Source organism: Bacillus mobilis (assembly GCF_001884045.1).
GTDB lineage: Bacteria > Bacillota > Bacilli > Bacillales > Bacillaceae_G > Bacillus_A > Bacillus_A mobilis.
Map to the genome: position 1 here is coordinate 57,672 of NZ_MACF01000025.1, position 115,343 is coordinate 173,014.

Consider the following 115,343-nt stretch of genomic DNA (forward strand, 5'->3'; position numbering starts at 1 on the left):
AGAGGATAAGTATGTTCGTATCATATCGTTGGTTACAAGAGTATGTAGATATTAAAGATGTAACAGCACAAGAACTAGCAGACAAAATCACGAAAAGTGGTATTGAAGTAGAAGGTGTTGAAGTATTAAATAAAGGTGTAAAAGGTGTTGTAGTTGGTCACGTATTAGAATGTGAAAAACACCCAGAAGCTGATAAATTAAACAAATGCTTAATCGATATCGGTGAAGAAGAACCAGTTCAAATTATTTGTGGAGCTGCTAACATTGCAAAAGGTTTAAAAGTACCAGTTGCAAAAGTTGGCGCTGTACTTCCTGGTAACTTTAAAATTAAAAAAGCAAAACTACGTGGTGAAGCTTCTCACGGTATGGTTTGTGCTCTTCAAGAGCTTGGTATTGATGGAAAGTTAGTTTCAAAAGAATATGCAGATGGTATCTTCATCTTCCCAAGTGACGCTGAAGTTGGTGCAGATGCACTTGAAATTTTAAACTTACACGATGAAGTACTTGAGCTTGGTTTAACACCAAACCGTGCAGATTGCTTAAACATGTTAGGTGTTGCATATGAAGTCGCTGCTATTTATGGCCGTGAAGTAAAACTTCCAGCTATCAGCTTACAAGAAGCAGCAGAAAAAACTTCTGATTACATTTCTGTAAGTGTAGAAGCGAAAGAAGAAAACCCATTATATATTGCAAAAATGGTGAAGAACGTAAAAATTGGTCCATCACCAATGTGGATGCAAACGCGCCTTATGGCAGCTGGCATTCGTCCAATTAGCAATGTAGTTGATATTACAAACTACATTTTAATGGAATACGGTCAACCGTTACATGCATTCGATTACGATAAATTAGGTTCAAAAGAAATCGTTGTTCGTCTTGCAAAAGAAGGCGAAAAAATTGAAACGTTAGATGATCAAGAGCGTACATTACAAGAACACCACCTTGTAATTACAAACGGAACAAAAGCTTTAGCTGTTGCTGGTGTAATGGGCGGAGCGGATTCTGAAGTTACAAATGAGACAGTGAACGTTTTAATCGAGTCTGCATACTTTGCAGGTCAAACAGTACGCCGTACATCAAAAGACTTAGGTCTTCGTAGTGAATCAAGTGCACGTTTTGAAAAAGGAATCGATCCAACACGTACATTTGAAGCAATTCAACACGCAGCTGCTTTAATGGCGAAATACGCTGGCGGAGAAGCACTTGAAGGTGTAGTAGAAGCTGATAACTTACAAGTACAAGAGCGTACAGTATCTGTTACTGCTGAAAAAGTAAACCGTGTATTAGGTACAAATATTTCTGCAAGTGAAATGGGTACAATGTTTACAAACTTAAAATTCCCATTCACAGAAGTAGAAGGAACATTCCATGTGAATGTACCAGCACGTCGTCCTGATATTACAATTTCAGAAGACTTAGTAGAAGAAGTGGGTCGCCTATACGGTTATGACCACATTCCAGTTACATTACCGTCTGGAACAATGACTCGTGGTAAATTAACATCAGCACAAACGAAACGTCGTAAAGTACGTCGCTTCTTAGAAGGTGCTGGTTTATATGAAGCAATCACGTATTCATTAACAAGTGCTGACAAAGCGAAACAATATATGGTTGAGCTAAACGAAAAGGCGCCTGTAAATCTTGCACTTCCAATGAGTGAAGAGCGCAGCCAACTTCGTTTAAGCTTAGTGCCACAATTGTTAGAAGCAGTTTCATACAACGTTGCACGTAAAAACGATAGCGTTGCTTTATACGAAGTAGGTTCTATCTTCTTACCAACAGAAGCAGGAGAACTTCCGAAAGAAGAACAACATCTTGCAGGTGTTATGACAGGTCTTGCTCTTCACCATGCATGGCAAGGTGAGAAGAAAGTAGTAGACTTCTTCGTTGTGAAAGGTGTACTAGAAGGATTATTCGACGTACTTGGCGTTTCAAATCAAATCACTTATGCACCAGCAAAACGTGAAGGTATGCACCCAGGTCGTACAGCTGACATCGTATTAGATGGCGAAGTAATTGGTTTCATCGGTCAATTGCACCCAGAAGCAGAAAAACAATTAGATGTGAAAAATACATTCGTATTCGAACTATCTCTTGTAAAAGTATTTGGTGCAGACGCAGAAGAAACTTACTACGCAGCAATTCCACGTTTCCCATCTATGACACGTGATATGGCTGTTGTCGTAACAAAAGAAACAAAAGCTGGTGAAATGAAGCAAGTCATTGCTGAAGCTGGCGGACAACTTCTGAAAGACGTAACACTATTCGACTTATACGAAGGTGAAAAAATGGAAGAAGGCAAGAAATCACTTGCATTCTCTATGACTTACTTCGATGCAGAACGTACGTTAACAGATGAAGAAGTAACAGAAGCACATAACCGTGTATTAACAACGGTAGAAGAGAAATTTGGTGCGGAGTTACGTAAGTAATGAGAAATTGCCGGATTAATTCCGGCAATTTTTTTATGACATGATTGTCGATATATGATAAAAATCGCCGATAAATATTAAGGCATCTTGCATCTTTCTCTCGAATGTAGTACATTAATTTTAGTTTAACAAAATGAAAGACGATGATAAGGAAAAGTAGTATATACTATAATCCAAAGCGAGTCAGGGACGGTGAGAGCCTGATGAGGCGGTATATGTGAAGAACACCTTGGAGTTGCTAACCGAAATTGAATCTTGTATTCAAGAGTAGACTTAGACGGGAATCCGGCCTGTTACAAACCGGGAAGTATGTATTACATACGAGTTAAAGTTGGTCTTTATGACAAATTGGGTGGTACCGCGAAGTTTAACCTTTCGTCCCTTTATGGATGAAAGGTTTTTTTGTATTTAAATATATCAGCAAAGGAGAATTTCACTATGGAAAACACATTAGTAAAAAGTCTGTATAGAGATACAGATAAATACGCAGGTCAAACAGTACAAGTATCAGGGTGGATTCGTAACTTACGTGATTCAAAAGCATTTGGTTTCATCGAATTAAACGACGGTAGCTTCTTCAAAAGCGTTCAAATCGTTTTCGATACAGAGTTAGAAAACTTCAAAGAAATTGCAAAACTTCCACTTAGCTCTTCAGTTAAAGTAGAAGGTAAAGTAATTGCAACGCCTGGAGCGAAGCAACCATTTGAAATTAAAGCAGAAAAAATTGATATCGAGGGATTATCAGATTCTGATTACCCACTTCAAAAGAAACGTCACACGTTTGAATACTTACGTACAATCGCTCACTTACGTCCAAGAACAAATGCATTCTCTGCAACGTTCCGTGTACGTTCTGTCGCAGCATTTGCGATTCACCAGTTCTTCCAAGAGCGTGGATTCGTACATGTTCACACACCGATCATCACTGGTAGTGATACAGAAGGTGCAGGCGAAATGTTCCGCGTAACAACGCAAGATTTAAACAACGTATCAAAAGGCGAAGACGGACAAGTTGATGAATCAAAAGACTTCTTCGGCAAAGAAACAAACTTAACAGTAAGTGGACAGCTGAACGCTGAAGCTTATGCATTAGCATTCCGTGACGTATACACATTCGGACCTACATTCCGTGCGGAAAACTCAAACACAACTCGCCACGCTGCTGAGTTCTGGATGGTTGAGCCGGAGATTGCATTCGCTGAATTAGGCGATGTAATGGATCTTACAGAAGATATGCTGAAATATGCAATGAAGTACGTACTAGAGCATGCACCAGAAGAAATGGAATTCTTCAACAGCTTCGTTGATAAAACAGTTCTAGAGCGCATGAACAACGTAATCAACTCTGACTTCGGTCGTATCACATATACAGAAGCAATTAAAGTGCTTCAAGAGTCAGGTGCTGACTTCAAATACCCAGTAGAATGGGGTATTGACTTACAAACAGAGCACGAAAGATACTTATCAGAAGAAATCTTCAAACGTCCTGTATTCGTAACTGACTATCCAAAAGACATTAAAGCGTTCTACATGCGTATGAATGAAGATGGAAAAACAGTAGCTGCTACTGACCTTCTAGTTCCTGGCATCGGCGAATTAATCGGCGGAAGTCAACGTGAAGAAAGAATGGACGTTTTAGTAGATAGAATTAAAGAACTAGGTATGAACGAAGAGGACTACTGGTGGTACTTAGAACTTAGAAAATACGGCGGTACAAAACACGCTGGATTCGGTCTAGGTTTCGAGCGCTTCCTAATGTACATCACTGGTATGGCTAACATCCGTGACGTAATTCCATTCCCAAGAACTCCAGGTTCTTCTGAGTTTTAAGATATGAAAAAAGCGAGAGGAATTCCTCTCGCTTTTTATTTTGTATATTGTATAGTTTATTCTCCCGTAGCAAAAAGTAACGCGAAGGGGTGAATATAAATGAGTAAAAAAGTAAAAAAAGATCATTCAAGATCAAGCCTTGGTTCTCCAGAAGTAGAAGGACAAGGAACGACGGCACATGAAACAGGTTCTCATAAAGTATCTTCATCAAATAAGAAGCAGAAAAGAAGTTAACATAAAAAAGGAGAGTCTTGGCGGCTCTCCTTTTTTTATATGTATTACACCTTATTATCATTAATCTCTTTTGTAATCTTATCTACATCTTTGTCTAATCGATCTAAATAGAAAAACCATAGTAAGCTCATGAGCACGTAGTAGATGGCCATCACACCAAGATTATCAGATATATTTTCGAATGTGGATTTAGTAGTGAAAAAAGCTCCCCAAATGGTAGAAATAGTGAGGTAAGAAAGCGGACCAACGAGATGTACGAAAACATATAATAACTTTTTAACCTTTAAAGCGTTCATATGATTTCCCTCCCTATGTAAATAATCTTTTTCTTCTAATCATACATTCAAGTTCCTCACAGAAGTGTTGTAGTTTTGCTGGATTATGTATTAACAAGCGGGCATCGTGTTTCCTGATAAAGTGAAACTTTAATCAGTGGGGGTTTTCTTCATCCCCCACTGATTATTAGTTGAACCAATCGGACTTTTATGGACAGTTGATCCCCCACCTAACTTCTTTGCTTTCGCTGAAATTTGAGGTGGGGGTCTTACTGTCCATTAAAGCGGGATAAATCTTCGAATCCGAAAGTTTAATAAGAAAGACCGGCCATAACGCTCTATTAAATCGTTGAACGCTCGTTGCTCACTTAGTAGTTGAATGCTTTCTCTAATTTGAAACTGTCTTTCGTGTGGATCACCTAGTAAAATATTTAGAATCATTTGTAGAAGTAGCAATGGGAATCCTCTCCTGTGTTAGAATAATCTGTATATTTTAATTGTAACAAAATTATAAGGACAATAGTAGAGTGAAACAAAAACAGGAGTTTGTAGGCTCCTGTTTTTGTCGATACTATTTTAATAAGCGAAGCGCCTTCTCCCTATTAGCGAAATGCATTTTCGCAAACTCAGGTAATCTTTCTTCACCAAGTTTTTGAATTAATTTAGCAGCGGCGATATCAACTTGTTTACCAGCACCTTTTGGAAGTGGCATACCAGCTTTTTTGCTTAGTTCATCAAACTGTTTTACGAATGAGTAACGAGCTAAAATAGAAGCAGCGGCTACTGCTAAATGAACGCTTTCACCTTTCGTTGCGAAGTAAACATTTTCACGCTGTACCTGTTTTTGTTTTGCTAAATATTTGTAGTATGTATCAGGTTGTGTGAATTGATCGATTAAGACGCCTTCAGGTTTTGTAGGTGCGATTTTTGTTAATAAGTTTGTAATAGCTTTATTATGTAGCAAAGCTTTTAACTTACCTTGGTTGTTTCCTTTATTAAATAGCTCGTTATATTTTTCGTTATGAAGGACAAGAGAGCTGTAAGGAACAACGTGTAGAAGTTGTTTCGCAATGGCAGAAATTTGATCGTCATTTAAGTTTTTAGAGTCTTTTACACCAAGTTCTTTTAAAAGTGGGATTTGCTTCGCATCCACATATACAGCAACTACTGTCATCGGTCCGAAGAAATCACCAGTACCAACTTCATCTGACCCTACGATGGACATTGTACCAATGGAAGCAGGCGGTGCATAACGGTGTGAATCGACAGATTTTTTTACAGCTGTTTTCGGTGTTTGAGAGACAGATTGCCAACGAGAAGCTTCTGCTTCAGCACGTCCTCCTTGGAACATTACTTTTCCAGATTTATAAGCTGTAATCGTGCAAGATGGCACCTTTGCCATGAAGATCCCGCCTTGTGGAATTTTCGGGCTAAGCGATTGTTTATATTGTTGTTTCATGTCTTCAATTACTGTAGAACTTGTTTGTATTACGATAGAATTTGACAAGATGGTCGCTCCTTTTTTTATATTGTTATTTTTATCATATCGGATTGTTCTTTCTGTTTCCATAATATGATGGTTCATGGTATGATAAACTTTAGGATTCTGTACGTGATTGGAGGCCGGTGAGTTGTCACAACAAAAGGGAAAGAAAAGTCGAATTAATGTAGAAATCTATGGTCAACAATATTCAGTTGTTGGCGATGAAAGTACAAGTCATATCCGCATGGTAGCAGCGATTGTGGATGATAAAATGCGCGAACTCAATGCCAAGAATCCTTCGCTTGACACGAGTAGACTAGCGGTATTGACGGCGGTAAACGTCATACACGATTACATAAAATTAAAAGAAGAACATGAGAAATTGAAAGAAAGTATGACAAAAAAAGGAATGGAATAACATGATTGATATTATTATCATTTTACTGCTTGTTATGGGATTTTTCCTCGGCTTACGCAGAGGGTTTATTCTGCAACTTGTAAAGTTAACAAGCTTTATTATCGCATACCTTGTTGCATACTGGTACTGTAAAGATTTAGCGCCAGCACTTGCGAAATTTATTCCGTATCCATTTGATAAAAACGTATCTGTTCCAGAATGGATTGATGCAAATAATATTGAGACAGTATTTTATCAAGCACTTGCGTTTATCATATTGTTTATTATTACAAAAATTGCACTTTCATTACTTGGTAATTTGTTAAATATGTTTGCAGAAATACCGGTTTTAAAGCAAGTCAATGCGTTTGCGGGGGCAATCCTCGGATTTTTAGAAGTATATATTATTTTGTTTGTTTTAATTATCGTTGGAAACATCCTTCCGATTGAACAAATACAAACACCATTACAAAAATCATCAATTAGCAAAATAATTGTAGACGATACACCGATTCTCTCTGAAAAGGTGAAGGAACTATGGCAGACAGGTAGCAGAGTATAACTTCTCTTTTTTCGGAAAGAGGAGTTTTTTTCTATGAAAGAAAGGCGGGGTAATGATGAAAGTAAATAAAAAACAAGTTATTAAATTATTAGAGACAATCGGCCTGTTTATGGAACTAAAGGGCGCGAATCCATTTAAAATATCTGCATTTCGTAAAGCGGCAGCAGCACTAGAAAGTGATGATCGTAGTCTTTCTGAGATTGAAGATTTCACTAAGATTCCGGGCATTGGAAAAGGAACAGCAGCAGTTATTCAAGAATATATAGAATCGGGAACATCTGAAGTGTTACAAGAGCTTGAACAAGAAGTGCCAAGTAGTTTATTACCATTATTAAAATTGCCAGGCCTTGGTGGTAAAAAGGTAGCTAAGTTATATAAAGAACTTGGTGTTGTTGATATGGAATCGCTAAAAGCGGTTTGTGAGGAAAATAAAGTACAAGCTTTAGCAGGTTTCGGTAAGAAAACAGAAGAGAAAATATTAGAAGCAATCGATCAAGTAGGATCTCGTCCAGAGCGTTTACCAATCGCAATGGTATTGCCTATTGCCGGGGAAATAGAGGAGAAATTGTCGAATATTGCTGAAGTAATTCGTTTCTCTCGCGCTGGTAGTTTGCGCCGTGTTCGTGAAACAGTGAAAGATTTAGACTTTATCATTGCAACGACAGAACCAGCTGCAGTACGTGAGCATTTACTGCAATTTGATAATATGATTGAGGTAATCGCAAGTGGAGATACGAAAGTTTCTGTTCGTCTTCAATATGAATATGATATTTCAATTGATTTCCGTTTAGTACAACCAGAAGAATTTATTACAACTCTTCACCATTTCACAGGATCAAAAGACCATAACGTAAAAATGCGTCAAATCGCGAAAGATAGAGGCGAGAAAATTAGTGAGTACGGTGTAGAAAACTTAGAAACAGGTGAAGTGAGAACATTTGAAACAGAAGAGGAGTTCTTCGCTCATTTCGGTCTTCCATTTATCCCGCCAGAAGTGCGTGAAGATGGAAAAGAAATTGAATTAATTAAAGAGTATCCAAACTTAATTCAATTCTCTGATATACAAGGTGATTTACATATGCATACAACATGGAGTGACGGTGCTTTTTCAATTGAGGAAATGGTACAGGCATGTCGTGCTCGTGGATATAAGTTTATGGCGATTACCGACCATTCACAATACTTAAAAGTAGCGAACGGTTTAACGAAAGAGCGCCTTCGTGAACAAGCGAAAGAAATTGAACGCATGAATGAAAAGTATCCAGACATTACAATTTTACGCGGAATTGAAATGGATATTTTACCGGATGCAACACTTGATTTTGATGATGAAGTATTAGCAGAATTAGATTATGTTATTGGAGCGATTCACTCTAGCTTCTCACAAGACCGTGAAACGATTATGAAACGTCTTCGCACTGCGCTAGAGAATAAGCATGTCACAATGATTGCTCATCCGACAGGACGTCTTCTTGGACGTCGCGCAGGCTATGATGTGGATACAGATTTATTAATTGAACTCGCAAAAGAAACAAATACAGTTTTAGAATTAAATGCGAATCCAAACCGTCTAGATTTAAGCGCGAAATTATTAAAACAAGCACAAGATGCTGGTGTAAAAGTAGCGATTAATACGGATGCTCATACACTTGAAATGTTAGAAGATATGGAAACAGGTGTAGCGGCAGCACGTAAAGGTTGGATTCAAAAAGATAACGTGATTAACACGTGGGATATTGAACGTTTATTAGACTATATTAAACGTAATAAGTAACACAAGGGGGACCTGCAACATGTTAGAAAGAACGTTGCGTGTATTAGAATATAATAAAGTAAAAGAACAATTACTTGAACATACAGCCTCTTCACTTGGTCGTGACAAAGTGAAGCATTTAGTGCCGAGCACTGATTTTGAAGAAATTGTAGAAATGCAAGATACAACGGATGAAGCAGCAAAAGTCATTCGTTTAAAAGGTAATGCACCATTAGGTGGTATTACGGATATTCGCTCAAATGTGAAGCGTGCAAAGATTGGAAGTATGTTAAGCCCAAATGAACTACTTGATATTGCCAATACGATGTATGGTAGTCGCAATATGAAACGTTTCATTGAAGATATGGTTGATAATGGTGTCGAGTTGCCAATTTTAGCAACTCATGTCGCTCAAATTGTATCTTTATATGATTTAGAAAAGAAAATTACAAATTGCATTGGTGACGGCGGAGAAGTAGTCGATAGCGCAAGTGATAAACTGCGTGGTATTCGTACTCAAATTCGTACTGCAGAAAGCCGTATTCGTGAAAAGTTAGAAAATATGACGCGTTCTTCAAACGCGCAAAAGATGCTATCTGACGCGATTGTAACGATACGTAACGAACGTTACGTAATCCCAGTAAAACAAGAATACCGAGGCGTATATGGCGGTATTGTTCACGATCAATCAGCTTCTGGGCAAACGTTATTTATTGAACCGCAAGTCATTGTAGAATTAAATAACGCGCTTCAAGAAGCACGAGTGAAAGAAAAACAAGAAATTGAACGCATCTTATTGATGTTAACAGAAGAAGTGGCAGTAGAAGCGGATATCGTTTTATCTAACGTAGAAGTAGTTGCGAATCTTGACTTCATTTTTGCGAAAGCTTTTTATGCGAAGCGTATTAAAGCAACGAAGCCAATCGTAAATAACGAGCGTTATATGGATTTAAGACAAGCGCGCCATCCGCTTATTGATCCAGAAATTATCGTGCCGAATAACATTATGTTAGGTAAAGATTTCACGACAATTGTTATTACAGGACCGAATACAGGTGGTAAAACAGTTACGCTGAAAACAGTTGGTATTTGTGTATTAATGGCGCAATCTGGTCTTCATATTCCAGTAATGGATGAGTCAGAGATTTGTGTATTTAAAAACATTTTTGCTGATATTGGTGATGAGCAATCGATTGAACAAAGTTTAAGTACGTTCTCCTCACATATGGTGAACATTGTTGATATTTTAGAAAAAGCTGATTTCGAAAGCTTAGTTTTATTCGATGAATTAGGTGCTGGAACAGACCCGCAAGAAGGGGCTGCATTAGCAATTTCAATTTTAGATGAAGTATGTAATCGTGGTGCTCGCGTTGTTGCTACGACGCATTATCCAGAATTAAAAGCATACGGATATAACCGTGAGCAAGTTATTAATGCGAGCGTTGAGTTCGACGTGAACACGTTAAGCCCAACGTATAAATTATTAATCGGTGTACCAGGACGTAGTAATGCTTTCGAAATTTCGAAGCGCCTTGGCTTATCTGATCGTGTGATTGATCAAGCTCGTAACCACATTAGTACAGATACAAACAAAATTGAAAATATGATTGCGAAGTTAGAAGAAAGTCAAAAGAATGCAGAGCGTGACTGGAACGAAGCAGAAGCACTTCGTAAGCAATCTGAAAAACTACATCGCGAATTACAGCGTCAAATTATTGAATTTAATGATGAGCGCGATGAAAAATTATTAAAAGCGCAAAAAGAAGGGGAAGAAAAAGTCGAAGCTGCAAAGAAAGAAGCAGAAGGCATTATTCAAGAACTTCGTCAATTGCGTAAAGCACAGCTTATAAACGTGAAAGACCATGAGCTAATTGAAGCGAAGAGCCGTCTAGAAGGCGCAGCACCAGAGCTTGTGAAGAAACAAAAAGTAAACGTGAAAAACACAGCGCCAAAACAACAATTACGTGCAGGCGATGAAGTAAAAGTATTAACGTTCGGTCAAAAAGGTCAATTACTTGAAAAGGTAAGTGATACAGAGTGGAGCGTACAAATTGGTATTCTGAAGATGAAAGTGAAAGAATCCAATATGGAATACATTAATACACCGAAGCAAACTGAGAAAAAAGCAGTTGCAAGTGTGAAGGGTAGAGATTACCACGTTTCATTGGAACTTGATCTTCGCGGTGAACGTTATGAAGATGCAATGATGCGCGTTGAAAAATATTTAGACGATGCACAGCTTGCAAGCTATCCTCGTGTATCAATCATTCACGGTAAAGGAACAGGAGCACTTCGCCAAGGTGTACAAGATTATTTGAAGAAGCATCGCGGTGTGAAGAATTACCGTTACGGTGACATGGGCGAGGGAGGCCTAGGCGTAACAGTTGTCGAATTAAAATAGCAAACAACGAAACAAAGGGGAAACCATTATATGTTTATGGACAAACTTGCAAAAGTATTGTTAGCTTGTTGTGGAATATTTTTGGTGATTGGGGTTATTTATTTAGTTGTTTTTGCGAAGTAAACGAGCGTCAATCGAGGCATAATGATATTGCCATAGATTGACGCTTTTAATATATATGAAAAGGAATAAAATATGAAAATCAACCAATACATAAGCGCAGCAAAATCTTGCTCAAGACGCGAAACAGACCGCCTTATTAAAGCAGGAAGCGTAGCTATTAACGGTGAAATTTGTAAGCACGGTGCACTCGTGAGTGATGGTGATGTTGTAACGATTGATGGACTGGTTATTGCCAAAGAAGAGAAGGAAAAGGTGTATATCGCCTTTCATAAACCAGTTGGCATTACTTGTACAGCAGCCGATCATATTGAAGATAATATTATTGATTATATTAATTATCCAGAGCGTATCTTTCCTGTTGGACGATTAGATAAAGCGTCGGAAGGACTTATTTTATTAACGAATGACGGCGGGATTGCGAATCAAATTTTACATGGTGATCATGAGCACGAGAAAGAATATGTTGTTACTGTCGATAAGCCGTTTACAGATTGGTTTATTAATGAGATGTCCAGCGGTGTAAAGATTAAAGATGGAATGACGAAGCCATGTAAAGTGACGAGAGTGGATCAATCTACATTTCGGATCGTTTTAACACAAGGAATGAACAGACAAATTCGTAGGATGAGTCGTGCTTTCGGGTTTACTGTAACTAAGCTAAAGCGAATTCGCATTATGAATATAGAGCTAGATAATCTAGAAGTGGGAAAATGGCGTAGCGTTACAGCTGAGGAATTACAAATATTAATAGGGCAGTTATAGGGAGGGAAAATTTTCTCCCTATATTTTTTTGTCAGAAAAAATAAAACTATTGATTTTTTAAAAAATAGCCCATATAATAAAAAACAACAAGTTTCGACAAGATATTTTATAAAAGTAATGATGAGGACATGAGTTGTTTTTGACGATTCTCAGAGAGGGGAGCCTAGGCTGTGAGCTTCCTAATACGGAAAGACAAACTTACCACCTCTAAACTTCAAGAGTGAACTGCATGATGCATTGTAATTCTTGGCGGATAAAACCGTTATCAATTTACACGAGCTATAAAATGAGCTTATTTTGTTATAAATTCATTTTATTAGAATAAGGGTGGAACCACGATTTCAACACTCGTCCCTTTGTTAGGGACGGGTGTTTTTTGCGTTCTTTTACGGGGAAGTATGCTTGAAAGGGGACATATGACGGATTTTGATTCAGAATATTTTGTTAATAAATCATTTAGGAGGTTAGTAGAAATGAAATCATCTTTAAAGTTTTCTGAGATGTTTGCAATAAGTTTAATGTTATTTGCACTATTTTTTGGTGCAGGTAATATGATTTTTCCGCCAGCGTTAGGACAAGGTGCTGGAACAGATGTATGGATTGCGTTGTTTGGTTTCATCGTAACAGGTGTTGGGTTGCCTTTATTAGGAGTTATCGTTATCGCTCTAAAGGGAGATATTAATGAGCTAGCGGGACGTGTACACCCTGTATTCGCACTTGTTTTTATCACTGCAATTTATTTATGTTTAGGCGTATTCGTAAGTGTTCCACGTACAGGAACTGTTGCTTATGAAATGAGTGTTGCACCGTTTTTACCAAGTGAGATAGCTGGTCAATCGTATCCACTTGTTATCTTTACATTCATTTTCTTTGCCGTAACTTTCTATTTAGCTTTAAACCCATCGAAATTAGTGGGCCGTATCGGTAAAGTATTAACTCCGATTTTATTAGCTGTTATTGCAATTATTGTAGTGAAAGCACTTATTACACCAATTGGAGAATTTGGTGCACCGACAGAAGCATATAGTGCTCCGCTCTTTAAAGGGTTTATTGATGGATATTTAACTTTAGATGGACTTGCAGCACTTGTATTCGGAAATGTTGTTATTAATTCGTTAAAAGCAAAAGGTGTTACAAATAAGAACAGCATTGCAAAAGTAACAATCTTTGCAGGATTTATTGCAGCGCTCGGATTACTTCTTGTTTATTTAGCGCTTGCTTACCTTGGAGCTTCTAGTGTTTCTCTTGGAATGGGAGCAAATGGAGGAATTATTTTAACAAACGTTGTAAATCATTTATTTGGTAGCTACGGCACTCTATTACTAGGAATCGCAATTACAGCAGCATGTTTAACAACTTCTGTAGGTATTGTTGCAGCTTGTGGGGAATATTTTTCTTCCTTATTACCAAAGCTTTCTTATCAAAAAGTCGTTTTCATTTTCTGTGTATTAGCATTTATGGTAGCGAATCTTGGGTTAACTCAGTTAAATGCATTAGCATTACCAATTTTAATAGCGATTTACCCAATTGGTATCGTGCTAATTATATTATCACTTGTTGAAAACTATATTCGTCTTCCTTTAGTAATGTATGTGGGTGGTATTGTAGGAGCATTCATGATCAGCTTTTTCGATGGATTGCACAACGCGAATCTTCAAATTGAGGCATTAGCACCTGTCTTAAATAAAATTCCGTTATACAGTGTAGGGATCGGTTGGTTAGTTCCTGCTCTAGTAGGTATTGTAATTGGATATGTCATTTCTTTGTTTCAAAAGCAAGAAGTTGCTGTAGAAAAATAGAGAAAAGAGGCTTTCTGTGAAAGAAAGTCTCTTTTTTTGTAGAAAAAATTACATATAGGGAAATTTAGATATTAAAAAATTTATACGTAATATAGTTGACAAAAAAATTAGCATTAGGCTAAGATTGACTTAGTTGTGGAAATATTGGAAGGAAGTGAGGAGTGAAAGGTATAAAGTTTTCTATAACGATATCATTTTTGTAGATAGAGGTGATAGAGTAGTTGAATGGTAGTTTTATTTTTTTTGAGCTTCATTGAGAATGATAATCAACAAAAGAGATAGGGTAGGGACTTATGTTAAAATGCGAATCGCTCTTTATAAGGAATAGGGAGGGATATTATTTTTAACATACATTGAGAATGATAATCAATAATATCTATGTTACATAAAAAAATTACAGGTAAATAATGATAGAGGATTATTATTTTTTTCTCGTAAATTGAGAATAATTATCATTTTCAAAAAAGTATGGATGAAGGATAAACAAGGAGGAAGTAAGCCAAATGAGAAAGATTTCTGTATTACCCGCTTTTATTATAACGTTCGTATGTATGCTAGCTTTTCTTGTCATGCCATATGGGAAAGTTTCAGCACAACTAGCTGACGGTACTTATGATATTAACTATGTCATTCAAAAAGCGGAAAATGCTTCAGCATCTATGGCAAATGATTATTTTGAGAAACCAGCTAAGCTAGTTGTGAAAAATGGCGAAATGAGAGTACAAATTCCGATGAATCATAGTGCTTGGATTACAGAATTTAAAGCACCTGAGAACGGGAATTTTGTTGATGCAAAAGTTGTTAGTAAAGATGAATCTGCAGATAAAAGAACTGTAGAGTTTAAAATAGACGATTTATCTAAACCAGCAGCAGCAAAAATTCATGTTGTTGTACCTAACGTAAATTATGACCATAACTACACAATTCGCTTTGCGTTTGATGCAAATGTAAAAGCGGCAGGTGGAGAAAATAAAGCAACTACTGCAACAAAGAATAATGATCAAACAAAAACAGATACAAAAGTAAAAGAAGAAGTGAAGAAAGAAGAGAATAAAGAAGCAAATAAAGAAGCGAACAAAGGAACAAATGAAAGTGGTAAAGCTGAAAAAACAGATAACCCAAAAACAGGCGATGAAGCACGCATCGGATTATTTGCAGCGTTAATTCTTATTTCAGGTGTTTTCTTAATTCGTAAAGTACGTCAAAACTAAATAAAGGAGCGTTATTCCATTGAATAGATATCTTAAAATTGTTGTTGCGATGTGTTTAATGATATTTACATTCATCTCAACATTACAACCTCTTGCAGTTCAAGCAGCTACTAAATTAGCCGATGGTGAATATTCAATTGGTTTTCAAGTTATTAAAGATACGTCAGATGAAATATCTAAAATGAATGACTATGTTATAAGTCCAGCTACTTTAAAAGTAAAAGATGGTAAACAAAAAGTCTCTTTCACTTTAAAGAATAGTGAGTGGATTACGAAGTTTACAACGGAAAAAGATGGTCAGTTTGTTGATGTAAATGTGCTTGGTGAGAATAAAGAGAAGAATACTAGAGTAGTGGAATTCGATGTAGTCGATGTAGCAAACCTTTTAAATGGAAAAGTAAAAGTAGATATCGATGCGATGGATTACCATCATATTTTTGACGTTCGAATTAAATTTGATTCAAGTAGTATTACACTAATTAAGGCAGAAAAACCAAATGAAAAAGAGGATCCAGCAAATAAGCCAGATCCAAATGAAAAACCAGATCCAAGTCAGAAGCCCGACCAAAAGCCTGACTCAGATCAACAACCCAATTCTAACACAATTAACGATGGGAATTATAGCATTCCATTTAAAGTGTTAAAAGATAAGACAGATGAAGAATCTAGAATGAAAGACAAGTTAATAAGTCCAGCCGTATTAAAGGTAGAAAATGGTAAGAAAAAAGCGACTGTAACATTAACAGATAACGCATCAATTAAAAATTTCCAAACAGAAAAAGATGGTTCATTTGTTGATGCAAAAGTAATCAGTGAAAATAAAGAGAAAAATACAAGAGTAGTAGAATTTGAAGTAGACAATTTATCTAAAAAGTTAAATACAAAAGTATTTATCGAAGTGGCATCACAAAATTATAAACAAACGCATGAATTACAACTTCAATTTAATGAAGAAAAACTTGAGCCAATTAAGGACGAAGAGAAACAACCGGAAGTAGAAAAACCAACTATTGAAACAATTAAAGATGGAGATTATAGTATTCCATTTAAAGTGTTAAAAGACAAGACAGACGAAGAATCTAGAATGAAAGAAAATATAATAAGTCCAGCCGTATTAAAAGTAGAAAACGGTAAGAAAAAAGCGGTTGTAACGTTAAAAGATAACGCATCAATTAAAAATTTCCAAACAGAAAAAGATGGTTCATTTGTTGATGCAAAAGTAGTAAGTGAAGATAAAGAGAAAAATACAAGAGTAGTAGAATTCGAAGTAGACAATTTATCTAAAAAGTTAAATACAAAAGTATTTATCGAAGTGGCATCAAGAAACTATAAACAAACACATGAGTTACAACTTCAATTTGATCAAGAAAAACTTGAGCCAATTAAAAACGAAGAAAAGCAACCAGACGGTGATAAAAAGCCGGAAGTAGAAAAACCAGATGTTGACACAATGAAAGACGGCGAGTACAGCATCAATTTCAAAGCGTTAAAAGATCAATCAGAAGAAATTTCAATGATGAACACGTATACGAAGAGTCCGGGCGTGTTAAAGGTGAAAGATGGTAAAAAATATGTATCATTCACATTAACGAACAGTGCGTGGATTACAAAGTTTGAATTTGAGAAAAATGGTTCGTTCGTTGATGCAAGTGTATTAAGTGAAGATAAAAAAGCTGATACACGAGTAGTGGAAGTAGCGGTAGATGATTTATCGAAGAAGTTAAATGCAAAAGTAAAAGTAGATATCGATTCAATGAATTATCACCATTTCTATGACATTCAATTTGCATTTGATAAAGGCAGCATTAAACCGTTAGACAACCAAGGCGGAAAAGACAACCAAGGCGGAAAAGACAACCAAGGCGGAAACGATAACCAAGGCGGAAAAGACAACCAAGGCGGAAACGATAACCAAGGCGGAAAAGACAACCAAGGCGGAAACGATAACCAAGGTGGGAACAACAACCAAGGTGGAAAAGACAACCAAGGTAATAACACAACTATTGATCCAAAAGCACTAAAAGATGGTGACTATAGTATTGGCTTTAAAGTTTTAAAAGATAAAACAGAAGAAATTTCAATCATGAACACATATACAAAGAGTCCAGCTGTACTAAAAGTGAAAGATGGTAAGAAGTATGTATCATTTACATTAACGAATAGTGCATGGATTACAAAATTTGAGTTTGAGAAGAATGGTACTTTTGTTAATGCAAAAGTGTTAAGTGAGAATAAAGAGCAAAATACAAAAGTAGTAGAGTTAGAAGTAAATGATTTATCTAAAAAATTAAACGCAAAAGTAAAAGTAGATATTGATGCGATGAATTATCACCATTTCTACGATGTTCAGTTTGTATTTGATCAAGATAGTATTAAAGTTTTAGGTAACCAAGGTGGAAAAGACAACCAGGGCGGAAACGACAACCAAGGCGGAAACGACAACCAAGGTGGAAACAACAACCAAGGTGGAAACAACAACCAAGGTGGAAACAACAACCAAGGTGGAAATAACAATCAGGGCGGAAACGATAACCAAGGTGGAAATAATAAACCAAAAGTAATAGTTGATCCAAAAAATTTAGTAGATGGTGAATATGATATTCCATTTAAAGTATTAAAAGATAAAACAAATGAGCTTTCAAAGATGCATGACTACACTGTACATCCAGCAAAATTAATCGTGAAAGATGGTAAAAAGTACATTGAAATGACGCTGAAAAATAGTGCGTGGATTACGAAATTCCAAACAGAAAAAAATGGTCTATTTGCTGATGCAAAGCTAGTGAGTGAAGATAAAAATGCAAATACGAGAGTAGTGCAATTTGAAGTAAGTGATTTATTTGCAAAATTAAATGCAAAAGTAAAAGTTGATATCAACGAAATGAACTACCATCATTTCTATGATGTCCAAATTCAATTTGATACAAATAATATTGGTGCGTTAGGAACGATTAAAGAGGACCCAAAAAAAGATCCGAAAAATGATTCGAACAATCCAGTGATTACACCGCAAGTAGATAATGTAAAAAAAGTAGAAAATCCTGATTTTAACCGAAATGCAGATGATAAGAAGAAAAAAGAAGACCAAAAAAATGATCCGAAAAAAGAGAAAAACTCAAAAACGGCAGATACAGCACAACTAGGTTTATACATGGTGCTACTGCTTGGGTCACTTGCTTTACTAGTTCGTAAATATAGAGCAGGTAGATTGTAATTTTTGGAGTCTTGATGCATGTCCGCATGCATCAAGACTTGTTTCATATTGTTCGGAAAGGAGTGGTGATTGAGAGTGAAGAAACTTGCAAGTGTACTAATGGCTATCATTTTATTAGTGAGTATAGCTGGATGCTCGGCGCCCAAAAAAGAAGCAACAAAGCAGGTAAAGAGTGAGAATAAAGAGAGAGTTGTTGCCACGACAGTCGCTGTTACTGAAATTATGGATGCGTTAGAAGTCGATTTAGTTGGTGTTCCAACGAGTACGAAAGATTTACCAAAGAGATATAAAGGTTTACCTGAAGTCGGGAATCCGATGAGTCCTGATATGGAAAAGGTAAAATCATTAAAGCCGTCAGAAGTATTATCCGTGACAACACTTGAATATGAATTAAAGCCAGTTTTTGATGGTATAGGTATGAAAGCAAACTTTGTAGACTTAACTAGTTTAAAAAATATGCAAACTTCCATTAGTAACTTAGGTAAGCAATATGGACGTGAGAAGCAGGCGGAAGCAGTTGTAACGAAGTTAGATAAAAAAGTTGCAGAGATTCAAAAAGCAGTAAAGGGAAAGAAAGAACCGACAGTGCTTATTTTATTAGGTGTGCCGGGGAGTTATTTAGTAGCAACAGAGCATTCTTACATTGGAGATTTAGTGAAACAATTAGGTGGTAAAAACATTGTACAAGGTGAGCAAGTAGAGTATTTAGCCTCTAATACAGAGTATTTAAAAAAGGCAGATCCAGACATTATTTTACGAGCAGCGCATGGTATGCCTGATGAAGTTGTAAAAATGTTTGATAAAGAATTTAAAATAAATGATATTTGGAAACATTTCGCGGCAGTTAAAAATAATCGTGTTTACGATTTAGAAGAGCGTTTATTTGGAACGACAGGAAATTTAGAAGCAATTGAAGCGTTAGATGAATTGAAGAAAATGATGTATCCGTGATGCATTTTAATATAAAGGAAGAGTGGAATGAATAAAAAAACTTGGAGTTTCTTCATTGTTACTGTATTACTTATTGTTATGACGTCATTGTCAGCAACGAAAGGAAGTTTAGAAATAGGGATAGTGGACCTTGTACATGGGATATTTACAGGGGCCAATGAAGATGTTGAAGTAATTAAAGATTTACGTTTCCCGCGTATTATTATTGCGCTGTTTACCGGGGCGGCTCTTGCTGTTTCAGGTGTGCTTTTTCAAGCTGTTATGAAAAATCCACTTGCTGATGCTGGAGTGATCGGTATTTCTTCAGGAGCAAGCTTTATGACACTTGTTATTATTACGTTATTCCCGCAATTCTTTTTCTGGACACCAGTATTCGCCTTTTTAGGTGGTGCGTTCGCATGTTATCTCGTTTATGCATTTTCGTGGAAGTCAGGGTTAAGTCCACTTCGCATTATTTTAGTTGGTATAGCTATTAATGCGATGTTTACTGGATTAAATGAATCATTCATTACGATTTGCGGATATTTCATTAAGAGTATTAAGCAAACGACGACTTCTAACATAACGATGAAGACGTGGGGCGATGTAGAAATAATGGTTACGTATGGAACAATTGGTCTTATTCTTGCTCTGTTTGTAGGAGCTTGGTGTAACTTATTATCGCTACAAGATAAGACTGCGAAAAACTTAGGTTTGCACGTGACAAGAGTTCGTCTTATTATCTCTGCTATTGCAGTACTTTTAGCGGCAGTATCAACAGCGATTGCAGGAGTTATTGCTTTCGTAGGATTACTCGTTCCGCATATTTCAAGACAATTAGTCGGTTCAGATCATAAAGTATTAATTCCATTTTCTGCTCTTGCAGGAGCGTTATTAATTTTGACGGCGGATACGATTGGAAGGTTAATCGTGCCACCTAACGAAATTCCAGCGGCGACGATTATGGCGGTTATTGGTGGCCCATTCTTAATATTCTTGCTTAGAAAGAGTGATAAAGTTCATGGAAATTAAAAATGTAACCTTTTCGTATGATAATGTAACGGATCGATTAAAATCGGTTAGTAGTGAAATAGAAATTGGTAAAATTACAACAATTATTGGTCCAAACGGTTGCGGGAAATCGACATTACTTGGCGTGATGTCAAGAAATCACGACCCTCGTAGCGGAGAGGTAATACTGGATGGAAAGGCGATTAGCCAATATAAACCGAAAGAGTTTGCTAGAAAGTTAGCTGTTGTCCATCAACAAAATGAAGCACCAGCAGATATGACGGTGGAGAAATTAACAAGTTTTGGTCGTATGCCTCATAAAAATATCTTTTCCTCACAAACTGATGAAGATAGAGAAGCAATCGAAAGGGCTTTAGCGTGTACGAATTTGCTAAGCAAACGTGATAAAGAGATTCATGCTTTATCTGGTGGAGAAAGACAACGTGTTTGGATTGCTATGACGTTAGCTCAGAAAACACCAATGCTCTTTTTAGATGAACCGACAACTTATTTAGATATTTATTATCAACTTGAAATATTAGAGCTAGTAAAAGAGTTAAATGAAGTACATGGATTGACGATTGTTATGGTATTACACGATATTAATCAAGCGATTCGCTATAGTGATCATATCATCGTTATGAAAGACGGCGAGATTGTTACGAAAGGTAAGCCGAATGATGTCGTGACAGAAAGTATGATAAAGACGATATACGGTGTAGATGTCGTTGTAAAGCAAGATGAAGATACAGGATTGTATATGGTCCCAATGGGTATTTAAATATGCGAACAATCCGTTTTGAGGTGATAATTTGAGTAGTAAAAAAGAACGGAAGAAGAATTCTTTTTTTCAACGAATACTTACAGTTGTTTTTTTAGGTACCTTTTTCTATTCAGTATATGAATTAGGTGATATTTTCATGGATTACTATGAAAATCGTAAAGTAATGGCCGAAGCACAAAACATTTATGAAAAAAGTCCGATGGAAGAGCAATCACAAGACGGGGAAGTGCGTAAACAGTTCAAAGCTCTGCAGCAAATTAACCAAGAAATAGTTGGATGGATTACGATGGATGATACACAAATTAATTATCCAATCGTTCAAGCGAAAGACAATGATTACTATTTATTTCGTAATTATAAAGGTGAAGATATGAGAGCAGGAAGCATCTTTATGGACTATCGTAATGATGTGAAATCTCAAAATCGAAATACTATTTTATATGGTCACCGTATGAAAGATGGTTCTATGTTTGGAAGTTTAAAGAAAATGTTAGATGAAGAGTTCTTCATGTCACATCGTAAATTATATTACGATACATTATTTGAAGGATATGATCTTGAAGTGTTCTCGGTGTATACAACAACAACTGATTTTTATTACATTGAAACGGATTTTAGCACTGATACGGAATACACATCATTTTTGGAGAAAATCCAAGAAAAATCGTTGTACAAAACAGATACAAAATTGACAGCAAGTGATCAAATCGTAACACTTTCGACGTGTGACTATGCACTTGATCCGGAAGCGGGAAGGTTAGTCGTGCATGCGAAACTAGTAAAAAGACAGTAAATAAAAAAGTATAGAATATGAGAAGTGGTAATGCTTCTCATATTCTATACTTTAAAAAAGAAATATGTTTACTGTGCTGCAGCCATTGGCATACGTACAACTTTCACATCATAGTAAGAGATTTTATTATCAAGAATATAATCTGGCATTCCACCTTGATGTGAGTGAGCTGCTTTAAATGCTGGGCTCTTCGTCCAACCTTGGAAATCTTCTTTTGCATTCCAGCGTGTGCTAATTGTTACTTCATCATAATCAACTGTATTTTGCGTTAAAAGAACTTCTAATCCTAAAAAGCCTGGCATCGTTTCAACTTGACCTACTTTATTAAAACGATCAATTAATTTATGTCCATTTCCCTTTGTAATTTTAGCTGTATTTGTAACAATAATCATGTTTTATTCCTCCTATTAAATGTAGCCTGTATTTTCGAGAACTCATATACATTAAATGATAATGAAAATCATTATCATTGTCAATGGTAAATGTGAAATATATAAGGATTTTTTCTATTATGTTGGACAGTAAGATTTCCATTTCAAAATGTAGTAAATATGTGGCCGTTAAGCGAGAGAATGGGCGAGTTGTACTAGCAAAGCAATAATATGGTATAGTGAAACGAGGTTATTTTTTAGCCTCGTTTTTTATATGCTTCCTACGAATTAGAAAGCATGCAAATGGAAAGGAAGTTATTATATGCGATCAGAAGTAACTGTAAAAATAAAACCGAAATTTATAAAAGAAATTAAAAGTGGATATCCGCTTATTTTAAAAGATGCAATTCAAAATTTAAATGATGTTCAGGAAGAAGGAACAATCATTAAAGTAGTAGATGAGAAGAATCAATTCATTGGAAAAGGCTATTATGGAAAACAAAATAAAGGATACGGCTGGATTTTAACGAGAAAAGAGAGTGAACAAATTAATCAATCTTTCTTTGAAAGTAAAATAAAATCTGCCTTACATAAACGAAAGCAATTTTACAAAGCAAGTGATACGACAGCATTCCGCGCCCTAAACGGTGAAGGTGATGGTCTTGGTGGCTTAATCATCGATTATTATGATGGCTATTATGTAGTAAGTTGGTATAGTGAAGGGATTTATACTTTCAGAGATGAGATTATAGCAGCTCTTCAAAAAGTAGCAAACTTTAAAGGCATTTATGAGAAAAAGCGTTTTGATACGAAAGGGAAATACATTGAAGGCGATGATTTCGTAGCAGGAGAGCGCGGCGAGTTCCCGCTTATCGTAAAAGAAAATGGTGTGAACTTTGCGGTGTATTTAAACGACGGAGCGATGGTTGGTGTATTTTTAGATCAGCGTAATGTTCGAAAACAAATTCGTGATAAGTATGCAAAGGGAAGAACCGTGTTAAATATGTTCTCTTATACAGGTGCTTTCTCTGTATTTGCAGCGCTTGGCGGAGCGAGCAAAACGACGAGTGTGGACCTTGCAAATCGTAGTTTAAGTAAAACGATTGAGCAGTTTAGTGTAAATGAAGTTGATTATGAAGCGCAAGACATTATTGTAGAAGATGTCTTTCTGTACTTCAAATATGCAGCTAAGAAAAAGATGAAATTTGATATGGTCGTACTTGACCCTCCAAGCTTTGCACGCTCAAAGAAATATACATTTAGTGCAGCGAAAGATTATAAAAACTTATTAAAAGAAACAATTGCGATTACAGAAAATAACGGGATTATCGTTGCTTCTACAAATTGTAGCGCATTTGATATGAAAAAGTTTAAAGGATTTATCGATACGGCATTTAAAGAAATGAATGGCAAATATAAAATATTAGAAGAACATTCTTTACCAGAAGACTTCCGTACCATTGATCAATTTAAAGAAGGAGACTATTTAAAAGTAGTTTTCATCGAGAAAATTAAAGGTTAATAAAGAAAAAGGAGCTCGAGTTTACTTGAGCTCCTTTTCTTATTGAATGATATTTTGTACTCTACCGACTTGCCCGTCCTGCAATCGCACTTTAATACCATGCGGATGGGAAGGGGAGTTTGTTAAAATATCTTTTACAATTCCACGTGTTAATTTTCCTGTTCGTTGATCTTGTTTTAATACAATATCAACTTCAAGACCGGGTGCGATATTAGAACGTTTTTGTCCGTTCATTTATACACCTGTACGTCTACGTTGGTTGTTTGTTTTCTTCGTTTGTTGGTTTTGTAATTTTTTTGTTTCCTGGCTTTGGTTTTTGGCACTTTGACCATTACCGCTACCTTGCTTTTTCTTTGCAAGTTGTTCGCGCATTAAATCAGCTAAGCTTACTTTTTTGTTTTCTGACATGATAAAGTCTCCTTTATATAAAGTTAATTATGAACTATCGTAGTAAATTTCATCATATCATTGTTATGGAAGGAAGGGAAGTTGGTTTGAAAATTCATATAATTCTTCACAGTATTCATTCGTTACGATACAATTAAAATGTTAATGTTTGTAAAAGAGGGGATAGACATATGTCACATCATATTTTATTAGTTGAAGATGACATCTCAATTCAAGAGATGGTGGAAAAGTATTTAATAAAAGAAGGTTTTCAAGTAACAATTGCGTCTGATGGAGAAGAGGGCGTGAGCACATATTTAAAAGGTTCATTTGATTTGATTATCCTTGATATTATGATGCCAAAGCTAGATGGCTTAGAGGTTGTGCGAATCATTCGAGAAAAAAGTGCTGTTCCGATTTTAATGATGTCGGCAAAAGATACCGATGTTGATAAAGCTGTTGGATTAGGACTTGGGGCAGATGATTACATTTGTAAGCCGTTTTCTATGATTGAATTAGCTGCACGTGTAAAAGCAGGTATTCGGAGGTCTACGAAATATTCAGCTACAGAAGAAACTGAAAAGATGATTCAAATTGGTGATCTAACAATTGATCCAATTAATTTTACGGTTGAAAAAAACGGAAAATCCCTCAAACTTACTTTAAAAGAATTTGAGATTTTAAAGCTATTCGTAAAGAATCAAAATCGCGTATTTACAAAAGCACAAATCTATACGTTAGTTTGGAACGAAGAGTATTACGGTGACGATAACGTTATTAATGTTCATATGAGAAGATTGCGTGAGAAAATCGAAAGTGATCCATCTAATCCAGAATATATTAAAACATTATGGGGAATCGGCTATAAGTTGGAAGTGATGTAATATGGTCAATTTGTTAATAGGTATTATTTTTATATTGTTATGCGTCATTTACATACAATATAAAATGAGAAAAAATAGTAGTAAAAATTTACGATACACATATGAAAAGCTAGAAAGTATTGTAAATGGACAAACAGATGAGAAGTTACTCGTTATGACAGATGATCTAGAATTGCAAAAATTATTGGTGGCAATTAATCAATTATTAGATGCAAAACAGAAAACGAATGCAGATCATGCAAAAGTAGAAATTTCGATGAGAAAAATGCTTTCAAATATTTCGCATGATTTAAAGACACCATTAACAGTTATTCTTGGATATACAGAAATGTTAAATAAGGATAAAACGATAAATAAAGAAGAACAGCAAATATTACTTGAAAAGGTGCACGTGAAAACACTAGAAGTAATGGAACTAATTCATAAGTTTTTTGACTTAGCAAAATTAGAATCTGGTGACAAAGCAATCGAGATGACGAAAGTAAATATGAATGAAGTTTGTCGGGAAAAGATTTTATCTTTTTATGATTTAGTGACGACGAAAGGGTTTCAAGTTCATATTGATATACCAGAAAGAAATATATATGCACTTGGAAATGTAGAAGTATTAGGCAGGGTGTTAAATAATTTAATATCAAATGCGATTACATATGGAGACGATGGAAAGACACTCGGTATGATGTTAAGAGATGATGAAACGAATGTGTATATAGATGTATGGGATACAGGAAAAGGAATTGATGAATCTCATATTGATAAAGTGTTTGAGCGTATGTACACACTAGAAGATTCCAGAAATAGATTGTATCAAGGAAGCGGTTTAGGGTTAACGATTACGAAAAGGCTTGTGGAAGCGATGGACGGAGAAATACATCTTTCTAGTAAGCCGTATGAAAAAACAATTTTTACAGTTGTATTAAAAAAGATGCTGTTTTAGCTTGTAGAGAAGTAGATTCTACAAGCTTTTTTTCAGCGTAAGGAATTTGTAAGGAACGGGTAAGAAAAAAGAGAATTCCGTTGTCTATTATAGAAGTATAAGGTAGTGCGAAAGGAGACAGTGACATGACATATATATTAAAAACGAATCAGTTAACGAAAGTGTTTAAAGGGAAAGAAGTTATTTCTAGCGTTAACATGCATGTGAAAAAGGGAGAGATATACGGTTTCTTAGGACCGAATGGTGCAGGTAAAACAACGATTATGAAAATGATCACAAATTTAATAAAACCGACGAGCGGTGATATTGAAATTTTTGGTGAGAAGTTAACAGATACATCTTATGAATTGTTAAAGCGAATGGGGACAATTATCGAATATCCAATTTTTTATGATAAATTAACGGCGAAGGAAAACCTAGAATTACATTGTGAATATATGGGGTATTACGATAAAAACGCAATTGATCATGCTTTAAACTTAGTGAAACTGCACGGTATAGACGATAAAAAGGTAAAAGATTTTTCATTAGGGATGAAGCAACGACTGGGTATTGCAAGGGCAATCATGACAAAGCCAGAATTACTTATTTTAGATGAGCCAATTAACGGTTTAGATCCAATTGGTATTAAAGAATTAAGAGATTTATTTAAAATGCTTTGCAAAGAATATGGTATTACGTTATTAGTTTCTAGTCATATTTTAGGCGAGATGGAACAAATGGCGGATACAATTGGTGTAATTCAAAATGGAAAACTAATAAAAGAAGTTTCAATGAAGAGTATTAACGGAAAACAAACAGAGTACATTGAAATTACTGTTCCTGATGTGAAGTGTGCAGCTTATATTTTAGAAGATAAACTCGGTATAAAAAATTACAAAATAATGAGTGGAAACATGATTCGTGTGTATGAATTGAAGGCGACGCAGCAAGCTATTTCAAAAGCACTTATTATGAACGATGTAGAAATTGAAAGTATTAATAAGAAACATAGTTCCTTAGAAGAATATTTCTTAAATGTAATGGATGGAGAGGGCATTCATGCTTAACGGATTGTTAGTGAATCTAGTAAGTGGATTGATTGTAATGTTCATAAGTGGGATTTTATATTATAGAAAACCTGAGCGGAAATGGTTGTTAATTCTAATAGTGATAGGGATGTTAAGCTTTGTTACTGCTGGAATTAGAATGTTACCAGTGTAGAGAAAGTTATATAAAGAATGGAGGCGTGGTTTATATGTTTAAATTAATGAAGCTCGAATGGAAGAAACATCAATTATCTAGTTACTTTAAAGGGGTAGCCATTTGTATTATAGCAATTTTTGCTGCGGTAAGTCTTATGGGGTTGGGAGCGAAAGGTGAAGCAGATGCGGCGCTCACTGATTTCACAAAATATATGACTTTAGCAAATATATTTATTAGGATGACATTTCTTATTTTTAGTGCGGTCATTTTATCACGTTTAGTAATTGATGAATATAAGAATAAAACAATGCAACTACTATTTATGTACCCACTACAAAGGAAATTGCTGATGAGGGCGAAATTAACAATTGTTTTCAGTTTTTGTTTTATCAGCATGATTATCGCTACTTTCAGTATTAGCTTGCTCATATTTTTTATGAACCCAATGGTGGGGCTAATTGAAACACCTATTATGATGGGCGAAATCATAGCTACCGTTCCAGCTACTTTTATAAGTGCATTTATGATATCTGGTATAAGCTTAATTCCTTTATTTTTTGGGATGAGAAAGAAATCAACACCGACAACGATTACCTCTGCAGTAATAATTGGGATGCTAATGAACAGTAACGTTGGTCCTGGAAACGGTCAAGTAAGTATGTATGATTTTATATTTATCCCAATTGTACTCTGTTTATTAGGAATGTTTATTAGTTATCTATCGTATCGTAAAATCGACAAGATCGATGTGGCGTGAAGCAAGCCTAAAACAAAAACGAACTGAGGTATGAATGGTGAAAAAAATAATAGTAATTGCAATATTATTTTTGACAATTGCTAGTGCGGTTTTTGGTTTTAAGACATTTCAGGGGAAAGATTTTAAGAAAGAACAGTCTTTTGAGATAAATGATATAAAAGAAATAGAAGTGGACAATGAAAACTGGGATATTGAATTTAAAAGTACAGACGCTAACAAAATAGTGATTTTCGCTCAAGGTCAACGAGCAGATAAAAATCTAGATCCCGTCGAAATAGAACATGAAGGAAATAAAGTTGTGATTAAGCAAAAGCAAAAGATGAACAGATTCTTTAATGGTTTTACGTTTCGGAAGAAAAATAGTATATCTATAGCTATTCCGAAGAAAGAAATAGATAAAATTGTATTAAATAATAAATCGGGTGATGTGAAAATAAGGGGTATAGAAGTGAAAAATATTGTGACAAAAAGTGAGTCTGGAGATGAAATGGTTGTAGGACTATCGGCAGATAAGGGGGAGTTCACATCCGAAAGTGGAGATTTAATGTTAAAAGATAGTTCGTTACAAGAAGTAAATATAACTTCTACTACTGGCGATAATTATGTGAACAATATAAAAAACGAAAATATGAACATCACTTCAACATCCGGTGAAGTATTACTGAAAGATATGAAAGAAGGAAAATCACTATTTGTAGAAACAAAATCAGGAGATATTGGCGTACGGTATAAAGGTGTTCCGACATCTTTAAAACTTACGGCTAAAAGTAATTCGTCTGACGTAATGGTGAATGTAAAAGGACTTAAGAAAGATAAAAATACAGAAAAGATAAAAGCAGGAACCATTGGTGATGCAAAAAACAAAGTGAAGATTTTAAGTGAAACAGGAGCGATTTATATCGATTAAAATGTAAATGAAAGGAGGACTATTATGCTACGTCTTATGAAGCTAGAGTTGAAAAAGTTTAAGCTTGGATGGTATGTGAGGGGAGCGATTATTGCAAATATCGCTATACTGGCATTACTGATTTTTACGAGCATCGTTTCTCAAATAGAAGGAGAACCAGAAATGAGAGATCCACAGATGGTTTTGTTAATGGCTAGTACATTAGTAAGAGCAACATTTATTATTTTTGGTAGTGTGTTAATCGCAAGGTTAATAATTGGTGAATATAAAAACAAAACAATACTACTGATGTTTTCTTATCCAATTAACCGAAAGAAAATGATGGTTAGTAAGTTGGTTATTACAGCAACATTAACATTTATAACAGTTATTTTATCTAATATTTTAGTAGTAGGAATGTTCTTTGGGATAGATAGCTATTTTTCAATTCTTCCTAATTCATTCACAGTAGATCAATTGACACGAGAAGGGATAAACCTTGTCCCTTTAGCTATTGCTACTGCGGGAATAAGTTTAATCCCATTATATTTTGGAATGCGTAAACGTTCGGTGCCGACTACAATTGTTTCATCTCTTATCGTTGTAGCAATTGCAATGAATAGCAACCCAACGTTTACTACAGCAACTTTTCTTCCTCTTCAACTAGTATTGGCAGCAATTGGAATTGTGATTGCATGTTACGGAATTAAAAATATAGAGAAGGAAGATGTAACTGTATGACAAGAATAAGAAAAAAGAGTTGGCGTTACACCAACTCTTTTTTGTATATGTATGCTTCGTTACTACTCTGTAAATTTGGAGTGTGTGCTTAAATACTCTTGCACTCCTGGAGAAATATTAAAGTTATTAGGACTTTTATATTCGATAGTAAACTCTCCGTCTCTACTTGTCTCAAAGGAGATTGCATAGCTATTCATTTTAGCATCGTAAGAAGTGTTTTTGACTTCCGCATCTAGATCAAAGTATTTTGTAATATATTCTTTTGATTCCGTAACTGCTGTTTGTTTTCCCCAAGGGGTGCCATAACTTGTGAAATAAAGAGATGCGCTAATAACCCCAATAATAGAAGTTAGTAAAATAGTTTCCATAACTATTTTTTTATTTTTTGTATTCAATTTGGTTGCTCCTCTTCATAATATGTATTCATTTTAACCTATCTTTTCCATAAAACAACCATTTAGTAAAAAATAGTTTCACATGAAACAAGTTACAGAAAAAGACAAGATGTGTAAACACCTTGTCTTTTTTTGTAGTTACATTTTAGGAGCTTCCATTCCAGCTGCAGCCCATTCTTCTTTTGCTGGGCCATATACGCCAGGGACTGTTAAGCCGGCTTGTCGCATTAAAACCGTCATTTGTCCGCGATGGTGATTTTGATGATTAATAAGTGTCATTAAAAATATAGAATTTGGCATAGGACGATCAAAGAAGTCATTAATAGTAGCTAAGTCTTTATCCGTCCATTTCCCTTGAAGGGCTTCAACAAAAGCCGCATTCACTTTACGATACTCATCTGCAATTGTTGCTGCAGAAGTTGGTACAGGATAATCCTTCGTTTCTCCTTCAAACTTAAGCCCTGTGCCAGATAGTATAACAGGAATTGCAGTGACGATATGCCAAGCAACTCTGCCTAATGTCCAGTGCCCAGGTGCAATTTCTTGTGATAAAGACTCATCTGTTAATGCATCGAGCATCTTTTGAGTAGACTCAGCTTCGTATGTCCATGATTGCAAGAAGCCTTCAATAGTTTGGTACATATTTATCCCTCCTAGTTATGTTCATAAGTTACATTCGTGAAAAAAAGATAGTTTCCTTTTTAACTAACCTTCTTCCTACTCTTCCTCATCAACCATAAGAAATAAGGTGCTCCAAGTACAGCAACGACAAGACCAGAAGGGATTTCTTTCGGGTATGCAATTGTTCGTCCGAGTAAGTCAGCAATGGCAAGAAGGATTGCTCCAAACAGTGCGGAGCAAACGAATAATCTTTTATGATTCATACCAACGACGATTCGTGCTAAGTGTGGTGCAACAAGACCTAGAAAGGCAATCGTACCGACAGCTGCGATATTTACAGATGCAAGTAGTGTTGCTAACACAATGAGAACAAGGCGTGTTTTATTTACTGGTTGCCCGAGTCCTGTTGCTAAATCGTCTCCAAGTACGAGAACGTCAAGTTGTTTTATTAAGAAAAAGATAATAAGCACGAGAATAAGTGATGGATATAGAATGATATTTTCTAAGTGATTCCATCCTCTTGCATACGTACTACCTGATAGCCATGTTAAAGCAGCAGCAACGTTCAAATTTGCTCTAACGATAAAGATTTGAATGATAGCTGAGCCGAGAGCTGAAATACCGATTCCTATTAAAGCAAGGGCTGTTGGGCTAAATCCTGACTTCCATGAGAAGAAGAGGACAATTCCAACTGCAAGTAGTCCGCCGATAAATGCACCAATTGGTAGGAAGAAACCAGGAAGTGCAGGGAAGACGTACATAACGGTTAAGGCACCAACACCCGCTCCCGATGAAATACCAATAATAGAAGGATCAGCGAGTGGGTTTCGTAATATGCCTTGGAAAACAAGCCCACTTATTGCAAGGCATGCGCCAGCGATAGCGGCAACGAGCATTCTTGGTAAACGAAGGTTCATCATCATATTTTTATCAAATTGTGTTAATTGTCCTGTTATAGCATTTGTAATGCTTTCGATATAAGCGTTACTACCGATTGTAACACCGAGAGCAATTGTCACAATACAAAGCGTGATAGAGATAATGATTACCTTTTTATAAGAATAATAGCGAGAACTAGCTCCAGCTGCATTCGCACCGTTATCATTCATATATTGTTTCGACTTCATCATTCGATACACTAAGTAAATAAGCCAAGGTGATCCAATCATTGCCGTGACTGCCCCAACAGGAAGTTCTGCACCGGTTGGATCTATTAATCTACCGGCAACATCTGCCCCAAGTAATAATACTGCCCCCCATAAGAAAGAAGAAAGAAGGAGAGTAAAGTGTTGACGGTAGCCAATAAGACGCATTAAATGTGGTGCAACTAAGCCGACAAATCCAATTGGTCCAACTACAGTAACGATGACTGCTGTTAAAAAGATTGCAGCAATGAAGGCGATAAGACGTGTTACTGCTGTTTTTTCACCAAGAGAAACAGCAACATCATCACCAAGTAAGAGAATATTGAGTTTACGAGAGATAACAAGTAAAACTAGGAAAGAAATAATGATAAATGGAAAAGCAAATTGAACGCCATCCCAGTTATTTTGAATAAGAGAACCAGCTCCCCATAAAAATAAACCAGCTGTTTCATTTTCATAGAAAAGCTGCATCGTTCCAGTAAAGGCAGAAAGCATTAAGGTAACGACCATCCCAGCTAGTGCCATTCTAAGTGGGGTTCCCTTTTTTCCACCAGAAATACGGTATACAAATAAAGCAGTAATAGCACCGCCGATAAATGTGAAAAGAAGTGAATTAATTTGCAGACCTTTCGGTAAGAAAATTGTAGCCGCTACTAGAAAGAAATATGCACCAGAATGAATACCCATTGTACTGGATTCAGCAAGTGGATTTTTCGTTAACGTTTGTAAAATGACCCCAGATGCAGCAAGAGCACCTCCAGCTAAAATGGCAATTACGGCTCTAGGTAATCGAAGCATAATTAAAGTTTGATGCTCTAGTGATTGGTTCGGTGAGATAAGAGCATCAATAATCATACTATAGGAAATGTTTGCTTGACCTTGTCCGATATGAATAAAGAAAAGGAGGAGCAAGAGAGCTGCTCCTCCTCCGAATACAAGACTTGCTCGAAGTGTATGTTGTAAGCTATTCATCGTGTAATCACTTCTTCGCTGTCATTACATCTGCTACTTGTGTTGCTAAAGATTTTGCAGACTCAGGACCACCGAAAATCCAAGTGTCGCCTTTTAATTTATACATTTTGTCTTCTTTTTTGAAATTTAATCCTTCCCAAGCAGGGTTCCCTTTTAGTTGCGTGTCAAAAATGTTATCATCATCCGCTACAATGTAAATGAAGTTTGAATCTTGTACACTTTGTAATGATTCTACAGTTGTTTGTTTGAAACCATCCGGCTCAGATTTTCCAGCTTCAAATGTATTTGTTAAACCTAATTTTTTTGTAACTTGTAAAGCTGTAGAATTGTCAGTTAAGATACGGAATGTTGGTACGTTTTTAGCTGTAAATGCTTGTACCATTGCGATATTTTTATCTTTTAAATTTGCTTTTTCAATTTTTGCTTTTGCATCAGCGAATGCTTTATCCATATCAGCTAATACTTTTTTACCTTCCTCTTCTTTTCCAACTGCTTTTGCGATTTGTTTAAATGTTTCTGTCATCTCAGCAAAGTGATCGTTATTGCTTGTTGATGGATCAAACATAACTGTTGGTGCAATTTGCTCTAATTCGTTTTTAATAGCTTTACTACGGAATGAAGCTGTGATAATTAAATCTGGTTTTAGACGGCTAATTTCTTCTAAGTTTGGTTGTTGACGTGTCCCTACATCTACAACATCTTTACCTGGTTTTGTTGCCGTATTTACCCATTTATTATAATTCTTAATGTCTGCCATCCCTACTGGCTGAACACCAAGCGCTAATAAGTCTTCTGAATATACCCACTCAAGTACAACAACTTTTTTCGCTGGTTTATCTAACTTTGTTTCCCCTTCAGCGTGTTTAATTGTTATAGCTTGTTTCTTATCGTCTGTCTTTGTTTCTTTTTTCTCCTCTTTTTGCTGTCCGCATCCAACAGCGAATAGAAGAACTACTATGAAAATACTGAGAATTTTCTTCATCTTCTGCCCCCAAAATAAGTTTTTGTTTACAAATGAAAATCATTATCATTTGTAACACCAAAATCATACTATGAGGATATTTTTAATGTCAATATTTTTTTAAAATTTTGACGAAAAATAGCATATTATGTGAATTTATATATACTGTAGTTATTATTTATGAAGAATAAGTCTTTTTACTAAAGAGTTTGGCGAATATGTGGAGTTTAAATGGGAGCTTGGTTGTGTAAGAAAGCGTAATATGTATGGTTAATAATCTGTGGAGATGGGGCGAAAGTACAAGCAAAAGGAGAGTAAATTGCATGTAATAATTATTAGAATGTACGGAGTAAAGTTGTTCTGTGTTATTTGATAGATGTTTGTTAATTTGTTGCCTATACTTAAAAGATTGAATTTGAAGGAAGGGATCAACATGTATTCATGGAGCAATAATTTAAATGGATCTTGTGGGTGTAACAATCAAAATGGTGTACATGTTGATTCATGCTGTTTTAGCTGCGATGGGACAGTTCCTAAGCTTGGCCCAACAGGTCCAACGGGAGCGACGGGAGTAACAGGCCCAACAGGGGCGACAGGAATAACGGGTTCAACAGGCTCAACAGGTCCAACGGGAGCGACGGGAGTAACAGGAGCAACAGGCCCAACGGGAGCGACGGGAATAACAGGAGTAACAGGCCCAACAGGAGCGACGGGAATAACAGGAGCGACAGGAATAACAGGTCCAACAGGAGCGACGGGGATAACGGGAGCAACAGGTCCAACGGGAGCGACGGGAATAACAGGAGCAACAGGAGCAACAGGTTCGACCGGTCCAACGGGAGTAACAGGTACAAGTATCACGGCGACGTATGCATTTGCAAATAATACGTCGGGTTCAGCGATATCGGTACTTTTAGGTGGAACGAATGTCCCGCTTCCAAATAATCAAAACATAGGCCCAGGTATTACTGTTTCTGGAGGGAATACAGTATTTACGGTTGCAAATGCTGGGAATTATTATATTTCATATACGATTAATATAACGGCTTCATTATTAGTCAGTTCACGGATTACAATTAATGGAACACCACTTGCTGGGACAATCAATTCTCCTGCGTTAGCAACCACATCATTTAGTGCAACAATCATTACAACTCTTGCAGCAGGAGATGCAATTAGTTTGCAACTATTTGGTTTGTTAGCTGTTGCAACATTATCAACAACTACACCAGGAGCTGTGTTAACGATAATAAGATTAAGCTAAATAATAACTCTCTTATTCTTTTATAGATTAGGAGAGTTTATACATATAATAAGAAGTTAATGGAGTGAAGCATAGTTATATAAAAGTCAGAATATTATGATTGTAACGTTATGGCGACTATAATATAATGAAAACAACCATCATGAATGAACATTCATTTATTTTTTATGTATTTGAAGGGGGAATGAAGGTGGAAAAACCATGGTTGAAAAGTTATCCAGAAGAAATTCCAAGTACGATTTCTTATGATATTCAGCCGCTTCATGGATACGTGGAACAGGTGGCTTCTCGCTATCCAGAAAAGAAAGCGCTTCATTTTTTGGGGAAGGATATTACATTTTCAGACTTCCACGATAAGGTGAAGAGATTTGCAAATTATCTTCAAAAGCTCGGTGTGGAAAAGGGTGATCGAGTTGCTATTATGTTGCCCAACTGTCCGCAATCTGTAATTGGTTATTATGGTACATTACTTGCGGGAGGTATCGTAGTACAAACAAATCCACTATATACAGAAAGAGAATTAGAATACCAGCTTCATGACTCGGGAGCAAAAGTAATTCTTTGTCTCGATTTAGTGTTTCCAAGAGTAACGAATGTTCAAGCTGCTACAAAAATTGAACATATTATCGTGACCCGTATTGCGGACTTTTTACCCTTCCCTAAAAATTTACTTTATCCATTTGTACAAAAAAAGCAGGCAAATCTTGTTGTAAATGTGTCGGAAAGTGAAACGATTCATCTATGGAAATCAGTAGAACGAGAAAGTAATGTTAATGTTGAAGTTCCTTGTGATCCTGAAAATGATCTAGCTCTTTTGCAGTATACAGGGGGAACAACGGGATTTCCAAAAGGGGTTATGTTGACGCATAAAAACCTTGTTTCGAACACTTTAATGGGAGCGCATTGGCTATATAATTGTAAAGAAGGAGAAGAAGTAATTCTTGGTGTTCTTCCGTTCTTTCATGTGTATGGGATGACAGCTGTAATGAATTTAAGTATTATGCAAGGGTATAAAATGGTGCTGATTCCGAAGTTTGATATGAAAATGGTTTTTGAAGCAATAAAAAAACATAAAGTCACACTATTTCCAGGGGCACCAACCATTTATATTGCACTATTAAATAGTCCCCTCTTAAAAGAATATGATATTTCTTCTATCGAGGCTTGTATTAGTGGATCTGCCCCGCTTCCTGTAGAAGTGCAGGAAGAGTTTGAGAGAGTTACAGGTGGCAAATTGGTAGAAGGTTATGGATTAACGGAGTCGTCGCCAGTTACACACGGGAATTTTTTGTGGGAAAAACGCGTGCCAGGAAGTATTGGTGTGCCGTGGCCAGATACAGAGGCAAACATTATGTCACTTGAAACTGGAGAGGCTTTACCTCCGGGTGAAATTGGTGAAATTGTAGTAAAAGGTCCTCAGATTATGAAAGGGTATTGGAATAAGCCAGAAGAAACAGCAGCTGTATTACAAGACGGATGGCTCCATACAGGGGATGTAGGTTACATGGATGAAGATGGATTTTTCTATGTGAAAGATCGTAAAAAAGATATGATTGTTGCGAGTGGCTTTAATGTGTATCCTCGTGAAGTAGAAGAAGTATTATATGAGCATGAAAAAGTGCAAGAAGTAGTGACGATTGGAATTCCCGATCCGTACCGAGGAGAGACAGTTAAAGCATTTGTTGTGTTAAAAGAAGGTATGGAGTGTTCTGAGGAAGAATTAAACCAGTTTGCGCGTAAATATTTAGCTGCTTATAAGGTGCCGAAAGTATATGAGTTTAGAGATGAACTGCCGAAAACGACAGTTGGAAAAATTTTACGTCGTGTCCTAATAGATGAAGAGAAAAAAAAGAATGAGGATGAGCAAACGGGCTAAGGCCCTTTCTTTTTGAAAAAATAGGATTGACACTTTTCTAAATAGTCAGTATTATAAGAATATGAATGACTATTCATTCAGTCATCTTCTTGAAGGGGACAGTAAAGTGAAGAAAAATAGACCGAAATACAATCAAATTATTGATGCGGCAGTCATTGTGATTGCGGAGAAGGGGTACCACCAAGCGCAAGTTTCTAAAATAGCAAAGCAAGCTGGGGTAGCTGATGGCACGATTTACTTATATTTTAAAAATAAAGAAGATATATTAATATCCTTATTCCAAGAAAAGATGGGAGAATTTGTCGAAACAATTCGTCAAAAAACAGCAGGAATTGAAAGCGCTGTATCGAAATTGTTCATGTTGGTAGAAACGCACTTCTTGCTGTTATCACAAAATGATCCTCTTGCTATCGTTACGCAATTAGAGCTAAGACAGTCCAATCAAGAATTACGCCTGAAAATAAATGAAGTATTAAAAGGCTACTTACAAGTTATGGATGAGATTTTAGAGACAGGTATAAAGCAAGGTGAATTCCAAGCGGATTTAAATGTTCGCGTGGCAAGACAAATGATCTTTGGAACAGTAGATGAAGTTGTGACCAATTGGGTAATGAGCGATCATAAGTATGATCTGGTCGCACTTTCAAAAACGGTACATGGGCTACTTATTGCAGCTTGTGGTTATCGTCAATAATGGGAGGGATCATGTTGAAATTCCTATCTGTAAGAGTTGAAGATCATATCGCGGTGGCGACGTTAAATCATGCGCCGGCTAACGCGATGTCTTCACAAGTTATGCATGACGTTACTGAATTAATTGATCAAGTGGAGAAGGATGATAACATTCGTGTTGTTGTTATTCACGGTGAAGGGCGCTTCTTCTCGGCGGGAGCAGATATTAAAGAATTTACATCTGTTACTGAAGCGAAGCAAGCGACAGAATTAGCGCAGCTTGGACAAGTTACGTTTGAGCGTGTTGAAAAATGTTCAAAACCAGTTATCGCGGCAATTCATGGAGCGGCACTTGGCGGCGGCCTTGAGTTTGCTATGTCTTGCCACATGCGCTTTGCAACTGAAAGTGCAAAACTTGGTTTACCTGAATTAACACTTGGCTTAATTCCTGGATTTGCAGGTACACAGCGATTACCACGTTATGTTGGGAAAGCGAAAGCTTGTGAAATGATGTTAACAAGTACACCGATTATTGGTGCAGAAGCATTAAAATGGGGACTGGTTAATGGAGTTTTTGCTGAAGAAACATTTTTAGATGATACGCTTAAAGTTGCAAAACAGATTGCTGGAAAAAGCCCAGCGACGACTCGTGCTGTACTAGAGTTATTGCAAACGACGAAATCGTCTCATTATTATGAAGGTGTACAACGCGAAGCTCAAATCTTTGGTGAAGTATTTACAGGTGAAGATGGAAGAGAAGGTGTAGCAGCGTTTTTAGAAAAGCGTAAACCTTCATTTAGTGGCAGGTAGTTCAATTATTTTTTTAATATAAATTAACAGAAAATTAAAATTGATAGAATCTTTCTGAAAAACAAGGGGGTAAATGGAATGAACATCTACGTACTCATGAAACGAACATTTGATACAGAAGAAAAAATCGTAATTAAAAACGGTGCAATTTACGATGGCGAAGCGGAATTCATCATCAACCCTTACGACGAATATGCGATTGAAGAAGCAATTCAAGTAAGAGACGCACAAGGTGGCGAAGTTACTGTTGTAACAGTCGGTGGCGAAGAAAGTGAGAAAGAACTTCGTACGGCATTAGCGATGGGCTGCGATAAAGCGGTATTAATTAATATTGAAGATGATGTTGAAAATGGTGACCAGTTCACGACAGCAAAAGTACTTGCTGAATATTTAAAAGATAAAGATGCAGATTTAATTTTAGGCGGAAACGTTGCAATTGATGGTGCATCTGGACAAGTTGGTCCACGTGTAGCTGAAGCGTTAAATATTCCGTACGTAACGACAATTACAAAACTTGAAATTGACGGTACAAACGTGAAGATTGAGCGTGATGTTGAAGGTGATACGGAAGTGATTGAAACTTCTTTACCAGTTTTAGTAACAGCACAACAAGGTTTAAATGAACCGCGTTATCCATCGCTTCCAGGTATTATGAAAGCGAAGAAAAAGCCACTAGAAGAAGTAGAATTAGATGATTTAGATTTAGAAGAAGATGATGTGGAAGCAAAGACAAAAACAATTGAAATCTATTTGCCTCCTAAGAAAGATGCAGGAAAAGTGTTACAAGGCGAGCTGCAAGATCAAGTAAAAGAACTTGTATCGTTGCTCCATACAGAAGCGAAAGTAATCTAATAAAATACGAAATTATATATGCAGGAGGGAAAATCTATGGCTCGTAAAGTATTGGTAATGGGTGAAGTTCGTGATGGATCGCTACGTAACGTTTCGTTTGAAGCGGTAGCAGCAGCAAAAACAATTGCAGAAGGCGGTGAAGTAGTAGGTCTTCTAGTTGGAGACAGCGTTGCCTCTTTTGCAAATGAATTGATTCATTACGGTGCAGATCGCGTTGTGACAGTTGAAAATGATAAATTAAAATCATATACATCTGATGGGTATGCACAAGCGTTTTTAGCTGTATATGCTGAAGAAAAGCCAGAGGGTATTGTATTTGGACATACAGCACTTGGTAAAGATTTATCACCAAAATTAGCAGCGAAACTTGAAGCTGGTCTAGTTTCTGACGTAACTGCTTTAGAAGTTGAAGGTGGAAATGTTATCTTCACTCGTCCAATCTACTCTGGAAAAGCATTTGAGAAGAAGATTGTAACAGACGGTATCTTATTTGCGACAGTTCGTCCAAATAACATTGCAACGCTTGAAAAAGATGAGTCTCGCAGTGGTGACGTATCTTCTATTACAGTAGATGTGAAAGACCTACGTACAATTATTCAAGATGTCGTCCGTAAAACTGCAGAAGGTGTTGATCTTTCTGAAGCGAAAGTTATTATCGCTGGCGGACGCGGTGTGAAGAGTGAAGAAGGATTCAAGCCATTAAAAGAGTTAGCTGACGTATTAGGCGGCGCTGTTGGAGCATCACGTGGTGCTTGTGACGCTGAGTATTGCGATTACTCATTACAAATTGGTCAAACTGGTAAAGTTGTTACGCCAGACTTATACATTGCATGCGGTATTTCGGGCGCGATTCAGCATTTAGCTGGTATGTCTAACTCGAAAATAATCGTTGCGATTAATAAAGATCCAGAAGCAAGCATCTTCAAAGTAGCTGACTATGGTATTGTTGGCGATTTATTTGAAGTCTTACCTCTTTTAACAGAAGAGTTTAAAAAGTTAAAAGTACATTCATGATTTGAGTACCCTTGAGTTCCAAGTGAAGTACCCCTATATATAGAAAAAGGTGAGAGATCCCCTGTCTCTCATCTTTTTAGTATGTAATCCGTATTTTTATATAGTATAAAGGAACACTTTTTTGTTACAATACATAACGATACATATTATTCGCCACGTATATAAGTTAATGATATACTCTTGGTAGAATATACTTGAAGGAGGAAATAAAATGGCAATTGTAAACGCAAATGACCAAAGCTTCGCATCTGAAACTAGCGAAGGTGTTGTATTATTAGATTTCTGGGCACCATGGTGTGGACCTTGTAAAATGATCGCTCCTGTATTAGAAGAAATTGATGCAGAACTAGGCGAAAAAGTAAAAGTAGTAAAAGTAGACGTGGATGAAAACCAAGAAACTGCTCGTCAATTCGAAGTAATGAGCATTCCAGCTCTTTTCGTATTAAAAGACGGTAAAGTAGTTGATCAAGCGTTAGGTTACAAACCGAAAGAAGCGTTAGTAGAATTAGTTTCTAAACACTTCTAAAATAAAGGAGCTGCCATTTGGCAGCTTTTTTTATTTTCTTTTTTTACACCTTTCCGTTACAATGAAAGAACGTATGTTGGGTGTTTTGGCATAGTATGTTTTCATGTGAAAATAAAAATGCTAAGCATGTAGAAATGGAGGGTGACGAGTGCACGAACATTTAAAAGAGAAGCTGGCTATTTTACCAGATCAACCTGGTTGTTATTTAATGAAAGATAAGCAAGGAACGGTTATATATGTCGGAAAGGCAAAAGTGCTTAAAAATCGTGTGCGCTCGTACTTTACTGGTTCACATGATGGAAAAACACTTCGGCTTGTAGGAGAAATTGTAGATTTTGAATATATTGTAACCTCCTCAAATCTAGAGGCTCTCATTTTAGAGTTAAATTTAATAAAAAAACATGATCCAAAATATAATATTCAATTAAAAGACGATAAAACATATCCTTTTATTAAAATTACAGCTGAGAAACAGCCGCGATTACTCATTACACGAAACATAAAAAAGGATAAAGGAAAGTATTTTGGCCCTTATCCGAATGCACAATCAGCTCATGAAACGAAAAAATTGCTAGATCGTATGTATCCGCTTCGTAAGTGCTCAAATATGCCTGATAAAGTTTGTTTATATTATCATATGGGTCAATGTTTAGCACCGTGTGTGAAAGAAGTGACGGAAGAACAAAACAAAGAAATTGTAGATGAAATTATTAAGTTTTTAAATGGTGGACATAAAGAAGTTCGTTCAGAATTAGAAACAAAGATGTATGAAGCTTCAGAGAAACTAGAATTTGAACGTGCAAAAGAGTTACGTGATCAAATTGCGCATATCGATGCGATTATGGAAAAACAAAAGATGATCATGAGTGACTTAGTGGATCGTGATGTGTTTGGATATGCAGTTGATAAAGGATGGATGTGTGTTCAAGTTTTCTTCGTTCGAAAAGGAAAGCTAATTGAACGTGACGTTTCTATGTTTCCGATTTACGATGAACCAGAAGAGGGATTTTTAACGTTCATTGGTCAATTTTATGAGAACAGCAGTCATTTTAAGCCGAAGGAAGTTGTCGTTCCAGGAAGTATAGACTCAGAGTTAGTAGAGCGCTTTTTAGAAGTGGAAGCGACACAGCCGAAACGTGGTAAGAAAAAAGATCTTGTAGAATTAGCAAATAAAAATGCGAAGATTGCTCTTGAAGAGAAATTCTACTTAATTGAACGTGATGAAGAGCGAACGATTAAAGCGGTAGATCAGTTAGGGAAGCAGCTTGGGATTGAAACACCTTATCGTATTGAGGCGTTTGATAACTCAAATATTCAAGGGACGAATCCTGTTTCTGCAATGATTGCTTTTATCGATGGGAAACCAGCTAAGAAAGAATACAGGAAATATAAAATTAAAACGGTTCAAGGACCGGATGATTATGAGTCTATGAGAGAAGTTGTAAGACGCCGTTATACAAGGGCACTGAAAGAGAGTTTGCCTTTACCAGATTTAATCATTATTGATGGTGGAAAAGGTCATCTGGCAGCTGTAAGTGATGTTCTAGAAAATGAACTCGGTTTATATATTCCGATGGCAGGTCTTGTAAAAGATGACAAACATAAAACCTCTCATTTAATTATTGGGGACCCACCTGAACCTGTGATGCTTGAGAGAAATAGCCAAGAATTTTATTTATTGCAGCGCATTCAAGATGAAGTGCATCGATTTGCGATTACATTTCATCGTCAATTACACGGGAAATCTGTTATTCAATCAGCACTGGATGATATTCCAGGAATCGGTGATAAACGGAAAAAGGTATTGTTGAAACATTTTGGTTCATTAAAGAAGATGAAGGAAGCTTCTGTAGCTGAATTTGTCGAAGCGGGTATGCCGAAAAATGTCGCAGAAACGATTTATACTTATTTAGCGGATAAGAAGACGTTGTAGTTTACAACGTCTTCTATTTTCTGGTATAATTTCTGAAGATTTAAAATAAATCTAACTGAATGAAAATACAAAAAAGTCAACTAAACTTATATGTCTAGTTGACTGTAGGTAATGCTACACTTCGATGAGATCTTTTATATCCCATTTCACAAGAAATGTAATAGAGTCTGAACGTTTTTTCTTTTCTTCATAGGACTCTGCAACGACGTTTCGTTGTTTTTGAATTTGTTCAGCGATAAATCCAGCTTCTAATTGATAAGAAGAATGTCTGTTTTGTTTTTGGCGTTCAGCGATGAGTGTGCCTTTAAGTTGGAACTGCATTTCACGACGCTTATGTTCAATAATGCTTAAAGTGCCCCAGCCAGCTTTTTCGAAGAACTGAATGACTTCTTCAGTTGTTTCTAGTGGATATTTTCTTGCAAGGTTTCTACCGGACCAGTATAAAATACCATCTAAATCGTTACCGATTAAATCTGGTAGTAATTCTTCACGTAGCAATTCATAAGCGAAGGCGTTCAATGAAACATCTTCTAAAGATGTTGTATCGATTGTATTTTTACTCACAATATTCCCCTCTTTCTATAGGGATTATTATATAACATTTCTCATTTATAAAAACAGATTTTTCTTTGGGAAAATCTGAATATATAAGAAGAAAAAAAGAATTGGCAAATTATATGCAAATTATGTATACGTTTTCTTGACGCTTCGACAAAAATAGGAGTAAAATGAACTTGGTATCAAATTATGCTGAAATATTTCGAATAATTTTTTCAGTTTTTCTTATGCCAATAGTGAAAAAACATTATTGTTGTAAACTAATCTGAAAACAGCAGTCAAACATTCAAGGGGGGTAATGGGGACATGAAAGGCCGCGAGTATACGTTTCGTAAGTGGCACTCATTAATGGGGGTCATCCCGGTTGGTGTCTTTTTGACGCAACATTTAATTGTAAACAACTTTGCAACACGAGGAGCAGAGGCTTTTAACAAAGCTGCAGGCTTTATGGAGCTCCTTCCATTCCGGTACGCGCTAGAGATTTTCATCATCTTTTTACCGATACTGTACCATGCTATATATGGCTTATATATTGCATTTACAGCTAAGAACAATGCGGTTTCTTACGGTTATTTCCGTAACTGGATGTTCGTCTTCCAAAGAATTTCAGGTATCGTTACACTGATTTTCATTTCTTGGCACGTCTGGGAAACTCGTATTCAAGCAATGTTAGGTAAAGAGGTAAACTATGATATGATGGCAGATATTTTAAACAATCCAGCTATGTTTGCATTCTACTTAGTCGGTGTTGTTTCAACAATTTTCCACTTTGCAAATGGACTATGGACATTCTGCATCAGCTGGGGAATTACAGTATCTCCACGTTCACAAAGAATCTCTACTTATGTAACATTAGCTATTTTCTTAGGTCTATCTTATGTAGGTGTGAGTGCATTATTAGCGTTCATCGATCCACAGCTAGCAAACCAGTAAGGAGTGGGAGAGCATGAAAGGGAAACTTATAGTAGTCGGCGGTGGCTTGGCTGGCTTAATGGCAACGATTAAAGCGGCGGAAGCAGGAGTAAATGTTGAACTGTTTTCTTTAGTACCAGTAAAACGTTCGCATTCTGTATGTGCCCAAGGTGGAATTAACGGTGCCGTAAATACGAAAGGTGAAGGGGATTCTCCATGGATCCACTTTGACGATACAATTTATGGTGGGGACTTCTTAGCGAACCAACCACCAGTTAAAGCAATGTGTGAAGCAGCACCTGGTATCATTCATTTAATGGACCGTATGGGTGTTATGTTCAACCGTACGGAAGAAGGACTTCTTGATTTCCGTCGTTTTGGTGGAACACAACATCACCGTACAGCATTTGCTGGTGCAACAACTGGACAGCAATTACTATACGCATTAGATGAGCAAGTACGTCGTCACGAAGTAGCAGGACTTGTAACGAAATACGAGGGTTGGGATTTCTTACGAGCTGTTGTGGATGACGAAGGTGTGTGCCGAGGAATCGTTGCACAAGACTTACAAACAATGGAGATTAAAAGTTTCCAAGCTGATGCCGTGATTATGGCAACAGGGGGCCCTGGTATCATCTTTGGAAAATCAACTAACTCTATTATTAATACAGGTACAGCAGCTTCTGCTGTATATCAACAAGGCGCATATTATGCAAACGGTGAGTTCATTCAAATTCATCCAACGGCAATTCCTGGAGACGATAAATTACGTCTTATGAGTGAATCTGCACGTGGTGAAGGTGGCCGTGTTTGGACATATAAAGATGGTAAACCATGGTACTTCCTAGAAGAAAAATATCCGGCTTACGGAAACCTTGTACCTCGTGATATTGCAACGCGTGAAATCTTTGATGTTTGCGTAGAGCAAAAACTAGGTATTAACGGTGAAAACATGGTGTACTTAGATCTTTCTCATAAAGATCCGAAAGAACTAGATATTAAACTTGGTGGAATTATTGAAATCTATGAGAAGTTTACAGGTGATGATCCTCGTAAACTACCAATGAAAATCTTCCCGGCAGTTCACTATTCGATGGGCGGACTATGGGTTGATTATAAGCAGATGACAAGTATTCCTGGTTTATTTGCAGCAGGTGAGTGTGATTATTCTATGCACGGTGGTAACCGCCTTGGTGCGAACTCACTATTATCAGCAATTTACGGTGGTATGGTAGCAGGACCGAACGCGATTGAGTATATGAAAGGTCTTTCTAAATCATCTGATGCTGTTTCATCTACTGTATATGAACAAAATGAATTAATCGAAACAGAGAAATTTAACAATATTTTAACGCTCAATGGTAACGAAAATGCGTATGTTCTTCATAAAGAGCTTGGAGAATGGATGACAGATAACGTTACAGTAGTTCGTGAAAATAAAAAGTTATTAGAAACTGATGCGAAAATTGAAGAGCTAATGGCTCGTTACAAACGTATTAACATTAACGATACAGCAAGATGGAGTAACCAAGGTGCTTCATTTACACGCCAACTTGCGAATATGTTTGAATTAGCACGTGTTATTACAATTGGCGCATATAACCGTAATGAGAGCCGCGGGGCGCATTACAAACCTGAATTCCCAAATCGTGATGATGCAAACTTCTTAAAAACTACGATGGCGAAATTTGAAGGAGAAGGAAATGCACCAGCATTCCATTACGAAGAAGTGGATGTTTCATTAATTAAACCACGTAAACGTGACTATTCCTCAAAACATGATGTAGCTGCTAAGGGTGAAGAGAAGGGGGATAAGCAACATGTCTGAGAAAACAATCCGCCTCATCATTACGAGACAAGATGGACCAGATGCACAAGAGTTTGACCAAGAGTTTGAAATTCCATATCGTCCAAATATGAACATTATTTCGGCACTGATGGAAATTCGTCGTAATCCTGTTGATTCAAAAGGAAATCAGACGACTCCGATTGCATGGGATATGAACTGTTTAGAGGAAGTATGTGGCGCATGTTCGATGGTGATTAACGGAAAACCACGTCAATCATGTACAGCTCTTATCGATCAGTTAGAACAACCAATCCGCTTAAAGCCGATGAAGACATTCCCAGTTGTACGTGACTTACAAGTTGACCGTAGTCGCATGTTTAACGCTCTAAAACGCGTTAAAGCTTGGATTCCAATTGATGGTACGTATGACTTAGGACCAGGACCAAGAATGCCTGAGAAGAAACGTCAATGGGCTTATGAGCTTTCAAAATGTATGACATGTGGTGTTTGCTTAGAGTCATGTCCAAACGTAAATAGTAAATCTGACTTTATTGGACCAGCACCGTTATCACAAGCTCGTTTATTCAACTCACATCCAACGGGTGAAATGCATAAAGCAGACCGCTTACGTGCAATTATGGGAGATGGAGGGCTTGCAAACTGTGGTAACTCTCAAAACTGTGTGCAATCATGTCCAAAGGGTATTCCATTAACAACTTCAATTGCGGCATTAAACCGTGATACAACAATTCAATCGTTCAAAGATTTCTTTGGTAGCGACAATAACTATTAATAAATATTGCCTCTTCATGTTGAAGAGGCAATATTTATAACTTTATTTTTCTGTTTATTCTGTTTGTTTTAAGGCGAAAAGGAGAGGGAACAATGAAGAGAATTTCTTATATTGAAGACTTTGAGCAATGGGAAAGTGGTTTTTCATTTTATAATCCTGTAAAAGTTCGTTTTGGTGAAGTAGATATGTTTGGACATGTAAATAATGTCGTTGCCTTTACTTATTTTGAAGAAGCACGTATCGCATTGTTTAAAGAACTTGGATTTATGCAAGAATGGACGCATGAGTCTTCAGAAACGATGATCGTTGTTGCAGATTTACAATGTAATTTTATTAAGCAAATATATTTTGATGAACAGTTGAAGGTGTATGTAAAAGCGGGAGCGGTTGGGAATTCTTCTTTAGATTTGCATTATATGGTGAAGAATGCAGAAGGAGAAGTTTGTTTAGTTGGTCGTGGAATGATGGTTCAAGCATCGAAAAAAACAGGAAAAGGCGAACCGTGGCCTGAAGAGTGGAAGAAAAAATTACTACAATGATAGAGTAAATGGAAAATAAGAGAGCGATTTGCTCTCTTATTTGTTGTCTTTCGTTGCTTCTTCTAATGTTAAATGATGTTTATATATGTATGTAGCATATGGATTACCAACGTAGCGCAAATGCCACGGTTCATATGCATATTCTGTGGTTTCTGTTTTATCTTCTAAATAGCGAATGATAAAGCCAAATTCATGAGCATGTTCCGCAACCCATTTTCCTTCGGCTGTCTCTCCGAAAATAGGCTCTAATTGGAATTTAGCAGATTTTGAACTAATATCCATCGCTAAACCAGTTTGATGTTCACTCGTACCAGGAATGGCACTTACTGAATCAGCTTCAGCTTTTCCTTGACGTCTAACGTATGTATCATGTAATGATTTTTGGCGTTTGTATGAACGATAACCAGATACAGCTGTAAGTTCAAGCCCTTCTTTCTTTGCCGCTTCAAACATATTTTCAAGCGCATCTGCAGCATCTTTGCGCAGCAATGTTTTTTCTTTATCTTTTGGACTAGTAAATGGTACGTTCGGTCTTGTTAAGTCTTCAGGTGTGTATCCGTCTGGTAGTTTTCGATGTTTATTAACTAAGACAAGATTAGACTCTGGATTTGTTACAACGGAAAAATCATTGTCTAGTTTTTTTGCATTATGATCAGCTTTTGGAAAAGCTGGAATCTCTTCTTTTTGGTGATTACTATGCTGTTGACTTTCGACAGCTTTCGCCTCATTTTGCAGTGGTGATTTAGAACCAAAGTAAGCGAAAGAAGTGATACCGATTACAATAGTAGTGGCAGAAATAATGATTATCTTTTTCATGATGCCTTGTAATCACAGTCCTTTCTTCATAAAATATGTATCGTTTTTTATTATAAGTCTAGTTTACTGAAAAAGAAATATAAGAGTCATAACGTAATAGAAATGCAAAGAAAATGTCAGAAAATGTGTGAAAATGTAGTATTTTTTTATATAATTCATTTCTTATCTTTCATGAAATTCATTTTTTATGTAATATATATACATAAGAAGATGTAGCGATTATCGAGAATGAAGAACTTCTTGTATAGACTAGGAGTGAATGGGAATGGATTTTGCAACAATTATTGGGCTCATTTTAGGATTTGTAGCGGTAGTAGTAGGGATGGTCGTCAAGGGCGCTGACGTAACAGCCTTATTGAATCCTGCCGCAGCATTAATTATTTTTATCGGTACATTTGCTGCAGTATGTATAGCATTTCCGATGAATCAACTAAAAAGAGTTCCAAAATTATTTAAAGTTCTTTTTGGTTCAAATAAAAAGGATTTAAGTTATGAACAGTTGCTAGAATTGTTTGTTCATTGGACATCAGAAAGTAGAAAATACGGTATTTTGTCTTTAGAGCAACAATTAGACAAAATTCAAGATGAATTTCTTTTGCGTGGTATGAAATTTGTGATTGATGGCGTATCCGCAGAAGATCTAGAGCAGATTTTAGAAGCTGAATTAGAAGCAATTGAAGAAAGGCATGCAAAAGGAGCAGCAATTTTTTCTCAAGCTGGTACATATGCACCGACATTAGGGGTTTTAGGTGCTGTTATTGGTCTTGTAGCTGCACTTGGCAATTTAACTGATATTGAAAAGTTAGGTCATGCTATTTCGGGTGCGTTTATTGCAACGATTTTTGGTATTTTTTCAGGCTATGTATTATGGCATCCATTTGCAAATAAATTAAAGCAAAAATCTGCAGCTGAATTAGAGAAAAAACGTTTAATTATTGATTGTTTATTAATGTTACAAGAGGGTACATATCCGTTTATTATGAAGAACCGCATTTTAGGTGCACTTTCTGCAACTGAGCGTAAAAAGCTTGAAAAAGGGGCAGAAAAAAATGCGGAGTAAAAAAAATAGAAGACGTAAGAAAAAAAAGCATGATGAACATATCGATGAAACTTGGTTAATCCCTTATTCTGATATGTTAACGTTGTTATTTGCATTGTTCATCGTTTTATTTGCGATGAGTAGTATAGATGCTGCGAAGTTCAAACAGATGGCAGTAGCGTTTCGAAGCGAATTAGCAGGTGGAACAGGAAACAAAGAGTTTTTAAGTGATCAAAAGCCGAATGAAGAGAAAGAGTTATCGGCAAGTAGTCTAGAATCTGAGAAGATTAAAAAGAACGCTGAAGCTGAAGTAAAGCAGCAAGAAATGAACGAATTAAAAGCGGTACAAAAAGGTATCGATAAGTATATTGAGGAAAATCAATTATCTTCTTCTTTTAAAACTGATTTAACAGAAAAAGGACTAAAGGTAACGATATTAGAAAATGTACTATTTGATTCTGGGAAAGCGGACGTGAAATTAGAATCGCTAAGTATTGCAAAAGAAATGTCTAATTTACTTGTTTCAGCATCACCTCGTGAAATTACAGTATCTGGTCATACAGATAATGTTCCTATTGCAAATGCGCAATTTGCATCGAATTGGGAATTAAGTACGCAGCGGGCAGTTAATTTTATGCAGGTATTACTGCAAAATAAAGAATTACAGCCAGGGAAATTTAGTGCGGTTGGTTACGGAGAATACCGTTCAATTGCCCCAAACGATACGCAAGAAGGAAAGGCGAAAAATAGACGTGTAGAAGTGTTTATTTTACCTTTAACGAGAAATATGCAATAAAGAGGATGGCGAATGCCATCCTCTTTTATTTTGCATCAAATGATTTTAAGTTGTCGCGACGGATTTTATCTTTTTCTGCATCTGATTTTTTGAAATCATAATCATATAAAGCTCCTTCCCAATCACCATACATCGGATTCGGGAAAATAATAAATTTCTCACCAAATTGTGTTTTTAAATCTGCGACTGCTTGATTTCGATCTTTTACTGATTTCCCATCAAAACCAGTGAAATCAGATAAGTTATCGCCGAAGAATAAGACGATATCATGTGTTTGCGAAACGAGTTCACGGCGTTTTTCTTTTCCTTTGTCTTTTGGATCTTGTAGTAATATATGTTCTTTCGTTGCTTGAGGAGCACCTACACGTTCAAGATTTTTAATTGTTGCATCTAGTTGGTTCGTTTTACGATTTGAGATGTAGTAAATATCTACACCTTTAGATTCTGTATATTTTAAGAAATCAATTGCGCCTGGAAGAGCTTCAGCTTCAGCCTTATTAATCCAGTCATCCCATTTGTAAGGATAGCCTTTTCCTGTCTTTACACTCATTGCTTGATGAGGACTGTTATCTAAAACAGTTTCATCTAAATCCAGTACGATAGCAGGTTTTTTCTCTGTCCCTTTTGCAAGAATTGCATCGAGCTTTAATTGACCGATATTGTATCCTTGGTAGTAAAGTGCTTTCGTCTCACCAGCTGTTTGATACCATAAATCAGCCATTAATTGCTGGTCTGTTAATTTTGCCTTCTCTTCTTTCGCCACAGTTTTCTCTTGTGTTCCTGAACATGCTACAAGCGATGTAGATAGAACTGCTACAGATAATAAAGTGGTAATGCCCCTCTTCATCTTCATATGTATCCTCCTCGATGTTAGAAAATCAGTTAATATTATATATCGAAAAATAATATTTTTTGTATGAACATTTGCATATTGTCTTTTGTATATATAGTAGTATGTCCTATATTAGAAAGATGAGAAAAATGTTGGGAATCATTTTGACAAGTTTTATTGTCGTAATGACAATTATAATTGACAAATTACATGATATTATTTACAATTTTAACTAAATAGAACAAATGATGGATTAAGACGGTGCTACATATTAAAAGGATGAAGCGTAGTGCTATATTTTATCCTACATAAACATAGTCTTTGAAAGAGAGTATGAATGATACTAAAGGGGAGGCTTTATACTTTGAGTTTACAAATTCAAAACTTAACGAAACTATTTGGGGAATCAAAAGCAGTTAACGGCTTGCAAATTTCGTTACCTAAAGGTGAAGTGCTAGGATTACTTGGGCGAAATGGTGCAGGGAAAACAACGACAATCAAAATGCTTCTCGGATTATTAACGCCTAATGAAGGATCTATTACATGGGATGGAAAATCATTTGGGACTAGTGGGGTAACAATTGGATACTTACCAGAAGAAAGAGGTTTATATACAAAAAGTAGAGTAATAGATCAGTTGCGATATTTTGGTAGATTAGAAGGAATGACGAAAAAAGAAGTAGACCTTGCTATTGATCACTGGTTAGATCGATTGGCAATACCGGAATATAAATTTAAAACGGCAGGAGAGCTTTCAAAAGGGAACCAGCAAAAAATCCAATTAATTGCTGCTCTACTTCATAATCCTGAACTTCTCATTTTAGATGAACCGTTTAGCGGACTAGACCCAGTTAATGCTGGAATGTTAGCTAGCATTATTGAAGAACAAGTGCAGAGCGGAAAGACCATTATTTTATCTAGTCATCGTATGGAACAAGTAGAGGCTTTTTGCCAACATGTATGTATTTTGAAAAAAGGCGAAGCAGTCGTAAAAGGCCAATTAAGTGATATTAAAAAAGAATACGGTTTCCGTAATTTAACGATTGAAGATACAGAAGAGAATGAGAAGGGATTAGAAGCTATACATGTATCGTATGAAAAACAACAAGGCCTTCTTTATGTGCAAGTACAAGATGATGCAGAAGCTCTAAAGATTTTGCAACAGTTGCAAGAACAAGGTATTACCTTACGACAATTTAAAATGTTAGAGCCGACGTTAAACGAAATCTTTGTAGAGAGGGCGAAATAACGATGCGTAAATTTTCTCACGTATTTTCATTTTATTTTAGGGAAGCATTTTTATCTAAAAAGTCATTAATTACGAGTGCGATTTTATTTTTAGTTGTGTTTGGGCTTTTTGCATTTAATCATTTCACTGCTGATAACGATAAAGGAAAAGATAAAATTGCGGTAGTAACGGAAAGCGATACTTATAAAGTGCAAGAAAGTGATGTGAAAAAGTTACTTCCGTCTGCTAAAGTAACTGTAGAAAACAAGGATAAATTTAATGAGCTACGTAAGCAAGTGGAAGATGGGGAGTTAGACGGTTTATTCCATATTACAGAAAAGAATGGTATTCCAGAAGTGACGTATATGTATAGTGGTTTTCCAAGCCAATCAACGGCTACACTTATGGCAAGTTATTTAAAGGAACAGTATACAGCGGTAATGATTGAAAAAAATAATGTATCTGCAGAAGTAGCAAAACAGTTGCAAATGGAAATTCCGTTAAAACAAGAGGCAGTAAAGGATCATGCATCTTCCTTTGGAATTGGCTATGTTTTCTCGTTTGCTTTATATATGTTTATTATTGTGTTTGGAACTGCAATAGGGACGACGATAGCATCTGAAAAGTCATCTCGTGTTATGGAGTTAATGCTTCCGAAAGTAAAACCATTAACAATGCTACATGCCAAAATTTTAGCAATTGTTTCTAGTGCTTTACTATTACTAGTTATTGCTTCCTTCGGGTTTCTTGTACCATATTTATTAGGTTGGGTAGACTTAGAAAACGCATCTTTAATAGGACTTACACTAGACTTCTCTAAATTGGATGCGGTAGTAATTAGTATGTTCGTTGTATATTTTGTTACGGGCTACTTACTATATGCAATGCTATATGCAGCAGTTGGGGCTGTTGTATCAAAAATTGAGGATGTGCAATCTCTTTCGTTCCCAATTACAATGTTAGGTATAGCAGCATTTTTCATTAGTATTAAATCATTATTTGATCCTAATAGTACATTAGCTGTAGTTAGTTCATATATTCCATTCTTTACACCTATGGTTACATTTTCAAGACTTGTAGCTGGTGAAGCAGGCGCTGTAGAAATTGGTGTGACGTTAGTAATTTTATTGGTGACTATCGTTATCATCAATATGCTTACAAGCCGCATTTACGTAAACGGTGTAATGAATTACTCAGATAAAGTGAAATTTAAAGATTTAGCGAAGTTTATAAAGCGTCAATAATGAGAGAAAAGTATGATTTCCTATTGGAATCATGCTTTTTCTTTATGTATAAATTAAAAATAGTATATAATAATAAGAGTCGTCTTTTAATAGAATGAATACAAAGGAGGGTGTGCAGATGGGGATTAGTAGTCGTTTTACAGTAGGTGTTCATATGTTAACGTTACTTGCGATAGATCGAAACTCTCGCTGTACCTCTGAATGGATTGCTGGTAGTGTGAATACAAATCCAGTTGTGATTCGTCGCATTACAGGAATGTTGAAGAGAGCAGGACTTGTTGATGTACAAGCTGGTAAAGGTGGTACGACACTTGCTCGTGATTTAGAAGAAATTACATTACTTGATGTATATAAAGCAGTGGAAGTTGTAGAAGAAGGACAGCTATTTTCCTTCCATGAAAATCCCAACATTGAATGTCCAGTAGGAGCTAATATTCAATCAGTATTAGAAATTATTTTAATGCAAGCGCAAGAAGCGATGGAAAACGTACTTGCAAATGTAACGGTAGATCAATTAGTTACAAACTTAAAGTCCAAAATGAAAGAGTAAAAAAGCGAGCAACCTCATAATGAGGGCTCGCCTTTTTTTATTCAGAAATATTGAAAATTCTATTTTTCAGTATTTAAAATAAATTTACCAACAATAGCTGCTACGATACCACCAAGAATTGGTGCAACGATGAATACCCATAGTTGAGAAAGTGCTTCTCCGCCAGCGAATAAAGCTGGTGCGATACTACGAGCTGGGTTAACAGAAGTTCCAGTTAACGGAATTCCTAATAAGTGAACTAAAACTAATGTGAAACCAATTACTAATCCTGCTAGAGAAGAACTTCCTTTTTTACCTGTTACAGCAACGATAACTAAAATGAATACGAAAGTTAAAATGAATTCAACTAGAAATGCTCCAGATAAACCAAGAGTTCCAAAACCATTTTGTCCTAAATTATCTAAAGGTGTTTTAGCAGAGCGTAAAATCGTTACTAACGTTGCAGTTCCTAATAAACCACCTAAAATTTGAGCTAATACATAATAACAAAGTTCCATAGCGTTCATTCTTTTGTTGATGAACATAGCTACTGATACTGCTGGGTTAATGTGACATCCAGAAATTGTTCCGATGCTATATGCCATAGCCACAATAGATAGACCGAAAGCCATAGCGATTCCTAATGTTCCAATTCCTTCAATTCCGCCGCCAATGACAGCTACTCCAGTTCCGAATAATACAAGTACAAATGTACCAATAAATTCAGCGATTGCTTTTTTTAACATAATTTACCTCCTAATATTGCGCATGAAACGTATTATAACATAGGTTTTAGTATAAACAGCTAATGAAATACTATTCTGATAAGGCGAAATAGGGGGACAATAAAAAAGGAGTATGGTTCTTTGGGATAGAACCATACTCCTTTTTATGCTGTTTTTTTCTGCTTAACGATTGGAACAGATCGATTTAAAATGCTATTTGCAACCATTCCTAACATAATAATAATCATTCCAAGTAGGGAAAGCCCACCAGGGAATGAACCATTCAAGAAAACAATTTCGCCAAGCACGGTAAAGACCATCGTTCCAGCTTGGGTTGCTTCAACAGCTCCAAGTAGGGCGAGGTTATCTTTTGCTAAGTCAGTAGCAAAGAAAAATGTCATCGTTGCAATTACGCCAGAACATAATGCTAACAAAAAGCCTTGCAGCATTTGGCTTGATGTTGGAATACCGGTAGTAGAAAATCCATATATACCAAGTAAAATTGTTATAGGAAGACTGCCTATTGCCATTCCTAATACGCGTTGGAACGTATCGAGACGGCCGCCAACAAGCTCCATCATTTTTCGGTTGCCGAATGGATATAAGAAAGCAGCCACTACGACAGGTAAAAATCCTGAAATAAACTGAATCATTGTAATATGACCTGCTGCAGTCGCTTGCATACAAATTACACCAAGTAAAATAAATAATGCAACATATAAACTACGAAGTGGAATTTTTCCGCGTACAAGTTTTGTTCCTGATTTCGTTTCTATTTTAACGAAGAACAATGGCGATAAAAGTAATCCTGCTAATATCGTAACTTGCCAAGTTCCAGCAACGAGCCACGCTGGAGAAAAGACAGCTGCAAAACTTAATAAAGAATAGAATCCAATACCAGCAACAGAACCCCATCCGATCCACGCTAATGGATGTTTCTTTAATTCTTCCCATAACCCCCTTAAGTTTTTGCGAAATAAAACGATAAGGAATAAAATAGGGAGAGCGAATAAAAAACGGAAGGAAGCTGTCCAAGCCCAGCTCGTTCCAGATACATTCATCGCTCTATTAATAATAAAGGTTGCGGAAAAAAAGGCTGATGATAAAAGGCCTAATAAAATTGCGCGCATGAAGTGTAGCACTCCTTTCGGAAATTGATGATTATGTATAGTATGATATACTTAAAAATAATAAAAGTAAACTATTTTATACTTTAAGGTGGTTTTATAGATGAAAGAACATGAAGATATGCAAACGAAAGAGGTCATTCAGCAAGTAGGTCAGTTATTAAGACAAATTCGAAATGAACAAAAATTAAGTTTAGAAGAATTAGCCCAAAAAACAGGAGTTAGTAAATTAACATTAGGAAAGATTGAAAGAGGAGAAACAAATCCGACGTTAGCTGTCATTTGGAAAATAACGAAAGGGTTATCGATTCCTTTATCCAGATTGATGGTTGTTGGAGAACCTGTAGCTGTTGCGCGCTGCGGAGAAGGATTTGCAGTAGATGTAGGACAAGCATGGCATTTAGAAACGATGTTCCGTTATACGAAAGAAACAGGAATGGAAATGCATCGTGCTTGTTTAAGGGCGAATAGTATATATGAACCAGAAGCTCATCATGAAGGTGCTATTGAGCTTGTAACGGTAATGAAAGGGAAAGTATCGATTCAAGTGGAAAATGATGTATACGAATTGAATGAGTTTGACTCTATTCAATTTGAAGCGAACAAAAAACATAGTTATAGAAATGAAGAAGATGAAGTAGCAGTATTACATTTAACGATGAAATATTCTTCATAAAAAAATCACCTATAGAATTCTATAGGTGATTTTTTATATTTCGATTAAGTATATGCAGGAGGCCACTAGTACGAACGTGGCATAAGTAATAAACAAATAAAATAAACTAAAAAACCAGTCCCAAAACATAAAACAGCAATGACCCAAAGTATGCGAATGAGGGTAGAGCTAATATCAAAATATTCCCCTAAACCACCGCATATACCAAATAGCATTTTATCAGTTTCGGATTTACATAACCTTTTTGACATCTTCTAATCCACTCCTTTTTTAGCAAGCTATATACTTCTATTCTATATGGGAATTTATGAGAAGACTATGCGGTTGTATTACAATTTTTTTGTAAAGTGATCTATGTTTTACAATTCAGATACGGGGTTATATAAACAATGGATTTAATTTATAGTGTAGTCCAATGGTTTTTGATAAAAGTAAAAAGGTCTTGGGTAGCAAAGCTAAACTACCAAAAGGGCCTCATATTATTGTTTCATTTTGTAGTTCAATTGTCGGTGTACCCAATGTGAAAATCTATAAAAAATACTTAGTGAAAGAGTAACCGCTATACTAACCCAAATGCTTGTTAAAGGATTGATTAAGAAGTAAGTTACATAACCGGTAAGGGTACCAATAATCGAAATGATTGGTATAATGATGCTTATTTTTTGTTTACTAAAAATAAGGAATAATATTGTGATGATAAGAGATGTATAAAGAATACCAAAGAAAAAAATAATTTCTAAAATAGTATAGTTTGTAGTAATTGTAATGAAAAAAGCTGAAAATCCGATAGTTATAGAAATAAAATGAGTTGTATATAATTTGAAATTAATTTTTGTACGTATCATCGGTATAAAATCTCGAATGAGTTTAGTAAATCCATGCATCCAAGAAATAAAACTGGAAGTTATTGCGCTTAAAGAGCCGATAACGAGTAGATAAAATAAAATGGTAAATTCTATTTTTTTAGGAAGCTGAGCTAGAAGATCGTATAAATGATCTAAGCTCCCACTAAAGATAACTATCATAATTAGAGAAGCGAACGCCAAAGGGATAGTAATCCATATAAATCCTGATAGTAAAAAAGTCGGAATGATTTTTTTAGGATGAATGCGGAAAGCTTTATCCCAAGATGCAGGGCTTATTAATACTCTTCCTGTTTCGATGAGAATGCCGGCAGTAAGAAAATATATTCCATTTATATTTTCATAAAATAGCAGATAAGGGTGATATAAGCGAATTCCATCGTATACATGGGTAATGCCATCTTGTACAAAAAAATAAATTGGAATAATAATCATAGTAGAAAACATTAATACAGTTTGCATAATAGCCATTTTAGTGAATAGTTTAGCGTTACTTAACATTACAAATATTGTACAAAGGGTAATGAAGAGTAAAGAGCCCAATGTATATGGAATATGGAAAAAAACATTAAGTAAAATACTAGCAACTTTCGTTTGAATGAACATACTTTCTATACTTAATAGAACAAGGAAAGAGCATACAATTATATATCCTTTGTGAGAAAGTTTATATAATAAGTAATCGTGAATGGATTCGCCCTCTGGGAATGTAGAACGTATTTTTTTTATTAAAATCCCCAATAAAATAAGAGTGAAAGGGCCAATCATAGCGTAAAGAATACCAGCGATTAGCCCATAATTGATAATAGATTCAGGTAACGCGAGCGTCGATATACTTGCGACCCATTTAGATAATAAAAGAACAGTCCCAGTTCCGATACCTAATTGTAATGGTGTGAAAGCAGAGTTGTTTTTCGTCACAATTTATCCCTCGCCTCTATATTCTTTCGGAGTCATTCCGGTCATTTTACGAAAAACAGTACTGAAATAATGCTGACTATTAAAACCAGATCGTTCAGAAATTTGAGAGATACACCAATGTGGGTGTTCCGTTAAATATTTCTGTGACATTTCAATCCGATATTGCATGATATATCCGGAAAATGAAATACCTACTTCTTCATGAAACCTCCGGCTTAAATAAGTCGGATTTGTATGTACTTTAGTTGCGATGTCTGCTAAGTGTAGTTTGTCATGAAAAGTTTCATGGATGATGTCTAATGTATCTTGAATAATACGTGAGTAGGAAGGAGTATGGGAATCTCCTTTGTATTTTTGTAATATATCGATGAGTTCCTTTTCTATAATTGGCTTTGTTATGTAGTCAATGACGCCTAGACGAATAGATTGTTTTGCATAATCGAAATTTTGATATGCGGTTACGATGATGATATCCAAGTTAGCGTTATTATGTTTTAATTTTTCACCTAGTTGTAGGCCAGACATGCCTGGAAGGTGGATATCTAAAAGTGCCAAATGAATTGGGAATTTTTCATTTATAGCTAAAGCTTCATCCGCATCTAAAGCTAGGTGTAGTGTCCAATTAGGGAACTGACGGTGGATAAGAAATTCTAATTGTTCCAGTTCTAGTGGTTCGTCATCTACTAATAGTACGTTCATTTTTGTACTACCTCCTCTGTGTTTTTTTCTGTGATGAAAGGCCATGTGATTTCAACTTTCGTGCCGTTCTCTTTTGTAGAAAGGAAAGAGAACGTAGTTTGTTCTTGAAAGAATAACTGAAATCGTTGTTTTATATTTTCAAGTCCGTATCCGCTTTCTTCCGTATGGGAAGTAAATGGTTCGTTTTGAGTACCGTTGTCGGATACTAGAAGTGTAATTCGGTTATTTGTATTGTATAGATGAATATTTAAAATTGCTTGACCAGCTTTTTTTTCTAGCCCATGTTTAAAGGAATTCTCAACTAACGTTTGAATAACGAAAGGTGGAATATAAGCATTGTGTAAATCTTCAGAAGAAGTAATGCTTACTGAAAGTCTCGAGCGAAATCGCATTTTTTGAATCTCAATATAATAATTTGTATAGGCCAGTTCTTCAGAGATAGGAATTAATAAATCAGTTGTTTTATATTTTCCTTTTAAAAATAGAGAAAAGATCTCGAGTGATTTGACAACTTCATCTGTTCTCTGTAGACGAGCTAAGCTTAAAATTGTATTTAATGTATTGAATAAAAAATGAGGTTGAATTTGTTGAGTGAGTTGATGATATAAAGACTGTTGCAACTCTCGTTCCAGTGCTATTTTTTTCTTTTCACTTTCTAGTAAGTCGATTCGTTTTTCAAAAATAAATAAAAATAATAAAATAATAGCTCCAAAAATTGGAGCTAAGACAAGTATAGTTATTAATACGGCAAATGCTTCATAAGTTAACATACATACCTCAATCTTGTTTTTTTATATTATACTAAAGTATTGTAAATGTTTCTATTATTCAGATTAAGATTAGATAATATGACAGGCTACTTTGTGATCATCACTTACAGATTGAAAACTTGGTTGCTCTGTTGCACATTTTTCAATTGCGTAGGGGCAACGAGTATGAAAACGGCATCCTTTTGGCGGGTTTAGAGGAGAGGGAAGGTCTCCTTTAAGTTCAATACGCTCTTTTTTCGTTCCTGCACTAATGGTAGGAATTGCTGAGAGAAGCGCTTTTGTGTAAGGGTGTTGCGGATTGTTAAAAAGAGAATGTTTATCGGCAATTTCCACAATGGTACCAAGATACATTACAATAATGCGGTCCGATATGTGACGAACAACAGCTAAATCGTGAGAGATGAATAAATATGTTAATCCATATTGTTGCTGCAACTGCTTTAACAAATTTAAAACTTGTGCTTGCACTGAAACATCTAAGGCGGAGACAGCCTCGTCACAAATGATGAGTTTTGGATTAACAGCTAAAGCGCGTGCGATTCCGATTCTTTGTCGTTGTCCACCACTGAATTCATGTGGATAGCGCTTCACTGCATCGGGTGGAAGACCAACTTTGCCAAGCAACTCAATAACCTTTGTTTTTCTTTCTCCTTTTGGACATACATTTTGAATGGCCATAGCTTCTTCTAAAATATTGCCTACTGTTTGTCTAGGGTTTAAAGAAGCAAAGGGATCTTGAAAAATTACTTGTAAATCCTTTCGAACTTTTCTCATTGCTGATTTATTTAATTCTAGTAAATTTTTATCTTGAAATATGATATTTCCACTTGTTGCTTTATCAAGGCGTAATATTGCACGCCCAGTTGTGGACTTCCCGCAACCAGATTCCCCAACAATACTGACAGTTTCCTGTTCGTAAATTGTAAAGCTAATATCGTCAACTGCTTTAATAAAGCTAATAGAGCGTCCTAGAATTCCTTTTTTTATAGGGAAGTATTGTTTTAAACTTTGTACTTGTAATAACTCTCGTTTGCTTATTTGCGTAGTAGACATTTTATAATACCTCCAATTCTTCTGAAGCTGATTTATCCCAAAGATCTGTAAACATCCAGCATCGAACTTCGCTTCCATCTTGCGTGAGTTGAAGTTCTGGAAGAGTGTTGTGACATAGTTCTTTTGCATGGGTGCATCTATCAGCAAAGCGACATCCGTTCGGCATATGGTACGGACTCGGTACGGATCCAGGAATCGTTTGTAATTCTTCCTGGTCTGCATCGAGTCTTGGAAGAGATTGAAGGAGTCCGATTGTATAAGGGTGTTTTGGGTTAGTAAATATATGATCGATACCTGCATATTCGACGATTTTTCCAGCGTACATAACGGCGACTCTATCGCATGTTTCTGACACGACTCCTAAGTCATGTGTGATCATGATAATTCCCATACCGAGTTGCTTTTGAAGTGATTTCATAAGTGATAATATTTGAGCTTGAATTGTTACATCAAGAGCAGTTGTTGGTTCGTCTGCAATGAGTAAATCTGGATTGCAAGCAAGTGCCATTGCAATCATAATGCGTTGTCGCATTCCTCCGCTTAGTTCATGTGGCTCTTGCTTTGCACGCTTTTCAGGAGAAGGAATCCCAACTAGTTTCAACATATCGACGGCTTTATTCCAAGCTTCTTTTTTACTTAATTTTTGATGGATACGAATTGCTTCTGCAATCTGTTCCCCAACAGAATATACTGGATTCAAAGATGTCATTGGTTCTTGGAAAATCATTGAGATTTGATTTCCACGAATTGCACGCATTTCAGCTTCTTTTTGCTGTAATAAATTTTTTCCTTTAAATAAAATGCTGCCTTCAATTTTACTGCCGCTTTCTCGGTCAATTAATCTCATAATGGATAGAGAAGTGATACTCTTCCCACAACCAGATTCCCCTACGATGCCGAGTGTTTCTCCTTTAGAAACAGAGAAATTTAAACCATCAACCGCTTTGCTTACACCTTCGTCTGTAAAGAAATGTGTTTTTAAATCTTTAACTTGTAATACCTCTTCCTTTTTATTCATGTTTGTGCACCCCCTTAATTAAGCTCAATACGTTTATTGAAATGACGGTATAAAATATCAACAATAAGATTGACTAGAACGAAGATGACCGAGGCGATTAATACGCCCCCTTGTAACATTGGTAAGTCTCTCATTCGGATGGCGTCTACAATCAATCTTCCAAGTCCATTTATAGCAAAAACTGATTCTACTAAAACTGTACCACCTAAAAGTGCACCAAATTGTAATCCAACAACAGTAATAACGGGAATTAATGCGTTCCTCAAAGCATGTTTATATATAACGACTCTTTCTTTTACTCCCTTTGCTCTTGCTGTTCGTATATAATCTTGGCGTATAACATCAAGCATACTTGAGCGAGTCATACGTGCTACGATTGCGGCGCCAGATGCACCTAGTGTAAGTGCTGGTAAAACCATGTGCATCCAAGTTCCCCAACCAGAAACGGGGAATATTTGAATTTGAACAGAGAAGTAAAAAATGAGCATAAGTCCAAACCAAAAACTTGGTAATGAGACACCTAATAAAGCGATAATCATAATGGAAACATCTGTCCAAGAATATTGCTTTGTAGCGGAGATGATACCAGCAATCATTCCGATTACAACTGTAATGACGATGCTACACAGTGCGAGTTCAATAGTGATTGGAAGGCGGATTAGTACTTCGTCTAACACTGGGCGGTTAGAACGAATCGAAACCCCGAAATCTCCTTGTAATATATTTCCAATATAAGAGAAATATTGCATGATAAAAGGCTTGTCCAATCCTAATTGGTGGCGTATTTGCTCGACAGTTTCTTTTGATGCTCCTTCACCAGCGATAAGGAGAGCTGGGTCCCCGGGTACCATTTGCATAATTAAGAAAACAACGAATACAACGCCGAAAAGAACGGGAATTAATTGTAGTATTCTACGAAATATAAACATTAGCATGTATCATCATGCCCCTTTCTATTTTTTAAGTCTCGGATCAAGTGCGTCACGTAACCCGTCACCAAACATGTTTAAACCGATTACGAGTGTAGACATTGCAATTCCAGGAAACATTGCGATATGCGGTGCGGTAAATAAAAAGTCACGTCCATTACTTAACATTGCTCCCCATTCAGGTGAAGGTGGTTGTGCCCCAAGTCCTAAAAATGATAATCCAGCTGCAGATAAAATTGCTGTAGCTAAGCGTAAAGTAGCTTGGACGATAATGGGCGATAAGATGTTAGGGAATATATGCTTCATAATAATGGTGAAATCCCTTGCTCCTAGTGCTCTTATAGCATCGATATACTCTAATTTTTTCACTGTTAATGTAGAAGCTCTAACGATACGAGCAAACATAGGGATTGAGAAAAAGCCAATAGCGATAATTACGTTCACAAGACTTGGTCCTAGCGCCCCTACAATGGCAAGAGCAAGTAAAATACCAGGAAAAGCTAGCATGATATCGATGATTCTCATAATCACTGTGTCAAACCATCCACCATAATAACCAGAAATAATACCGAGAATAATGCCGAACAACGCTCCTATAAATACAGAAGAAAATCCAACAAGTAATGAAAGGCGTGTCCCATGTAAAAGGCGACTTAAAATATCTCTACCTTTATCATCTGTTCCCATCCAATGTTCCATGGAAGGTGGTTGTAACTTATTGACTAACTGAATATCAAATGGATTATAGGGTGCTAATAATGGGGCAAATATAGCAATTAAAATATAGAAAAGAACGATAATACCTCCGATAAATGCCATTTTGTTTTTCTTTAATTTTCGATAGCCAGTTATCAACTTCGATGTATTCTTCATTTGAATCGTTTGTAATGAAGTTTTTTCTTCTTTAGAAAGACGAACTTCCATTTTTCATACCTCCCTTTCTTTATGAATAAATTATCAGAAAATTAATTTGAGTCAACGGATTTAAAACAATAGGTAAAGAAAATGCAAATACAAGTAAAAATGTTTAAAAATAATTCAGAAAATTCAAATAGTAAAGAAAGTGCAAATAGAAGTAAAGATGTTTAAAAACTTTTTCTGCAAAGTTATTTATAATTACAAATACATAAACAAATTTGCAGAAGAGAAGGTAGTGAAATTATTCGCTATTAGAAAGTAGGTGAAATAGAACGATAGGTTTAAGGTTTCACTTTATGATGTAGAGATAAAAGAAAGTGGAGGGGGAAGGGCGATGAGGTTCAAAAGAGGACTTGTCATTTGCTTTATCACAATTTTATGTCTTTCAGTTTTTCTAGCGGGGTGTTCATCTAATACGAAGACAAGCAAAGAAGGATCGGGGAGCAAAGGGGCGAAAGAAGGCGGTGTTTTAACCATTGCTAGACTGTCAGATGCTGATAACTTAGATCCACATTTTATTACAAACATTCCTTCAGCGAGTGTTGTATACCATAAAGTGTATGAAAACCTTGTACAGCGAGATAAAAATATGGATTTTAAACCTATGTTAGCAAAGGAATGGAAACAAATTGATGATGTGAACTGGGAGTTTAAGTTACAACAAGGAGTGACATTCCAAGATGGTGCACCGTTTAATGCTGAGGCAGTAAAGAAAAACTTTGAACGTGTATTAGACCCGAAAGTAGGTTCAAATCGAGCAACTGTTTATTCCATGATTCAAGAAATAAAAGTAATTGATGAATACACAGTACAGTTCGTATTGAAATACCCATACTCACCTCTTTTATCTATTTTCGCAAGTAATGAAGGGAGTATTTTAAGTCCGAAAGCAATTGATGAAAAAGGAAAAGGTTTAGCTCAGCATCCAGTTGGGACAGGTCCATATACTTTTAAGTCATGGAAACCAGGTGAAGAAATTCGACTTGAAAAGAATAAAAATTATTGGGGTGAAAAATCAAAGGTTGATGAAGTTGTATTCAAAGTAGTACCGGAAGATGCAACACGTATTGGAATGATTGAAACTGGTGAAGCTCACATTGCAGAGAACTTACCTGTAACTGAGGTAGAGCGTGTGAAAAATTCACCATCCATGGAGTTAATTGAAAATGAAGGTTTAGGTGTAGAATATATTGGCTTTAATGTACAGAAAAAGCCATTTGACAATCCGCTCGTTCGTCAAGCGATTGCACATGCGATTGAAACGAAAGGGATTTTAAAAGGGGTATATAACAATGTTGGGACTGAAATAAACTCCGTAATGACTCCTAAAGTATTCGGTTATACGAAAGACGTAAAAGGATATAAGTATGACATTAATACCGCGAAAAAATTATTAGCAGAGGCTGGTTATCCAAATGGGTTTAAAACAACAATTTGGACGAATGACAGCAAGGTTAGAATGGCATTAGTGGAAGTAATTCAATCTCAATTAAAAGGGATTGGCGTTGATGTAGAAATTAAAGTTATGGAATATGGTGCGTTTTTAGCTGCAACGAATAAATCAGAACATGCGATGTTTGTTGGAGGATGGGGAAACGCAACAGGTGATGGTGACTATAATCAATATAATTTATTCCATTCTAGCTCACACGGAGCAACTGGTAACCAATTTTTCTATAGTAATCCGGAAGTAGATAAATTAATAGAAGATGCTAGAAAAGAAAAAGATGAGGCGAAGAGAAAAGAATTGTACAAACAGTTACAAGAGATTGAATTAAAAGATGCTTTACTCGTACCAATTCGAGGGATTAATCATATTGCCGCAACTACGAAAAATATAAAAGGATTTTGGATTGATCCATCTGGGTATTTACGACTGGAAGGTGTAGAGCTACAGTAAGATAGAAAATTTTATCTGTTTTTGTTTCGGTTGTGAAGTAGAAAAATCATATTGCGAAGGGAGATTGAAAAAGTGAGTGTAAAATCACAATATTGGTTAACGAATGTGAAACTTGAATGTGGGTACGTATATGAGGAATCGCGAATTACAAGTACAGAAACGGAAATTTGTAGTTTGCTTATTGAAGATGGAAAGATTACGAAGATATTACCTGGAATTGTATCAGAGCAAGATGGTGAAGTAGTAAATGCAAATGGTTTACTGGCATTACCAGCATTTGAAGAAATGCATATTCATATTGATAAAACGTATTATGGTGGACCATGGAAAGCATGTACACCAGTAAAGAGTATATTCACTCGTATTCATGAGGAGCAAACTATTCTTCCGAAGCAATTAGAAACTGCAAAGAGTAGAGCGGAGAAAATGTTGCAATTACTTCTTGAAAACGGAGCGACAAATATTCGAACACACTGCAATATTGATCCTGTAATTGGTCTTGGAAATTTAGAAGCAACGATTGCAGCACTGGAAACATATAAAGATAAGTTATCAGCAAAAATCGTAGCATTCCCGCAACACGGTTTGTTACGAAGTAATTCCGTAGGGCTTGTAAAAGACGCTATGCGTATGGGGGCTCATTTAGTAGGTGGAGTAGACCCAGCTACAGTAGACGGTAATATTGAAAAATCATTAAATACAATTATGGATATTGCAGTAGAGTTTGATTCAGACATTGATATTCATTTACATGACGCGGACCAACTCGGAACATTTACAATGAAGAGATTAGCTGCATTAACAGAAGAAGCAGGGTGGCAAGGAAGAGTTACGATTAGTCATGCTCTTGGACTTGGAGATGTGTCTGTTGAAGAAGCGGAGGAAATGGCTGAACGACTTGCGGCACTAGGCATTGATATAACGTCAACAGTTCCAATTAGTAGACATGTAATTCCAGTTCCGTTATTAAATCGTAAAGGTGTAAAAGTTTCACTAGGAAACGATAGTATAACTGATCATTGGTCTCCATTTGGAACGGGAGATATGTTGCAAAAGGCAAATTGTTTAGCGGAGAGATTTAGATGGATTGACGAGCGCTCTTTAGGGAAAGCACTTCAGTTTATTACGGGCGGGAAATCTATATTAGATGATCAAGGAAATCGTCAGTGGCCAAAAATTGGGGATGAAGCAAATATCGTCTTTACAGAAGCGTCATGTTCAGCCGAGGTAGTAGCAAGACAAACAGAGCGTTGTGCTGTTTTATATAAAGGAAATGTTGTTGCTGGTAGTTTGCAAAAAACGGCTATAAATAATCTTGTTTGAGAGGATGATTGAAATGCAAAATGTGTATTGGTTAACGAATGTACGATTAGAAACAGGTTACAAGTTTAATAATGAAGTAGTTACAGGTACAGAAACAGCTTTGCATCATTTACTCATACAGGATGGGAAGATTGAAAAGATTGTACTTGCGGATGTGCCGCTTCAAACAGAATATGAAACGAAAGATGCGAAAGAATTGCTTGTTCTTCCATCATTTGTGGAAAATCATTTTCACCTTGATAAAACAAAACTTGGTGGCCCATGGGAAGCATGTACACCAGTAAAAAATATTATTGAGAGATTAGAGTTAGAACAGCAGGAGTTACCAATTTTAGCTCAAACAACTGGAGAGAGAGCAGAGTTATTACTAAGAAATATTTTAAATGCTGGTTCGACTCATATTCGAACGCATGTAAATATTGATCCGTATATCGGTCTTAAAAACTTAGAATCTGTCCATCAAACTTTAGAGAATATGAAAGGTGCGTTTACATATGAAATTGTAGCATTCCCGCAGCATGGTTTACTTCGTACAGAAGCGCATGCTCTTATGAGAGAAGCGATGAAAATGGGTGCAACTTTAGTAGGTGGTGTAGATCCAGCTACTGTAGATAATAATATTGAAAAATCACTTTTTGATATGATGGAAATTGCTGTAGAGGCAAATGCAGATGTTGATTTGCATTTACATGATGCAGGACATTTAGGTATTTATACAATTAAAAAATTAGCTCAATTTACAGAGGAGGCTAATTGGGACGGGCGTGTTGCGGTCAGTCATGCGTTTAGTCTTGGCGATGTATCTAAAGAAGAAGGAGCAGATATGGCAGACTTATTAGCTGAGAGAGGAATGTCTATTATTACGACAGTACCAATTAACAGAAATATGCCGCCGGTACCATTGCTTACAGAAAAAGGTGTTTCCGTTTCTTTAGGTTGCGATAGTATGTTTGATTCATGGGGGCCATTTGGAAATGCTGATATTTTTGAAAGAGTAGGGCGTTTAGCAGAAAAGTATCGCTGGATTGATGAGAAGTCTTTGTCTTCTTCTTTGGCATATATTACAGGTGGAAAAACACCGTTGGATCAAGAAGGGAATCAAGTTTGGCCTAAAGTAGGAGATAAAGCTGATTTCGTCTTCTTACAAGCTACTTGTTCAGCAGAAGGGATTGCTAGACGAGTAAAGCGATCAGCTGTAATGAAAGACGGAAAAATAGTAGCAGGTTCCTTGCAACATGTCCAAGGAGTATTGATTTAATTTACGTATCTCCCTAATTTATATATATTTTTTAAGGGTTCCTAATGAAAGAATAGGAATCCTTCTTTTTTACGAGAAAAGGAGGGGAATAGGTGAAACGTACATATATATTACTGTTTATATGTGTAGTAGTTTGGGGGAGCAACTTTATATTTGGTGCGATTTTAGTAAATACATTTCATCCGGTGTTGTTAACGACACTTCGTTTACTATTTATTAATTTGTTTTTTCTAGCGTACGCTATTATGTGTAAGAAAGACTTATATATAGAAAAGAATGAAATGAAAAGTGTATTATTAATTGGGATCATAGGTGTCGCGATTAATCAATGGTCTTTTTATGAAGGATTACAAACAGCAGATCCAACAACAGCTGCGCTAATATTAGCGCTTACTCCTGTCATGACTTCTATTCTAGCGGTATTTATTTTAAACGAACCGTTAACAGCTAAGTTAGTAATAGGAGGAGGAATTGCTACTTTTGGAGTGTTTTTTGTAATTGGTGTTGGGCAGAGGTTCGTCTTTTCAGAAGGGCTAATATGGATTTTTATAACGATGCTATCTTTTTCTTTATCTATCGTTTTAATTCGGAAATTGGGGAACAGAGATGATATGTTTTTGATTACATTCTTTTCTTCAACTTTTGGTTTTTTAATCATGTTACCCTTTCTTGCTCTTACCTTTTCTCACATAACATTGAAATACTCTATAGAGAGTTGGTCGCTTCTCATTGTGACAGCAATACTTATGCATGGGATTTGCACATTAGTTTGGAATAATCAGTTAAGAAAAGCGCAAGCATCAACAGCAGCCATGTTTTTAAATTTAGAACCATTCGTTACGATGGTGGTAGGGTATATTATATTGCAGAAAAGTGTAACAGCCATTCAAATAATTGGAGCTGTTTTTATCGTTTGTGGAGTTTATATTGCAACATTTGGATACGGGAAGAAATCGAAGGGACAAAAAGTGTTGTTTCGAAAAGCTACGTAATAGTATAGTGTGTATTTCTGTGTTAAATGTATGGAAGGATGAAAGATTTGGACAATCAACATAATCAAAATCATATTATGGGAACTTTGCAATGGTTTATATTTTTATTAGCGAATTCAATCGCATTACCAATTGTCGTTGGCGGATTATTTCATCTTACGACGGAAGAAATATTTTATTTAATGCAGCGTACATTCTTTGTAGTTGGTATTTCTTCTTTTTTACAAGGGTGGCTTGGACATAGACTACCAATTGCGGATGGACCAGCTGGATCTTGGGTTGGAGTATTTACCGTACTTGCTTACGCAACGGCCGGACAAGATCAATTACATAGTACGTTGCAAATTTTAGAATTAGGAATGATAATTTCCGGTGTTATTTTAATAGGATTAGGAGTAACTGGTTTTATAGGACGTATTTTATTTTTATTTACGCCGCTTGTGACAGGGACGTTTTTACTTTTATTATGTTTACAATTAAGTGGTGTATTCCTAAAAGGGATGCTAGGAATTACTGCTACTGTTTCTCAAATCGATGGATTTACAGCGATAATTGCATTTAGCATATTTCTTTTCGTTATTATACTATCTAACTTCGGAAAAGGTTTTGTCAAAAGTTATGCGGTTTTAATAGGATTAATTAGTGGGTGGATTCTTTTTCTAATTGCAGGAAAAGTGACGATTCCATCTCAAGTAACTCATTTTGTGCAACTTCCACAAATGTTTGCTTGGGGACTTCCGAAGTGGAATACAGGTATGGCTGTATCAAGTTTCGTTATGGTGTGTATTTTAGTTTCTAATACAGTCGCAGCTATTATAGCGATTAATCAAGCTACCATTCAAAAAGGGATTATTGAACAGAAACAGTTGAAGGATGGTACGTGGGTTGGAGGGATTTCTCATATCATTTCTTCTGTATTTTCAACTGTAGGTGTCGTGCCATTGCCAGCAACGGCAGGATTTATACGTTTAACGAAACAAAAATATATACAATCGTTTTTACTAGCATGTATGTTACTAGTCGTAATGTCGCTGTTTCCGAGTATTATTCGTTACTTAGCATCGTTGCCATCCGCTGTCGCATCTGCAGTTTTAATGGCTTCGTTCGTACAACTAATTGGAATTGGTTTTCATAATATAAAACAAGTACCAATGAGCGAAAGGAATGTAACGATTTTAGGAGTTGCTGTATTATTTGGAAGCGGTGTTATGTTTTTACCGTCTGGAGCACTTCAATCATTGCCGTCTGTTATGCAATATATATTCGGAAATGGTTTATTCGTAGGTACTGTTGTCAGCATATTACTAGAACAAATATGGCGTACAGAAAAGTGAGTGGATACAAAGAGTGTCTGCACTGTATAAAAGTCTAAAATAACATGTGAAATAAAGCCCATTTTCATTCACCACCTGCACATTTCGTTCATACAATATCTTGACTAAATAAACACCCAACTTACACATACACGGCTCTGGCTTAAGCAAGGAGGGTTATACCAGTTGAAGGAAAAAGCGTATCAATCTAAACCGTTACTCACAAAGAGAGAGAGAGAAGTATTTGAATTACTGGTTCAAGATAAAACAACGAAGGAAATTGCAGGTGAACTTTTTATAAGTGAAAAAACAGTACGCAACCACATCTCAAACGCAATGCAAAAGCTAGGAGTTAAAGGACGTTCACAAGCAGTTGTTGAGCTTCTTCGCATGGGAGAGCTCGAACTATAAAAAGAAAGCCGACTTTTAAATGAAGAGTCGGCTATTTTTCTGCCTGTTTCATGTTCTATATGAATGATAAGAATGGTTCATACATAAATAGGTAGTAAGGAGGGGATATGTTGAAAAGGATATTGTTAGTTTCAACAAGCGCTCATGATATGAATGGACACCCGACTGGTTTGTGGCTGGAAGAGCTCGCAGCGCCTTATCATGTATTTAAAAAGGCTAAGTTCGATGTTGATATTGTGTCGATAAAGGGTGGTAGAGTACCTATTGATAGAGTTTCTATTCCGAACGGGATACCTCGTGAGTTTAAGCATGTTGTTTCTTTATTGCAAAATACGAAGCCGATCTCAAAGGTTCATTTTTCGGATTATGATGCAGTTTTATTTGGTGGTGGGCACGGGGCAATTGTAGATTTTCCAGGTAATCCGTATGTTGCAAATTTAATTGAGAATATGTACAACAATAACAGGATTGTAGCGGCTGTTTGTCACGGAGTAAGTTCTTTAGTCGGTGTGAAAAATAAGGACGGATCGTTTTTTGTTGCTGGTAAGCGTATAACAGGTTATACGAATGATGAGGAAAAAGCTGTACATTTAGAAAAGCGAGTGCCGTTTTTATTAGAAAGTAAATTGAAAGAAGAAGGGGCTTTGTTTTATGTTGCTCCAAAATTCACGCCACATGTCGTAGTAGATGGGCGTTTAATTACAGGGCAAAATCCGCAGTCTAGTATGGAAATAGGGAAAGCTATAAGAAGAGCTGTAAATAAAGTATAGAAAAAGTGCTCGTTACTCATAAAGGTAGCGGGCATTTTTTCTATAGTATAAATGACTCCTTAAACTAAAAAGATGTATTGCGTATAGTGACTTCATTTATAATTAATCATGAATTTGCTATACTATTTTGTATGGACAAAAGGGGAGGCTCTTTTAATGAGAAAAGTTGCGTGTGCAAACACTTATATTAATAAAATAAAGCCCGTTATTAGAAGAACGAGTTTTAGCCAATTGAAAATAGATGAAATTGCGAAATATATGGATATTAGTAAAGCTACTTTATATAAACGTTTTTCTTCAAAAGATGAGATTATTGAAGCTGTGGTAGAAGATTTTATGAACTATCTTCTTGAAGGAGATGCGGATAATCAAGATGAAAGTATGTCTTTTGCAGAACGTTTCCAAAAGACGTTTATCCACTCTTTAAAATGTGTGACATATATTTCTGATGTCTTTTTACAAGATTTGAAAGAGGCATATCCGCACTTATCTGATCAGTTAGTCGCTGCACAACAAAATCGTAATCATAATTTGCAAATGTTTTTTGAAGCTGGTATGGAACAAGGCTACTTTAATAAAATGAACGCACAATTATTTATGGTGCAAGATGACGTGATGTTAAGACGTATTATAGATCATTCTTTTTGTATTCAGTACGATATTACGTTAAAAAAAGCGATACTTGATTTTTATCAACTAAAGAAGTATCAACTGTTTAAACCAGAGTATATAGAAGCAATTGATGATTCTGAAGTTGAAAAAGAAGTTATTGCTATTTTGCAAATGATTTCGTAAAAAAGCAGGTTTTCCTATAGTAATGGAAAACCTGCTTTTTTTATTACCTGTTATTTGTTTGCGTGTTGTAATACTAATTCAGCTACTGGGCCACCTGAAGCTGGGTTTTGACCAGTGATAACACGATTATCTTCTACAGCGTAAGCTTCCCAAGGCTGCGTAGCTTTTTCGTAAAGCCCTCCATTTTTAATGAGTTCATCCTCTGTTAAAAATGGAACGAATTGATCTAATTCAGCTAATTTTTCCTCTTCATTTGAGAATCCTGTTACTTTTTTGCCGCTAATTAAACGTTCTCCATTACTTAATGTGATATGAAATAAACCAGCAGCTCCGTGACAAACAGAGGAAACAATTCCGCCATTTTCATAAATGTTGCGGCTAATCATTTGAAGTTCTTTATTTTCTGGGAAGTCCCAAATTACACCGTGACCGCCTGCGTAATAAATAACAGCGTAGTCTTCTGGATTTACTTCACTCGGCTTCATTGTAGAACCGAGACGATTCATAAATTCTTTCTTTTGATACCATTCCCAATCGATGCTCTCCGCCATTGCTAAGCTATGCGGATCAATCGGTGTATAGCCACCTTGTGGGCTGACATAATCTACTTCGTAACCAGCGTCTTCTACCTTTTTAACGAAATGGACAGCTTCACCAAGCCAAAGACCAGTAGCTCGATTTAAATTTGGATATTTTTCTACGCTCGTTAATACGACTAACATTTTTTTCTTCATCATAATCCTCCTGTAATGTTTCTTCTATATAAAAGTTTTTTATTTGGTTTTATTGAGTTAGAAATTGCAAACTTGCATAAACATGTCAGTCCTCCTTATATCGGATTCGAAATTAGTGTATAACAATTTTCATACAAAGTAAACTAAAAACACTTAATTAGTTTACTTTGTATATTTTTTCGTTGACAAACTGTAATGCTGAAATTATGATAGTTCCATGAATATCGAACAACGTACATGTTTCGTTTCAAATTCAGCTTGTCGCGCGATGAATATATACATTTGATGAAGTTGTTTAGTGGTAATAGAGGAGCTAAACAACTTTATTTTTCATTTTTATTTACAGTTACTACAATCAGGAGAGGTGTTACACATGGGGAAAGATATAAGTAACCATTCAAAATGGTTTGTTTTCACATTATGTTTTATCGTTTTATTAGGACCGATGAATGCAGTTTTATTTAATGTAGCGTTAGAGGATATGGCTCGTGATTTATCCATTAGCCAATCGAAGGTAAGTTGGGTTGTAGTAGGGTATTCCTTAGTTGTCGGTATCGGCTCGATGATATATGGGAAGCTGGCTGATCGTTATAGCGTGAAAAAACTATTAATTATTTCAATTATCATATTTGTAGCGGGTTCTATTATTGGATTTGTGAATCAATCTTATACGATTACCATTCTTGCAAGGTTAGTGCAGGCGAGTGGAGGAGCGGCGTTTATTGCACTTAGTATGATTGCAGTGGCGAAATTAGTTGTTCCTGCTAAGAAGCCTGGTGCGTTAGCGATGATTAGTTCTTCTATTGCATTAGCAATAGGTATTGGTCCTTTAGTTGGCGGGGCTATTACGAACACATTGGGGTGGCCATATTTATTTTTATTTATGGTTATTTCAGTAGTGGGGATTTTCTTGCTTTTAAAATTTATGCCGGAAGAAGCGCAGCATACGGATGGAGAGTTTCATTTTGATTACACCGGAGCGGCGTTATTATTTGCATTCATTACGACTGTTTTATTAGGGGTAAATATTAATAGTTGGCTATTTGTGTTATCGGCTGCTTTCTTATTTTTATTCACGGTTCGTATGAAGAACGCGGAACATCCATTTATTGATATTGAGTTGTTTACAAATAAACCATTTCTTCGTTTAATAGCGGTCGGATTTATAATGAATGTGGCGCTATGTGCTAGTTTATTATTATTACCATTATTGTTAGGAAGAGAGCACGGATTATCTCCATTCGTTATCGGAATCGCACTGTTTGTTGCATCACTCTTTGGTATTGTATCTAGTTTTCTTACTGGAAAGATCGTCCCTTCGTTTGGAAATGTGAATATGATTTATGTAGCGTCTGCCATTATGATCGTTGGCTTTTTAATTTTAGGGCTTATTCCAAACGGGAACATTGCTGTTATTGTATTGGCGATTATTTTAACGTTTATGAGTTATTCAGCTATTCAAGTATCAGTAAACACATTTATACCGAAAACATTACATCCAGCTAAAGTTGGAGTCGGTCTTGGTTTATACAATTTAATTAACTTTTTCGGTATGGCATTTGGACCAGCTGTAGCGAGCAAAATTATGGAATCTACAAATAGTTATCGTTTGAATTTTATTTTAATTGTCATGTTAATTTCTGCTCATTTCTTCTTATTAATAGGAATGTCTTCTTTTCAAAAAAAGATGGAGCAATAAATACGTACTTTATTATAGAAGAAACCGACTTTCGTATAGAAGGTCGGTTATTTTTCTGTCTTGCAAATTATGAAAAAAAGGAGCAAAATAAAAAAGGTCCTAGTCTATACAGGTACAAATGAAAATTTTCATACAGAAGCACTTTAAGTGAGCGAACTTAAAGTGTGTAAAATATAATGATAAAATAAGATGATGAATGAGAAAACGGGTGATGAAGTTGAATAGAGCAATCGGTGTTATCGATTCAGGAGTTGGCGGTTTAACAGTAGCGAAGGAATTAATTCGTCAGTTGCCGAAAGAGCGCATTATATATTTAGGGGATACAGCACGTTGCCCTTATGGTCCACGTTCTCGAGAAGAAGTGCGTCAATTTACGTGGGAAATGACGGAGCATTTACTAGATTTGAATATCAAAATGTTAGTTATTGCGTGTAATACAGCAACTGCGGTTGTATTAGAAGAGATGCAGAAACAATTACCAATTCCAGTGGTAGGAGTTATTCACCCAGGATCACGTACAGCTTTAAAAGTGACAAACACGTATCATGTTGGGATTATTGGAACGATTGGAACGGTGAAAAGTGGTGCATACGAAGAAGCGTTAAAGTCTATTAATAACCGCGTTATGGTAGAAAGTTTAGCATGTCCGCCTTTCGTTGAGCTTGTAGAGAGTGGCAATTTTGAAAGTGAAATGGCATATGAAGTTGTAAGAGAAACGTTGCAACCGCTGAAAAATACTGATATTGATACACTTATTTTAGGTTGTACACATTATCCGATTTTAGGTCCTGTTATTAAAAAAGTAATGGGAGATAAAGTACAACTCATTAGTTCAGGTGATGAAACAGCGCGCGAAGTAAGTACAATTTTATACCATAGTAAAATGTTGAATGAGGGAGAAGAACAAAGTGATCATCTCTTCTTAACAACAGGAAAAATAGACCTATTTAAAGAAATTGCATCAAAATGGTTCGGTCAACCGATTGAAAATGTGAAACATATTTATTTAGAAAAAGAATAATAGTAGAATTCATATAAGTGAACTCCTGAGAAATCAGGAGTTTTTTGTTTAGAAGAAGCACAGCTTGTTCTAAAACATGAAACAGCTCGTATACATAATAGTACAAACTTAGATTTTAGGGGGGAATGGCATGCCTAAATCCACTTTTAAATGGGTTGTTGGTGCTACTGTGAGCGCTGTTTTACTAACAGGGTGTGGCTTTATAAATCAGGAGAAAGCAACGGAACAAATTGATCCGCCAAAACAAGTTACGTATACAGAGGGTGGAAAGAAAGAAGTAGCTAAGAAAGATAAGCAAGGACAAATGGTGAATAGAGAATTATACCTTGTTGATAAAAATGGTTATGTTGTACCGCAAACGTTAGCTGTACCTACTCCGAAAGCAAATGAGGTTATTCAGCAAACGTTAGAGTACCTTGTGAAAGATGGACCGGTAACGAATTTATTACCGAATGGGTTCCGTGCAGTTATTCCAGCAAATACATCGATGACCTTAGATTTGAAAAAAGATGGGACGGCAGTCATTGATTTCTCTAATGAAATGAAAAACTATGCAAAAGAAGAAGAACGTCAAATTGTTGAGTCAATAGCGTGGACGTTGACGCAATTTAAAGAAGTAAAACAAGTGCAGTTCCAAATAAATGGTGAGAAATTGGCGAAGATGCCTGTTGGTGGTACCCCGCTTGGTGAAGGGGTGAGCCGTGCTAACGGTATCAACTTCGATGACGAGCAAGTAGCGGATGTAACAAATACAAAACCAGTTACACTTTATTTTATGGCACAAAATAATAATAAACAGCAATACTACGTACCCGTAACACGCCGCGTTGTAGAAGGAAAAGAAAATGATTACGCAGCAATTATAGATGAGCTTGTAAAAGGACCGATTCATCAGTCACTTTTAAATGATTTTAATCCAGGAGTTAAGCTTATTACGAACCCGAAATTACAAGATGGAAATCTTACATTAAACTTTAACGAAAATATATTTATAAACCCAGATAAAAATATGGTTTCAAATTACGTATTGAAGTCGTTAGTTTTATCTTTAACAGAAAAGAAAGGCGTGAAAAGTGTTTCTATTGAAGTAAATGGTAAAGCAAATCTTATAGATGAAAAGGGCGGAAAGTTAATAAAACCTGTAGATCGTCCAGAAAACGTGAATACAGGTAGTTTTTAATCGTCAATAATTTGATATACTTAAGTAAGAAAGGGGAATTGCTTTTTGAGTTCCCCTTCTTTTATTGTATACATATCATACATTTAAATTTGGCTATACTAACAAGTAGTTATGAGGAGGTTATTTTTATGCGAGTAGATGGTAGAGAGAAAACAGAATTACGCCATATACATATTCATACGAATTATTTAAAAAATCCAGAGGGATCAGTATTAATTGAGGTTGGGGATACAAAGGTAATTTGCTCAGCGACAATTGAAGAGCGTGTCCCTCCGTTTATGCGTGGAGAAGGAAAGGGCTGGGTAACAGCTGAATATGCGATGATTCCACGTGCAACAGAACAACGTACAATTAGGGAGTCAAGTAAAGGGAAAGTAACAGGACGTACAATGGAAATCCAGCGCTTAATTGGACGAGCTTTACGTGCGGTAGTTGACCTAGAAGCACTTGGTGAAAGAACAGTTTGGATTGATTGTGATGTTATTCAAGCGGATGGCGGAACGAGAACTGCTTCTATTACAGGTGCATATGTAGCAATGGTATTAGCGTTTGAGAAGTTATTACAAGCAGAAAAAGTATCTAAAATTCCAGTAAAAGATTATTTAGCAGCAACGTCAGTAGGGATTGTTGAAGAACAAGGTGTTGTTTTAGATTTAAACTACGTAGAAGATTCTAAAGCAGACGTTGATATGAACGTAATTATGACTGGAAAAGGCCAGTTTGTTGAAGTACAAGGAACTGGAGAAGAAGCGACGTTTAGCAGAGCACAGTTAAATGAATTACTTGATGCTGCGGAACAAGGTATTTTCCAACTGATTGACATGCAAAAAGAAGCGTTAGGCGACATCGTATCTCATATAGAGTAGAGGTGGAAAGTATGAAACAAGTTGTTGTAGCGACAAAAAATATGGGGAAAGTACGTGAATTTGCTGAGTTATTTGAGCGATTTGATTTAGAAGTAAAATCATTACACGATTTTCCTCATATTGAAGAAGTCGAAGAAACTGGTGAAACATTTGAAGAAAATGCAATCTTAAAAGCGGATAGTCTGAGCAAACAGCTGAATGCGATTGTAATTGCGGATGATTCAGGTCTTATTGTAGATGCCTTAAATGGAAAGCCAGGTGTGTATTCAGCTCGTTTTGCTGGAGAGCCGAAGGATGATCAAGCGAATATTGATAAAGTGTTACAAGAATTAAATGAGATAGCGCTTGATAAGCGTAAAGCTCGCTTCTACTGCGCATTAGCAGTGGCTTTCCCTGAAGGTGATAAAAAGCCTGTCATTGTAAACGGGACGTGTGAAGGGTATATTTTAGAACAGCGCCGCGGAGACAAAGGCTTTGGATATGATCCGATTTTTTATGTAGAAGAATATAAAAAAGCGATGGCGGAACTAAGCTCAGATGAGAAAAATGCCATTAGTCACCGCGGACGTGCTCTCCGTAAGCTAGAAGAAAAAATCCCTGAATGGTTTTTAGGAGAATAAGGGAGAGAGATTGATGAAAGCTTTAATCGTAAGCGATAGTCATAGCTCTGTGAAGGAATTACAGCAGTTAAAAGAGAAATATGAAGGGAAAGTAGATATCATGATTCATTGCGGTGATTCAGAGCTAACGCCTGCTCATGAAGAGCTGCAAGGTTTCCATGTTGTAAAAGGGAACTGTGATTATGCTAACTTTCAAGATGAAATTGTAACTGATGTAGATGGCATTCGTTTCGTAGTTGTGCACGGACATCGTCATAACGTGAAAATGACATTACAAACATTAGCGTACCACGCAGAAGAGGTAGGGGCGCAAGTTGCATGCTTCGGACACTCTCACGTATTAGGTGCAGAATTAATTGACGGCGTTTTATTTATTAATCCAGGCAGTGTTTTATTACCACGTCAGCGTGTAGAAAAGACATTTGCTTTATTAGAAATGGATGAAAATCAAATGGAAGTTCGTTTTGAAACATTAGACGGACAACTAGTTGAACAAGCAGTTTTTAAAAGAGGATAAGAAAAATTATCCTCTTTTAAAAAAGGTGTTGACTTTATGTATGGTTATACATATAATAAATATTGTCGATAGGGCAACGGCGCTAACGAAGAAAAATAAAATAACATATGCGGGTGTAGTTTAGTGGTAAAACAAGAGCCTTCCAAGCTCTGGTCGAGAGTTCGATTCTCTTCACCCGCTCCATGTCCCAGTAGCTCAGCCGGATAGAGCATACGCCTTCTAAGCGTACGGTCGGGAGTTCGAATCTCTCCTGGGACGCTAAAAAAACCTTGTTATCTTTTGATAACAAGGTTTTTTGTTTGTCTAAAAATTGATGTATGTGCAAGAAGTGTAAAAAATATAACGTAACATATGATAATTATTATATACAACGGATTAAAGTGCATTAAAAAGAGCGCCGTTTATGGACCCTGTTCCTCATATTTAATTTAAAGAATCAATAGGTTTATGATGGAACTCGAATTCATATCCAGATTCCCCTAATTAATCACTTAGAATGTTATAAAACTTTTTACAATTCTAGTACGATTGAGCAGCTGTGATCGAAACTTATTCCCGACAGTGTGTTACAATTAATAGAAGCGGAAAGCGAGAATCTCCAATTGACTGGACGTGTGATGGGTTGGACAGTTTAAGAAGGTTGTATAAAAAAAGGGAGATGACGCAAAGATGGCGAGATCAAATGAGAATGATTTAACGGAGAAATTGGCAGAAGGTCACCGAAAATATGGTGATGGCAACTTTACAGTACAGAACATCGGTGATGAAACTAACCCGGATTGGACTGTCGTAAAAAATGTGAGGAAGGGATCGGCAGGCATTCACGAAGGCGAAGATATATTAAGACTGCGATCAAAATATATAAAATAGTACGGAAATGGGTGCTCAGGAGTTCGAATCTCTCCTGGGGCGCCAAGAAACCCTTGTTATCTTTTGATAACAAGGGTTTTTGTTTAGTTATTAATAAACTTCTCAAACACAAAACCATAATCTTTCACATTATATTGTTTCTTCGTATCAACGAGCCAGTTAAAGGCGATCTCGTTCATTTCTTTAAATTGTTCAGCTAAATTTACTTGTGCGTTTGAAATACGGCTGAAAGCGTTAGATGCCATATCTAGACTTTTGTGTGCATACTGCAATGTAATATCGTTGTCGTATGAGATTTCTTCAATTTTAAGTAAAGCTTTATATAAATCTTTTAATTCTTCAATATGTTTTTTATGAACATCAATTGAATAATGCTCATCGCCCATTTGGAACTTAATTTCAACATCTAAATCAATTGTTCCAGCAGTTTCAAGTGCTACGTTTTTAATTTGATATTTACTATAGCTAAAGCGGCGTAGTGTACGTTTTTTACTTGTCGCACTTGTGCCATCTAGGTGGATTAATCCTTTATTTGTGAAACAATATTCATCTGATTTTGATTTAATTAGAAAATAAATTTTCTCCCCGTCTTCATGCATCACATAATCATCAGCATCAACTTTATCGTAATCTTTCGGTGTGATGACAGATCCTACATCGCTTAGTCCTAATACATCCGCAGCCATTTTTTTAAACATATATAATCCCCCTTTTAAATTCTTAATTGTATAAAAATATATTAACACGATTTTAATACAGTGTTTTCTTATAAATGAAAACATTTGAAGGTAAGTGAAGGAAAGTAACGAATAATTATTTCAATCCTAAGTTATTTAGTAAATCTATTAGTTTAAGGGCGGATTCTCTGAAAAATAACTACGAGAAAAACAAGTGATTACAGAGAAATTCCGTGATGCCATCTGAAGTAATAGGGGGTGTTTTTCTCTCCCTTTTGAAATCTTACAATTCTGTAAGGTAACTGTAAGGAAGTTCGATGGTAACAAATTGCTAATCCTCTATAATAAAGGTAACAACGATAAAACGAGGAGGAAGAAATGATGAAGGGATTAATCGTAACGGGTTTAACAGTTGCTTTTGGATTTGTAGCGTATGAGAAATTAACGTATGTAGTTGATGTTGTAAAACATTTAATCGCTTAGTCAAAAAACTGCCATGAGAGGGAAAGGGAATGAGTGAATGAATGGAATGGTTATTTGGAATTATAGGTACTAGTAGTGTAGTGTTATTGTTCTTTGTCCCGAGTGGTATACTTAGTTCGACAACGAGTTTGTTCTTCTTAAGTTTGTTTGCGTGTACGATGCTTATTATTATGTTTTTAATGAAGCGAAGTAAACCAATCTTCTATTTTAGCATGATTGTTATGGCAATTATTGTTCTCCAAATTATTACCCTTGTTATATACCCCACTATTATAAAAGCTTTCCATTAATGATGAATCCTCTGCCTGAATTGCTGAGGATTTTTGTTTGCACATTTTTAATTTTTAGTAAGGATTTGTTTATATCGAAATATGAAAATTAAATATTTTCATATTTCAAACAAAGGGTTTTGGGATGTTGTGTTCTCATTACTCATTTGATATATTTACTTTAAAGATAATTAAAATCTAGAAAAAGAGGCGGACGTATGGATAAAAAAGAAAATACGGTCGTATTGTTTCCGCAGCTATCAGAGCGATATATTGATGAAGGTTTTTTAGCACTGAAAGAGCGGAAATTCGAAGATGCATTGCGCTGCTTTGAAATATTACGTCAGTATAATGCAGAAACGGAACAAACGGAACTTGCTTCTGTTATTTGTTTGTTAGAATTAAAGCATATGGAAGAAGCGAAAGACAAATGTGAACAGTTACTTGAAACGGGAGCTGTATTATTTGGTGATATTCTTGAAACGTATGTGACGATTTTAGTTCAAACAAATGATTATGAAGGTGTTATTGAAACCGTCGAAAAAGTTTTGCAAACGAAAGATATAATGCCTGAGCAAAAGGAAAAATTAGCACAGCTCGCTTTATTTGCAGAAGGTATGTTAAATGAAGTAGATACGTCACTAGTCGATTCGAATTTTGAATTAGATGAGTTTACTAATGAAATGTTTGGAGAAAACTTTGGACAAAAGCTAAGAGCAATTCAGCAACTTTCGTTAAAAGACTTGGATCTTGCATTACCTATTTTAAAGAAATTTTTAATAGACGAAAAACAACACCCTTATTTGAAAACTTCTATTTTGTATAAAATGATAGAAAATCAAATAGAAGAAGAAATAGAGGTAGAAAAGTTTGGAAATACGATGAAGGTGATTCCAGCATTTACAGGTCATAATGAGGAGCAATCCGATAACATTATACATACATTATCAAGCCGATTAGAGCAAAATTATCCCGATATATTTGAAGCGATGGTTACATATTGGAAAGAATTGCGAATTAGCATTTTCCCATTCGCTCTATTAATGGATAAAGTAGAGATTTGGGCTGCTGTTTTAGAGAGAATTGGAAGAAAGCGTTTCGGATTGACTATTAATGAAGAAGAGCTTATGACAGCGTATAATATTGAATTAGAAGAGTTTCATATTGCCTATCAATGGTTATTACGTGTTGAAAGAGAAGGATATTTGCCCGTATAATTATGAAAAAGAATCGTTCGGTTCTTGAAACGAGCATATTCTATGTTATAATGTAAGGGTTGCAAAAGGCAGAAATCTGCCTGTTTGTAAGAGAAGAGAAGTGTAATTCTCTTACTTAATATGTTTCATATTATTCTCGAACAAAATATACCGTAGTTGTCTTTTAGACAATTAGTAGATTGGAACATTATATCTGAAAGCTTTTGCTAGAGGATTATTTGTACTTTTGTTATTTCAAAAAAGAGATAATGAAGATTTTAATCTATAGAGGTATGTGCATACATTATTATAGTTGGAGGGAAAGAATAAATGGCTACAAAATGGGAAAAATTAGAAGGTAACGTAGGCGTTTTAACAATCGAAGTTGATGCTAAAGAAGTAAACAACTCTATCGACGCTGCATTCAAAAAAGTAGTACAAACAATCAACGTACCAGGTTTCCGTAAAGGAAAAATGCCTCGTCCGTTATTCGAACAACGCTTTGGTATCGAATCTTTATATCAAGATGCTATAGATATCATCTTACCAAAAGCATACGGTGAAGCGATTGATGAAGCTGGTATCTTCCCAGTTGATCATCCTGAAATCAACATCGAGAAGTTCGAAAAAAATGCTAACCTTATCTTCACTGCAAAAGTTACAGTGAAACCTGAAGTTAAATTAGGTGAGTACAAAGGTTTAGCAGTAGAAAAAGTTGAAACAACTGTAACTGACGAAGATGTAGAGAACGAATTAAAATCTTTACAAGAGCGTCAAGCTGAACTAGTTGTTAAAGAAGAAGGAACTGTTGAAAACGGTGATACAGCTGTAATCGACTTCGAAGGTTTCGTTGATGGCGAAGCATTTGAAGGCGGAAAAGGCGAAAACTACTCTCTTGCAATCGGTTCTGGTACATTCATCCCAGGTTTCGAAGAGCAAGTAATTGGTCTTAAATCTGGTGATTCTAAAGAAGTTGAAGTATCATTCCCAGAAGAGTACCACGCTGCTGAATTAGCTGGTAAACCAGCTACATTCAAAGTAACAATTCACGAAATCAAAACAAAAGAACTTCCTGAGTTAAACGACGAGTTCGCTAAAGAAGCTGACGAAGAAGTTGCAACTCTTGATGAATTAAAAACAAAACTTCGTACAAACTTAGAAGAAGGCAAAAAGCACGAAGCTGAGCACAAAGTACGTGACGAAGTAGTAGAATTAGCTGCTGCTAACGCTGAAATCGAAATTCCAGAAGCTATGATCGACACTGAGTTAGATCGTATGGTTCGTGAATTCGAGCAACGTTTAAGCCAACAAGGTATGAACCTTGAGCTTTACTACCAATTCACAGGTACTGACGCTGACAAGTTAAAAGAGCAAATGAAAGAAGACGCTCAAAAACGCGTAAGAATCAACCTTGTTCTTGAAGCTATCATTGAAGCTGAAAACATCGAAGTTACTGAAGAAGAAGTAACTGCAGAAGTTGAAAAAATGGCTGAAATGTACGGTATGCCAGTAGACGCTATCAAGCAAGCTCTTGGAAGTGTAGACGCTTTAGCTGAAGATCTTAAAGTGCGTAAAGCTGTAGATTTCTTAGTAGAAAACGCTGCATAATAAAATAACAAGGCACGATTTTAATCGTGCCTTGTTTTATAAATATAGAAATATATTTATAAAACTTTTCGATGAAGAAGGAAAACTTCCTTTACAAGTCGAATATACATATTTCAAAAGTTTTAAAATTTTTTTATTTGTACATAACTAGTCATATTATTTGTATTTCTCGCCACGTAGTGACATAATATGTATTTACATACGATACATTTATCGTGTACATACGAAGGCAAGAGGTTAGCACTTTGTAAGGGGTGTGAAAATATGTTTAAATTTAATGATGAAAAAGGTCAATTAAAATGTTCTTTCTGTGGTAAAACACAAACGCAAGTTCGAAAGTTAGTTGCAGGTCCAGGTGTTTACATTTGTGACGAGTGTATCGAACTTTGTACTGAAATTGTACAAGAGGAGCTTGCGAAGGACGAAGAAGTAGAATTCAAAGATGTACCGAAACCGGTAGAAATTCGTGAAATCTTAGATGAGTATGTCATCGGACAAGATAACGCGAAAAAAGCACTAGCGGTAGCGGTATATAACCATTACAAACGCATTAATTCTAACAGCAAAATTGATGATGTAGAATTAGCGAAGAGTAATATTTCACTTATTGGGCCAACTGGTAGTGGTAAAACATTATTGGCACAAACATTAGCGCGTATTTTAAATGTTCCATTTGCGATCGCGGACGCAACATCTTTAACAGAAGCTGGATATGTTGGGGAAGATGTAGAAAACATCTTACTAAAATTAATCCAAGCAGCTGATTATGATGTAGAAAAAGCGGAAAAAGGAATCATTTATATTGATGAGATTGATAAAGTGGCACGTAAGTCCGAAAATCCATCAATTACACGTGATGTATCTGGTGAAGGTGTGCAGCAGGCGCTTCTGAAAATTTTAGAAGGTACTGTAGCAAGTGTTCCACCTCAAGGTGGTCGTAAGCATCCGCACCAAGAGTTTATTCAAATTGATACAACGAATATCTTATTCATCTGTGGTGGAGCGTTTGATGGCATCGAGCCAATTATTAAACGTCGTCTTGGTGAAAAAGTAATTGGATTTGGTGCTGAGAAGAAAAATGCTGATGTAAATGAGAAGCATGTTTTATCTCACGTATTACCAGAAGACCTTTTAAGATTTGGTTTAATTCCAGAGTTTATCGGTCGTCTTCCAGTTATTGCGAACCTAGAGCCGCTTGATGAAGATGCTCTTGTTGATATTTTAACGAAACCGAAAAATGCACTTGTTAAGCAATTCCAAAAACTATTGGAGCTTGACGATGTTGAGTTAGAGTTTGAAGAAGGCGCACTAATTGAAATTGCGAAAAAAGCAATTGAACGTAAAACAGGTGCTCGTGGACTTCGTTCTATTATTGAAGGCTTAATGCTGGATGTAATGTTCGAACTTCCATCTCGCAAAGATATTGAGAAGTGTATTCTTACGAAAGAAACAGTAGCTGATAATGCACCACCAAAATTGGTGTTACAAGACGGTACTGTACTTGATACAAAAACATCTGCATAGTGCGAAGGAGAAACAGCAATTTTTATAATTGCTGTTTTTCTTTATGTTTAGCTATGTTCCTCCGCGGAAATACTAAGAGATAAAACATTGCGGGAGGAAATAAATGATGAGCTGGACAAATATATTTTTACTTGTTCAACTTGTTTTTGGTGTAATTGTCGGATTGTACTTTTGGCATTTACTTCGAAATCAGCGAACACAAAAAGTTTCAATTGATCGAGAATCGAAAAAAGAATTAGAACAGCTTCGTAAAATGCGCGAGATTTCTTTAACAGAGCCGCTTGCGGAAAAGGTGCGTCCTACATCCTTTTTAGATATTGTAGGGCAAGAGGACGGGATTAAGTCGTTAAAAGCGGCTCTTTGTGGCCCGAACCCGCAACATGTGATCATATATGGTCCGCCAGGTGTTGGAAAGACAGCGGCAGCACGTCTTGTTTTAGAGGAAGCAAAACGAAATCCAAAATCTCCATTTCGCACGAATGCAACATTTATTGAACTGGATGCGACGACAGCTAGGTTTGATGAACGTGGTATTGCAGACCCTTTAATCGGTTCGGTACATGATCCGATTTATCAAGGTGCTGGTGCAATGGGGCAAGCGGGTATTCCGCAACCGAAAAAAGGTGCGGTAACAGATGCGCATGGTGGTATTTTGTTTATTGATGAGATTGGTGAACTACACCCGATTCAAATGAACAAAATGTTAAAGGTGCTAGAAGACCGGAAAGTGTTTTTGGAAAGTGCATACTATAGTGAAGAGAATACGATGATTCCAACATATATACATGACATTTTTCAAAAAGGTTTACCAGCCGATTTTCGCTTAGTTGGGGCGACGACACGTTCGCCGGAGGAGATTCCTCCTGCTATTCGGTCACGCTGCTTAGAAGTGTTTTTCCGTGAGTTAGATACAGAAGAGATTCAAAAAGTAGCAAAGAATGCAGCTGATAAAGTGGAAATGCAAATAGGTGAGAACGGTATTGAAATGATTGGGATGTATGCAAGAAATGGACGAGAAGCGATTAATCTTGTACAAATTTCTGCTGGAATGGCAATAAATGAAGAACGTTCTTTCATTAAAGATGAAGATATAGAGTGGGTTGTTCACTCTAGCCAACTTACACCAAAATATGAAAAACGTATTTATCCTATTCCAAGAATCGGCCTTGTAAATGGACTTGCTGTATACGGACCAAATACAGGCGCGTTATTAGAAATTGAAGTAACAGCAATCAAGGCGAAAGATAAAGGATCGGTAAATGTTACCGGAATTGTTGAAGAGGAAAGTATTGGTAGTCAAACGAAATCCATTCGCCGTAAAAGTATGGCGAAAGGTTCTGTAGATAATGTATTAACGGTACTTCGTTCTCTAGATGTGTTGCCAGAAGGATACGATATACATATTAATTTTCCAGGTGGTATCCCAATTGATGGGCCTTCTGCAGGTATTGCTATGGCAACGGGTGTATATTCAGCGGTGCATCGTACGTATGTGAATAATGAAGTAGCGATGACTGGTGAAATAAGTATACACGGTGAAGTGAAACCTATTGGTGGTGTGTACGCAAAAATAAAAGCTGCGAAAAAAGCAGGTGCGAAGAAAGTTATTATTCCTGCTGAAAACATGCAACCGTTTTTGTACACAATAAAAGGAATTGAAATCATTCCTGTTCGTAAGTTAAAAGAAGTATTTGAGTTGACATTTATGCAGGAAAATATGCATCGAGACATTGATATACATACTACTGTAGATGAAACAGATGCACAATCCATGTGAGAATGAACGATAATAAAATTTGCCAGACTTCGTTTAAGTTTGTATGCTTAAGCGGAGTCTTTTTTCCTTTTTATAAGGGAGAAAAAACGAGGGATTTACAATTGCGGAAAATCTCTGCAATTGCATCTAGATGTATTGTAATATAAAATAGTTGAACAGGAGTTTAATTTATTATGGAGGTGCTATGTCTAGTATGAATACGAATGAAAGAATCGTACCCCTCCTACCATTAAGAGGCGTTCTCGTATATCCAACGATGGTTCTGCATCTTGATGTAGGACGTGATAAATCGATACAAGCACTAGAGCAGGCGGCAATGGATGAAAATATCATCTTTTTAGCGATGCAAAAAGAAATGAATATCGATGATCCGAAAGAAGATGACATATATAGTGTAGGTACAGTGGCGAAAGTGAAGCAAATGTTAAAATTGCCGAACGGTACGCTTCGTGTCCTTGTAGAAGGTTTACATAGAGCTGAAGTAGTAGAGTTTATCGAAGAAGAAAATATAGTGCAAGTTTCCATTAAAACGGTAACGGAAGAAGTGGAAGATGATCTAGAAGAGAAAGCTCTTATGCGCACATTACTGGAGCATTTCGAACAATATATTAAAGTTTCGAAAAAAGTTTCAAATGAAACATTTGCAACGGTAGCTGATGTAGAAGAGCCAGGAAGATTAGCTGATTTAATTGCTTCTCACTTGCCAATTAAAACGAAGCAGAAACAAGAAATCTTAGAGATTGTATCTGTGAAGGAACGATTACATACACTTATTTCAATTATTCAAGATGAACAAGAGTTACTTAGTTTAGAAAAGAAAATTGGACAAAAAGTGAAACGTTCAATGGAGCGCACGCAAAAAGAATATTTCTTACGTGAGCAAATGAAGGCGATTCAAACTGAACTTGGCGATAAAGAAGGTAAGGGCGGGGAAGTTGAAGAACTTCGTGAGAAGATTGAACAGTCGGGAATGCCGGAAGAAACAATGAAGGCTGCACTGAAAGAATTAGACCGTTATGAAAAATTACCAGCAAGTTCTGCTGAGAGCGGTGTTATTCGTAATTATATGGACTGGTTATTAGCTCTGCCGTGGACAGAAGCAACAGAAGATATGATTGATCTTGCTCATTCTGAAGAGATTTTGAACAAAGATCATTACGGTCTTGAGAAAGTGAAAGAGCGCGTACTTGAATATTTAGCTGTACAGAAGTTAACGAATTCATTAAAAGGACCTATCCTTTGCTTAGTAGGACCTCCTGGAGTCGGGAAAACTTCATTAGCGCGTTCAATTGCAACATCATTAAATCGTAATTTTGTCCGTGTATCCCTTGGTGGTGTACGTGATGAATCTGAAATCCGTGGTCACCGTCGTACGTATGTTGGAGCGATGCCAGGACGCATTATTCAAGGTATGAAAAAGGCGAAAACAGTTAATCCAGTCTTTTTATTAGATGAGATTGATAAAATGTCTAACGATTTCCGTGGAGATCCATCAGCAGCATTACTTGAAGTGTTAGACCCAGAACAAAATCATAACTTCAGTGATCATTACATTGAAGAACCATATGATTTATCGAAAGTTATGTTTGTAGCAACTGCGAATACACTTTCAAGTATTCCAGGTCCATTGCTTGACCGTATGGAAATTATTTCGATTGCCGGTTATACTGAACTTGAAAAAGTTCACATTGCCCGTGAACATTTATTGCCGAAACAATTAAAAGAGCATGGCTTACGAAAAGGTAATTTACAAGTACGTGATGAAGCGCTTCTTGAAATTATTCGTTATTATACACGTGAGGCTGGTGTTCGTACACTAGAGCGCCAAATTGCAAAAGTTTGTCGTAAAGCAGCAAAAATTATCGTTACAGCAGAACGCAAGCGTATTGTAGTAACAGAGAAAAACATTGTTGATTTACTTGGTAAGCACATATTCCGTTATGGGCAAGCTGAAAAAACAGACCAAGTTGGTATGGCGACAGGGTTAGCGTATACAGCAGCAGGCGGCGATACACTAGCGATTGAAGTGTCTGTAGCACCAGGTAAAGGGAAATTAATTTTAACAGGGAAACTTGGGGATGTTATGAAAGAATCCGCACAAGCAGCGTTTAGCTATATTCGTTCTCGTGCAGAAGAGCTTCAGATCGATCCGAATTTCCATGAGAAAAATGATATTCATATTCATGTTCCAGAAGGAGCAGTTCCAAAAGATGGACCGTCGGCAGGTATTACGATGGCAACGGCACTTATTTCTGCACTAACAGGTATTCCTGTAAGTAAAGAAGTGGGGATGACAGGTGAAATTACACTTCGTGGTCGTGTATTACCAATTGGTGGTTTAAAAGAAAAAACATTAAGTGCTCACCGCGCAGGCTTAACAAAAATTATTTTGCCAGCAGAAAACGAGAAAGATTTAGATGATATTCCAGAAAGCGTAAAAGAAAACCTTACGTTTGTGCTTGCATCTCATTTAGATGAAGTATTGGAGCACGCATTAGTAGGAGTGAAACAATGAAAGTAACAAAAGCAGATATTGTAATTAGTGCTGTTAAACCAGAACAATATCCAGACAGTGATTTACCAGAAATTGCATTAGCAGGTCGTTCAAATGTCGGGAAGTCTTCCTTTATTAATAAAATTTTAAATCGTAAAAAGTTAGTACGTATTTCTTCTAAACCAGGGAAAACGCAAACGCTGAACTTTTTCTTAATCAATGAGATGATGCATTTTGTTGACGTTCCAGGTTATGGATATGCGAAAGTATCTAAATCAGAGCGCGCAGCATGGGGCAAGATGATTGAAACATACTTTACAACGCGTGAGCAATTAGACGCAGCTGTATTAGTAGTTGATTTACGTCACCAACCAACAAACGATGACGTGATGATGTATGATTTCTTAAAGCATTATGAAATCCCAACAATTATTATTGCGACGAAAGCCGATAAAATTCCGAAAGGGAAATGGCAAAAGCATTTAAAAGTTGTAAAAGAAACGCTTGCTGTTGAAATTGGCGATGAAATTGTTCTATTCTCTTCTGAAACAGGACTTGGAAAAGAAGAAGCGTGGAAGGCAATTCATAAAATGACAAAAACAAAAAACGCGTGACGAATGTCGCGCGTTTTTTTTATTTACTACATTTTTTTATTTTACGTTTAATGTAACCTCAATATTTCCTCTTGTTGCTTTCGAATAAGGACATACACCGTGAGCAGCTTCTACAAGTTCTTGTGCTTCAGCGTGAGAAACGCCAGCAACGTGTACATCAAGTACAGCAGATAGGCCAAAACCACCGTCTGTATCTTTTCCGATAGAAACGTGAGCAGTTACTTCTGTGCTTTCTACTTTCACGCGTTTTGTGCGAATGACAAGTTGTAATGCACTATCAAAACAAGCGGCATAACCAGCAGCAAATAGTTGTTCTGGATTCGTTGCCTCTCCGCCTGCACCACCTAGTGCTTTCGGCATTTTTACATCAAGATTTAATATGCCATCATCTGAAACTACTTTTCCGTTTCTTCCACCTGTAGCAGTTACTGAAGCAGTATATAATTTATCCATGTTTATTCCCCTTTTCTATCATTTATTGTTTTCATTGTTTCCATTAGTTTATTTAATTGAATTAATAAAGAACGATACTCTTGTTCTGTAATTCCTAAATTTGTTGCCATTGTTGTCGGCAACGAACAAGCCTTTTCTTTTAAATCTTTACCTTGTTCTGTTAATTCAATACAAACTTTGCGCTCATCTTCTTTAGAACGAACGCGTATTACAAGATTTAATGATTCCATTCGTTTTAACATAGGTGTTAACGTACCGGAATCTAAAAATAGACGTTCTCCAATTTCTTTTACTGTTAGTCCATCTTGCTCCCATAGTACGAGTAAAGTAATGTACTGTGGATACGTAATACCCATCTCTTCTAAATATGGTCGATAAAAGCGGGTCACTTCTTTAGAACAGGCGTAAATGGAGAAACAAAGTTGATTATCTAGATGTAAAGAATTCTCTGTCATACATAGCTCCTCTCTGATTGAATTGTGCACAATTTAATTTTGTAAAATCAATATAACGGAAAAGAAATACAATGTCAAATACATTGTATTGAGAAAGTTTGTGCTACAATTTGGAACAATCATACATATTTTCCTTCATGATGAAAGAAGATAGGAAAGATGATGTTATAATTCATATGGAATAGTTTCCATCACTTGATTATGAGTGCTTTTTTTGGTAACGTACAAATAGAGTTATTAATTTATAATCATTATAAAGTAGGAAGTCTTTATTAATTTTACTGAATCTCCTTTATTACATACGGAGAATAAATAAAAAATAATCGGTTGTTCACACGATTGTCAGATTCATAAGAGGAAAGTTGTATTATGATAGTAGATAAAGTGATAAAACGGGTGAAGGGGGACATGCTGCGTGCATATTCTTGTTGTTAGTGTAAATTATCGAACAGCCCCTGTAGAATTTCGTGAGAAACTCACATTTCAGGCAGCAGAGCTAGAGCAAGCAATGACTACATTACAAAATCAAAAGAGCGTGTTAGAGAATGTCATTGTATCCACTTGTAATCGCACTGAGATTTACGCTGTTGTCGATCAATTACACACGGGACGGTATTATATTAAGAAGTTTTTAGCTGATTGGTTTCAGCTTGAAATAGAGGAAGTTGCACCATATTTAACTATTTTTGAACAAGATGGTGCAATAGATCATTTATTCCGCGTAACGTGCGGTTTAGATTCTATGGTAGTTGGAGAAACGCAGATTTTAGGTCAAATAAAAGATAGCTTTTTAGAAGCGCAACAAGTAAAAGCGACAGGCACAATTTTTAATGAGTTGTTTAAGCAAGTGGTGACGTTAGCGAAACGTGCGCACTCAGAAACGACAATTGGTGAAAGTGCGATGTCTGTTAGTTATGCTGCTGTTGAGCTTGGGAAGAAAATATTCGGCGAGCTAACAGATTGTCACGTACTTATTCTTGGTGCTGGTAAGATGGGTGAACTGGCACTACAAAACTTATATGGAAGCGGTGCTCAAAAAGTAACAGTTATGAATAGGACGTTTACGAAAGCGGAAGTAATGGCTGAGAAATATATGGGACATGCAAAGCCTTTAAGTGAATTGCAATGTGCATTATTAGAAGCAGATATTTTAATTAGTTCAACTGGTGCATCTGAGTATGTCATTACGAAAGAGATGATGACAAAGGTAGAGAAAATGCGCTCTGGTCGTCCGTTATTTATGGTGGATATTGCAGTGCCGCGTGATATTGATCCAGCAATTGATGAACTAGAAGGTTCTTTCTTATATGACATTGATGATTTGCAAGGAGTAGTGGAAGCAAATCGTGCTGAGCGTTTGAAAGAAGCAGAGAAAATTCAATTTATGATTGAAGAGGAAATTGTTTTATTTAAAACGTGGTTAAGTACACTGGGTGTTGTTCCGTTAATAGCAGCTCTTCGTGATAAGGCACTTGCTATCCAAAGTGAAACGATGGAAAGTTTGGAACGCAAAATACCGAATCTTAGTGATCGTGAGAGAAAAGTAATTAGTAAGCATACGAAAAGTATTATTAATCAATTATTAAAAGACCCAATTTTAGTAGCGAAAGAAATAGCTGCTGAAGAGGGAGCAGACGAAAAATTAGCGTTATTTGCAAAGATTTTCGATTTAGACATGGAAGACGTAGAGAGTAGTGCGGAAGAAGTAGAACATAAAAGAGCGTGGACACCATCCGTTCCATCTTTATAATTTGGAAGGATGATCGGATGAGTTTTTTAAATAACAGTATTATTTATCATATTGCAATTATTTTATATGCTTGTAGCATTAGTTTATATTTTATAGATTATTTCCAAAGTAACCGAAAGGCGAACCGATTTGCTTTTTGGTTACTTTCGATTGTATGGGTTCTGCAGTCTATCTTCATGTTACTTCGGGCTACAGATTCAGAAACGAACCCTATATTAACTTTACTATCAGGGATTTATTTTTATGTTTGGCTATTGATTACGATGTCGTTAGTCATTAATCGATTTATGAGAATTGACTTTCTAGTCTTTTTTACAAATGTTGTCGCATTTGGCGTAAGCGCTTTTTCTATTTTTACACCGCTCGGAAAGATGTCGCCGGTACTTGCGGAGCAATTAGTTTCGGAACTTGTATATGTACACGTCGGTATGGCTATTATTTCTTATGCAACTTTCACTGTATCGTTCATTTTTTCTATCATGTATTTATTACAATATCGCCTATTAAAAAAGAAAAAATGGAATGCGAGATTAAGAAGGTTAGGGAATTTACCGAAGCTAGAATCGATGTCTTACGGATTAAATTTATTTTCTGTTCCATTTTTCTTACTAGCTATTTTATTAGGATGCATATGGGGATATACGAAATTGGACAATTTCCATTGGTATGATACGAAAGTGATCGGATCTTTTGTCGTTCTATTTGTATATTGTGCTGGCCTATATTTACGAGTGGCAGATGTGTTGCAAGGAAAGAAAATCGTGCAGTGGAACATCGGAGCATTTCTCGTAATGCTAATCAATATTTTTCTATTAAGCAGTTTATCCAACTTCCACTTTTGGTATTTATAATGAGGAGAGAGAATTATGCGCAAAATTATTGTAGGGTCACGAAAGAGTAAATTAGCATTAACGCAAACAAACTGGTTTATTGATCAGTTAAAAGCGCTAGGTTTACCATATGAATTTGAAGTGAAAGAAATCGTCACAAAAGGTGATGTTATTTTAGATGTTACTCTTTCAAAAGTAGGCGGCAAAGGCTTATTTGTGAAAGAGATTGAACATGCGTTACTTACGAAAGAAATTGATATGGCTGTACATAGTATGAAAGATATGCCGGCCGTACTTCCAGAAGGATTAATGATTGGTTGTACACCGAAGCGTGTTGATCCTCGCGATGCTTTTATCTCAAAAAGCGGAGCATCGTTTAAAGATTTAGCAGAAGGCGCTATTTTAGGTACAAGTAGTTTAAGACGCAGTGCACAATTATTAGCTGCAAGACCAGATTTACAAGTGAAGTGGATTCGAGGGAATATCGATACACGTTTACGTAAATTACAAGAAGAAGATTACGATGCAATCATTTTAGCGACAGCTGGATTACAAAGAATGGGCTGGGATAATGAAGTTATTACAGAGCATTTAGATGAGACGTTATGTGTACCTGCTGTAGGACAAGGTGCATTAGCGATTGAGTGCCGTGAGGATGATAAGGATTTACTACAGCTGTTAGCGCATATGAATGATGCAGTAACAGAAAAAACAGTGGCAGCAGAGCGAGTATTTCTTCATAAACTTGAAGGTGGATGCCAAGTTCCAATCGCTGGATATGCAACCCTTACAGAAAACGATGCAATCGAATTAACAGCTCTTGTCGGTTCTATGGACGGTTCTGTTTTATTGAAAGAGACAGTAGTAGGAACTAATCCAGCAGAAGTAGGATTAGAGGCTGCGGACCGTTTAATTAAACAAGGCGCAAAAGAACTCATTCTTGCTGCAAATAAGGGGCAACAATAAATATGAACGCTCTCGCTGGCAAAACGGTATTGATTACACGTGCCCAGCATCAAGCAAAACAAATGAGTGTAGTGGTGAAAGAAAAGAGCGGAATTCCATTGGAAATTCCGCTTTTGCGTATGGAAGGTATGTCTCATAGACAGATTCAGCATATAGCAGGGCAACTACATTCGTATGACTGGGTTATTTTTACGAGTAAAAATGGGGTAGCTTTTTTTCTAGATCGTTTGAGAAAGAAGCTCCCTGTAACGACTAAAATTGCTGCAGTAGGCGTGAAGACAAGATTAGAATTAGAAAAACGGGGCTATAAAGTGGACTTTGTTCCAACTTCATTTGTTGCAGAAGTATTTGCAGAAGAGTTTGTAAAAAGACTAAGTGGAAAGGAATACATTTTATTTCCGAAAGGGAATTTAGCAAGAGATGTAATTCCAGTTGCACTTCGCCAAATTGGTGTTTCTCTAGATGAGCTAATCGTATATGGTACGAAAGAAAATGTAGAGAAAAAGCGAGAGCTGATAGAAGCGTTAGAAGTAGGGAAAGTAGACGTTATTACATTTACGAGCCCTTCCACTGTTACTAGTTTTGTTCGTTTACTTGAGGGTACAAACTGGAGAGAATGGACAAAAAAATGTACAATTGCTTGTATAGGGCCTATTACGGAAAAAGAGGCGAGCCTTTATTTTCCGCATATTATTATGCCGAAAGAGTACACTGTAGAAGCATTACTACAATGTATTTGTGAATCTATAAAGTGAAACTTTAATTAGTAGGGTCTTACTGCCCGCAAATAGCGGGATAAAATAAAAGAATGGGGATAGAAATCTATGAACTCTTTACAATTTAATCGTCATCGTCGCTTAAGACAAAGTGGTAATATGCGTGCGCTTGTGCGTGAAACGTTTTTACATACGGAAGATTTTATTTACCCTATTTTTGTATTAGAAGGAGAAAATGTTCGTAATGAAGTGCCTTCTATGCCAGGTGTATATCAAATGTCTTTAGATTTATTGCAAGCTGAAATGCAAGAGGTTGTTGATTTAGGTATCCGTTCTGTTATTGTATTTGGTTTACCTGCTGAAAAAGATGAAGTTGGATCATCAGCATATTGTGATCATGGAATTGTGCAACGTGCAATTCAGCAAATTAAAGGTGAATTCCCTGAGTTAGTAGTAGTTGCGGATACATGTTTATGTCAATTCACAAGCCATGGTCATTGCGGTGTAATTGAAGATGGTATTATTTTAAATGACGAGTCTCTTGCAGTTCTTGCGAAAACAGCTGTCAGCCAAGCGAAAGCGGGAGCAGACATTATTGCGCCATCAAACATGATGGACGGATTTGTAACAGCGATTCGCCACGCATTAGATGAAAATGGCTTTGGGCATGTGCCAGTAATGTCATACGCTGTGAAATATTCATCAGCGTTTTACGGGCCGTTCCGTGATGCGGCGCACGGTGCACCACAATTTGGTGACCGTAAAACATATCAAATGGACCCAGCGAACCGTATGGAAGCATTCCGTGAAGCTGAATCAGATGTAATGGAAGGGGCAGATTTCTTAATTGTAAAGCCAGCTCTTTCTTACTTAGATATTGTTCGTGATGTGAAAAATAACTTTAATTTACCAGTCGTTGCTTATAACGTAAGTGGTGAATATTCGATGATTAAAGCGGCAGCGCAAAATGGTTGGATTAATGAAAAAGAAGTTGTACTTGAAAAATTAATTAGTATGAAACGTGCAGGAGCAGATTTAATTATTACGTATCATGCGAAAGATGCAGCAAGATGGTTACAAGAAGGAGGCGCTAAATAATGAAAAAGTTTGATAAGTCGATTGCGGCATTTGAAGAGGCGCAAGATTTAATGCCTGGAGGCGTAAATAGCCCTGTTCGTGCCTTTAAGTCTGTCGGTATGAATCCGTTGTTTATGGAGCGTGGAAAAGGCTCTAAAGTATACGATATCGATGGGAATGAATACATCGATTACGTATTATCATGGGGTCCTTTAATTCATGGTCATGCAAACGACCGTGTTGTGGAAGCTTTAAAATCTGTTGCTGAAAGAGGGACAAGCTTCGGTGCTCCAACGGAAATTGAGAATGAATTAGCGAAACTTGTTATTGAGCGCGTACCATCAATTGAGATTGTACGTATGGTTAACTCAGGAACAGAAGCGACAATGAGTGCGCTACGTTTAGCTCGTGGTTATACAGGCCGTAACAAAATTTTGAAATTCATCGGTTGTTACCACGGTCATGGTGATTCGTTATTAATTAAAGCGGGTTCTGGTGTGGCGACGTTAGGTTTACCAGATAGTCCTGGTGTACCAGAAGGTGTAGCGAAAAATACAATTACAGTAGCGTATAACGATTTAGAAAGTGTGAAATACGCTTTCGAACAATTCGGTGATGATATTGCTTGTGTCATCGTAGAACCAGTAGCAGGGAATATGGGTGTTGTTCCTCCGCAACCAGGATTTTTAGAAGGTCTTCGTGAAGTAACAGAGCAAAATGGTGCATTACTTATTTTTGATGAAGTCATGACAGGATTCCGAGTTGCTTATAATTGTGGGCAAGGTTATTACGGTGTAACACCTGATTTAACTTGTTTAGGTAAAGTAATCGGTGGCGGTTTACCAGTAGGAGCATACGGTGGTAAAGCAGAAATTATGCGACAAGTTGCACCGAGTGGACCGATTTACCAAGCAGGTACTTTATCAGGTAACCCACTTGCAATGGCAGCAGGTTATGAAACGTTAGTACAGTTAACGCCAGAATCATATGTAGAATTCGAGCGTAAAGCTGAAATGTTAGAAGCTGGTTTACGTAAAGCGGCTGAAAAACATGGCATTCCGCATCATATTAACCGTGCGGGTTCTATGATTGGTATCTTCTTTACAGATGAACAAGTTATTAATTACGATGCAGCAAAATCTTCAAACTTAGAATTCTTTGCAGCTTACTATCGTGAAATGGTAGAGCAAGGTGTATTCTTGCCGCCATCTCAATTTGAAGGCTTATTCTTATCGACAGCGCATAGTGATGCAGATATTGAAGCGACAATTGCAGCTGCTGAGATTGCCATGTCAAAATTAAAAGCTTAATTGAATAAAGAAAATCGCTCTCCATAAGGGGGGCGATTTTTTTTATTCATAAAGTCAGCTTTCCGTACATAAATCTGTAATGACATATAGTTTGGGAGGGGGAAAAGAAGTGGCAACAGATCATTCATTACGTTTTTCATTAAAAGAATCTGTTTGGTTCCAAAAAGGACAGGAAGTCGAAGAACTTTTGTCAATTTCGTTAGATCCAGACGTTGAGATAGAAGAGCTTGATCATGAAGTTATCGTGAGAGGGCAATTAGATTTAACGGGAGAGTATGTTGCAAGGCAAGATGATTCGGCTTATTCATTGAGAGATCTATCACCAGCGAAGTCAATTGATTATGTAGAAACAAGAGAAGATGGGGTTAATGAACTTGTTCATTCCTTTCCGCTTGAAATATCAATTCCGAGAAACCGTGTGAAAGTAATTGAAGAACTATATGTATCTATCGAGGAATTTGATTATGAATTAAAGGAAAATGGTTGCTTACAATTATTAGCGGATATATCTATTACAGGTTTATGTGATGAAGAAAGAATTGAGGATGAAGAGGAAGAAACGGCGTATGCTGAGTTAGAGGATGATGCAGCACAAGAGTATGAAACTAGACCAACGCCGCACGTAGAAGAACCAGCTTATAAGGAATCAGATGAGTGGGAAGATTACGCATTTGAACCGTTCCAACTAGAAGAAAGAAAAGAGCAGGAAGTAGAGGAAGCGGAAATAGAAGAACATGAATTTGTAGAGCGTGAAGAAGAGAAAGAAACAACGCCGCAATTTGAATTGTTCGGACGAAAAGATTTCAAGAAAGAAAAAGAGAAAAAGAAAAAGCAAGAAGAGCAAGAAGAAGAAGCCTATTCACAGCGAGATGAAAATGCGCTGTATTTAACGAAACTATTTACGAAAGAACCGGAAGAAGAATTTACAAAGTTAAGAATGTATTTCGTGCAAGAAGGAGATACGATTGAATCTGTTGCAGATCGTTATGAAACGTCTGTACAAAACTTATATCGTGTCAATCAAACAGAAGATATATATTTAACGGCAGGACAAATTATTTATATTCCTGTTTCAAGAGCAAAAGCGAAATAAGTGAGTGTTTTTCACTCACTTATTTTTCTAAAGGCTATGTTTTGAATAGAAAGGGTTATTCGTATGGATATGGAATTACGAAATCGCTATGAACCCATTGTAAGGCAATATAGATTGGATACGCAGCATATGGAAGAGCACGGAAGTGTAACGAAAATTTACACGAATCAAGGCCCATATGCGCTCAAGAAAATAGAAGGCAGAAAGTTAGAGCGGAATAACTTTCTGCATCATATTCAATATTTGAAGGAGAAAGGTTTTTCGAATTATGTACCTATATACCATGCGACGGATGGAAATTATATTTTAAATGATGGTACGTATAATTATTATTTAATGCCTTGGTTAGAACGTGCGGAAGGGAACGGCGAGGATAATGATCAATACCATAAAATGTTCCAGACTCTCGGGGCGTTGCATCAAAAAACGGTAAAAGAAGAAACGTATACAGAAGAAGATTTAGAGAAACATTATACAAATATATCTGATCGTTGGGAAAATGATGGTGAGATGTTAGAAGAGTTTCTTGTAGAATCGGAATCGAAGTGGTATATGTCTCCGTTTGAATTGCAATATTGTACGTATTATCATCATGTAATGAGGGCGCGTGAGTTCGCAACGAAGCAATTAAATGAGTGGAACGATGCGATGAAAGAAAAAGAAAAAACACGTATTACTTTTGTGCATGGTAACGTATCACTTAATCATTTTTTATTTGATTATGAACGAAACGGCTATTTTATTAGTTTAGAAAAATCGAAGTTTGCAACACCTGTGCAAGATATTGTAGGGTTTTATTCTCGGTCGTTAAACACATATCCAATTGCGCGAAGTGATCGGTTTGAATGGTATCAAATGTACCAAAAAAATTTTCCTTTTACGAAAGAAGAGCAACTACTTATGTTTGCGTATATGACGTATCCATCGCAATTTATTCGGCAAATCCAGTCTTATAAAAAAAGAAGAGAGAGTCGTAATGAGGAAAATGAACTTCTCGGAGTAAAGAGCTTGCAACAATCGCATTGGCTCGTTAGCAATATAGAATATTTCCTTTCGCAATTACAAGCTGCCCAGCAAGGGAACGGATAAAAAGATAAGTAGCATCCTCTACTTATCTTTTTTGTGCGTCAAAAAATTCGTAGTCTTAAATTTATCTTGACGAATAGGGTTTCGTTTTTTACACTATTGTATATAATAATTAACAATCATATAAATGCCTTGAAGGGGAAGAGTATAACAAGAAACGTCTTCAGAGAGGAGAATCATTAGCTGGGAGATTCTCTAGATAGTTATGTTAGAAGGTAGCCCTGGAGCATCTTTTCTGAACGGAATAGTTCTCATTAGGAAAAGACGGATTTGTCCGTTATCAAATTAAGAGTATAAGCAAATTCTGAATTTGTTTGTAAATAAAGGTGGTACCGCGATGTCCCTCGTCCTTTTTTGGATGAGGGGCATTTTTTATTTTAAGGAGGGAAAATAATGTCAAACACGGAAAAGAATTTACCAACTAAATATGATCATATGTCCGTTGAAGAAGGCCTTTATCAGTGGTGGTTAGAAGGCAAATATTTTGAAGCAACAGGAGACGAGAAGAAACAACCGTATACAATTGTAATTCCACCTCCGAACGTAACTGGTAAGTTACACTTAGGTCATGCTTGGGATACAACTCTTCAAGATATTTTAACTCGTACGAAGCGTATGCAAGGATACGATGTATTATGGCTTCCAGGAATGGACCATGCGGGTATCGCAACACAAGCGAAAGTAGAAGGAAAACTTCGTGAAGAAGGTATTTCACGTTACGATCTTGGCCGTGAGAAGTTCCTTGAAAAAGCTTGGGAATGGAAAGAAGAATACGCGTCTCACATTCGTCAACAATGGGGGAAAGTTGGTTTAGGACTAGACTATTCTCGTGAACGTTTCACATTAGACGAAGGTTTATCTGATGCAGTTAATAAAGTATTCGTTCAATTATATGAAAAAGGCTTAATTTACCGTGGTGAATATATTATCAACTGGGACCCAGCAACACGCACAGCCCTTTCTGATATTGAAGTAATTCATAAAGAAGTTCAAGGTGCATTCTACCATATGAACTACCCATTAACAGATGGTTCTGGTCATATTCGTCTTGCAACAACTCGTCCAGAAACGATGCTTGGTGATACAGCGGTAGCGGTTCATCCAGAAGACGATCGTTACAAGCATTTAATCGGAAAAACAGTTACACTTCCAATCGTAGGCCGTGAGATTCCGATTATTGCTGATGAGTACGTAGAAAAAGATTTCGGAACAGGCGTTGTAAAAATTACACCAGCTCATGACCCGAATGACTTTGAAGTAGGTAACCGTCATGACTTACCACGTATCTTAGTAATGAACGAAGATGGATCGATGAACGAAAAAGCTGGTAAGTATAACGGCATGGATCGTTTCGAATGTCGTAAAGCGTTAGTAAAAGACTTACAGGAAGCGGGCGTATTAGTAGAAATCGAGCCTCATATGCATTCAGTAGGTCACAGTGAGCGTAGTGGTGCAGTTGTTGAGCCTTACTTATCAACACAATGGTTCGTAAAAATGGCTCCACTTGCTGAGAAGGCAGTAGCGCTTCAACAAAAAGAAGAAGAGAAAGTAACGTTCGTACCAGAGCGTTTCGAAAACACATATTTACGCTGGATGGAGAACATTCACGACTGGTGTATTTCTCGTCAATTATGGTGGGGACACCGCATTCCAGCTTGGTATCATAAAGAAACTGGTGAAGTATACGTAGGTACAGAAGCACCAGCAGACCTTGAAAACTGGAATCAAGATAACGACGTACTTGATACGTGGTTCAGTTCAGCGCTATGGCCATTCTCAACACTTGGTTGGCCAAATGAAGATGCAGCAGACTTCAAACGTTACTATTCAACAGATGCACTAGTAACGGGTTATGACATCATCTTCTTCTGGGTATCTCGTATGATTTTCCAAGGTTTAGAGTTTACAGGCGAGCGTCCATTTAAAGATGTATTAATTCACGGTTTAGTTCGTGATGAGCAAGGACGTAAAATGAGTAAATCTCTTGGTAACGGTATTGATCCAATGGATGTTATCGAGAAGTACGGTGCAGATGCAATGCGCTATTTCTTATCAACAGGAAGTGCACCAGGTCAAGATTTACGTTTCAGCATGGAGAAAGTAGAATCTACTTGGAACTTCATTAATAAAATTTGGAATGCATCACGTTTCGTATTAATGAACATGGATGATATGAAGTATGAAGAAATCGATTTAACTGGTGAAAAATCAGTTGCGGATAAGTGGATTTTAACTCGCTTAAACGAAACAATCGAAAGCGTAACACGTAACATGGATAAATATGAGTTCGGTGAAGCTGGTCGTTCATTATACAACTTCATTTGGGACGATTTCTGTGACTGGTACATTGAGATGGCAAAGCTTCCTTTATACGGTGAAGATGAAGCAGCTAAGAAAACAACTCGTTCTATTTTAGCTTACGTATTAGACCAAACAATGCGTCTATTACACCCATTCATGCCATTCGTAACAGAGAAAATTTGGCAACATTTACCGCATGAAGGCGAGTCTATTACAGTAGCAGCGTGGCCAACAGTTCGCGAAGATTTACAAGATAAAGAAGCGGCAGCAGAAATGCACCTTCTAGTTGATATTATTCGCTCTGTTCGTAACATCCGTGCAGAAGTTAATACGCCAATGAGCAAAAAAGTTCAAATGCAAATTAAAGCAAAAGATGAGGCTGTACTTGCTCAACTTACGAAGAACAGCTCTTACATTGAGCGTTTCTGTAACCCAAGCGAATTAACAATTCAAACGGATTTACAAGCGCCAGAAAAAGCAATGACTGCAATCGTATCAGGTGCAGAGTTATTCTTACCGTTAGCTGATCTTATCAATCTTGATGAAGAGAAAGCGCGTCTTGAGAAAGAACTTGAGAAGTTCGACAAAGAAGTAGAACGTGTACAGAAGAAACTTTCAAACCAAGGTTTCGTAGCGAAAGCTCCTGCAGCAGTTATTGACGGAGAGCGTGCGAAAGAGCAAGACTACCTAGAAAAACGTGAAGCAGTTCGCCAACGTCTAGCAGATCTTGAAAAGTAAAATGTTTTTTAGAGACTCACTATATTGGTGAGTCTCTTTTCTTTGCGTATAATAGGAGTATGAAAGTTGTCTTTTGAAAGGGGAAAGCATACGTGATACATACATACGAAGAAGCGATAGGGTGGATTCATAGCCGATTGAAGTTTGGTATTAAACCAGGATTAGAAAGAATGAGATGGATGCTAGAAGAGCTCGGAAATCCAGAGCGTCACATAAAATGTGTTCATCTTGCTGGTACAAATGGAAAAGGTTCAACGTTAACATATATGCGCTACATGTTAGAAGATGCAAAATATAAGGTAGGAACATTTACCTCTCCTTATATTGAAACATTTAACGAACGTATTAGTGTGAACGGAACGCCAATTGCAGATGAAGAGATTACTGAACTTGTAAAGATGGTAAAGCCAGTCGTTGAAAAACTAGATGAGACGGATCTAGGAGAAGCGACTGAGTTTGAAATTATTACTGTTATGGCAATTTGTTATTTCGGTAAAGTTAATTTCTGTGATGTTGTTTTATTTGAAACAGGGCTTGGAGGGCGCTTTGATTCTACGAATGTTATTCATCCTGTTCTCACAATTATTACAAATATTGGCCACGATCATATGCATATTTTAGGGAATACACTAGGAGAAATTGCATATGAGAAGGCGGGGATCATTAAGTCTGGTGTTCCGGTTATTACTGGTGTACAAGATGAGGAAGCATTGCAAGTCATTCAAAAGGTTGCAAAGGAAAATCATGCAAACTTATACGAGATAGGCAACCATTTTACAGCGTTACATAAACAGTCTAGCAAAGATGGAGAACAGTTCGATTTCACTTGTCCTTTCGCCACTTTTGCAGATGTGCGAATCTCAATGAAAGGTAGTCACCAAGTAGGAAACGCAGCACTTGCACTTATGGCAGTGATGTATGTCAAAACATACTTATCATTTTTAATTGAGGAAGAAGAAATAAGAACTGGATTACAGGAAGCGTATTGGATTGGGCGATTTGAAAAACTGCAAAGTAATCCAGATGTTATTATAGATGGCGCCCATAATCCAGAAGGTATCGAAAGTCTTGTGAAAACAGTAGAATCACATTACAAAGATAAAAATGTAATAGTTTTATTTACTGCCCTTGGTGATAAACAGTTGCATAATATGGTAGGTCAATTAGAAACAATTGCCGATGAAATTATTTTTACAACATTCGCCTTTGATCGAGCTATTTCTGCTGACACTCTTGCATCGTATGCAAAGAAAGAGTCAAAACTAGTTTTTGAAAATTGGAAAGAGGCAATTGATACGAAGGTTAAAATGATTGGAGAAAATGATGTTTTTATCATAACAGGTTCTCTTTATTTCATTTCGGAAGTTCGAAAATATATTCGCGAAAAAAACTAGATAGTCTTTGCTATCTAGTTTTTTTGTTCTACAAATGAAGTCAAATGCATACATATAAGATAAATATATAGGGTTATTTGGCGAATTCCTCTGACAAATATCTCGTTTTTTTGTGAAAGGAATATGATATGATGCGGACAACGATAAGAGGTGAGGTGTGAGTGTATGGACAAGCAATCACGAACGATCTCAGTGAAAGTGAATGGAACAGAAGCGAAGTATGAGGAGAAGAAGAAAGATGAATTTGAATGGATGGTAGTAGAAAGTGAAAGACCGAAAAACGTTGTTCCGTTTCAAAAAGCGAAATTAGTGTCTACGGAAAAAAAACGAAAGAAGTGGAGCAATACGTTAATTGCAATCGTTGCAACTGCGATTGTTATTGGTACGGCATTTGGGATGGGGATGTTACAGTTACTTAAAGGGCAAGGAGCGACAGGAGGAAGTGAAGTAACAGCTTCGAAGCAGGTGCAAAATGAAGGATCAAAGGTGGGTGGAACGTCAGAACAAACACCAGCACAAAAAGAGGAAAAACAAAAAGCGCAGACAGGAACGTCATTAGATCCATTGAAATTATTTTTTGTTCAAGGAGGGATTTATTCTTCCGAAGAAAAGGGACAGGCCGCTCTTGAAGAGTGGAAAGGTAATGGAGGCGTAGCGGCTTTAAAACCGAGCGGTGATAAGTATGCATTAGTTGTTGGTATTGCTAGCGATGAACAAGATATAAATCAATTAATGACGCAGTATAAAAATGATAATGTCTCTGTATTGAAAAAGAACTGGGATATAACAGATAAAGCGTTACTTAAAGATGATAAAGAAGTTGGGGCATTTTTAACAAAAGTACAGCCATTATATACTCATTTAGCAAAATATGCTTCTAGCGTACAAGCTAGTGGAAAAAATAATACAAAAGATATAGGTGCGATTGAAAAAGAGTGGAAAGCAATTGAAAAAGAAGGAAAAAGTATGAAGCAGGAAGAAGCGAAGAAATTGTATATGTATACGTCAGTAGCTGTGCAAACAGTGAAGGATGGAAAAGGTGATAAGGAATCTTTGGCGAAATTAAATCAAGTTATTATTGATGGTATACTTTCATATGAAAAAATTGTTTCACAAAAGGTGAAATAATAGGATAATGAAATGACGAAGGAAGAAGTATAGGTACTTCTTTCTTTTCTTTTGAATTTAGAGCAAAGTGCTTTCTCTATGGCAAGAATATAATCGTATTTTAGTGAAAAAGTATTATTTTGTTTAGAGAAAATAATATTTCTTTTATTTGTGGACAAACTATTCCTTTGATACGATTGATATAAATGATTCTGCTTCATGTGAGAAAGGAAGGAGAAAATATGAGAAAAATTATTTTAGCATCAGGGTCACCTCGCAGGAAGGAACTGCTTGAGTTAGCGGATGTACCATTTGAAATCATTGTAAGTGAAGTAGAAGAAACGATTGGTGCGTATTCATCACCTTCTGATATTGTAATGTCCCTAGCCCTGCAAAAAGCATCTGCGGTAGCGGAAAATAACAGTGATCATATTGTGTTAGGTGCAGACACAATTGTTACATATGAATCGCGTATTCTTGGAAAGCCTTCTAATGAGGCTGAGGCGAAAGAAATGTTGCAATTATTATCAGGAAAAACACATGAAGTGTATACTGGTGTTGCAATTATAGAAAAAGACAAAACAGTCACTTTTTACGAGCGTACAGAAGTTACGTTTTGGGAATTAACAGAAGAGGAAATTGACGCATACGTTGCATCAAAAGAGCCTCTTGATAAAGCAGGAAGTTATGGAATTCAAGGTAAAGGATCTATTTTTGTTCAACATATTCAAGGAGACTATTATAGTGTAGTTGGTTTACCGATTTCACGTCTTGTTCGGGAATTAAAACAATTCAATATTGATGTAACCCATGCGTAAAATTGCATGGGATTTTCTTTGAGAGAACAAATAAAAGGGGTGGAGAAATGAACGGTATTCGTGATGTTGTCAAAGAAGAACAGCCACGGGAGCGTTTATTGTTAGAAGGAGCAGGAAGTTTATCGAATCGTGAGCTTCTTGCGGTATTACTCAGAACAGGTTCTAAAGAAGAAACAGTTTTAAAGTTATCAGATAAAATTTTACATCACTTTGATGGTTTACGTATGTTGAAAGATGCAACGTTAGAAGAGCTTGTCAGTATACATGGTGTTGGGATTGCAAAGGCAGCCCAGCTCATAGCTGCTTTTGAACTTGGGAGAAGAATGGTACGTTTAGAATATCAAAATAGATACAGCATTCGAAGCCCGGAAGATTGTGCGAGATATATGATGGAAGAAATGCGCTTCCTGCAGCAGGAGCATTTTGTATGTTTATATTTGAACACAAAGAATCAAGTTATACATAGGCAAACGATTTTCATTGGAAGTTTAAACACATCAATTGTACATCCAAGGGAAGTTTTTAAAGAAGCGTTCCGCCGTGCAGCAGCCTCTATCATATGTCTTCATAACCACCCTTCAGGAGACCCCACGCCGAGCCGAGAGGATATTGAAGTAACAAAACGCTTAGTAGAATGCGGCCAGATTATCGGAATTGAAGTGCTTGACCATATTATAATAGGTGACCATAAATTCGTGAGTTTAAAGGAAAAAGGTCATATTTAAGACTATGCTTTTTACTTATTTTGTTTTATAATGTGATTTATGAGTTTTTTGTAGAAATTTATCTACAAGAGGGATAAAGATATAAAAAACGTACTGTTTTTATAATATAAAGTAAGAAAAAATGAGTCCGTGAAAACAAGAAAGGAAGATAAATAATATGTTTGGATTTGGTGGCTTTACTCGCGATCTTGGAATAGATTTAGGAACTGCAAACACGCTTGTATATGTAAAAGGAAAAGGTGTAGTTTTACGTGAACCTTCAGTAGTAGCGTTACAAACTGATACGAAACAAATCGTTGCTGTAGGTAGCGATGCAAAACAAATGATTGGTCGTACACCAGGAAACGTTGTGGCACTTCGCCCGATGAAAGACGGTGTAATTGCTGATTACGAAACGACAGCAACAATGATGAAATATTACATTCAACAAGCTCAAAAATCAAATGGATTCTTCTCACGTAAACCATACGTAATGGTATGTGTACCGTCTGGTATTACAGCTGTAGAAAGACGTGCAGTAATCGATGCGACTCGTCAAGCGGGTGCTCGTGATGCTTATCCGATTGAAGAACCATTTGCAGCAGCAATTGGTGCAAACTTACCTGTTTGGGAACCAACTGGTAGTATGGTTGTTGATATCGGTGGTGGTACAACAGAAGTTGCAATCATTTCTTTAGGTGGTATTGTAACAAGTCAATCAGTTCGTGTTGCTGGTGATGATATGGATGATTCAATCATTCAGTACATTAAGAAAAGCTACAACTTAATGATTGGTGAAAGAACAGCTGAAGCATTAAAATTAGAAATCGGTTCTGCAGGCGAGCCAGAAGGTATCGAGCCTATGGAAATTCGCGGTCGTGATTTAGTAAGTGGTTTACCAAAAACAGTACTAATTCAGCCAGAAGAAATCGCAGATGCATTAAAAGATACAGTAGATGCAATTGTAGAATCTGTTAAAAATACGTTAGAGAAAACTCCACCTGAATTAGCGGCAGACATTATGGACCGTGGTATCGTATTAACAGGTGGCGGAGCATTACTACGTAACTTAGATAAAGTGATTAGTGAAGAGACAAATATGCCAGTTCTTGTTGCAGAAGACCCATTAGATTGCGTAGCAATTGGAACGGGTAAAGCATTAGACAATATCGATCTTTTCAAAACTGCTGCTCGATAATATTGCAAAATAAAAATCAATGAAATTAAGAGGGTGTGAACGTGCCACAGTTTTTCTTAAACAAAAGATTAATTGTTTTGTTAGTTAGTATTATTCTTCTCGTGGCATTGATTGGAATCTCATTGAAAGAACGGAACAGTTTAACATGGCCAGAGCAGTTTGTTAAAGACACTGTCGGTGTTGTAGAACGTGTATTCCAAAAGCCAGCGAAATACGTAGCTGGATTCTTCGAAAATGTAGAGGATGTAAAGCGCACGTATGAAGAGAATAAAGAATTAAAAGCAAAATTAGATAATTATGCAGGTTTATCAGGGAAAGTAAAACAATTAGAAGATGATAACAAGAAGTTACAAGAGTTAACGGGTAAAAAAGAGTTAAATAGCCAATATACTGAAATTCCAGCTACTGTTGTTTCTCGTAATCCAGATAAATGGTACGATTTAATCGGAATTGATAAAGGAGCACAGCAAGGAATTAAAAAAGATATGGCTGTAGTAACTTCACAAGGTCTAGTTGGACGAGTGAAAAGTGTATCTCAGTTTACATCATCAGTAGAATTGCTAAGCTCTATGAGCCGAACAAATCGTGTTTCTGCTATCGTACAAGGTGATGAGAAAATCTTCGGATTGATTGAAGGTTACGACAAAGAAAAGCACTTACTTCTTTTCACAAAGATTGGCTCTGATGCTAAGGTAGCGAAAGATCAATTAGTTGTAACATCTGGACTTGGTGATATTTTCCCGAAAGGTCTTGTAATTGGGACAATCGTTGATGTGCAGCCAGATCCATACGGCTTAACACAAACAGCTTATGTAAAACCGGCCGCTGACTTGAATGACGTAGAGCATATTGTGGTTGCTAAACGTGCAACGCCTTCAGCGCCATTAGAATAGGAGGGGGAGAAGAGATGATGAAGATTTTAAAAAGAGCAGCTCTTCCTCTTTTGCTCCTTTTTGTTTTTCTATTTGAAAATATGTTTGCAACTATCGTTCCAACAGAGGTTTTTTGGAAAGACAGTATAGCAGCACCTCATTTCTTTATAATTGTGTTATGTTTTATTACTGTGTACTATAGTCCGGTCCAAGGGATTTATTACGGACTCTTATTTGGTTTCTTATTTGATACCGTATACACAGAACTTGTCGGTATATATATTTTTGCGTATCCGATTTTAGCTTATTTAGTTTATAGTGTGATGAAGGTATTACAATCAAATTTATTTATTGTTGCTTCTATTGTACTAGCTGGTATTGTAGCACTAGAGTATTATGTGTATGGATTTTTAACTTTGTTAGGACGTACTCATATGTCAGCGTATGTCTTTTTCACAGATCGTCTCCTGTCTACTGTATTGCTAAATGCAATTTTCTTATTGATAGTTTGTTTCCCACTGAGACGATATTTAGTGCGTCTTTCAAAAGCGATGGAAGAAAAAGAAAAAAGGATTTTCTAATTTTATGTCGAATTGAATCGGTGGGGTGAACTTTAGTGGAAGAAAAAAAGCAACAAAATGTAACAATAAAAGGGACAAAAGACGGAATAACGCTTCATTTAGATGATTGTTGTTCATTCTCTGAATTACTAGAGGAATTGGATGAAAAGCTTTCTACACATTACTATGATGGTGATGGGCGCTCTTTAATTGAAGTGCATGTGAAAGTGGGAAATCGTTATTTAACAGAAGTCCAACAAGAAGAGATTCGTACGTTAATTCGTAATAAAAAGAATCTTGTTGTGGATTCAATTGAAAGTGATGTTATAACGAAAGCAGAAGCAATAGCTTGGAAAGAAGAAACAGAAATTGTCCCTATTTCCAAAATTGTTCGCTCTGGACAAGTTTTACATGTAAAAGGAAATTTATTGTTAATTGGAGATGTTAATCCAGGCGGAACGGTTATCGCTGGGGGGAATATTTTTGTCGTAGGATCATTAAGAGGAATTGCACATGCTGGGTATTATGGGGATTCGGATGCTGTAATCGCTGCATCTGATATGAACCCGATGCAACTTCGAATTAGTGATGTGGCAATGCGGGCTCCGGAAGAGAAAGAAGACGGAGCGGAGGCGGCAGAATGTGCGTATATTAATGAGAACAATCACATTGTTGTCGATCGACTGCAACTTCTCACTCATCTTAGACCTAATTTAACAAAGTTAGAAAGGGGAATTGTATAGCTGTGGGAGAGGCAATAGTAATTACATCTGGAAAAGGCGGAGTAGGTAAAACTACAACGTCTGCGAACATTGGTACAGCCCTAGCGTTATCTGGAAAGAAAGTGTGCTTAATTGACACAGATATCGGTCTTCGAAACTTAGACGTAGTAATGGGGCTGGAAAATCGTATTGTATTTGATCTTGTTGATGTCGTTGAAGGGCGTTGCCGTTTACCTCAGGCGCTTATTAAAGATAAGCGTTTTGATGATCTTTATTTATTACCTGCAGCACAAACGAGTGATAAATCAGCGGTAACACCTGAACAAATGGATGAATTAATACAAGTATTACGACAAGATTATGATTACATATTAATTGATTGTCCTGCGGGGATTGAGCAGGGATTTAAAAACGCGGTAGCTGGTGCGGATAAAGCAATCGTTGTTACGACGCCAGAAGTATCCTCAATGCGCGATGCAGATCGTATTATCGGGCTTTTAGAAAAAGAGGATATTGAACCACCAAAACTTGTTATTAATCGTGTGCGTAGTCATATGCTTCATGAGCAGGATATGTTAGATGTTGATGAAATCGTACGTACATTGTCAATCGAGCTTCTTGGTGTTGTCGAGGATGATGATGAAGTTATTCGTGCTACAAATACAGGTGAACCTGTAGCGTTGCAACCGAGCGGAAAAGCAGCGTTAGCTTATCGTAATATTGCAAGACGCTTGTTGGGTGAGAATGTACCATTGCAAGCGTTTGAACAAGAAAAGGTATCGGTATTTACAAAGATGAAAAACTTCTTTGGAATCCGTTAAAAGCACTTCGCGCATATGCGAAGTGCTTTCTTTTTTCTTCACACGAATATCTTTCTTTCTTAGCTCATACATATGTACAAACTGTATACAACTGTTTCTATTTTAATTAGCTTAAAGAAAGAAAGGAGACAGTATGAAGAATAAACGTGTAGAAGAAATTAAAAAACGGATTGCGAAAAGGAAGGCAGAGCAAGAAAGGATGGAGGAAGAGCAATATTTTGCTGGAGGGAATTTTGATAGTGAAACAGTATTTATTGAAGATGGAGAAAAAGAAATTCATCCTTTATTTCGAAAAGAAGTATTTTTCTTCAAAGTTTTGTTATCAGCAATATTAGTTCTTTCTATCGCTATTTTATATAAGAATGCACCCTCTTCTTTCGATAGTGCTAAAGCTGTTACAGAGAAAGTGATGAAAGAAGAATTTCAGTTTGCTACTGTAGCGAAATGGTACGAAAAGCAGTTTGGAAAACCGCTCGTATTTTATTCACCTACTGAGAAAAAAGAAGGAACCATTCAGCAAAAAGATTATGCAATTCCTGCTTCCGGAAAGGTAATGCAAGGGTTTCAAAAAAATGGCCAAGGTGTATTTGTTCAAACAGCTACAAATGCAACGGTTGAGTCAGTGAATGAAGGGCTAGTTGTTTTTGCAGGAAAGAAAGAGGAACTTGGTAATACAGTTCAAATTCAGCATGCAGATGGAACGGAATCGTGGTATGCGAATTTAAATGACATGTCAGTGAAATTATATGATTACGTTTCAAAGAAACAAAAAATTGGAACGGTGAATAATGATGCAGATAATAAAAATGGTAAGTTTTATTTCGCGATAAAAAAGAATGAAAAATTTATTGACCCGATTCAGGTGATTTCATTTGATTAAATATAGAGAAGTTTTAACGAAGATTTCAGTGCATCCGTTGTTTTGGGTTATTATTGTCATTGGTATTTTTACAGCGCGTTTTAAAGAGTTACTACTGTTATTTTGTATCGTTCTTATCCATGAACTTGGGCATGCCTTTGCGGCGGCACACTACAATTGGCGTATTAAAAAGATTCAACTTTTACCGTTTGGTGGTGTGGCTGAGCTTGAGGAACATGGGAATAAGTCATTGAAAGAGGAACTCGTTGTCGTAATTGCAGGACCTATACAACATATTTGGATGATGGCGGTAGGTTATATAGTGTTTGAAGCTGGTTGGCTTGGTGCGGATTTATATTATTTCTTTATGTGGAATAATATAATTATTTTAGCATTTAATTTACTGCCTATTTGGCCGCTTGATGGCGGGAAAGTATTGTTTAACGTATTATCATATCGTTTTCCTTATTTACAAGCACATGAAAAGATGATGAAATTATCATGTGTTTTTTTTAGTGTAATACTAATATGGCAGTTACTTTGGAATAGTAACAATATTATGATGTGGGTACTACTCATATTTTTAGCGGTGTCGTTATATCAAGAGTGGAAACAAAAACAGTATGCCTTTATGCGTTTTTTATTAGAACGTTATTATGGGAACAAAAGAGGAATTGAAAAGATTGCACCTATTGAAGTGCAATCAGAAGATCGTTTATATACGATCTTCACAAAATTTCGTAGAGGGTATAAGCACTCTATTATCGTCCATGGAAAATATAAAGAACATTACACATTGGATGAAAATGAATTACTCTATGCGTATTTTACTGAAAAACGAACAACTTCATCGGTTGAAGAATTAATCGGTTAGTGTTGACGATAGCACTAACCTTTTATTATTGTAAAAGCAAAGAAGATTATAAAGTGAGGAAAGAATTTTGAAAACGTTATATATGAACTACGCAGGATCGGAAAAACGCGTTGCAATTGAAGAGAAAAAAAAAATTGTTGAGTTTTTATGGAAACGAAATGAAGAACAAGAGATTGTTGGGCATATTTATGCCGGACGTATCGTAAGAACAATCGCTGGAATGAACGCAGCATTTGTAAACATCGGTTTAGAAAAACATGCGTACCTTTCATATGATGATGTACCATCTTCCTATCGTATACATGAAGGGCAAGCGGTACTCGTACAAGTTGTGAAAGAGGCAATTGATACGAAAGGGCCGAAATTGACAGCAAACATAGAATTTACCGGGAAATATGTCGTTTATATGCCATATGATGAAATGCGTGCAGTTTCTCGAAAGATAAAAAATAATAAAAAAAGGCAACAGCTACTCCAAATTGAGGTAGAAGGGACAGGAGGGTACATTTTCCGCTCTGCTTCTGAAAAAGGAGAAATTGAAGAAATACAAGCTGAAATGCAAAGGTTACAGCAGTTATATGAAGAGTTAAAAAGAAAAGAGGGTCAAGGAAAGGCACCGTTGCTACTTCATCGACCGGCCACCTTTTTAGATCGTGTATTTCAAGAGAATCCAATTGAAACGATTGAAAAAGTAGTTGTAGATACAAGAAGTATAGTGAAAGAATTAGAAGAAAAAGTAGGAAAAGAAAAAGTATCTTTTTATAATGAAAAATCTTCAATGTTTAACTATTTTGGAATAGAGCGTGAGATTGAGAAAGCACTTCAAAAAATTGTGTGGCTCCCGAATGGTGCTTATTTAATTGTGGAACAAATGGAGACGATGACTGTAATTGATGTGAATACGGGCAAGTTTACTGGAAAACAAAATTTACAAGATACAGTCCTTCGTACAAATGAGGCGGCAGCTGAAGAGATTGCACGTCAATTAAGACTACGTGATATCGGTGGTATGATATTAATTGATTTTATTAATATGAAAAGAAGAGAAGATAAAGAAAAGGTAAAAGAATGTCTCATGGCTGCTATGCAAAATGATCGCACATATACAAGGGTGCTCGGTTTTACAGAGTTAGGGATTTTGGAGATGACACGTAAACGTAAGAAACATTCTTTACGCGACGTATTGCTAGAAGAGTGTGTACCGTGCAAAGCAACGGGATATGTAATGTCATATGAAACAATTGCGTACGAGTTAGAGAGAGAGCTAATTACATATGGCGATATAGAGGATGAGGCAGTATTAATCGCTGCACCTAAAGAATTACAAAAACAATTTTTGCAAAAAGAATTACAAAAAAATATTCCATTTGAAATTTATTTCAAAGATGATATGATCGAAAAGTACGCCATTATCCGTTTTGGAAGCAAAAAAGAAATTGTAGAACGGAAAAAATAGTTAGCAGAACATTTATTGACAACCGTCTATGATTCATGATAACATCTTTATGTTATAGTTTATAGCACCTAAACGGCTATATGCTACAACCGCACAAAACAGGTTCCCTAAAGACATTTATGTCTACCTCGTTTTTGGCGAGTCTTAGTAATTAAGAGGAGGTGCAAGTATGTACGCAATTATCGAAACAGGTGGAAAACAAATTAAAGTTGAAGCTGGTCAAGCAATCTACATTGAAAAATTAGATGTTGAAGCTGGTGAAACTGTTACTTTTGACAAAGTTCTTTTCGTTGGTGGCGAAAACGTTAAAGTTGGTAGCCCAGTTGTAGAAGGTGCAACAGTTACTGCGAAAGTTGAAAAACAAGGTCGCGCTAAGAAAATCATCGTTTTCAAATACAAAGCGAAAAAGAACAATCGTAAGAAACAAGGTCATCGTCAACCTTACACTAAGCTAGTTGTTGAAGCTATCAACGCTTAATCCAGGTTAACATGATTAAAATTACGATAAGTCGCACGAAATTAGGAAGTATCCAATCATTTAAAATGACTGGACATGCCAATTATGCGCCACATGGACAAGACCTTGTCTGTGCTGGAACTACAGCGGTTGTGTTTGGTTCTATAAATGCAGTGGAAGAACTTTGTAATGTGCAGGCAACTATTGAACTCGGAAGTGATGGCGGATTCTTAACGTATGAATTGCCTAATGATTTAGACGTTCATGCAGCAGAAAAAGCACAAACGCTTTTAGAAGGATTGGTTGTTTCGCTTAAGACGATCGAACTTGATTACG

General features: G+C 36.4%; 113 protein-coding genes, 2 tRNA genes, 1 pseudogene and 4 other annotated features (1 of these 120 only partly in view). Of the genes and pseudogenes, 89 read left to right on the forward strand and 27 right to left on the reverse strand.

Annotation, left to right across the window (positions count from 1 at the left end; genetic code table 11):
* Nucleotides 1-11: 11 nt before the first annotated feature.
* The 3 genes from pheT (at nucleotide 12) to BAQ44_RS02245 (ending at nucleotide 4,496) form a co-directional block, all read left to right on the forward strand.
* Nucleotides 12-2,432: a phenylalanine--tRNA ligase subunit beta gene (gene pheT, locus BAQ44_RS02235; RefSeq protein WP_063262664.1), complete on the forward strand. Its 2,421-nt coding sequence runs from the start codon at nucleotides 12-14 to the stop codon at nucleotides 2,430-2,432.
* Nucleotides 2,433-2,566: 134 nt separating this feature from the next.
* Nucleotides 2,567-2,818, forward strand: a binding site (T-box leader).
* 52 nt (nucleotides 2,819-2,870) lie between these two features.
* The gene (asnS, locus tag BAQ44_RS02240; protein ID WP_071720508.1) at nucleotides 2,871-4,262 is read left to right on the forward strand and encodes an asparagine--tRNA ligase; all 1,392 of its coding nucleotides are present in this window, start codon (nucleotides 2,871-2,873) and stop codon (nucleotides 4,260-4,262) included.
* 99 nt (nucleotides 4,263-4,361) lie between these two features.
* The gene (locus BAQ44_RS02245) at nucleotides 4,362-4,496 is read left to right on the forward strand and encodes a YuzL family protein (RefSeq protein WP_060486527.1); all 135 of its coding nucleotides are present in this window, start codon (nucleotides 4,362-4,364) and stop codon (nucleotides 4,494-4,496) included.
* Between the two features lie 44 nt (nucleotides 4,497-4,540).
* On the opposite strand, the gene BAQ44_RS02250 is transcribed toward BAQ44_RS02245, so the two are convergent.
* The 3 genes from BAQ44_RS02250 to rnhC all read right to left on the reverse strand — a co-directional run bounded on the left by BAQ44_RS02250 (nucleotide 4,541) and on the right by rnhC (nucleotide 6,278).
* Nucleotides 4,541-4,792 (reverse strand): hypothetical protein, encoded by a 252-nt coding sequence (locus BAQ44_RS02250; protein ID WP_061677067.1) that lies wholly within the window; start codon nucleotides 4,790-4,792, stop codon nucleotides 4,541-4,543.
* A 258-nt stretch (nucleotides 4,793-5,050) separates the two neighbouring features.
* Nucleotides 5,051-5,227, reverse strand: a complete 177-nt coding sequence (locus BAQ44_RS30755; protein WP_161491742.1) for a hypothetical protein — start codon at nucleotides 5,225-5,227, stop codon at nucleotides 5,051-5,053.
* A gap of 115 nt (nucleotides 5,228-5,342) precedes the next feature.
* Nucleotides 5,343-6,278: a ribonuclease HIII gene (gene rnhC / locus BAQ44_RS02255; protein ID WP_071720510.1), complete on the reverse strand. Its 936-nt coding sequence runs from the start codon at nucleotides 6,276-6,278 to the stop codon at nucleotides 5,343-5,345.
* A 124-nt stretch (nucleotides 6,279-6,402) separates the two neighbouring features.
* On the opposite strand from rnhC, the gene zapA reads away from it, so the two are divergent.
* The 12 genes from zapA (at nucleotide 6,403) to srtB (ending at nucleotide 21,994) form a co-directional block, all read left to right on the forward strand.
* Nucleotides 6,403-6,672: a cell division protein ZapA gene (zapA, locus tag BAQ44_RS02260; protein WP_000082701.1), complete on the forward strand. Its 270-nt coding sequence runs from the start codon at nucleotides 6,403-6,405 to the stop codon at nucleotides 6,670-6,672.
* A gap of 1 nt (nucleotide 6,673) precedes the next feature.
* Nucleotides 6,674-7,213, forward strand: a complete 540-nt coding sequence (locus BAQ44_RS02265) for a CvpA family protein (protein WP_000565411.1) — start codon at nucleotides 6,674-6,676, stop codon at nucleotides 7,211-7,213.
* Between the two features lie 55 nt (nucleotides 7,214-7,268).
* Entirely contained in the window at nucleotides 7,269-8,987 is a 1,719-nt protein-coding gene (polX, locus tag BAQ44_RS02270; protein WP_071720512.1) for a DNA polymerase/3'-5' exonuclease PolX, read from the forward strand.
* Nucleotides 8,988-9,006: 19 nt separating this feature from the next.
* A complete protein-coding gene (locus tag BAQ44_RS02275; RefSeq protein ID WP_000893711.1) occupies nucleotides 9,007-11,367 on the forward strand; it encodes an endonuclease MutS2 in 2,361 nt (786 codons plus the stop codon).
* A gap of 195 nt (nucleotides 11,368-11,562) precedes the next feature.
* Nucleotides 11,563-12,252, forward strand: a complete 690-nt coding sequence (locus BAQ44_RS02280; RefSeq protein ID WP_071720514.1) for a 23S rRNA pseudouridine(2604) synthase RluF — start codon at nucleotides 11,563-11,565, stop codon at nucleotides 12,250-12,252.
* A gap of 108 nt (nucleotides 12,253-12,360) precedes the next feature.
* Nucleotides 12,361-12,611 (forward strand) — a binding site (T-box leader).
* A gap of 114 nt (nucleotides 12,612-12,725) precedes the next feature.
* Nucleotides 12,726-14,051 (forward strand): branched-chain amino acid transport system II carrier protein BrnQ6, encoded by a 1,326-nt coding sequence (brnQ6, locus tag BAQ44_RS02285; protein WP_071720516.1) that lies wholly within the window; start codon nucleotides 12,726-12,728, stop codon nucleotides 14,049-14,051.
* Between the two features lie 503 nt (nucleotides 14,052-14,554).
* Nucleotides 14,555-15,262 (forward strand): heme uptake protein IsdC, encoded by a 708-nt coding sequence (gene isdC, locus BAQ44_RS02290; protein WP_071720518.1) that lies wholly within the window; start codon nucleotides 14,555-14,557, stop codon nucleotides 15,260-15,262.
* A 19-nt stretch (nucleotides 15,263-15,281) separates the two neighbouring features.
* Nucleotides 15,282-18,476 carry an NEAT domain-containing hemophore IsdX2 gene (locus BAQ44_RS02295; RefSeq protein ID WP_071720521.1) on the forward strand — a complete coding sequence of 1,065 codons (3,195 nt, stop codon included), beginning with the start codon at nucleotides 15,282-15,284 and terminating at the stop codon, nucleotides 18,474-18,476.
* A 69-nt stretch (nucleotides 18,477-18,545) separates the two neighbouring features.
* Nucleotides 18,546-19,427 (forward strand): heme ABC transporter substrate-binding protein IsdE, encoded by an 882-nt coding sequence (isdE, locus tag BAQ44_RS02300; protein ID WP_071720523.1) that lies wholly within the window; start codon nucleotides 18,546-18,548, stop codon nucleotides 19,425-19,427.
* Nucleotides 19,428-19,454: 27 nt separating this feature from the next.
* Nucleotides 19,455-20,438, forward strand: coding sequence for a FecCD family ABC transporter permease (locus BAQ44_RS02305; protein WP_061677077.1), 984 nt, complete (start codon nucleotides 19,455-19,457; stop codon nucleotides 20,436-20,438).
* Nucleotides 20,428-21,198, forward strand: coding sequence for an ABC transporter ATP-binding protein (locus BAQ44_RS02310; protein ID WP_016086040.1), 771 nt, complete (start codon nucleotides 20,428-20,430; stop codon nucleotides 21,196-21,198). Before BAQ44_RS02305 ends, BAQ44_RS02310 begins: the two co-directional genes overlap by 11 nt.
* A gap of 31 nt (nucleotides 21,199-21,229) precedes the next feature.
* On the forward strand, nucleotides 21,230-21,994 hold the full coding sequence (srtB, locus tag BAQ44_RS02315; RefSeq protein WP_063262675.1) for a class B sortase: 765 nt from the start codon (nucleotides 21,230-21,232) through the stop codon (nucleotides 21,992-21,994).
* Between the two features lie 68 nt (nucleotides 21,995-22,062).
* On the opposite strand, the gene isdG is transcribed toward srtB, so the two are convergent.
* The gene (gene isdG, locus BAQ44_RS02320) at nucleotides 22,063-22,386 is read right to left on the reverse strand and encodes a heme oxygenase (protein WP_000587815.1); all 324 of its coding nucleotides are present in this window, start codon (nucleotides 22,384-22,386) and stop codon (nucleotides 22,063-22,065) included.
* A 301-nt stretch (nucleotides 22,387-22,687) separates the two neighbouring features.
* Here isdG and BAQ44_RS02325 point away from each other — a divergent pair, with 301 nt between their 5' ends.
* Nucleotides 22,688-23,887 carry a class I SAM-dependent rRNA methyltransferase gene (locus BAQ44_RS02325; RefSeq protein ID WP_061677079.1) on the forward strand — a complete coding sequence of 400 codons (1,200 nt, stop codon included), beginning with the start codon at nucleotides 22,688-22,690 and terminating at the stop codon, nucleotides 23,885-23,887.
* A 39-nt stretch (nucleotides 23,888-23,926) separates the two neighbouring features.
* Here the strand turns inward: BAQ44_RS02325 and BAQ44_RS02330 are convergent, their stop codons facing one another.
* Complete coding sequence (locus BAQ44_RS02330) at nucleotides 23,927-24,121, reverse strand: YwbE family protein (RefSeq protein WP_063262677.1); 195 nt, start codon at nucleotides 24,119-24,121, stop codon at nucleotides 23,927-23,929.
* Nucleotides 24,122-24,295, reverse strand: coding sequence for a hypothetical protein (locus BAQ44_RS30955; RefSeq protein WP_071720532.1), 174 nt, complete (start codon nucleotides 24,293-24,295; stop codon nucleotides 24,122-24,124). It abuts the gene before it with no gap.
* Between the two features lie 170 nt (nucleotides 24,296-24,465).
* Here BAQ44_RS30955 and BAQ44_RS02340 point away from each other — a divergent pair, with 170 nt between their 5' ends.
* From BAQ44_RS02340 to BAQ44_RS02365, 7 genes are all read left to right on the forward strand, one after another.
* Nucleotides 24,466-25,158: a response regulator transcription factor gene (locus BAQ44_RS02340; RefSeq protein ID WP_071720534.1), complete on the forward strand. Its 693-nt coding sequence runs from the start codon at nucleotides 24,466-24,468 to the stop codon at nucleotides 25,156-25,158.
* Between the two features lies 1 nt (nucleotide 25,159).
* Complete coding sequence (locus tag BAQ44_RS02345) at nucleotides 25,160-26,095, forward strand: HAMP domain-containing histidine kinase (RefSeq protein WP_071720536.1); 936 nt, start codon at nucleotides 25,160-25,162, stop codon at nucleotides 26,093-26,095.
* Between the two features lie 125 nt (nucleotides 26,096-26,220).
* A complete protein-coding gene (locus BAQ44_RS02350) occupies nucleotides 26,221-27,144 on the forward strand; it encodes an ABC transporter ATP-binding protein (protein WP_071720538.1) in 924 nt (307 codons plus the stop codon).
* Complete coding sequence (locus BAQ44_RS30960) at nucleotides 27,137-27,298, forward strand: hypothetical protein (protein WP_169833820.1); 162 nt, start codon at nucleotides 27,137-27,139, stop codon at nucleotides 27,296-27,298. Before BAQ44_RS02350 ends, BAQ44_RS30960 begins: the two co-directional genes overlap by 8 nt.
* Before the next feature lie 34 nt (nucleotides 27,299-27,332).
* Nucleotides 27,333-28,037, forward strand: a complete 705-nt coding sequence (locus BAQ44_RS02355) for an ABC transporter permease (RefSeq protein WP_071720540.1) — start codon at nucleotides 27,333-27,335, stop codon at nucleotides 28,035-28,037.
* Nucleotides 28,038-28,071: 34 nt separating this feature from the next.
* Nucleotides 28,072-28,944: a DUF4097 family beta strand repeat-containing protein gene (locus BAQ44_RS02360; protein ID WP_071720542.1), complete on the forward strand. Its 873-nt coding sequence runs from the start codon at nucleotides 28,072-28,074 to the stop codon at nucleotides 28,942-28,944.
* Between the two features lie 24 nt (nucleotides 28,945-28,968).
* Nucleotides 28,969-29,664, forward strand: a complete 696-nt coding sequence (locus BAQ44_RS02365) for an ABC transporter permease (protein ID WP_071720544.1) — start codon at nucleotides 28,969-28,971, stop codon at nucleotides 29,662-29,664.
* Between the two features lie 62 nt (nucleotides 29,665-29,726).
* Here the strand turns inward: BAQ44_RS02365 and BAQ44_RS02370 are convergent, their stop codons facing one another.
* The 4 genes from BAQ44_RS02370 to BAQ44_RS02385 all read right to left on the reverse strand — a co-directional run bounded on the left by BAQ44_RS02370 (nucleotide 29,727) and on the right by BAQ44_RS02385 (nucleotide 33,779).
* Complete coding sequence (locus tag BAQ44_RS02370; protein ID WP_071720546.1) at nucleotides 29,727-30,059, reverse strand: YfjL-like protein; 333 nt, start codon at nucleotides 30,057-30,059, stop codon at nucleotides 29,727-29,729.
* A gap of 138 nt (nucleotides 30,060-30,197) precedes the next feature.
* Nucleotides 30,198-30,701, reverse strand: a complete 504-nt coding sequence (locus BAQ44_RS02375; RefSeq protein ID WP_071720549.1) for a DinB family protein — start codon at nucleotides 30,699-30,701, stop codon at nucleotides 30,198-30,200.
* 59 nt (nucleotides 30,702-30,760) lie between these two features.
* Nucleotides 30,761-32,797 (reverse strand): Fe(3+)-hydroxamate ABC transporter permease FhuB, encoded by a 2,037-nt coding sequence (gene fhuB / locus BAQ44_RS02380; RefSeq protein ID WP_071720551.1) that lies wholly within the window; start codon nucleotides 32,795-32,797, stop codon nucleotides 30,761-30,763.
* Between the two features lie 7 nt (nucleotides 32,798-32,804).
* Nucleotides 32,805-33,779, reverse strand: coding sequence for an ABC transporter substrate-binding protein (locus tag BAQ44_RS02385; protein ID WP_000722827.1), 975 nt, complete (start codon nucleotides 33,777-33,779; stop codon nucleotides 32,805-32,807).
* Between the two features lie 412 nt (nucleotides 33,780-34,191).
* On the opposite strand from BAQ44_RS02385, the gene BAQ44_RS02390 reads away from it, so the two are divergent.
* From BAQ44_RS02390 to uvrC, 8 genes are all read left to right on the forward strand, one after another.
* On the forward strand, nucleotides 34,192-35,022 hold the full coding sequence (locus BAQ44_RS02390; RefSeq protein WP_071720554.1) for a BclA C-terminal domain-containing protein: 831 nt from the start codon (nucleotides 34,192-34,194) through the stop codon (nucleotides 35,020-35,022).
* A 190-nt stretch (nucleotides 35,023-35,212) separates the two neighbouring features.
* Nucleotides 35,213-36,898, forward strand: a complete 1,686-nt coding sequence (locus BAQ44_RS02395) for a long-chain-fatty-acid--CoA ligase (protein ID WP_063261313.1) — start codon at nucleotides 35,213-35,215, stop codon at nucleotides 36,896-36,898.
* Nucleotides 36,899-37,004: 106 nt separating this feature from the next.
* The gene (fadR, locus tag BAQ44_RS02400) at nucleotides 37,005-37,592 is read left to right on the forward strand and encodes a fatty acid metabolism transcriptional regulator FadR (RefSeq protein WP_080467624.1); all 588 of its coding nucleotides are present in this window, start codon (nucleotides 37,005-37,007) and stop codon (nucleotides 37,590-37,592) included.
* 11 nt (nucleotides 37,593-37,603) lie between these two features.
* The gene (locus BAQ44_RS02405) at nucleotides 37,604-38,380 is read left to right on the forward strand and encodes an enoyl-CoA hydratase (RefSeq protein ID WP_063261311.1); all 777 of its coding nucleotides are present in this window, start codon (nucleotides 37,604-37,606) and stop codon (nucleotides 38,378-38,380) included.
* Between the two features lie 78 nt (nucleotides 38,381-38,458).
* Nucleotides 38,459-39,232 (forward strand): electron transfer flavoprotein subunit beta, encoded by a 774-nt coding sequence (gene etfB / locus BAQ44_RS02410; RefSeq protein ID WP_063261310.1) that lies wholly within the window; start codon nucleotides 38,459-38,461, stop codon nucleotides 39,230-39,232.
* A gap of 36 nt (nucleotides 39,233-39,268) precedes the next feature.
* Nucleotides 39,269-40,246 carry an electron transfer flavoprotein subunit alpha gene (gene etfA / locus BAQ44_RS02415; protein ID WP_061677092.1) on the forward strand — a complete coding sequence of 326 codons (978 nt, stop codon included), beginning with the start codon at nucleotides 39,269-39,271 and terminating at the stop codon, nucleotides 40,244-40,246.
* 211 nt (nucleotides 40,247-40,457) lie between these two features.
* Nucleotides 40,458-40,772, forward strand: a complete 315-nt coding sequence (gene trxA / locus BAQ44_RS02420) for a thioredoxin (RefSeq protein WP_001018946.1) — start codon at nucleotides 40,458-40,460, stop codon at nucleotides 40,770-40,772.
* 148 nt (nucleotides 40,773-40,920) lie between these two features.
* Nucleotides 40,921-42,705, forward strand: coding sequence for an excinuclease ABC subunit C (gene uvrC / locus BAQ44_RS02425; RefSeq protein ID WP_071720556.1), 1,785 nt, complete (start codon nucleotides 40,921-40,923; stop codon nucleotides 42,703-42,705).
* A gap of 114 nt (nucleotides 42,706-42,819) precedes the next feature.
* Here uvrC and BAQ44_RS02430 read toward each other — a convergent pair whose 3' ends face one another.
* Nucleotides 42,820-43,269 (reverse strand): YslB family protein, encoded by a 450-nt coding sequence (locus BAQ44_RS02430; RefSeq protein WP_000042227.1) that lies wholly within the window; start codon nucleotides 43,267-43,269, stop codon nucleotides 42,820-42,822.
* A 300-nt stretch (nucleotides 43,270-43,569) separates the two neighbouring features.
* On the opposite strand from BAQ44_RS02430, the gene sdhC reads away from it, so the two are divergent.
* The 4 genes from sdhC (at nucleotide 43,570) to BAQ44_RS02450 (ending at nucleotide 47,296) form a co-directional block, all read left to right on the forward strand.
* Entirely contained in the window at nucleotides 43,570-44,196 is a 627-nt protein-coding gene (gene sdhC, locus BAQ44_RS02435) for a succinate dehydrogenase cytochrome B558 (protein ID WP_000678354.1), read from the forward strand.
* Between the two features lie 13 nt (nucleotides 44,197-44,209).
* Nucleotides 44,210-46,003, forward strand: coding sequence for a succinate dehydrogenase flavoprotein subunit (sdhA, locus tag BAQ44_RS02440; RefSeq protein WP_064472621.1), 1,794 nt, complete (start codon nucleotides 44,210-44,212; stop codon nucleotides 46,001-46,003).
* Nucleotides 45,996-46,757 (forward strand): succinate dehydrogenase iron-sulfur subunit, encoded by a 762-nt coding sequence (sdhB, locus tag BAQ44_RS02445; protein WP_001291830.1) that lies wholly within the window; start codon nucleotides 45,996-45,998, stop codon nucleotides 46,755-46,757. The genes sdhA and sdhB overlap by 8 nt, the downstream gene beginning before the upstream one ends.
* A 92-nt stretch (nucleotides 46,758-46,849) precedes the next feature.
* Entirely contained in the window at nucleotides 46,850-47,296 is a 447-nt protein-coding gene (locus BAQ44_RS02450) for an acyl-CoA thioesterase (protein WP_063261309.1), read from the forward strand.
* A gap of 36 nt (nucleotides 47,297-47,332) precedes the next feature.
* Here the strand turns inward: BAQ44_RS02450 and BAQ44_RS02455 are convergent, their stop codons facing one another.
* Nucleotides 47,333-48,112 (reverse strand): M15 family metallopeptidase, encoded by a 780-nt coding sequence (locus BAQ44_RS02455; protein WP_071720558.1) that lies wholly within the window; start codon nucleotides 48,110-48,112, stop codon nucleotides 47,333-47,335.
* 265 nt (nucleotides 48,113-48,377) lie between these two features.
* Here BAQ44_RS02455 and motA point away from each other — a divergent pair, with 265 nt between their 5' ends.
* Both motA and motB read left to right on the forward strand, forming a co-directional pair.
* Nucleotides 48,378-49,172: a flagellar motor stator protein MotA gene (motA, locus tag BAQ44_RS02460; RefSeq protein ID WP_063261307.1), complete on the forward strand. Its 795-nt coding sequence runs from the start codon at nucleotides 48,378-48,380 to the stop codon at nucleotides 49,170-49,172.
* A complete protein-coding gene (gene motB / locus BAQ44_RS02465; protein WP_063261306.1) occupies nucleotides 49,162-49,947 on the forward strand; it encodes a flagellar motor protein MotB in 786 nt (261 codons plus the stop codon). The genes motA and motB overlap by 11 nt, the downstream gene beginning before the upstream one ends.
* 25 nt (nucleotides 49,948-49,972) lie before the next feature.
* Here the strand turns inward: motB and BAQ44_RS02470 are convergent, their stop codons facing one another.
* Complete coding sequence (locus BAQ44_RS02470) at nucleotides 49,973-50,800, reverse strand: 5'-nucleotidase, lipoprotein e(P4) family (protein WP_071720560.1); 828 nt, start codon at nucleotides 50,798-50,800, stop codon at nucleotides 49,973-49,975.
* A gap of 343 nt (nucleotides 50,801-51,143) precedes the next feature.
* On the opposite strand from BAQ44_RS02470, the gene BAQ44_RS02475 reads away from it, so the two are divergent.
* The 3 genes from BAQ44_RS02475 (at nucleotide 51,144) to BAQ44_RS02485 (ending at nucleotide 53,801) form a co-directional block, all read left to right on the forward strand.
* Nucleotides 51,144-52,028: an ABC transporter ATP-binding protein gene (locus BAQ44_RS02475; RefSeq protein ID WP_063261304.1), complete on the forward strand. Its 885-nt coding sequence runs from the start codon at nucleotides 51,144-51,146 to the stop codon at nucleotides 52,026-52,028.
* Nucleotides 52,029-52,030: 2 nt separating this feature from the next.
* Nucleotides 52,031-53,251 (forward strand): ABC transporter permease, encoded by a 1,221-nt coding sequence (locus BAQ44_RS02480; RefSeq protein ID WP_063261303.1) that lies wholly within the window; start codon nucleotides 52,031-52,033, stop codon nucleotides 53,249-53,251.
* A gap of 118 nt (nucleotides 53,252-53,369) precedes the next feature.
* A complete protein-coding gene (locus BAQ44_RS02485) occupies nucleotides 53,370-53,801 on the forward strand; it encodes an Rrf2 family transcriptional regulator (protein ID WP_000512998.1) in 432 nt (143 codons plus the stop codon).
* 59 nt (nucleotides 53,802-53,860) lie between these two features.
* On the opposite strand, the gene BAQ44_RS02490 is transcribed toward BAQ44_RS02485, so the two are convergent.
* Complete coding sequence (locus tag BAQ44_RS02490; protein WP_000913204.1) at nucleotides 53,861-54,526, reverse strand: MIP/aquaporin family protein; 666 nt, start codon at nucleotides 54,524-54,526, stop codon at nucleotides 53,861-53,863.
* A 143-nt stretch (nucleotides 54,527-54,669) separates the two neighbouring features.
* On the reverse strand, nucleotides 54,670-55,635 hold the full coding sequence (locus BAQ44_RS02495; RefSeq protein ID WP_071720562.1) for a DMT family transporter: 966 nt from the start codon (nucleotides 55,633-55,635) through the stop codon (nucleotides 54,670-54,672).
* A 100-nt stretch (nucleotides 55,636-55,735) separates the two neighbouring features.
* Here BAQ44_RS02495 and BAQ44_RS02500 point away from each other — a divergent pair, with 100 nt between their 5' ends.
* Nucleotides 55,736-56,308 (forward strand): helix-turn-helix domain-containing protein, encoded by a 573-nt coding sequence (locus BAQ44_RS02500; RefSeq protein ID WP_063261301.1) that lies wholly within the window; start codon nucleotides 55,736-55,738, stop codon nucleotides 56,306-56,308.
* A gap of 65 nt (nucleotides 56,309-56,373) precedes the next feature.
* Here the strand turns inward: BAQ44_RS02500 and BAQ44_RS02505 are convergent, their stop codons facing one another.
* The 8 genes from BAQ44_RS02505 to nikC form a co-directional block, all read right to left on the reverse strand.
* The gene (locus BAQ44_RS02505) at nucleotides 56,374-56,559 is read right to left on the reverse strand and encodes a PspC domain-containing protein (protein WP_000044337.1); all 186 of its coding nucleotides are present in this window, start codon (nucleotides 56,557-56,559) and stop codon (nucleotides 56,374-56,376) included.
* Between the two features lie 228 nt (nucleotides 56,560-56,787).
* A complete protein-coding gene (locus BAQ44_RS02510) occupies nucleotides 56,788-58,092 on the reverse strand; it encodes an SLC5/6 family protein (RefSeq protein WP_071720567.1) in 1,305 nt (434 codons plus the stop codon).
* 3 nt (nucleotides 58,093-58,095) lie between these two features.
* Nucleotides 58,096-58,791 (reverse strand): response regulator transcription factor, encoded by a 696-nt coding sequence (locus BAQ44_RS02515; protein ID WP_071720569.1) that lies wholly within the window; start codon nucleotides 58,789-58,791, stop codon nucleotides 58,096-58,098.
* Complete coding sequence (locus tag BAQ44_RS02520) at nucleotides 58,788-59,561, reverse strand: sensor histidine kinase (RefSeq protein WP_071720571.1); 774 nt, start codon at nucleotides 59,559-59,561, stop codon at nucleotides 58,788-58,790. The genes BAQ44_RS02515 and BAQ44_RS02520 overlap by 4 nt, the downstream gene beginning before the upstream one ends.
* Before the next feature lie 69 nt (nucleotides 59,562-59,630).
* Nucleotides 59,631-60,614 (reverse strand): ABC transporter ATP-binding protein, encoded by a 984-nt coding sequence (locus BAQ44_RS02525; protein WP_071720573.1) that lies wholly within the window; start codon nucleotides 60,612-60,614, stop codon nucleotides 59,631-59,633.
* Between the two features lies 1 nt (nucleotide 60,615).
* Nucleotides 60,616-61,632 carry an ABC transporter ATP-binding protein gene (locus BAQ44_RS02530; protein ID WP_071720575.1) on the reverse strand — a complete coding sequence of 339 codons (1,017 nt, stop codon included), beginning with the start codon at nucleotides 61,630-61,632 and terminating at the stop codon, nucleotides 60,616-60,618.
* 14 nt (nucleotides 61,633-61,646) lie between these two features.
* Nucleotides 61,647-62,567 carry a nickel ABC transporter permease gene (nikB, locus tag BAQ44_RS02535; protein WP_000928487.1) on the reverse strand — a complete coding sequence of 307 codons (921 nt, stop codon included), beginning with the start codon at nucleotides 62,565-62,567 and terminating at the stop codon, nucleotides 61,647-61,649.
* 18 nt (nucleotides 62,568-62,585) lie between these two features.
* A complete protein-coding gene (gene nikC / locus BAQ44_RS02540) occupies nucleotides 62,586-63,485 on the reverse strand; it encodes a nickel transporter permease (RefSeq protein ID WP_084669438.1) in 900 nt (299 codons plus the stop codon).
* A gap of 328 nt (nucleotides 63,486-63,813) precedes the next feature.
* On the opposite strand from nikC, the gene BAQ44_RS02545 reads away from it, so the two are divergent.
* The 8 genes from BAQ44_RS02545 (at nucleotide 63,814) to BAQ44_RS02580 (ending at nucleotide 72,241) form a co-directional block, all read left to right on the forward strand.
* Nucleotides 63,814-65,379, forward strand: a complete 1,566-nt coding sequence (locus tag BAQ44_RS02545) for a glutathione ABC transporter substrate-binding protein (protein ID WP_071720577.1) — start codon at nucleotides 63,814-63,816, stop codon at nucleotides 65,377-65,379.
* A gap of 72 nt (nucleotides 65,380-65,451) precedes the next feature.
* Nucleotides 65,452-66,702 carry an amidohydrolase family protein gene (locus BAQ44_RS02550; RefSeq protein ID WP_071720580.1) on the forward strand — a complete coding sequence of 417 codons (1,251 nt, stop codon included), beginning with the start codon at nucleotides 65,452-65,454 and terminating at the stop codon, nucleotides 66,700-66,702.
* Between the two features lie 13 nt (nucleotides 66,703-66,715).
* Nucleotides 66,716-67,960 carry an amidohydrolase family protein gene (locus BAQ44_RS02555; RefSeq protein WP_071720581.1) on the forward strand — a complete coding sequence of 415 codons (1,245 nt, stop codon included), beginning with the start codon at nucleotides 66,716-66,718 and terminating at the stop codon, nucleotides 67,958-67,960.
* A gap of 92 nt (nucleotides 67,961-68,052) precedes the next feature.
* Complete coding sequence (locus BAQ44_RS02560) at nucleotides 68,053-68,952, forward strand: DMT family transporter (RefSeq protein ID WP_071720584.1); 900 nt, start codon at nucleotides 68,053-68,055, stop codon at nucleotides 68,950-68,952.
* A gap of 38 nt (nucleotides 68,953-68,990) precedes the next feature.
* On the forward strand, nucleotides 68,991-70,286 hold the full coding sequence (locus tag BAQ44_RS02565) for a purine/pyrimidine permease (protein ID WP_071720586.1): 1,296 nt from the start codon (nucleotides 68,991-68,993) through the stop codon (nucleotides 70,284-70,286).
* 165 nt (nucleotides 70,287-70,451) lie between these two features.
* Nucleotides 70,452-70,676, forward strand: a complete 225-nt coding sequence (gene gerE, locus BAQ44_RS02570; protein ID WP_000659484.1) for a spore germination transcription factor GerE — start codon at nucleotides 70,452-70,454, stop codon at nucleotides 70,674-70,676.
* A gap of 107 nt (nucleotides 70,677-70,783) precedes the next feature.
* On the forward strand, nucleotides 70,784-71,446 hold the full coding sequence (locus BAQ44_RS02575) for a type 1 glutamine amidotransferase domain-containing protein (protein ID WP_071720588.1): 663 nt from the start codon (nucleotides 70,784-70,786) through the stop codon (nucleotides 71,444-71,446).
* 156 nt (nucleotides 71,447-71,602) lie between these two features.
* Nucleotides 71,603-72,241 (forward strand): TetR/AcrR family transcriptional regulator, encoded by a 639-nt coding sequence (locus tag BAQ44_RS02580; RefSeq protein WP_063261294.1) that lies wholly within the window; start codon nucleotides 71,603-71,605, stop codon nucleotides 72,239-72,241.
* A 50-nt stretch (nucleotides 72,242-72,291) separates the two neighbouring features.
* Here the strand turns inward: BAQ44_RS02580 and BAQ44_RS02585 are convergent, their stop codons facing one another.
* A complete protein-coding gene (locus BAQ44_RS02585; RefSeq protein WP_071720590.1) occupies nucleotides 72,292-72,975 on the reverse strand; it encodes a type 1 glutamine amidotransferase domain-containing protein in 684 nt (227 codons plus the stop codon).
* 373 nt (nucleotides 72,976-73,348) lie between these two features.
* Here BAQ44_RS02585 and BAQ44_RS02590 point away from each other — a divergent pair, with 373 nt between their 5' ends.
* The 9 genes from BAQ44_RS02590 to BAQ44_RS02630 all read left to right on the forward strand — a co-directional run bounded on the left by BAQ44_RS02590 (nucleotide 73,349) and on the right by BAQ44_RS02630 (nucleotide 79,748).
* Nucleotides 73,349-74,674 (forward strand): MFS transporter, encoded by a 1,326-nt coding sequence (locus BAQ44_RS02590; RefSeq protein WP_071720593.1) that lies wholly within the window; start codon nucleotides 73,349-73,351, stop codon nucleotides 74,672-74,674.
* A 211-nt stretch (nucleotides 74,675-74,885) separates the two neighbouring features.
* Entirely contained in the window at nucleotides 74,886-75,695 is an 810-nt protein-coding gene (gene racE, locus BAQ44_RS02595) for a glutamate racemase (protein ID WP_071720595.1), read from the forward strand.
* 130 nt (nucleotides 75,696-75,825) lie between these two features.
* Complete coding sequence (gerM, locus tag BAQ44_RS02600; protein ID WP_001126753.1) at nucleotides 75,826-76,875, forward strand: spore germination protein GerM; 1,050 nt, start codon at nucleotides 75,826-75,828, stop codon at nucleotides 76,873-76,875.
* Nucleotides 76,876-77,003: 128 nt separating this feature from the next.
* Nucleotides 77,004-77,741, forward strand: a complete 738-nt coding sequence (gene rph, locus BAQ44_RS02605) for a ribonuclease PH (protein WP_001261774.1) — start codon at nucleotides 77,004-77,006, stop codon at nucleotides 77,739-77,741.
* 11 nt (nucleotides 77,742-77,752) lie between these two features.
* A complete protein-coding gene (locus BAQ44_RS02610) occupies nucleotides 77,753-78,361 on the forward strand; it encodes an XTP/dITP diphosphatase (RefSeq protein WP_071720597.1) in 609 nt (202 codons plus the stop codon).
* A gap of 13 nt (nucleotides 78,362-78,374) precedes the next feature.
* Entirely contained in the window at nucleotides 78,375-78,878 is a 504-nt protein-coding gene (locus tag BAQ44_RS02615; RefSeq protein WP_061677117.1) for a metallophosphoesterase, read from the forward strand.
* A gap of 109 nt (nucleotides 78,879-78,987) precedes the next feature.
* Nucleotides 78,988-79,061: transfer RNA gene (locus BAQ44_RS02620), tRNA-Gly, on the forward strand.
* A 1-nt stretch (nucleotide 79,062) separates the two neighbouring features.
* Nucleotides 79,063-79,136, forward strand: a tRNA-Arg gene (locus BAQ44_RS02625).
* Nucleotides 79,137-79,547: 411 nt separating this feature from the next.
* Nucleotides 79,548-79,748: a cytoplasmic protein gene (locus BAQ44_RS02630; protein WP_071720599.1), complete on the forward strand. Its 201-nt coding sequence runs from the start codon at nucleotides 79,548-79,550 to the stop codon at nucleotides 79,746-79,748.
* Nucleotides 79,749-79,831: 83 nt separating this feature from the next.
* Here the strand turns inward: BAQ44_RS02630 and BAQ44_RS02635 are convergent, their stop codons facing one another.
* Nucleotides 79,832-80,446, reverse strand: a complete 615-nt coding sequence (locus BAQ44_RS02635) for a PH domain-containing protein (RefSeq protein WP_000473869.1) — start codon at nucleotides 80,444-80,446, stop codon at nucleotides 79,832-79,834.
* Between the two features lie 116 nt (nucleotides 80,447-80,562).
* Between BAQ44_RS02635 and BAQ44_RS31715 the strand changes: the two are divergent.
* The 8 genes and pseudogenes from BAQ44_RS31715 to ysxC form a co-directional block, all read left to right on the forward strand.
* Nucleotides 80,563-80,662 (forward strand): annotated as a pseudogene (locus BAQ44_RS31715) (group I intron-associated PD-(D/E)XK endonuclease); the annotation flags it as partial.
* A 287-nt stretch (nucleotides 80,663-80,949) separates the two neighbouring features.
* Nucleotides 80,950-81,198 carry a hypothetical protein gene (locus BAQ44_RS02640; RefSeq protein ID WP_071720601.1) on the forward strand — a complete coding sequence of 83 codons (249 nt, stop codon included), beginning with the start codon at nucleotides 80,950-80,952 and terminating at the stop codon, nucleotides 81,196-81,198.
* A gap of 197 nt (nucleotides 81,199-81,395) precedes the next feature.
* Nucleotides 81,396-82,394: a hypothetical protein gene (locus BAQ44_RS02645; protein WP_061677122.1), complete on the forward strand. Its 999-nt coding sequence runs from the start codon at nucleotides 81,396-81,398 to the stop codon at nucleotides 82,392-82,394.
* 309 nt (nucleotides 82,395-82,703) lie between these two features.
* Entirely contained in the window at nucleotides 82,704-83,981 is a 1,278-nt protein-coding gene (gene tig / locus BAQ44_RS02650) for a trigger factor (protein WP_063261288.1), read from the forward strand.
* Nucleotides 83,982-84,245: 264 nt separating this feature from the next.
* Complete coding sequence (gene clpX, locus BAQ44_RS02655) at nucleotides 84,246-85,505, forward strand: ATP-dependent protease ATP-binding subunit ClpX (RefSeq protein WP_063261287.1); 1,260 nt, start codon at nucleotides 84,246-84,248, stop codon at nucleotides 85,503-85,505.
* 106 nt (nucleotides 85,506-85,611) lie between these two features.
* Complete coding sequence (gene lonB, locus BAQ44_RS02660; RefSeq protein WP_071720686.1) at nucleotides 85,612-87,282, forward strand: ATP-dependent protease LonB; 1,671 nt, start codon at nucleotides 85,612-85,614, stop codon at nucleotides 87,280-87,282.
* A 184-nt stretch (nucleotides 87,283-87,466) separates the two neighbouring features.
* Nucleotides 87,467-89,797: an endopeptidase La gene (gene lon / locus BAQ44_RS02665; RefSeq protein WP_061677126.1), complete on the forward strand. Its 2,331-nt coding sequence runs from the start codon at nucleotides 87,467-87,469 to the stop codon at nucleotides 89,795-89,797.
* Nucleotides 89,794-90,390, forward strand: coding sequence for a ribosome biogenesis GTP-binding protein YsxC (gene ysxC / locus BAQ44_RS02670; protein ID WP_000869114.1), 597 nt, complete (start codon nucleotides 89,794-89,796; stop codon nucleotides 90,388-90,390). Before lon ends, ysxC begins: the two co-directional genes overlap by 4 nt.
* 36 nt (nucleotides 90,391-90,426) lie before the next feature.
* Here ysxC and BAQ44_RS02675 read toward each other — a convergent pair whose 3' ends face one another.
* Complete coding sequence (locus BAQ44_RS02675; protein ID WP_061677128.1) at nucleotides 90,427-90,843, reverse strand: organic hydroperoxide resistance protein; 417 nt, start codon at nucleotides 90,841-90,843, stop codon at nucleotides 90,427-90,429.
* Nucleotides 90,844-90,845: 2 nt separating this feature from the next.
* The gene (locus BAQ44_RS02680) at nucleotides 90,846-91,298 is read right to left on the reverse strand and encodes a MarR family winged helix-turn-helix transcriptional regulator (RefSeq protein ID WP_071720603.1); all 453 of its coding nucleotides are present in this window, start codon (nucleotides 91,296-91,298) and stop codon (nucleotides 90,846-90,848) included.
* 415 nt (nucleotides 91,299-91,713) lie between these two features.
* Here BAQ44_RS02680 and hemA point away from each other — a divergent pair, with 415 nt between their 5' ends.
* From hemA to BAQ44_RS02800, 23 genes are all read left to right on the forward strand, one after another.
* Nucleotides 91,714-93,048 (forward strand): glutamyl-tRNA reductase, encoded by a 1,335-nt coding sequence (gene hemA, locus BAQ44_RS02685; protein WP_071720605.1) that lies wholly within the window; start codon nucleotides 91,714-91,716, stop codon nucleotides 93,046-93,048.
* A 17-nt stretch (nucleotides 93,049-93,065) separates the two neighbouring features.
* Entirely contained in the window at nucleotides 93,066-93,899 is an 834-nt protein-coding gene (locus BAQ44_RS02690) for a cytochrome c biogenesis protein (protein WP_000008998.1), read from the forward strand.
* 15 nt (nucleotides 93,900-93,914) lie between these two features.
* Nucleotides 93,915-94,844 (forward strand): hydroxymethylbilane synthase, encoded by a 930-nt coding sequence (hemC, locus tag BAQ44_RS02695; protein ID WP_061677133.1) that lies wholly within the window; start codon nucleotides 93,915-93,917, stop codon nucleotides 94,842-94,844.
* 2 nt (nucleotides 94,845-94,846) lie between these two features.
* On the forward strand, nucleotides 94,847-95,599 hold the full coding sequence (hemD, locus tag BAQ44_RS02700) for a uroporphyrinogen-III synthase (protein WP_071720607.1): 753 nt from the start codon (nucleotides 94,847-94,849) through the stop codon (nucleotides 95,597-95,599).
* Between the two features lie 69 nt (nucleotides 95,600-95,668).
* A complete protein-coding gene (hemB, locus tag BAQ44_RS02705) occupies nucleotides 95,669-96,658 on the forward strand; it encodes a porphobilinogen synthase (RefSeq protein WP_001087079.1) in 990 nt (329 codons plus the stop codon).
* Nucleotides 96,658-97,947, forward strand: a complete 1,290-nt coding sequence (gene hemL / locus BAQ44_RS02710; protein WP_061677137.1) for a glutamate-1-semialdehyde 2,1-aminomutase — start codon at nucleotides 96,658-96,660, stop codon at nucleotides 97,945-97,947. Before hemB ends, hemL begins: the two co-directional genes overlap by 1 nt.
* Before the next feature lie 109 nt (nucleotides 97,948-98,056).
* Nucleotides 98,057-99,040 carry a stage VI sporulation protein D gene (gene spoVID / locus BAQ44_RS02715; RefSeq protein ID WP_061677139.1) on the forward strand — a complete coding sequence of 328 codons (984 nt, stop codon included), beginning with the start codon at nucleotides 98,057-98,059 and terminating at the stop codon, nucleotides 99,038-99,040.
* A gap of 63 nt (nucleotides 99,041-99,103) precedes the next feature.
* Nucleotides 99,104-100,129 carry a spore coat protein YsxE gene (ysxE, locus tag BAQ44_RS02720; RefSeq protein WP_061677141.1) on the forward strand — a complete coding sequence of 342 codons (1,026 nt, stop codon included), beginning with the start codon at nucleotides 99,104-99,106 and terminating at the stop codon, nucleotides 100,127-100,129.
* Between the two features lie 120 nt (nucleotides 100,130-100,249).
* Nucleotides 100,250-100,481, forward strand: a binding site (T-box leader).
* Between the two features lie 38 nt (nucleotides 100,482-100,519).
* Nucleotides 100,520-103,165: a valine--tRNA ligase gene (locus BAQ44_RS02725; protein ID WP_061677143.1), complete on the forward strand. Its 2,646-nt coding sequence runs from the start codon at nucleotides 100,520-100,522 to the stop codon at nucleotides 103,163-103,165.
* A 92-nt stretch (nucleotides 103,166-103,257) separates the two neighbouring features.
* Nucleotides 103,258-104,559 carry a bifunctional folylpolyglutamate synthase/dihydrofolate synthase gene (locus BAQ44_RS02730; protein ID WP_071720608.1) on the forward strand — a complete coding sequence of 434 codons (1,302 nt, stop codon included), beginning with the start codon at nucleotides 103,258-103,260 and terminating at the stop codon, nucleotides 104,557-104,559.
* Between the two features lie 165 nt (nucleotides 104,560-104,724).
* Nucleotides 104,725-105,687, forward strand: a complete 963-nt coding sequence (locus tag BAQ44_RS02735) for a stage II sporulation protein B (protein ID WP_071720609.1) — start codon at nucleotides 104,725-104,727, stop codon at nucleotides 105,685-105,687.
* A 221-nt stretch (nucleotides 105,688-105,908) separates the two neighbouring features.
* Nucleotides 105,909-106,484 carry a Maf family protein gene (locus BAQ44_RS02745; RefSeq protein WP_071720612.1) on the forward strand — a complete coding sequence of 192 codons (576 nt, stop codon included), beginning with the start codon at nucleotides 105,909-105,911 and terminating at the stop codon, nucleotides 106,482-106,484.
* Between the two features lie 47 nt (nucleotides 106,485-106,531).
* Nucleotides 106,532-107,209: a DNA repair protein RadC gene (radC, locus tag BAQ44_RS02750; RefSeq protein ID WP_001013378.1), complete on the forward strand. Its 678-nt coding sequence runs from the start codon at nucleotides 106,532-106,534 to the stop codon at nucleotides 107,207-107,209.
* A gap of 157 nt (nucleotides 107,210-107,366) precedes the next feature.
* On the forward strand, nucleotides 107,367-108,386 hold the full coding sequence (gene mreB, locus BAQ44_RS02755) for a cell shape-determining protein MreB (protein ID WP_000466737.1): 1,020 nt from the start codon (nucleotides 107,367-107,369) through the stop codon (nucleotides 108,384-108,386).
* 41 nt (nucleotides 108,387-108,427) lie between these two features.
* Complete coding sequence (mreC, locus tag BAQ44_RS02760) at nucleotides 108,428-109,279, forward strand: rod shape-determining protein MreC (RefSeq protein WP_061677151.1); 852 nt, start codon at nucleotides 108,428-108,430, stop codon at nucleotides 109,277-109,279.
* Between the two features lie 14 nt (nucleotides 109,280-109,293).
* Complete coding sequence (gene mreD / locus BAQ44_RS02765; protein ID WP_061677153.1) at nucleotides 109,294-109,839, forward strand: rod shape-determining protein MreD; 546 nt, start codon at nucleotides 109,294-109,296, stop codon at nucleotides 109,837-109,839.
* A 35-nt stretch (nucleotides 109,840-109,874) separates the two neighbouring features.
* Nucleotides 109,875-110,561 carry a septum site-determining protein MinC gene (gene minC / locus BAQ44_RS02770; RefSeq protein ID WP_000391511.1) on the forward strand — a complete coding sequence of 229 codons (687 nt, stop codon included), beginning with the start codon at nucleotides 109,875-109,877 and terminating at the stop codon, nucleotides 110,559-110,561.
* A gap of 2 nt (nucleotides 110,562-110,563) precedes the next feature.
* Nucleotides 110,564-111,361, forward strand: coding sequence for a septum site-determining protein MinD (gene minD / locus BAQ44_RS02775; protein WP_000503310.1), 798 nt, complete (start codon nucleotides 110,564-110,566; stop codon nucleotides 111,359-111,361).
* 133 nt (nucleotides 111,362-111,494) lie between these two features.
* A complete protein-coding gene (gene spoIVFA, locus BAQ44_RS02780) occupies nucleotides 111,495-112,241 on the forward strand; it encodes a stage IV sporulation protein SpoIVFA (RefSeq protein WP_063261275.1) in 747 nt (248 codons plus the stop codon).
* Nucleotides 112,234-113,094, forward strand: coding sequence for a stage IV sporulation intramembrane metalloprotease SpoIVFB (gene spoIVFB / locus BAQ44_RS02785; RefSeq protein WP_063261274.1), 861 nt, complete (start codon nucleotides 112,234-112,236; stop codon nucleotides 113,092-113,094). The genes spoIVFA and spoIVFB overlap by 8 nt, the downstream gene beginning before the upstream one ends.
* Nucleotides 113,095-113,161: 67 nt before the next feature.
* The gene (locus BAQ44_RS02790; protein ID WP_071720622.1) at nucleotides 113,162-114,550 is read left to right on the forward strand and encodes an Rne/Rng family ribonuclease; all 1,389 of its coding nucleotides are present in this window, start codon (nucleotides 113,162-113,164) and stop codon (nucleotides 114,548-114,550) included.
* Nucleotides 114,551-114,627: 77 nt separating this feature from the next.
* Nucleotides 114,628-114,705: a sequence feature (ribosomal protein L21 leader region), on the forward strand.
* A gap of 14 nt (nucleotides 114,706-114,719) precedes the next feature.
* Nucleotides 114,720-115,028, forward strand: a complete 309-nt coding sequence (gene rplU, locus BAQ44_RS02795; protein ID WP_000270907.1) for a 50S ribosomal protein L21 — start codon at nucleotides 114,720-114,722, stop codon at nucleotides 115,026-115,028.
* Nucleotides 115,029-115,039: 11 nt separating this feature from the next.
* Nucleotides 115,040-115,343: the 5' portion of a ribosomal-processing cysteine protease Prp gene (locus BAQ44_RS02800; RefSeq protein WP_061677162.1), read on the forward strand. It continues 41 nt past the right edge of the window; the window shows 304 of its 345 coding nt (coding positions 1-304); its start codon is at nucleotides 115,040-115,042; its stop codon lies beyond the right edge, outside the window.

Excerpts from the sequence above, each read along its gene's own strand:
- pheT (WP_063262664.1), top strand. The coding sequence starts at position 12 with ATGTTCGTATCATATCGTTGGTTACAAGAGTATGTAGATATTAAAGAT.
- asnS (WP_071720508.1), top strand. The coding sequence starts at position 2,871 with ATGGAAAACACATTAGTAAAAAGTCTGTATAGAGATACAGATAAATAC.
- BAQ44_RS02245 (WP_060486527.1), top strand. The coding sequence starts at position 4,362 with ATGAGTAAAAAAGTAAAAAAAGATCATTCAAGATCAAGCCTTGGTTCT.
- BAQ44_RS02250 (WP_061677067.1), bottom strand. The coding sequence starts at position 4,792 with ATGAACGCTTTAAAGGTTAAAAAGTTATTATATGTTTTCGTACATCTC.
- BAQ44_RS02265 (WP_000565411.1), top strand. The coding sequence starts at position 6,674 with ATGATTGATATTATTATCATTTTACTGCTTGTTATGGGATTTTTCCTC.
- polX (WP_071720512.1), top strand. The coding sequence starts at position 7,269 with ATGAAAGTAAATAAAAAACAAGTTATTAAATTATTAGAGACAATCGGC.
- BAQ44_RS02275 (WP_000893711.1), top strand. The coding sequence starts at position 9,007 with ATGTTAGAAAGAACGTTGCGTGTATTAGAATATAATAAAGTAAAAGAA.
- BAQ44_RS02280 (WP_071720514.1), top strand. The coding sequence starts at position 11,563 with ATGAAAATCAACCAATACATAAGCGCAGCAAAATCTTGCTCAAGACGC.
- brnQ6 (WP_071720516.1), top strand. The coding sequence starts at position 12,726 with ATGAAATCATCTTTAAAGTTTTCTGAGATGTTTGCAATAAGTTTAATG.
- isdC (WP_071720518.1), top strand. The coding sequence starts at position 14,555 with ATGAGAAAGATTTCTGTATTACCCGCTTTTATTATAACGTTCGTATGT.
- BAQ44_RS02305 (WP_061677077.1), top strand. The coding sequence starts at position 19,455 with ATGAATAAAAAAACTTGGAGTTTCTTCATTGTTACTGTATTACTTATT.
- BAQ44_RS02310 (WP_016086040.1), top strand. The coding sequence starts at position 20,428 with ATGGAAATTAAAAATGTAACCTTTTCGTATGATAATGTAACGGATCGA.
- isdG (WP_000587815.1), bottom strand. The coding sequence starts at position 22,386 with ATGATTATTGTTACAAATACAGCTAAAATTACAAAGGGAAATGGACAT.
- BAQ44_RS02325 (WP_061677079.1), top strand. The coding sequence starts at position 22,688 with ATGCGATCAGAAGTAACTGTAAAAATAAAACCGAAATTTATAAAAGAA.
- BAQ44_RS02330 (WP_063262677.1), bottom strand. The coding sequence starts at position 24,121 with ATGAACGGACAAAAACGTTCTAATATCGCACCCGGTCTTGAAGTTGAT.
- BAQ44_RS30955 (WP_071720532.1), bottom strand. The coding sequence starts at position 24,295 with ATGTCAGAAAACAAAAAAGTAAGCTTAGCTGATTTAATGCGCGAACAA.
- BAQ44_RS02340 (WP_071720534.1), top strand. The coding sequence starts at position 24,466 with ATGTCACATCATATTTTATTAGTTGAAGATGACATCTCAATTCAAGAG.
- BAQ44_RS02345 (WP_071720536.1), top strand. The coding sequence starts at position 25,160 with ATGGTCAATTTGTTAATAGGTATTATTTTTATATTGTTATGCGTCATT.
- BAQ44_RS02350 (WP_071720538.1), top strand. The coding sequence starts at position 26,221 with ATGACATATATATTAAAAACGAATCAGTTAACGAAAGTGTTTAAAGGG.
- BAQ44_RS30960 (WP_169833820.1), top strand. The coding sequence starts at position 27,137 with ATGCTTAACGGATTGTTAGTGAATCTAGTAAGTGGATTGATTGTAATG.
- BAQ44_RS02355 (WP_071720540.1), top strand. The coding sequence starts at position 27,333 with ATGTTTAAATTAATGAAGCTCGAATGGAAGAAACATCAATTATCTAGT.
- BAQ44_RS02360 (WP_071720542.1), top strand. The coding sequence starts at position 28,072 with ATGGTGAAAAAAATAATAGTAATTGCAATATTATTTTTGACAATTGCT.
- BAQ44_RS02365 (WP_071720544.1), top strand. The coding sequence starts at position 28,969 with ATGCTACGTCTTATGAAGCTAGAGTTGAAAAAGTTTAAGCTTGGATGG.
- BAQ44_RS02375 (WP_071720549.1), bottom strand. The coding sequence starts at position 30,701 with ATGTACCAAACTATTGAAGGCTTCTTGCAATCATGGACATACGAAGCT.
- fhuB (WP_071720551.1), bottom strand. The coding sequence starts at position 32,797 with ATGAATAGCTTACAACATACACTTCGAGCAAGTCTTGTATTCGGAGGA.
- BAQ44_RS02385 (WP_000722827.1), bottom strand. The coding sequence starts at position 33,779 with ATGAAGAAAATTCTCAGTATTTTCATAGTAGTTCTTCTATTCGCTGTT.
- BAQ44_RS02390 (WP_071720554.1), top strand. The coding sequence starts at position 34,192 with ATGTATTCATGGAGCAATAATTTAAATGGATCTTGTGGGTGTAACAAT.
- BAQ44_RS02405 (WP_063261311.1), top strand. The coding sequence starts at position 37,604 with ATGTTGAAATTCCTATCTGTAAGAGTTGAAGATCATATCGCGGTGGCG.
- etfB (WP_063261310.1), top strand. The coding sequence starts at position 38,459 with ATGAACATCTACGTACTCATGAAACGAACATTTGATACAGAAGAAAAA.
- etfA (WP_061677092.1), top strand. The coding sequence starts at position 39,269 with ATGGCTCGTAAAGTATTGGTAATGGGTGAAGTTCGTGATGGATCGCTA.
- trxA (WP_001018946.1), top strand. The coding sequence starts at position 40,458 with ATGGCAATTGTAAACGCAAATGACCAAAGCTTCGCATCTGAAACTAGC.
- sdhC (WP_000678354.1), top strand. The coding sequence starts at position 43,570 with ATGAAAGGCCGCGAGTATACGTTTCGTAAGTGGCACTCATTAATGGGG.
- sdhA (WP_064472621.1), top strand. The coding sequence starts at position 44,210 with ATGAAAGGGAAACTTATAGTAGTCGGCGGTGGCTTGGCTGGCTTAATG.
- sdhB (WP_001291830.1), top strand. The coding sequence starts at position 45,996 with ATGTCTGAGAAAACAATCCGCCTCATCATTACGAGACAAGATGGACCA.
- BAQ44_RS02450 (WP_063261309.1), top strand. The coding sequence starts at position 46,850 with ATGAAGAGAATTTCTTATATTGAAGACTTTGAGCAATGGGAAAGTGGT.
- BAQ44_RS02455 (WP_071720558.1), bottom strand. The coding sequence starts at position 48,112 with ATGAAAAAGATAATCATTATTTCTGCCACTACTATTGTAATCGGTATC.
- motA (WP_063261307.1), top strand. The coding sequence starts at position 48,378 with ATGGATTTTGCAACAATTATTGGGCTCATTTTAGGATTTGTAGCGGTA.
- motB (WP_063261306.1), top strand. The coding sequence starts at position 49,162 with ATGCGGAGTAAAAAAAATAGAAGACGTAAGAAAAAAAAGCATGATGAA.
- BAQ44_RS02470 (WP_071720560.1), bottom strand. The coding sequence starts at position 50,800 with ATGAAGATGAAGAGGGGCATTACCACTTTATTATCTGTAGCAGTTCTA.
- BAQ44_RS02480 (WP_063261303.1), top strand. The coding sequence starts at position 52,031 with ATGCGTAAATTTTCTCACGTATTTTCATTTTATTTTAGGGAAGCATTT.
- BAQ44_RS02485 (WP_000512998.1), top strand. The coding sequence starts at position 53,370 with ATGGGGATTAGTAGTCGTTTTACAGTAGGTGTTCATATGTTAACGTTA.
- BAQ44_RS02490 (WP_000913204.1), bottom strand. The coding sequence starts at position 54,526 with ATGTTAAAAAAAGCAATCGCTGAATTTATTGGTACATTTGTACTTGTA.
- BAQ44_RS02495 (WP_071720562.1), bottom strand. The coding sequence starts at position 55,635 with ATGCGCGCAATTTTATTAGGCCTTTTATCATCAGCCTTTTTTTCCGCA.
- BAQ44_RS02500 (WP_063261301.1), top strand. The coding sequence starts at position 55,736 with ATGAAAGAACATGAAGATATGCAAACGAAAGAGGTCATTCAGCAAGTA.
- BAQ44_RS02505 (WP_000044337.1), bottom strand. The coding sequence starts at position 56,559 with ATGTCAAAAAGGTTATGTAAATCCGAAACTGATAAAATGCTATTTGGT.
- BAQ44_RS02515 (WP_071720569.1), bottom strand. The coding sequence starts at position 58,791 with ATGAACGTACTATTAGTAGATGACGAACCACTAGAACTGGAACAATTA.
- BAQ44_RS02520 (WP_071720571.1), bottom strand. The coding sequence starts at position 59,561 with ATGTTAACTTATGAAGCATTTGCCGTATTAATAACTATACTTGTCTTA.
- BAQ44_RS02525 (WP_071720573.1), bottom strand. The coding sequence starts at position 60,614 with ATGTCTACTACGCAAATAAGCAAACGAGAGTTATTACAAGTACAAAGT.
- BAQ44_RS02530 (WP_071720575.1), bottom strand. The coding sequence starts at position 61,632 with ATGAATAAAAAGGAAGAGGTATTACAAGTTAAAGATTTAAAAACACAT.
- nikB (WP_000928487.1), bottom strand. The coding sequence starts at position 62,567 with ATGCTAATGTTTATATTTCGTAGAATACTACAATTAATTCCCGTTCTT.
- nikC (WP_084669438.1), bottom strand. The coding sequence starts at position 63,485 with ATGGAAGTTCGTCTTTCTAAAGAAGAAAAAACTTCATTACAAACGATT.
- BAQ44_RS02545 (WP_071720577.1), top strand. The coding sequence starts at position 63,814 with ATGAGGTTCAAAAGAGGACTTGTCATTTGCTTTATCACAATTTTATGT.
- BAQ44_RS02555 (WP_071720581.1), top strand. The coding sequence starts at position 66,716 with ATGCAAAATGTGTATTGGTTAACGAATGTACGATTAGAAACAGGTTAC.
- BAQ44_RS02565 (WP_071720586.1), top strand. The coding sequence starts at position 68,991 with ATGAAAGATTTGGACAATCAACATAATCAAAATCATATTATGGGAACT.
- BAQ44_RS02575 (WP_071720588.1), top strand. The coding sequence starts at position 70,784 with ATGTTGAAAAGGATATTGTTAGTTTCAACAAGCGCTCATGATATGAAT.
- BAQ44_RS02580 (WP_063261294.1), top strand. The coding sequence starts at position 71,603 with ATGAGAAAAGTTGCGTGTGCAAACACTTATATTAATAAAATAAAGCCC.
- BAQ44_RS02585 (WP_071720590.1), bottom strand. The coding sequence starts at position 72,975 with ATGAAGAAAAAAATGTTAGTCGTATTAACGAGCGTAGAAAAATATCCA.
- BAQ44_RS02590 (WP_071720593.1), top strand. The coding sequence starts at position 73,349 with ATGGGGAAAGATATAAGTAACCATTCAAAATGGTTTGTTTTCACATTA.
- racE (WP_071720595.1), top strand. The coding sequence starts at position 74,886 with ATGAAGTTGAATAGAGCAATCGGTGTTATCGATTCAGGAGTTGGCGGT.
- gerM (WP_001126753.1), top strand. The coding sequence starts at position 75,826 with ATGCCTAAATCCACTTTTAAATGGGTTGTTGGTGCTACTGTGAGCGCT.
- rph (WP_001261774.1), top strand. The coding sequence starts at position 77,004 with ATGCGAGTAGATGGTAGAGAGAAAACAGAATTACGCCATATACATATT.
- BAQ44_RS02610 (WP_071720597.1), top strand. The coding sequence starts at position 77,753 with ATGAAACAAGTTGTTGTAGCGACAAAAAATATGGGGAAAGTACGTGAA.
- BAQ44_RS02615 (WP_061677117.1), top strand. The coding sequence starts at position 78,375 with ATGAAAGCTTTAATCGTAAGCGATAGTCATAGCTCTGTGAAGGAATTA.
- BAQ44_RS02630 (WP_071720599.1), top strand. The coding sequence starts at position 79,548 with ATGGCGAGATCAAATGAGAATGATTTAACGGAGAAATTGGCAGAAGGT.
- BAQ44_RS02635 (WP_000473869.1), bottom strand. The coding sequence starts at position 80,446 with ATGTTTAAAAAAATGGCTGCGGATGTATTAGGACTAAGCGATGTAGGA.
- BAQ44_RS02640 (WP_071720601.1), top strand. The coding sequence starts at position 80,950 with ATGGAATGGTTATTTGGAATTATAGGTACTAGTAGTGTAGTGTTATTG.
- BAQ44_RS02645 (WP_061677122.1), top strand. The coding sequence starts at position 81,396 with ATGGATAAAAAAGAAAATACGGTCGTATTGTTTCCGCAGCTATCAGAG.
- tig (WP_063261288.1), top strand. The coding sequence starts at position 82,704 with ATGGCTACAAAATGGGAAAAATTAGAAGGTAACGTAGGCGTTTTAACA.
- clpX (WP_063261287.1), top strand. The coding sequence starts at position 84,246 with ATGTTTAAATTTAATGATGAAAAAGGTCAATTAAAATGTTCTTTCTGT.
- lonB (WP_071720686.1), top strand. The coding sequence starts at position 85,612 with ATGAGCTGGACAAATATATTTTTACTTGTTCAACTTGTTTTTGGTGTA.
- lon (WP_061677126.1), top strand. The coding sequence starts at position 87,467 with ATGTCTAGTATGAATACGAATGAAAGAATCGTACCCCTCCTACCATTA.
- ysxC (WP_000869114.1), top strand. The coding sequence starts at position 89,794 with ATGAAAGTAACAAAAGCAGATATTGTAATTAGTGCTGTTAAACCAGAA.
- BAQ44_RS02675 (WP_061677128.1), bottom strand. The coding sequence starts at position 90,843 with ATGGATAAATTATATACTGCTTCAGTAACTGCTACAGGTGGAAGAAAC.
- BAQ44_RS02680 (WP_071720603.1), bottom strand. The coding sequence starts at position 91,298 with ATGACAGAGAATTCTTTACATCTAGATAATCAACTTTGTTTCTCCATT.
- BAQ44_RS02690 (WP_000008998.1), top strand. The coding sequence starts at position 93,066 with ATGAGTTTTTTAAATAACAGTATTATTTATCATATTGCAATTATTTTA.
- hemC (WP_061677133.1), top strand. The coding sequence starts at position 93,915 with ATGCGCAAAATTATTGTAGGGTCACGAAAGAGTAAATTAGCATTAACG.
- hemD (WP_071720607.1), top strand. The coding sequence starts at position 94,847 with ATGAACGCTCTCGCTGGCAAAACGGTATTGATTACACGTGCCCAGCAT.
- hemB (WP_001087079.1), top strand. The coding sequence starts at position 95,669 with ATGAACTCTTTACAATTTAATCGTCATCGTCGCTTAAGACAAAGTGGT.
- hemL (WP_061677137.1), top strand. The coding sequence starts at position 96,658 with ATGAAAAAGTTTGATAAGTCGATTGCGGCATTTGAAGAGGCGCAAGAT.
- ysxE (WP_061677141.1), top strand. The coding sequence starts at position 99,104 with ATGGATATGGAATTACGAAATCGCTATGAACCCATTGTAAGGCAATAT.
- BAQ44_RS02725 (WP_061677143.1), top strand. The coding sequence starts at position 100,520 with ATGTCAAACACGGAAAAGAATTTACCAACTAAATATGATCATATGTCC.
- BAQ44_RS02735 (WP_071720609.1), top strand. The coding sequence starts at position 104,725 with ATGGACAAGCAATCACGAACGATCTCAGTGAAAGTGAATGGAACAGAA.
- BAQ44_RS02745 (WP_071720612.1), top strand. The coding sequence starts at position 105,909 with ATGAGAAAAATTATTTTAGCATCAGGGTCACCTCGCAGGAAGGAACTG.
- radC (WP_001013378.1), top strand. The coding sequence starts at position 106,532 with ATGAACGGTATTCGTGATGTTGTCAAAGAAGAACAGCCACGGGAGCGT.
- mreB (WP_000466737.1), top strand. The coding sequence starts at position 107,367 with ATGTTTGGATTTGGTGGCTTTACTCGCGATCTTGGAATAGATTTAGGA.
- mreD (WP_061677153.1), top strand. The coding sequence starts at position 109,294 with ATGATGAAGATTTTAAAAAGAGCAGCTCTTCCTCTTTTGCTCCTTTTT.
- spoIVFA (WP_063261275.1), top strand. The coding sequence starts at position 111,495 with ATGAAGAATAAACGTGTAGAAGAAATTAAAAAACGGATTGCGAAAAGG.
- rplU (WP_000270907.1), top strand. The coding sequence starts at position 114,720 with ATGTACGCAATTATCGAAACAGGTGGAAAACAAATTAAAGTTGAAGCT.